Source organism: Zobellella sp. An-6 (assembly GCF_052487945.1).
Genome location: NZ_CP199259.1, coordinates 1083004 through 1195018 on the forward strand (window position 1 = coordinate 1083004; position 112015 = coordinate 1195018).

Sequence of the window (112015 nt, forward strand, 5' to 3'; positions counted from 1 at the left end):
TTTGGCGTTGGTCACACTTTGAGAACTTTTATTGGAATCAATATTTCAACATTTGGCGATGTGTGGAATATTCATTTCAATCGTGTGCCGGTGCGGCGCCTTGGCCGCCTGCCGCCCGCAGTAGCAATGATCATTAGGAGCCGGTTCCCGCCACCGGGATCCGCCGCTGTTTGGACTGCTGAGTCAAGGGAGTAGAGTTATGCGTTTGGTATATGACCCGTCGCACTATCGTGACAACACCGGCCTGAAGGAGACCATCGACACCGTGGCCCGGCTGGGATACGAATGGGTGGAGCTGTCTCCGCGCAAGGATTTCATCTGGTTCTACGAGTATCCCAAGGTCGACCGGCAGCTGATCAAGAGTCTGAAGAAGTATTGTGCCGACGCCGGCGTCAGGATCTCTTCGGTGCTGCCGGTGCAGCAGTGGTCCTCCCCGGTGGAGGAAGAGCGCCAGGCCGCCGTGCGCAACTGGAAGCGCTGCATCGAGATCACCGCCGAACTGGGGGTGGATCTGATGAACTCCGAGTTCAGCGGCAACAAGCGCAAGCCCCAGGCCAGCGAGGACGCCTTCGTCCGCTCGATGGAAGAGCTGATGCCGCTGTTCGAGCGCGAGAGCATCAAGCTCAACCTGCAGTCCCATCCCCACGACTTTATCGAGCGGAACATCGAAGCGGTGCGCATGATCCGCGCCCTGGACAAGGACTGGATCAAGCTGGTCTATTCGGTACCCCACGCCTTCTATTACGACGACGGCATCGGCGACGTGGTCAAACACATTGAGGAAGCCGGCGATCTGCTGGCCCATGTGCTGATCGCCGACACCTTCAACCACAAGGCCGGCTTCGGCCTGCGCTACATCATCAACCCGCCGGACGCGGACGTGACCATTCACCAGCATCTCAATCCGGGCGAGGGCGAGGTGGACTTCGACGCCCTGTACCGCAAGCTCAGGGAGATCAAGTTCGACGGCATCGTCACCAACGCGGTGTTCGCCTATCCCGATCGGCCCGAGTGGTCCAACGAGTTGACCCTGAAATCGATCCGCGAAGGCCTTCGGCTCTGAAGAAGGCCCGGACCGGAGGAAAGACAATAACAACAGTCACAACACCAACCAAAGACTATAGCCTTGCCCTTTACGCCGCCCCCTGATGGGGGCGCTTTTTTTTGGGGGGGGGGGGGGCGCCGCCGCTGGCCTCCCCTTAGCCGGGCGTTGACGAAAGCCCGGGGCCATGCTCAAATTTTGCCTTTATAAAGCAACAAATGTCGGGCACAGAGGAACCTATGGAAACCGATGACAGATACATAGTCCCCGGGCTGGTACGGGGGCTGGAGGCATTGCAGGCGTTCAGCGACCAAAAGCGGGATCTGAGCGTGTCCGAGCTGGCCGAGATTATCGGGGTCAACCGCTCCAGCGCCTTTCGTATCGCCTATACCCTGGAGCATTGCGGGTTTCTGCACAAGGAAGACAACTCCCGCCGTTACACCCTGAACTCCAAGGTGCTGGATCTGGGCTTCACCTACCTGTCGGGGCTGGATCTGCTGGAGCCGTCGCGCCCCATCATGCAGCGGCTGCGGGATGAAACCACCATCGCCTGCCACCTGGTGATCCGCCAGGGCACCGATATCGTGTTCGTGGATCGCTACCAGGCCACGGGCCCCTTCACCAGCACGGTGGGGGTCGGCACCCGCTGGCCGGCCCACGCCACCGTTACCGGCCAGTTGCTGCTTTCCGACCTGTCCGACGAGGCCATCACCGAACTGTACCGGGACTACCGGTGGGAAACCTTCACCGAGGGCACGCCCACCAGCCTGGAGGCGCTGCTGGCGCGCATCCGTGAGGTACGCGGGCAGCCGGCCCTGGTCAGTTGGGGCTACTTCAACCCGGCCATGGCCGCCTGCGCCGCGCCCATCTACCGGCAGAGCGACAGCAGCATGATCGCCTCGGTGTCGGTCAGCTGCCCGCTGGGCGGCATCGCCCGGGCAGAGTTCGAAGGCCGCATCCGGGATGCGGTCATCGCCGCCGCCCAGAGCCTGTCCCGCACCCTGAGCCTCAACAACGCCCATCCCTGAGCCCTCGAGGCGCGACAACGCCATGCCCAGCGCATGGCGTTTCTGCCTGATAGCAACGTCCGTCACCCGTTTCTTCGCCGGATATTTCCCCTTATCACCGCGGTGTAACCGTCGTCATCTCCGCGGAGGCGGAGATCCATGACCGCTTGTGCTGGACTCCCGCCTTCGCGGGAGTGACGGGACAGGGGCGGGAGTGACGGGACTGGCCACAGAGAAATCCAGCGGCTTGTCAGCCGCCAACGCCATGCGACCGCATGGCGTTTTTTTATGGCCGGCTCCCGTTGCTAATAACTTTTGGTCATAAAATCGCCGCCCAACCCCCTCAAAAAATTTAACAACAAAGAAACCTTGTATTGACAGGGGTCAATGAAAGGATCTAATCTTTGTTTTAAATACGAATTACTGTTTTGTATATAAAACAAAGGAGCGACCAAGCCATGAACTGGGTTTCCATTTGCAAGCTGGGCGACATCTCCGATGAGAGCCCGCTGGCCGTCAAGGTAGGCGACAAGGAGATAGGGGTGTTCAGGATCGAGGGGCGGCTGCACGCCATCGAGGACATCTGCCCCCACGCCTATGCCCTGCTCACCGAGGGGTTTATCGAAGGCCGTACCGTCGAGTGCCCGCTGCACGAGGCCATCTTCGATATCCCCACCGGCAAGCTGCAGAGCGGCCCCGGCTGTCGCGACCTGCACATCTATGAGGTACGGGTCGACGGCGACGACGTACTGCTGAACATGGCATGACAAGGAACAGCACCATGGACAACTTCAATCCCAAACTGGCCGCCTGGCTGAAGAACGAGCCCGCCACCGAGGCCGGCCTGAACAACATCCAGATCCCGGGCAAAACCCGCAACCTGGTGTGGCAGAACCGCTACCGCGAGCCCACCCGCTACGAGCAGGCGCTGGTCAGCCAGCTGGAAAGCGCCTTCGCCGAGGGCATCGCCGAGCTGGACGAGCTGGTGGCCGCCCTCAACCGGCGCGGGCTGCGCAACGAAGCCGGCGAGGCCTGGACCCTCGCCAATTTTCAGGACGAAATGGCCCGCCTCGGTTACTGAGCGGCGCACCACGGGGAATCTAGGAGAACACGATGAATCAACAGCTTGCAGTAGAACGCCATCTGGATTTGGGCCTCAAGGATCTGTGGTATCCGGTGGTGGCCAGCTGGGAAGTGGGCAACAGCCCGGTCGGCATTACCCGCCTGGGCGAAAACATCGTGCTGTGGCGCGACACCGAGGGCAAGGTCAGCGCCCTGGAAGATCGCTGCCCGCACCGGGGGGCGCGGCTGTCCCTGGGCTGGAACCTGGGCGACCGGGTGGCCTGCTGGTACCACGGGGTGGAAGTGAAGGGTGATGGCGTGGTCGCCGAGGTGCCGGCGGTGAGCGCCTGCCCCATGACCGGCAGCAAGTGCCTGCGCTCCTACCCGGTGATCGAAAAGCACGGCGCCATCTTCCTCTGGTTCGGCCTGGATCCGGACGCCGAGCCCGCCGATCTGGTGCTGCCCGAGCAGCTCGAAAGCGAGGAGTGGAGCAGCTTCCTGTGCCAGGCGGACTGGGCGGTGAACTACCGCTACGCCATCGACAACGTCATGGATCCCATGCACGGCAGCTACCTGCACTGCACCTCCCACTCCATGGCGGAAGGGGACAAGAGCGCCGACATGCGCGCCCGCAACACCGAGCACGGCTTCATCTTCGAAAAGGTCGGCCAGACCGGGGTCAACTTCGACTGGGTCGAGTTCGGCAGCAGCGGCGCCTTCTGGCTGCGCCTGTCCATTCCCTACCGCCGGCAGTTCGGCCCGGGCGGCGAATTCTGGATCGTCGGCCTGGCCACCCCGGTGGACGAGCACCACACCCGGGTGTTCTTCTGGCGGGCGCGCAAGGTCAGCGGCTGGCAGCGCGACGTGTGGCGTTTCCTCTACCGCAACCACCTGGAGCAGCTGCACTGGGACGTGCTGGAGCAGGACCGCGTCATCCTCGAGCAGATGGCGCCCGACGCCCGCGACCACGAGTTCCTCTACCAGCACGATGTGGGCCTGTCGCGCCTGCGCCGGCTGATGAAGAAAACCGCCGAACAGCAGCTGGCGCGGCTGGCGGCCAGGCAAGAGGCCGAGAGTCATGCATAAGTTGCTGCAGGGCAAGAAGCTGCTGATCACCGGAGCCGCCCGGGGCCTGGGGCTGGACTTCGCCCGCGCCGCCACCGCCGCCGGCGCCGAGGTGGCCATGGCCGACATCCTCGCCGGGCAGGTGATGGCGGAGGCCAGGGCCCTGGCCGCCGAGGGGCACATCGTCCACGGCCTGGCGCTGGATCTGGCTGATCCGGCTTCCATCGAGGCCTGCGCCCGGGACGCCGCCGGCCTGCTCGGCGGCCTGGACGGCCTGGTCAACTGCGGCGCCATCGCCACCGGCATCGGCGGCGTCGACATGACCGAGCTGGATATCGAGGTGTGGGATCGGGTGATGACCGTCAATGTGCGCGGCAGCTGGCTGATGACCCGGGCGGCGGTGCCCTACCTCAAGGCGGCGGGCGCGGGCAAGGTGGTCAACATCGCCTCCGACACCGCGCTGTGGGGCGCGCCCAGGCTGCTGGCCTACGTGGCCAGCAAGGGCGCCCTGCTGGCGATGACCCGCTCCATGGCCCGGGAACTCGGCGAACACGGCATCTGCGTCAACGCCGTCAGCCCGGGGCTGACCCTGGTGGAAGCCACCGAATACGTGCCCCGGGCCCGCCACGACCAGTACGTGGACGGCCGCGCCATCCACCGGCCCCAGTTGCCGGAGGACGTCAACGGCGCCGTGCTCTACCTGCTGTCGGATCTGTCGTCCTTCGTCACCGGCCAGAACCTGCCGGTCAACGGCGGCTTCGTCTTCAACTGACCCGGGTGCCCAACAAGAGAGACTGTGACCATGAAAATTACCGGAATTGAAGCCCTGAAATTCGGGGTGGACGACAGACAGAAAGCCGCCAGCTTCCTCGCCGACTTCGGCCTGAGCCGTGGCGAGAGCGATATCCCGGGGGCGGATTTGTTCCTCACCCTGAACCAGAGCCGGCTCTACCTGTTCGACATCGACGACGCCCGGCTGCCGGCCGCCTTCGAGCCCGGCTCCACCCTGCGTGAAGTGGTCTGGGGTGTCGAAAGCGCCGCCTGCCTGGAGCAGCTGGCCCAGCGCCTGGCCGGGGTCGAGGGCCTGGCCCGCGATGCCGGGGGCCTGAGCTGCCGGGATCCCAACGGCATGACCCTGCGTTTCCGGCCGAGCGCCGTGCAACCGGTCGTGCTGCGGGTGGCCGCCATCAACCAGCACGGCGACATCCGCCGGGTGGACGAGGCCAGCCCGGTGTACGAGCGGGGCGAGCCCATCGGCGTGGGCCACGTGGTGTTCTTCACCCCCGACCTGGCCAGGACCGAGGCCTTCTACCGGGACCGGCTCGGCTTCCACCTGTCCGACTGCTATGAGGGCAAGGGCGCCTTCATGCGCTGTGCCGCCGAAGGCCACCACCACGACCTCTTCCTGCTGCACGTGCCGGGCAAGCCCGCCGGGCTCAACCACGTGGCCTTTACCGTGCGCGATATCCACGAGGTGATCGGCGCCGGCATGGCGATGAACCGCAAGGGCTGGTCCACCTTTATCGGCCCGGGCCGTCACCCCATTTCTTCCGCCTATTTCTGGTACGTGAACAGCCCCCTGGGTGGTGCCTTCGAGTACTACACCAACGACGACTACCTCACTCCCGCCTGGCAGCCCCGCACCATGGAGCACCGGCTGGAACTCTTTACCGAGTGGGCGATCGAGGGCGGCCTGGACGGCCACACCCGGCGCCAGGTCAAACAGGGGGGCTGAACCATGAACCAAGCGATTTCCCGCATCGTCATTATCGGCGCAGGCCAGGCCGGAGCCTGGGCCGCCCATACCTTAAGGCAACAGGGTTATGGGGGCATGTTGTCAGTGGTGTCCGACGAAGAGCGGGTTTTTTATGAGCGGCCACCCCTGTCCAAGCAGGTGCTGGCCGGCGACATGGCCCCGGCGGCGTTGCAGCTGTTCCCGGACGAGGCCATCGACGCCATGAACATCGACTGGCACAAGCCGGCCCGGGCCACCGCCATCGACCCCCGGGGCCATGTGGTGACCCTCGACAACGGCACCGAGCTGGCCTACGACAAGCTGCTGCTGGCCACCGGCAGCCGCGCCCGGGTGCCGGTGCGGGAATGGCTGAGCCTGCCCCATGTGTTCACCCTGCGCACCCCCGAGGATGCGGCCCGCCTGGGCGAGCGGCTGGCGCCGGGCAAGCGCCTGGCCATTCTCGGCGGCGGCTGGATCGGCCTGGAAGTGGCCGCCACCGCCCGGACCAAAGGGGTGGCGGTGAGCCTGTTCGAACTGGGCGAGCGGCTCTGTGCCCGCAGCGTGCGGCCCGAGGTGTCCGACTTCCTGCGGGAGCTGCATCGGGAGCAGGGTGTCGAGGTGGAGCTGGACTGCGGCCTCCTCGAGCTGGTGACCACCGACCAGGGTACCCTGCGCCTGCTCCGGGACGGACAGCAACTGCTGGAGGCCGATGCGGTAGTGGTGGGGGCGGGCGCCGAGATCGCCACCGAACTGGGCCGCGACGCCGGCCTGGCAGTGGCCCAGGGGCTGGTGGTCGACGAGCAGGGGCGGACCTCGGATCCGGACATCTACGCCGCCGGCGACGTGGCCATCCATCCCGGGCTGGGCTTTTGCATCCAGTCCTGGGCCAATGCCCAGAACCAGGCCATCTCGGCGGCGAAAGCCATGCTCGGCGAGGACAGCCCCTACCGGGACGAGCCCTGGATCTGGTCGGATCAATACGACTGCAACATCCAGATCCTGGGCATTCCCGCCAACGGCGACAGTCGCCTGGTGCGGCGGCAGGTCGGCGACCGGCAGCAGGCCTTCATCTACCTGGATCAGGACGATCGGCTGCAGTCGATGATTGCGGTCAACGACGCCAGGCTGGTCAAGCTCGGCAAGCGCTGGCTCCGGGCCGGCACCGTGCTGCCCGCCGAGCAGCTGGCCGATCCCGCCGTCAACCTGATGGCGCTGAAACCGTAAAACCGAATAAAGGGTTATAAGTATGGAAACGCTGAAAGAAACCATCGGGACTGCCAAGATGCCGGTGCCGTCGAGCCTGATCAAGCAATGGTCCATCTCCCTCGTGCTGATGGTGTGCGTGGTGCTGGCCTTTTTCGACAAGATCAGCATCGCCGTGCTGTTCTCGGACCCGGTCTTCCAGGACGCCATGGGCATCGGCACCGACAAGACCCGGCTCGGCTGGCTGATGACCAGCTTCCTGCTGGCCTACGGCTTTTCCTCCATCTTTCTGAGCGTTGTCGGCGATCTCATCAATCCGCGTACCTGCCTGCTGGTGAGCGTGGCTTCCTGGGGCGTGCTGATGGCGCTGATGGGCCTGGCCACCAGCTACGAACAGCTGCTGGCGTTGCGGGTGCTGCTCGGCATCGCCGAAGGCCCGCTGTTCGCCCTGGCCTACAGCATCGTCAAGCAGTGCTACAGCGCCGGCCAGCAGGCCCGGGCCAGCACCATGTTCCTGCTCGGCACCCCCATCGGCGCCGCGCTCGGTTTCCCCATCACCGCCTTTATCCTCAACCTGTACGGCTGGCAGATGACCTTCTTCGTGATGGCGGCGCTGACCCTGGTGACCCTGGCGGTGGTGTATTTCGGGCTCAAGGGGGTGCAGCTTCGCGCCGAGGCGCAGCTGTCCGGCCCCCGTAAGCGGGTGAGCTGGCGGCAGCACATGCGCAACAGCCGGCTGCTGTTCACCACCCCGGCATTCTGGGCCCTGTGCCTGTTCAATGTCGCCCTGCTCACCTACCTCTGGGGCCTGAACGGCTGGCTGCCGAGTTACCTGATCGAGGAAAAGGGAGTGGATCTCGAGTCCTTCGGCGCCCTGTCGTCGCTGCCCTTCATCGCCATGCTGGCGGGGGAGATCGCCGGCGCCTTCCTGTCGGACAAGACCGGCAAGCGCGCGGCCCAGGTGTTCGGCGGCCTGCTGATCGCCGGCCTGTCCCTCTACCTGGTGCTGCAGCTGGAGGCGGCGGTGCCGGCCATCCTCGCCATGTCGGTCAGCGCCATGAGCTGGGGCTTCGGGGTGTCGTCGGTATTCGCTCTGCTGGCGCGCATCACCCCGGCCGAGGTGAGCGCCACCGCCGGCGGCATCTTCAACGGCTTCGGCAACTTCGCCGGCGCCGCCGCCCCGGTATTGATGGGCTACATCGTGACCCGCACCGGCGACTTCAACCTGGGGCTGCTGTTCCTGGTCTGGGTGGCGGTGATCGGCTCCCTGGTGCTGGTGCCCCTGGTCAAAAAATACTGATTCAACCCACTGTCTGCTTGATTCCGCCGGCGCGGAAGGGGCTCCCCTTGCCCGCGGACGGCGTAACACCACCGAGAGAGGAAATGAGATGAACGCGAAATTCGATACCTGGAACAAGCCCGTCGACAAGAGCCTGGGAGAATGGCTGGACAGCCGCATCGCCCGCTTCAGCACCCGTCGTTACGATTTCGACGCCCTGAAGTTCCAGGCCGATTACGATCCCAAGTACCGCCGCGCCCAGATGCGCTACATGGGCACCGGCGCCACCGGGGTGCAGAACGACGGCAATACCGTGCCCTCCGAGCACTTCACCTTCTCCACCATGGTGTTGCCGGCCCAGTGCGAAGGCCCGCTGCACGTGCACCACGACGTGGAGGAAGTGTTCTTCATGCTGCGCGGCGCCATCACCCTGTTCGTGGAGCATGAAGGGGAGAAGTTCGAAACCCGGCTGAGCGAGCGGGATCTGATCTCCATCCCGCCCGGCATCTACCGCGGCCTGTTCAACCACGGCGAGGAAGACGCCCTGATGTGCGTGATGCTGGGGGCCAACAAGCCGACCATTCCGACCTATCCGGAAGATCATCCCCTGTCCAAGATCAAGCGGGCCTGACCATGAGCGCCCTGGTCAACAGCCTGTCCCGCTTTCCGCTGCGCTACCTCGACCTCGGCGGCCGCCGGCAGGCCTACCGCAGCGCCGGCCGGGGCCCGGCCCTGGTGCTGCTGCACGGCATCAGCTCGGGCTCCGGCTCCTGGGTCTGCCAGCTGGAACCACTGGCCCGGGAGTTCACCCTGGTCGCCTGGGACGCCCCGGGCTATGGCCAGAGCGCGCCCCTGGCGACCGCCACCCCGTCGGCCCTGGACTACGCCGCCGCGCTGCACGAACTGGTGGTGGCGCTGGAGCTGGAGCGGCCGCTGCTGCTGGGCCACTCCCTGGGGGCGATGATCGGCGCCGCCTACGCCAGCCGCCATCCGGACGGGGTGCGCGGCCTGGTGCTGGCCAACCCGGCCCAGGGCTACGGCCGGGCCGATGCCGACACCCGCGAGCAGGTGTACCGCAAGCGCCCGGACATGCTGCGCAAACTGGGCCACCAGGGGCTGGCGGCGGCGCGCGGGCCGGTGCTCTTGTCCCAGCATGCCGGCCAGGACCAGCTGGATCTGGTGGCCCACGGCATGATGGGGCTGACCCTGGACGGCTTCGAAGCCGCTTCCTACCTGCTGGCCCATGACGATATCCGCGATTACCTGGCGGACTATCCCGCGCCCATCGGCGTTATCTACGGCGAGGAAGACGTGATCACCCCGCCCGCCGGAGTCCTGGCGCTGGCCGCCGGGCACCCCGGGACCGGCATCGAACCCCTGGCCGGGGCGGGCCACGCCAGTTATATCGACCAGCCCGACGCCTTCGGGCGGGCATTGCGCCGCCTGGCCGGGGCCTTACCGAATCGAGGAGTACAAGCATGAGTTTCAAGCTGCAAGGCAAGGTGGCGGTGGTCACCGGCGGTTCGTCCGGCATCGGGCTGGAGACGGTCCGGCTGCTGCTGGCGGAAGGCGCCCGGGTGGCCTGGTGCGGCCGCAACCCCGAGCGGCTGGCCGCCTCCCTGGAAGAGATGCGCGCCGCCTTTCCCGGGGCCGAGTGCCTGACCCGGCCCTGCAACGTGCTGGACAAGGCCGAGGTGGCCGCCTTCGCCGCCGCGGTGGAGGCCCGCTTCGGCGGAGCCGACCTGCTGATCAACAACGCCGGCCAGGGCCGGGTGTCGAACTTCGAGCAGACCGAGGATGAAGACTGGATCGCCGAGACCCGGCTCAAGACCTTCAGCGTGCTCCACCCGATCCGCGCCTTCCTGCCCCAGCTGGAGCGCTCGGACTGCCCGTCCATCACCAACGTCAACTCGCTGCTGGCGCTGCAGCCGGAGCCGCACATGATCGCCACCTCGGCGGCGCGGGCGGCGCTGCTCAACTTGACCCACTCCCTGGCCCACGAGTTTTCCGCCCGGGGCATCCGGGTCAACTCCATCCTGCTCGGCATGGTGGAGTCGGATCAGTGGCGCCGCCGTTTCGCCGAGCGCGGCGACCGGGACCAGGACTGGGACGGCTGGACCGGGGCCATCGCCGAGCGCCGGGGCATCCCCATGGGCCGGCTGGGCAAGCCGGAAGAGCCGGCCCGGGCCCTGGTGTTCCTGGCCTCGCCGCTGGCGTCCTATACCACCGGCGCCGCCCTGGACGTGTCCGGCGGCTTCAACAAGCACCTGTAGGAGGGGCGATGAAACAGCTGATGATGATCGGGTTCGGCGCCATGGCGCGGGAAGTGCTGGCGCTGCTGCCGGCGGAGCTGAGCCTGAAATGGCTGCTGGTGCCGGCGGCCCGGGTGGCCGAGGCGCAGGCCGAACTGGGCCCGGCGGTGACCGTGCTGAGCCGGGTAGAGGACTGTGCCGCCACCCCGGATCTGGTGGTGGAGTGCGCCGGCCAGGCGGCGGTGCGCGAGCACGGCAGCGCCGTGCTGGCCCGGGGCTGGACCCTGGGGCTGATCTCGGTCGGCGCCCTGGCCGACGAGGCCCTGGCGCGGGATCTGCGCCTGGCCGCCGGCCAGGGCGGGGGCCGCATCCTGGCCCTGGCCGGGGCCATCGCCGGCATCGATGGCCTGGCCGCCGCCCGGGAAGGGGGGCTGGAGTCGGTCACCTACCAGGGCCGCAAGAGCCCCCAGAGCTGGCGCGGCAGCCCGGCGGAAACCCTGGTGGATCTGGACGGCGTCACCGAGCCGACGGTGTTCTTCAGCGGCACGGCGCGGGAGGCGGCGCGGCTGTTCCCGGCCAATGCCAACGTGGCGGCCACCATCGCCCTGGCCGGGCTCGGCATGGACCACACCCGGGTCGAACTGGTGGTGGATCCGGACAGCCGGCGCAACCAGCACCGGATCCGGGCCAGCGGTCGCTTCGGCGAGCTGGACATCGCCCTGAGCGGCCTGCCGCTGGCCGCCAATCCCAAAACCTCCACCCTGGCGGCGCTGAGCGTGGTGCGCGCCTGCCGTCAGTGCACGGATCCCCTGGTTATTTAAGGAGTCATGTCATGGTTAGACCCATTTTTATCGGCGGCGAATGGCGCCAGGGCCGGGGCCCGGTGAGCATCAGCCATTTCCCGGCGGACGGCAGCGTCAACGCCGAGATAAGCACCGCCAGCGTCGAGGACGTGGAAGAGGCGGTGCAGGCTGCCGAGCGCGCCTGGCGCCATCCGTCCTGGCGGCAGGCCCTGCCGCACCAGCGCGCCGCCGTGCTGTACCGGGTGGCGGATCTGATCGAACAGCGCAGCGAACAGCTGGCCGCCCTGCAGACCCGGGACAACGGCAAGCCGCTGGCGGAAACCCGGGCCCTGGTGGCCAGCGCCGCCGGCACCGCCCGCTACTTCGCCGCCGCCTGCGAGACCCTGGACGAACAGCTCAATACCCCGCGAGCCCCGGATTTCATGACCCTGAGCGTGCATGAACCGATCGGTGTGGTGGCCGCCATCACCCCCTGGAACTCGCCCATCGCCAGCGAGATGCAGAAGATCGCCCCGGCCCTGGCCGGCGGCAACGCCGTGCTGCTCAAGCCCGCCGATGCGACCCCGCTGGCGGCGCTGGAGCTGGCCAAGCTGTTCGAGGAGGCCGGCCTGCCCAAGGGGCTGCTGAGCATACTGCCCGGCCGCGGCTCGGTGGTGGGCGAGGCCCTGGCCCGCCACCCCCTGGTGCGCAAGATCTCCTTCACCGGCGGCACCAACACCGGCCGCCGCCTGGCCCACGTGGCGGCGGACAAGCTGATCCCCACCTCGCTGGAGCTGGGCGGCAAGTCGCCCACCATAGTGCTGGAGGACGCGGATCTCGAGCTGGCCGCCAAGGGCGTGGTCTACGGCATCTTCAGCTCCGCCGGCCAGGCCTGCATCGCCGGCTCCCGGCTGTTCGTGCACAGCAGCCTCTACGAGCGCTTCCTCACCCGGCTGCTGGGCCTGACCCGGGAGCTGCGGGTCGGCCATCCGGAGCGACCCGGCATCCACATGGGGCCGCTCATCAACGAGGCCCACCTCCGGTCGGTGGCCGACTACGTGGCCCTGGCCAGGGCCGAGGGCGGCCGGGTGCTGTGCGGCGGCGAACGGCTGACCGAGGGCGAGCTGGCCGGAGGCTGCTTCTATCCGCCCACCATCATCGCCGGCCTGACCAACAGCACCCGGGTGTGCCAGGAGGAAATCTTCGGCCCGGTGCTGGTGGTGATGAGCTTCGACGACGAAGACCAGCTGGTGGCCGAGGCCAACGACAGCGTGTTCGGCCTGGCCGCCGGCATCTGGAGCGAGGACTTCCGCCGGGCCTGGCGCCTGGCACGCCGGCTCGAGACCGGCACCGTCTGGATCAATACCTACAAGAAATTTTCGGTTTCCGCCCCCTTCGGCGGTTTCAAGGAAAGCGGCCTCGGCCGGGAAAAAGGCCGCCAGGGCGTGCTCGCCTACATGCAGCAGAAGAGCATCTACGTGGGCCTGAGTGACCAACCCAACCCCTGGTGCTGCTAAGCCCGGGCTAACGACTGAACAGAACAAGGACAGCATCATGAGCAACAGAGTCAATGTGGGCGAAGCCATCGCCCGGGTACTGGAAGCCCACGGCGTGAACAGCGTCTACGGGGTCATCTCCATCCACAACCTGCCCATCGCCGACGCCATCGGCCGGCGCGAGCGGATCCGTTTCGTGGCCGCCCGGGGCGAAGCCGGCGCCGTGACCATGGCCGACGCCCACGGCCGCTTCTCCGGCCTGGGCGTGGCCATCACCAGCACCGGCGCCGGCGCCGGCAACGCGGTGGGCGCCCTGCTGGAGGCGCTGAATGCCGCCAGCCCGCTGATCCACCTCACCGGCCAGGTGGAGCGGGAATACCTGGACCGGGACGCCAGCTTCATCCACGAAACCCGGGATCAGTTGACCTTCCTCAAGGCCAGCAGCAAGGCGGCCTTCCGCATCACCAGCCCGGAGCAGGCGGTGGGCGTGCTGCGCGAGGCGATCCGCGTGGCCACCACCGTGCCCATGGGGCCGGTGAGCGTGGAGCTGCCCATCGACGTGCAGGCGGCGGAGATCGGCCTGCCCGCCGAGCTGGGTCCGGTGCGCCCCCTGGCCGTGCCGGCGCCGGCACAGCCGGAGCTGGCCGCCCTGGCGGCGGCGCTGCAGGCGGCCAAGCGCCCGCTGCTGTGGGTGGGCGGCGGTGCCCTGCACTGCAGCGAGGAAGTGGCGGCGCTGGCGGATCTGGGGGTGGCGGTGATCTCCTCCACCCACGGCCGCGGCATCCTGCCCGATGCCCACCCGCGCAGCCTGGGCGCCTTCCACAACTCGGCGGCGGTCGAGGCGCTGATGGCCGAGTGCGACCTGGCGCTGGTGGTGGGCTCGCGCCTGCGCAGCAACGAGACCCGTACCTATTCCCTGGCCCTGCCGCGCCCCCTGTACCAGGTGGACGCCAACCCGGCGGCGGCCCAGCGCAACTACCCGGTGGACCATTTCGTGTGCGGCGACGCCAAGACGGTGCTGGCCGCCCTGGTGGCGGCGCTGCAGGGGCAGGCCAAGGCCAACCCCGAGTTCGACCGGGCCGTCACCGAGGCGAAAACGGCGGCGGTGGCGGCGCTCACCGAGCAGCTCGGTCCCTATGCCACCCTCTGCGGCCAGCTGCGGGCGGCGCTGCCCGCTGACGGCATCCTGGTGCGCGACATCACCATGTCCGGCAGCACCTGGGGCAGCCGGCTGTTCCCCATCCAGGCGCCCAACACCAATATCCACTCCCTGGCCGGCGCCATCGGCATGGGCCTGGCCATGGCCATCGGCGCCGCCGTGGCCAACCCTGAGCGCAAGGTGGTGGGCCTGGTGGGCGACGGCGGCCTGATGCTGGGGGTGGGCGAGCTGGCGACCATGGTGCAGGAGCAGACCAACCTGGTGCTGCTGGTGATGAACGACGGCGGCTACGGGGTGATGCGAGGCATCCAGAACCAGTACTTCGGCGGCCGCCAGTACTTCAACCAGCTGCACACTCCCGACTTCCAGGCCCTGGGCGAGGCCGTGGGCCTGGCCAGCTGGAAGGCGGCCAGCCTGGCCGAGTTCGAGCAGGCCATCGGCGAGGCCATGGCGGTGCAGGGCCCGGCCCTGGTGGAAGTGGAGATGAATGGCATAGGCCCGCTCAACTTTGCCGGCCCGCCCCAGAAGAAGCTGTACTGAGCGGGAGCAGGGGGCGACCGGGGAGGAAACGGAGCCGGGGAAGCATTGCGTCGGCTCCAGTCTGTGGAAAGCGTCTCTGGAAGCTGAGCACGATCTTTGCGGGTGTTGGCTGTTACCACCCGGCGAAGAGGCAACAGGGCCACCTCCACCGACACGCTGCAAGTACATCCATGTAGGCTCGCACATGCCGTCCATGGCATGTGACGGTCGGTGGAGGTAATCCCCGTTGCCCCTTCCAAGCATTGACGTCGTCTGAAGGTAACGCCATCGGACGACACTGCCGCCTCTTCACCGGAGCGTAACGGCCAGGCTTTGCAACCTTCATAAACAGGTGCCAGGGCACGCTGCGGCCCCGTCGTGCCCGCCGCTCTGGCGTTGCCGGCCGGCTTGCTTTTTACCGCTTTAGCAGCGGCTGCCGGCCTCTGCCGACAGGGCGGGGACCCGACCGAATAAGTGTTAAAAAATTGTTTCAGTTTTGGTTTGACAGGGGGAAACAAAGCGTTTTAGAGTTCGCCTTGTCATATAAGAAACGTTGTTTTGTATGTAAAACATTATACCGGGCACAGCTGCCGCCCGGTGTCCTCGGATTCAACGGCACTCTTCGAGTGCCAAGGAGAGCAAAATGGAATTGACTCGCAGACGCTTTATCGGCGCAGCCATGGCCGCCGCCGCCCTGCTGGCCGGGGGAGTGCAGGCCGACGGTTATCCCAGCAAGCCGGTGTCCATCGTGGTGTCCTACCCGCCCGGCGGCGACGTGGACGCCATCGCCCGGCTGTTCGCCGACAAGCTCACCAGCCGCCTGGGGCAGCCGGTGATCGTGGAGAACCGCCCCGGGGCGGCGGGCACCATCGGCAACAGCTATGTCAGCCGGGCCAAGGCCGACGGCCACACCCTGCTGTTCACCCCCAACACCTTCACCACGGCCCCCCTGGTGATGGCCCTGCCCAAGGAGTCCCGCTACGACGTGCTCAACGGCTTCGAGCCGGTGATCCTGGCCAGCAAGCAGTCGGTGCTGCTGGTGGCCAACCCCAAGTCCGGCATCACCAGCGTGGCGGACCTGGTCGGCCAGGCCCGCGAGGGCAAGCGGCTCAACTACGCCAGCCCCGGTGCCGGCTCGCCCATGCATATCGCCGCCGAGTGGCTCAACAACGCCGCCGACATCAAGGTGCTGCACATCCCCTACCGGGGCATCGGTCCCATCATCCCGGATCTGCTCGCCGGCCATGTGGACCTGGGTTACGTGGTCTACGGCCCCGTGGCCCAACTGATCGAGTCGGGCCAGCTGGTGCCGGTGGCGGTGACCGATCCGGAGCGCTCGCCGGTGCTGCCGGAGCTGGCCACCGTGGCCGAACAGGGCTACGACCAGGTGCGGCTCGGTGCCTGGCACGGGTTGATGGCGCCGAAGGGCACCGATGACGAAGTGGTGCGGCTGCTCAACAAGCACCTGAACGAGATCCTGCAGCTGCCCGAGGTGGTCGAGCAGCTGGCGAGTTTCGGTGCCGTGCCGGTGGGCGGCGAGCCACAAGCCCTGGGGGCCATCAACGCGGATGACCATGCCCGGCTGTCGGCCCTGATCGAACGACTCGACATCAGGGGCAGCTGAGCCCGGCGGGCGGGGGCGGGGCCCCGCCGTCGGCGAGAGAGGAGTTCCCTGGCGGGGATAAATCCCGCCAGGGGATGGCGAAACAAGGAGGAGGGTTTTGCCATGTTGAAGCGAGACATCAAAGGCATCATCGGAGGGGCCGGCCTTGCCGTAGCCGGTCTCTTCGCCGCCTGGTACGGCCAGGCAAACTATGAGTTCGGCGGCGTTCACAACATGGGGCCCGGCTTCCTGCCGGTGCTCCTGGGGGCGGTGCTGGCGTTGCTGGGCATGCTTATCGCCATACCGGCCTGGTTCCGCGCCGGTGCGCCGATAAGCACCGAATGGGGCAGCGCCTTTTTCGTCATCCTCAGCATAGCGGTGTTCGGTGGTCTGCTGGCCCTGGGCGGCCTGGTGGTGGCCACCCTGGTCGCGGTGCTGCTGGCCCTGGTGCCCGACCGCAAGCTGGGTTGGGGTGCCAAGTGCAAGGTGGCAGTGGGGATAGCGCTGATTGCCTATTCGATTTTCTCCCTGGGATTGGGCATGGCGATCAAGACCTGGCCCTGGAGCGGCTGAGGCCCGCGAGCTTACCGTCGTGGTCGGTACCTGCCTGGGCAGGTGCGCCGGCCGGTTCGAAACCTGAGGATAAATCGGAACAGACAATGGGTATTTTTGACGGACTATGGCTGGGGCTGCAGGCCGCTATCCAGCCGACCATGCTGCTGTATTGCTTCATCGGCGTGTTTCTGGGCACCCTGGTCGGGGTCTTGCCCGGGGTGGGCGCCATGGCGGCCATCTCGCTGCTGCTGCCCATCACCTACTACATTCCTTCCACCGCCGCCATCGCCATGCTGGCCGGGGTGTTTTACGGCTCTCAGTACGGTGGCTCCATCGCCTCCATACTGCTTAACCTGCCGGGCACCCCCTCGTCGGCGGTGACCAGCCTGGACGGTTACCCCCTGGCGAAGCAGGGCAAGGCGGGGGTGGCGCTCTTCACCGCCATGACCGGCTCCTTCGTGGGCTCCATGCTCGGCCTGCTGTTGCTGATCGGCTTCGGCTCCGCCCTGTCCCGGGCCGGGCTGGCCTTCGGCCCGGCGGAGTATTTTGCCCTGATGCTGCTGGGACTGATCGCCGCCTCGGCGGTGGGCTCCGGCTCGCCGGCCAAGAGCCTGGCCATGGTGGTGCTGGGGCTGCTGCTGGGCTGCGTGGGCACCGACGTGAACACCGGCCTGACCCGCTTCACCTTCGGGGTGGCCGAACTGATGGACGGCATCAACCTGGTGGCCCTGGCCATGGGGCTGTTCGGCATCTCCGAGGTGATCTCCAGCATCAGGGCGGGGGGCGCCGGCAGCGTCAACGCCCGCTTCAGCCTGCGCTCCATGCTGCCCGGCCGGGACGAGGTCCGGCGCTCGGTGTGCCCCATGCTGCGCGGCACCGCCATCGGCAGCTTCTTCGGCGCCATGCCGGGTACGGGAGCCGCCATCGCCTCCTTTATTGCCTACGCGGTGGAGAAGAAGGTGTCCCGGGATCCGGGCCGTTTCGGCCAGGGCGCGCTGGAAGGCGTGGCCGGGCCCGAGGCGGCCAACAACGCCGGCGCCATGACCGCCTTTATTCCCACCCTGACCCTGGGCATTCCCGGCGACGTGGTGATGGCGCTGATGCTGGGCGCCATGATGATCCATGGCATCCAGCCGGGACCGCTGATGGTGTCGGAAAACCCGGCCATGTTCTGGGGGCTGATCGTCAGCTTCGGCATCGGCAACCTGATGCTGCTGGTATTGAACCTGCCGCTGATCGGCATCTGGGTGTCGCTGGTCAGGATCCCCTTCAGCATGCTCTATCCGGCGATACTGGTGTTCATCTGCCTCGGGGTCTACAGCGTCAACAACAATGTGTTCGACATCTACGTGGTGGCCCTGGTGGGGGCGGTCGGCTACCTGCTGGCCAAGCTGGGCTTCAACCCGGCACCCCTGCTGCTCGGCTTCGTGCTGGGGCCCATGCTGGAGGAAAACCTGCGCCGGGCCCTGCTGTTGTCCCGCGGGGATCCCATGACCTTTATCGAACGGCCGCTGAGCGCCGGGCTCTTGTTCCTCTGCGTCGCCCTGTTGTCGTGGGCGAGCTGGGGCGCGCTGCGCAAGCTCATCCGCGAGCCCAAACCCCTGGCCGACCCCCAGGTTTCCTAAGCCCAATCATCCCTATCCAGCCCCGGGCCATGCCCGGCCCGGGCGGGCGGCCTTTGTCCGCGGACGGAGTGCCGCCACTTTTTCAGGAGTATTCCGGCCATCCGGGCCGGTATTTAACGGAGTAATAAACCGATGAAATTACACAAACTGGCTACCGCCGTCGCCACCGTTGTCACCCTGTCCGCCCCGCTGCAGGCGGCCACCTGGTCCGATACCTTTATTGGCTACCGCTATGGTTCCGATTTTACCGAGCCGAACAACCCCGTGGACGTGAGCAAGAACATAGTGCAGCTGACCCACGTCAGCGGTTATTCCCTGGGGCAGAACTACTTCAACCTGGACGCGCTCAAGTCGGGCAGCGAGGACCCGGCCAGCGGCAGCAGCGACGGCGCCACCGAGTTCTACCTGGCCTATCGTCACCAGCTGCACCTGGGCAAACTGTTCGAGACCGATCTCGGTTTCGGCCCGGTGAAGGAGGTGGCGCTGACCGCCGGCTTCGATCTCAACACCAAGAACTCCGCCTTCGCGCCGCGCAAGCGCTTCCTGGCGGTGGGGCCGACCCTGAAGTTCGACGTGCCCGGTTTTCTCGACCTGAGCCTCTACTATGCCTACGAGAGCAACCACTGCGGCCTGGCGTTCTGTACCCACAAGGATCTGAGCTTCGACCCCTACTACCAGATCAACCTGGCCTGGGGGTTGCCGTTCGAGGCGGCCGGCCTGCCGATGAAGTTCCAGGGCTTCACCAACTACAACGGTGCCAAGGGCAAGGACTATTTCAACAACGAGACCAAGCCGGAGCACCTGCTGCGCACCTCGCTGATGCTGGACGTGGGCCAGTTGGCCTTCAACAAGAAGAACACCTTCTGGGTCGGGGTGGGCTACGAGTACTGGCGCAACAAGTACGGCAACCACGGCAAGCCGGGGGTGAACACCGACGCCCCTACCCTGAACATGGAGTGGCATTTCTGAGCCGGATGGCCCTTGCCGGGGCGGCTGCCCCGGTGATGTCATGAAATCGTGACAACGGCCGTCATTGGAGCGTGACGGCCGGCGCCCGGCGACGGGGGAAGGGCCTCTTGGCGGCCGGCCGTTGCGGCCTTAGGATCCTGCTTCCCAGTGTTGTATCCGTCGCCGCCATGAACAGCCGCCATCCTCTTTCCGAAGACATCATCGCCCTTCTGTCCGGCACCCTGCTGGTGGCCCTGGGCGTGTTCCTGCTCAAGCAGGCCGGCCTGCTCACCGGCGGCACCGCCGGTATCGCCCTGTTGCTTTCGCATTTCAGTGGCACCGGCTTCGGGGTCTGGTTCTTCCTGATCAATTTACCCTTCTATGCCCTGGCCTGGCTGCGGATGGGGCCGGCCTTTACCGGCAAGACCTTCGTCAGCGTGTCGCTGGTGTCCCTGTTCAGCGAGCAGCTTCCCCATTTCCTGTCGGTGGCCTCGGTATCGCCGCCCTTCGCCGCCCTGATGGGCGGCCTGCTGATCGGGGTGGGCATGCTGATCCTGTTCCGCCACCAGGCCAGCCTGGGCGGCATCGGCATACTGGCGCTCTACCTGCAGGGGCGTTTCGGCATCAGCGCCGGCAAGCTGCAGATGGCGGTGGATTCGGTCATTGTGCTGGTGTCCTTCACGGTGGTGCCGCCCTGGCCGTTGCTGCTGTCGGTGCTGGGCGCCGTGCTGCTCAACCAGGTGCTGGCCTTCAACCACAAGCCGGGGCGCTACAGCGCCCCGGCCTGAGGTGGCCCCCGCCGCTATACTTGTAGTGACCGGCGGGGAGGGGAACATCATGACTCTGAACGAACTGCGCGAGCTGTACCAGGCGGGGACACTGCGTTCGGCCCGGGTGTGCCACGACACCCTGAGCATGGGCTGGCTGGTGACCTTTTACGACGACGAGGGCAACCAGTTCGAACTGACCGACACCCTGGGCTGCCGGGTCAGCTACGAGAGCCCCAAGGCGGCGGAAGACAAGGTGCACCAGGTGGCGGATTGCCCGACCCGGGTCGACAGCCTGTACCGCTTCTTTGAAATCTGAGCCGGGGAGCCCCGGCTCAGCGTCCTTCCTCCATCAGGATCTGGGTGGCCTGGATGTTGTGCTCCTGCAGGAAGGCGAGCAGCTTCAGCATGTTGTCCACCGTCACCTCCCGGTCGGAGGCCAGCACCAGCTCCGCTTCCTTGAGGGCGGGCAGGCTCTCGAGCAGCACCGGCTTGAAGGCTTCCCAGTCGGGGTAGTTTTCTCCCTGCAGGGCCCAGGCGGGATCCCCGGCCAGCAGGTTGATGGTCATGGCCTTGTTGTCCTGCACGCTGCTCAGCGCCTCGCTGTCGGTCTTGGGCAGGTCCACCTCCAGCGACTGCAGCGGGATATTGGCGGTGAGCATCAAAAACACCAGCACGATGAAGATGATGTCGAGCAGGGGGGTGATGTCGGGGGTGAGCGCCCGCCAGCCGGACTGGGCGGGCTCGGGGCGGCCTATCATGCCTTGCCTCCCAGCTCCACGCCTTCCAGGTAGAGGTTGCACTGGTTCAGTTCATGGGTGAGCTTGTCGAGCAGGCGATCGGCCCAGAGCCCGAACAGCTGGGCACCGGCGATGGCCGGAAGGGCGATCAGCAGGCCGGCGGCGGTGGTGCTCATGGCCAGCCCCAGGCCGTCCGCCAGCAGCGCCGGCGTCACCGGATCCTGGCTCTGGCTGATGCTCCTGAACATCTCGATCAATCCCAATACGGTGCCGAGCAGGCCCAGCAGCGGGCTGATGACGCCCACCAGGGTGAGCACCCGCAAACCGGCGTGCAGCCGGCGACGCTGCTGCTGCAGCCAGACCGAAGCCAGGTCTTCGCGGGTGGACTTGTCGCATTGCCGGTGCTGGACCAGCAGGGAGCAACCCTGCAGGGTCAGCGACTTGCTATGGTTCATCTCGGCATCCGGATAGGCGTTGCCGTGGCGGCGCAGGTGGCGTTTTTCCTGCTCGCCGCGGATGCTGGTCAACAGCAAGGACAGGGTACGCTCCAGCCAGAGTGCCAGGGTGATCACCGAGCAGAGGATCAGGGGCCAGCTCATCGGGCCCAGTTGTTGATGCAGTTGGTTCAGAAACGACATGATGTTTTAATCCAATTTGAAACGAACGGGGATCTGTACACGGTGGGCCAGGGCGCGGCCGCCTTCCACATAGGCGGAGAAGCGCCATTTGGCGATGGCTTTCAGGGCCGTCTGGTCGAGCACCTTGACGCCGGACGATCTGGCCAGCAGTCGCTTGGTCTGCTGGCCTTCTTCATCCAGCCAGACTTCCACCACCACAGTGCCTTCGAGTCCGCGGCGGCGGGCCTGGGACGGATAGGGGATGGGCGACGGCCGGGTCTTGAAACTGGGAGTTTCAATCCGCTTGGGCGCGCTGTTCCGGGCCACCTGGGGCTGCGGTTTGGGATCGACCTTGGCGGTTGGCTCGGGCACGGGCTTGGGTGCCGGCTGAGGCTTGGGCTCGGGCCGGGGCTCCGGTTTGGATTTTGGTTGGGGCACCGGTTTGGGTTTTGGTTGGGGCACCGGCTTCGGCTCGGGCTTGGGTACCGGTTTGGGGTCGGGTTTGGGCTCGGGTTCCGGCTCTGGCAGAGGATCCGGCGGTGTCGGTTCGGGCTTGGTCACGGTAGGCAGCATCTGCACGCTGATCGGGCCCGGGTTGCTGTCGGGCGCCAGGGCGATCTCCTGTTCCTGGCGCTCCATGGCCTGGGCCAGCAGCCCGTGCAGGATAACGGAGGCCAGCGCAAACAGGGCGTAGCGACGAAAACTCAAGGTAAATCCCCGGATCAAGATGGTGATGACATTCTGGGGCAATAGAATACGCATTTTTAAGGGGATGTCTATTGTTATGGCTAATGATAACCAGTTTCATTTGTCTTTATTGGTTGTTGTTCTGCTGGCCAGCCTTTGCCCGTTATCGGTGGGGTCCCCGCAGGGGCCTTTGTCTGCTTGTGGTACCCGCACCCTGTGGCAAAATCCGGGTCAGAGCCCGACGCTCCGGCCGGCGTTGTGAGCGGACCGCCACCCATGCCTTCGAGGAATTGGCCAATGAACGAGAAACAAGCCCGGCTGCAGGGCCGGCTGGCACCCGAAATCCGTGAATTCCGCGACCGGGCCCGGACCCTGGTGCTGGCCACGGTGGACGGGGAGGGCAACCCCAACGCCAGCTATGCCCCCTTCGCCCTGAGGCGAGACGGTTACTATATCCTGATCAGCGAGCTTGCCCGCCATGCCCGCAACCTGCTGGCCAATCCCAGGGTGTCGCTGATGATGATCGAGGACGAGCAGGACAGCACCCAGCTGTTCGCCCGCAAGCGGCTGACCTTCGACGCCCGGCCCGAGCGGCTGGAGCGGGGCTCGGCCGAGTGGGAGGCGGGGATCCGGGCCCTGACCGACCGCTTCGGCGACACCGTCACCGGCCTGAGCGGGCTGGGGGATTTCCACCTGTTCCGGCTGGTGCCGTTGCAGGGGCTCTTCGTCAAGGGCTTCGGCCAGGCCTTCGCGGTAAGCGGCGCCGAGCTGGTGGATGTGCGGCACCTGACCGGGGGACACCGGCCGCTGGCGCAGCAGGCCTGACCGTGAGCCCGGGAAGTGGCTGAATTTCCCGGGCTTTTTTGTGGTTTTTTGTTTGCAAGCCCGAAAGCTCTGTGTCAAAACATGGTGCATACTATGATGAGGTTCCGGCCCCAGACAAGAAGGACAAACCATGGCTATAGAATCTGTTGGCGATATCATGGCCCGCCAGTTGTTGACCCTGGCCCAGGACGCCACCCTGAAGGATGCCCACGATCTGATGCGGGAGAAGAGCATCCGCCACATCCCGGTGGTGGACAAGGACAGCGGCCAACTGCTCGGGGTACTGACCCAGAAGCGGATGATCGCCACCGTCATGGGCCTGCTGGCAGACTACGGCGTCAGTGCCCTGGAGCGGCGCGAGCGCCAGATCAGGGTGATGGACATCATAGATCCGGACTTCGAGAGCGTGGACGCCCGGGCGCCGCTGACCGAGGTGGTGCCCTTTTTTCTCAGCAACAAGCATGGCTGCCTGACGGTGGTGGATGAAGAAGGCCGGCTGCAGGGCATGGTCACCTCCTCCGACTTCGTGCGCCTGTGCGCCGAACTGCTGAAGGAAAGGGCGGGAAGCTAGAAGCCTGAAGCTTGATGCCGGAAGCGGAAGGGTGTGTGCTTCATAGCTTCCAGCTTCCAGCTTCCGGCTTCCGGCTTCCGGCTTCCGGCTTCCAGCTTCCAGCTTCCAGCTTCCAGCTTCCAGCTTCCGGCTTCCAGCTTCCGGCTTCCAGCTTCCGGCTTCCAGCTTCCAGCTTCTAGCTTCCCCCCGGATAATGGATCAGGTTGTAGAACACGGCGGGCTCCCCGCCCGGGTTGCGATAGCCGTGGGGCCGGTCGGCGTGAAAGCGCACCGCCGCACCCGGCCCCAGCCGCTGCCATTCCCCGTCCAGCAGCAGCTCCATCTCTCCACGCTGCACGATCACATGCTCGATCACCCCGTGTTCGTGGGGATCCGATAACCGCTCATAGCCCGGCAGCAGGGTCAGCTCGAACATCTCGAAGCCGAAACGGGCCTCGAAGGGGAACAGCGGGGCCACCAGCATGCCGTCGCCGGCCGGCTGCCGGCGCAGGGTGTCCGCCTGCCGGTAAAGGGGGCCGGGGTGCGGCTCGGGCACCGGTTCGAGGAAAGTGGACAGGGAGGTATGGAAGCCACCGGCGATTTTCCACAGGGTGGCGACGGTGGGGCTGGACTCGCCCCGCTCTATCTGGCCCAGCATCGCCTTGCTCACCCCGGTTTCCCGGGCGCAGGCGTCCAGGCTCCAGCCCCGTTCCTTGCGCAGGGCCTTGAGGGTGTCCGCCAGGTATTGGTTCGGCTCTTTCATTGTCCTTTCCCGCTGGTTTCGCTGTTGTGCGTTATAGCATACATTTGCTAGCATGGCCCTCTAATGCGTTATAACGCACAATCAGGAGCCCCCATGTTCAGCCTGTCCCATCTTTCCGCCGGCTTTATCGCCGTGTTGGTCGGTTACACCAGTTCGGCGGCCATCATCTTCCAGGCGGCCGCCGCCGCCGGAGCCAGCCAGGCCGAGATCGGCTCCTGGATGTGGGCCTTGGGGGTAGGCATGGGGTTGACCTGCATCGGTTTTTCCCTGCGCTACCGGGAGCCGGTGCTCACCGCCTGGTCGACCCCGGGGGCGGCGCTGCTGGTGACGGCCCTGGCCGGAGTGCCCATGGGCGAGGCCATCGGCGTCTTCCTGTTCAGCTCGGCGTTGATCCTGCTGTGCGGCCTGACCGGCTGGTTCGACAGTATCATGCGGCGGGTGCCGGCCGGGCTGGCGGCGGCCATGCTGGGTGGGGTGCTGTTGAGGTTCGGCCTGGACCTGTTCGCCTCGGCCCAGAGCCAGCCGCTGCTGGTGGCGGCCATGCTGGCCACCTACCTGGCCCTGCGCCGGCGGCTGCCGCGCTACGTGATCCCGCTCAGCCTGCTGGCCGGGCTGCTGGTCGCCGGCGTTGACGGCCTGCTGCGTTTCGACGACTTCAAATGGCAACTGGCCCGGCCGGTGCTGATGATGCCCGAGTTTTCCCTTACCAGCCTGCTCGGCGTCGGCATCCCCCTGTTCATGGTGACCATGGCCTCCCAGAACGTGCCCGGCATCGCCGTGCTGCGGGCCCACGGCTACCACACCCCGGCTTCGCCGCTGGTCGGCTGGACCGGTCTCACCGGCCTGCTGCTAGCGCCCTTCGGCGGTTTTGCTTTCAACCTGGCGGCGATCAGCGCGGCGGTGTGCATGGGCAAGGAGGTGGACCCGGATCCCGGGCAACGCTACAAGGCGGCGGTGTGGGCCGGCGTCTTTTACCTGCTGATGGGACTGTTCGGCGCCACCGTGGTGGGGCTGTTCGCCGCCCTGCCGGTGGAGCTGGTGATGGCCATCGCCGGCCTGGCCCTGCTCGGCACCATCGGCAGCAGCCTGACGGTGGCCCTGGCCGACGAGCAGGAGCGGGACGCGGCCCTGCTCACCTTTATGATCACCGCCTCGGGCCTGGCCCTGTTCGGCATCGGCAGCGCCTTCTGGGGCCTGGTGATCGGCGGCGGCGTACACTGGCTCAACCGCCGGCGGCGATAAGCAACAGCCCCGGCGGGTGCCGGGGCGACAGATTGCCGACAAACCTTCGTATTACTCTGTAGTCGCTCCCGCGAAGGCGGGAGTCCAGTGCACTATGTCATGGACCTCCGCCTTCGCGGAGGTGACCACCATTAATAACGGTACTGGGGGAAGATCGGGCAAACAGCGGGGGACGGGCTTGGTCATTAAACAACAACCCCGGCGGGTGCCGGGGTTGTGGGGTTTAGCCGTCGTGGCGGCCGTGGCGCTGGGGCCGGTTGGGCTTGTTGCTGCGCGGCGGCCTGTTGCCGGCGGCGCCGGCACCGCGGCCCCGGCCACCGCCGTTGCCCCGCCCCCGGTTGCTGGCGGGCGGCTTGGTGGCGGGCTGGGCCTCTTCCGGGCCGGGCTCGAAACCGGGCAGTATTTCCAGGGTCGCGTTCTGTTTGATCAGCTTCTCGATGGCCTTGAGCAGCGGCTTTTCCTCGTGGCAGATCAGCGACAGGGCTTCGCCCTGGCTTCCGGCCCGGCCGGTGCGGCCGATGCGGTGCACATAGTCTTCCGCGACATGGGGCAGCTCGAAGTTGACCACATGGGGCAGTTCGCTGATGTCGATGCCGCGGGCGGCGATGTCGGTGGCCACCAGCACCCGCAGCTGGCCGTCCTTGAACTGGCTCAGGGCCCGGGTGCGCGCGCCTTGGCTCTTGTCTCCGTGGATCGCCATGGCCGGCAGGCCGTCCTTGTCGAGCTGCATCGCCAGGCGGTTGGCGCCGTGTTTGGTGCGGGTGAACACCAGCACCTGGCGCCAGTTGTTGTGGCCGATCAGGTAGCTGAGCAGGGCACGCTTGCGGTTCTTGTCGGCGGCCACAAAGCGCTGGGCGATGGTCTCGGCGGTGGCGTTGCGCACCGCCACCTCGATATGTTCGGGCTGGTGCAGCAGATCCTCCGCCAGCGCCTTGATTTCGTCGGAGAAGGTGGCGGAGAACAGCAGGTTCTGCCGCTTTTTCGGCAACAGCGCCAGGATGCGGCGGATATCGCGGATAAAGCCCATGTCCAGCATGCGATCGGCTTCATCCAGCACCAGCATTTCGACCCGGGACAGGTCGATGGAGCGCTGGGACACATGGTCCAGCAGCCGGCCCGGGGTGGCCACCACCACGTCCACCTTGCGACCCAGCGCCTTCATCTGCGGGTTGATGCTGACGCCGCCGAACATCGCCAGGGTGCGCAGGTCGGTGTGCCTGGCGTAGGCGCGCAGGTTTTCCTCCACCTGGGCCGCCAGCTCGCGGGTGGGGGTGAGCACCAGGGCGCGCACCGGCGCCCGGCCGTTGGCCAGGGACTTAGGCTGGGTTTCGCTCAGGCGCTGCAGCATGGGCAGGCCGAAACCGGCGGTTTTGCCGGTGCCGGTCTGGGCGCCGGCGAGCAGGTCGCCGCCTTTCAGCACCAGCGGAATGGCCTGGCGCTGGATGGGGGTGGGCTCGGTGTAACCACATTCATTGATGGCTTGAACGAGCTTGTCGTTCAGGCCCAGGGAAGCAAAAGACATGAAACTCCGGGGTAATAAGGGTCCTACGGACGGATGAGGCAAAAACGGCTTGCAATGGCGGGATGATAACAGAAAAGCGGGATTGAACATAAAAAAGCAGGGGCTGCCCCCTGCTTCCGGCTCAGAAATAGTACTTGAAGCGCACCCGGGCCCCGTAGCGGTCGGTGGCGGACTCTTCCACATCGAAGTCGGACCAGTAGGCGCCGAGCAGGATGCCGAAGTTGTCCAGGTCCGGCACGTTGTCGAACCACCAGGCCCGACGGCAGTCGAAAGCGGGCTTTCCGGCGCTGGCCGGGCCGTTATCCTTGTCCGGCAGAGGCGTTGTGGTGGTGAACGGGGCGAGGCGACGGGGCGATGGACGTCTGGACGGCGACTGGCTATCGCTCGGGAGTCATGGCATGACCGGACAGCCATGGGCTGGTCAGGGCCCATGGGCGGACGGATGCCTGCTGCTGGAGTGTGGGCTCCGTCCGACCGGAGCCCAGGCACCATGCCTGTTCAGGCGGTGGTCGGTTTGGGCCGCAGCAGGCCCAGGCCCTGTTTAAACAACGGAAAGAGCAGCGATACCGCGGTGAGCACCAGCAGCCAGAGGGCGATCGGCTTGTCGATGAAGGTCAGCCAGCTGCCATCGGAAATTTGCAGCGCCCGGCGCAGGGATTCCTCCATCATGCTGCCCAGGATCAGGGCGAGAATGAGCGGCGCCGTCGGAAAGCCGAAGTGTTTCATGCCGAGCCCCAGCAGGCCGAAGCCCAGCAACAGCAGCAGATCGGTGGTGGCAAAGGTGGTGCCGTAGATGCCGACCATACAGAAGATCAGGATAAGCGACAGCAACAGTGGCCGGGGCAAGTCGAGCAGCCGGGCGATATAGGGGATAAGCGGCAGGTTCAGCACCAGCAGGAAGAGGTTGCCCACATACATGCTGGCGATAACCCCCCAGAACACATCCGGCCTTTGCTCCATCATGCTGGGCCCCGGGGTGATGCCCATGACCAGCAGGGCGCCGAGCAGCACGGCCGTGGTGCCCGAGCCGGGCACCCCCAGGGTCAGCAGCGGCACAAAGGAGCCGGTGCAGGCGGCATTGTTGGCGGCCTCGGGCGCGGCAACCCCCTTGAGGTTGCCCTGGCCGAAGCTGTGGCCGTCCTTGGCCAGGCGTTTCTCCATGATGTAGCCGAGGAAGGACGCGACTGTGGCACCGGCGCCCGGCAGTATGCCGACAAAGAAACCCAGCAGGGAGCTGCGCCCGGTGGGGGCGGCAATTTCTTTTACCTCGTGGCGCGACAGCCGGAGCGAGCCGATATTGGCCGTGCCGCCGGTGGCCTGCTCTTCCCGGCTTTTCAGCAACATGCTGAACACCTCCGCCAGGGCGAAGATGCCGAGTGCGACCACCAGGAATTCGACGCCGTTGAGCAGGTGCAGGCTGCCGAAGGTGTAGCGCTCGGTGCCGGTCTGCAGATCGATACCGACGATGGAGATCATCATGCCGATCACCGCCGCCATCAGGCCCTTGACCAGGGACTTGCCGGACAGGCTGACCACGGCGGTCAGGCCGAGCAGCATCAAGGCGAAATATTCGGCCGGGCCGAAACTGACCGCCACTTTCGCCAGCAGGGGCGCCACCAGCATCAGGGCCACGGCAGACAGGGTGCCGCCGACAAAGGAGGAGTAGGCGGCGATGGCCATGGCCTTGCCGGCCATGCCCTGGCGGGCCAGGGGATAACCGTCGAAGGAGGTGGCGACGGTGCTGGCGACGCCGGGGGCGTTGAGCAGGATGGAGGAGGTGGAGCCGCCGAAGATGGCGCCGTAATAGACCCCGGCCATCAGGATCAGGGCCGAGGAGGGATCCATGCCGAAGGTCATGGGGATCATCAGGGCCAGGGCGCTGATGGGCCCCAGGCCCGGCAGCATGCCGATAATGGTGCCGGCGAAGACCCCGATGAAAACATAGAGCAGGTTCATTGGCTCAAAGGCGACACTAAAGCCGGTGAGCACACCATGGAGTGCGTCCATTGCGAAGTTCTCGTTGTGGTGGTTAAAACGGTAACAGGCCCCGAGGCAAATGCACCTCGAGCAGCCGGGTCATGATGAGATAAAGGGACAACACCACCGCCAGCGTCGCCACGACACTGATGAGGTGGCGCCGGTAGCCGTAGCAGTGGCTCAGGCCGATGCCGAACAGGCTGGATGCCAGGACGAAGCCCAGCCATTCCAGGCCGAAGGCATAGCCGGCGATGGCGAGCAGGGTGATCAGCAGCTGGCTGGTCTGCTCCCTGGCCTTGGGGTCCTGCTGCGCAGCCTTTTCTCGTTTGGCTGGGGTGGCCTGTTTTTCCAGGCACAACAGTATGGACAGCAGCAGCAGAGCTGCGCCCAGCAGTGTGGGGAACCAGTCGGAGTCGATGGGTCTTGGCATTGGAAAAGTAGGGATCCGAAAGGCCATCCACAGGTAGCCCAGGGACACCAGCACCATGATCAGTCCGATGATCCTATTACTATTGAGGTGTTTCATTGCCTTATTCCGCCATGTTGGGGGCGGCGCTCCCGCCGGAGCCCCGCCCATGCGCATCCGCTTATTGTTTGAGGAGCCCCAGCTCGGCCAGTACCCGGCCGAACTGTTTCTTCTGCTGATCCAGGAAGAGGCCGAATTGCTGGCTGTCGAGGTAGGCGTCGGTCCAGGCCAGTTGATCCCGGGCCTGTTGCCAGCTGTCGCTGTTGAGCATGCGTACATAGAGGTCCTGGTAGTAGGCCACGGCCTCGGCCGGCATCTCCTTGGGACCCATGACACCGCGCCAGATATCGAAGCTGTAATCCACCCCCTGCTCCTTGTAGGTGGGGATATCCGCCAGGGTGCCCGGCAGCCGCTCCTCGGCGGCGATGCCCAGGGCGCGCAGCTGGCCGGATTCGGCAATCTGCCCAGAGGACTCGCCGATGCCGGCGCTGACCGCCTCTATGTGCCCGCCCAGCAGGCTGATGATGGCCTCACCGCCACCGGAATAGGACACGTAGTTCACCTCCCGGGCGTTCAGCCCGGCGGCCATGGCCAGGCCGGCGAAGGAAACGTGGTGCAATGAGCCGGGCGCGCTGCCGCCGCCGATGCTGAGCCGCGGGTTTTCACGCAGTGCATCCAGCAGATCATTCAGGGTCCGGTAGGGCGAGTCCTTGCGCACCAGCACGGTCGCCGAGTCGGTGATCAGCCGGGCGATGGGGGTAAAATCCTCATGGTCGTAGCGGGACATCCCCGCCAGCGGCACCAGGATCAGGGGCGGGCTGGTCGCGAACAGCTTGTGATCATTGTGTTTATCCCGGGCTATCTGGGCCCAGGCCACGGCACCGCCACCTCCGGGCACGTTGATGGTGGCGAAGCTCTGGGGGCTGAGCTGTTCCTGCATGATCACCCGGGCCGTGGTTCTGGCCAGGGTGTCCCAGCCACCACCGGGGTTGGCCGGCGCGATATATTCTATGGCCCGGCTCGGTTGCCAGCCGGGCTCGGCCGCCAGGGCCGCGCCGGGCAGCAGCAGGGCCGCCAGCAGGCCGGCCGAGGTTCGTTTTTTCAGTATGCCGGAAAAGATAGTCATGTTATTGCCTCCATGGTTGGGTTGGTAACTTCCTGTTATTTATTGTCTTTTATGGACTGGTAAAACTTGACGCTGCTCTCGCGCGGCTGGCTGACCAGGGCCGCCCCCTGTTCTTCCCGGCGTTGTTCCAGGGCGTTTTTCAGCAGGGCGCCGAGACGGTAGAGGCCGTGCACAAACTTGCCGTAGGGCAGGGTGAGGAACAGCGACATCACGAAACCGAGGTGGATCACCAGCGTCAGCCCGAGCAGGCCGGTTTCCCGCAGCAGCATCAGCAGCAGGCCGGTAAAGGCGGTGAGCCAGAGCAGAGCGATAAAGGCGATGTCCATGCCGGTCTGCTCCAGATCGGCGGTATTGGGATCCCGCTTGAGTTTCAGATACAGCAGGCCGGCGGGGCCGATCAGCAGGCCGAGGCCGCCCAGGGTGCCGAGCAGCTTGGGCAGGCTGAAGAAGGCGTAGGGGGCGCTCCAGCCCAGCACATAGTGCAACAGGGTACCGGTGGCGGTGGCGGCGAAGCACAGCATGAAGCCATAGGCGGTGAAGTGGTGGAAATACCGGCGCCAGTGGGAATGGTTGTCGTCCGGATAGGTGCACCCCCGGTCTTCCTGGCCATGCAGATGGCGCAGGCTGAGGGCGTCGGACCAGGCCTGCCGCCAGGCGGAAAGGTGACCCAGATCCCTTATCTTTTCCCCGCTGTCGCGCCAGAAGTTGAGGAAGCCCATCAGCAGGGCCAGCATGGCGAACAGGAACACGCTGCCGAAGGCCAGCACCAGGGTGTTGTGGGGGAAGAAGGCGTAGAAATCCCCGCCATGATGGCCGGAGAACAACTGCCCCAGACCGCCGTTCAGGGCGATAAACAGCAGCAGGATGACGCTGGCGCCCAGGCCCAGGGCGAGGGAGGCGACCAGGCCGTTGTTATTGAACAGGCGGGCGAAGGGGCCTGGCCAGGCATAGTGCTGGTACGAGGCTTTGCGGATCTTGGCCAGCGACTGGGGGATATTGACCCCGAACTCGTGGGGCGGCGCGTACTGGCAGGCGTAGTAGCACTCGCTGCAGTTGTGGCAGAGGTTGGCCAGGTAGTTGATATCGGCGGCCTCGAAATGTTGCCGTCGCTCCATGGCCGGAAACACCGGGCAAAAGCCTTCGCAGTAGCGGCAGGCGTTGCAGATGGTCAGGTTCTTGTCCGCTTCCTGGATCAGTACATCAATTTTTTGCATGTCGAGCGGCCTCCGCGCCGGCTATACGTCCAAATACAGTGCCTATGGTCATGCCGAAACCGGCGACATAACCCTTGCCGAGAATATTGCCCGCCATCACCTCGCCGGCGGCGAACACGTTGTCCGCCATGTCGCCGCTGTTCATTTTCATCCTCGCGGTCTGGTCCACCTGCACCCCCAGGTAGGTGAAAGTGATGCCGGTGCGCAGCGGGTAGCCGAAGAAGGGGGGGCTGTCGATGGTCTGCGCCCAGTGGGTCTTCTCGGGGGTGGCTCCCCGGGTGCGGCAGTTGTCGAGCACGCTGTGATCGAAGTCGCCGGGCTGCACCGCCGCGTTGTATTCCTTCACGGTATTGAGCAGGGGATGCACCGGAATATTCAGCTTTCTCGCCAGCTCCTCGAGGGTATTGGCCTGCTCCGGGGGAAAGACCGAGGGCATAAAGCGGCCCACCGCCTTGGCGTCGGTGATGGAATAGGCAATCTGGTCGGGCTGGCCGGCGACCAGCCGGCCCCAGATGGCATAGCGCTTGGGCCAGAAATCCTCGCCCTCGTCATAGAAGCGCTTGCCCTGGTTGTTGACCACAATCCCTAAGGAGACGCAGTCGACCCGGGTCACGATACCGCCGTCGTATTCGGGAGAGCGGGCGTCGATGGCCACCGCGTGGCCCTGGGTGGGATCGCCGATGGCGAGGGCATCGTTGTCGAGCAGGGAGCGCAGCATCTTGCCCTGGTTGAAGCGGGTGCCGCGAATGCGGAAATTCCTGGCCACCGGGCCCCAGGCGTCTTCCAGCCACTCCCGGTTGGATTCGAAGCCGCCGGAAGCCACCACCAGGGAGCGGGCGCTCACCTTGTGGTTGCAGCCCTGCCAGTGGACGACCGCATGCTCGAAACGGTTGCCCCGGAACGCCAGCTCCAGCGCCTCGGCTTCATAGACGATGGTCACCCCCATCCGCTCCGCCGCCTTGTAGTAGGTATTGACCAGGGCCTTGCCGCCGCCGAGGAAGAAGGCGTTGGTGCGGCCCAGGTGCAGGGTGCCGCCCAGGGACGGCTGGAAGCGGACTCCATAGCCGCTCATCCAGTCGGTGCAGGTTTCCGAGGCCCGGATGACAAAGCGGGCCAGCGCTTCGTCGGTCTGTCCGCCGGTCACGCGCCAGACGTCCTCGAAAAACTCCTCTTCCAGATAGGCGTCGTTCAACACCGTGGTCGGGGCCTTGTGCATGCAGCGCAGGTTGCGGGTATGGCTGCTGTTGCCGCCGCGCCAGGCTTTGGGCGCGCTTTCCAGCAGCAGCACGCGGGCGCCCTGCTCGCGGGCCGACAGGGCGGCGCACAGGGCGGCATTGCCGCCGCCGATAACCAGCACGTCGTAGCTGGCCTGCAGCCAGTCCGGTGTGGCCTGAAGGTTCTTTTGCATCATTGGTCATCCTCTTTGAATACCAGTGAATGCAAATGTATACATTGGTACACAAAATGACAACAACGGTATCACTTGGTATTATCCCGACATGTTCAATTTGTGATCCGACGCTTATGTCCACAGCCAAAAAAACATCCAAACCCCTGGACGACGCCACCAGCGAGCGGGGCGAATCCCGCAGCGAACTCGCCTATCGTTTTATTCTCGATGCCATCAAGGAGGGGACCCTGGCGCCCGGTACCCGGGTGAGGGAGGCGGATCTGGCCACTCGCACCGGCCTGAGCCGGACGCCGGTGCGAGAGGCGCTGAACCGCTTGTTGATGGAAGGCCTGGTGGCCAATGATCCCAGCCGGGGCATGATAGTGACCGAGCTGGACCACGCCATGATCAACGAGCTGTATGCGATGCGGGAGGTGCTGGAAGGCACCGCCGCCTTCCTGGCCGCCCGCCATGCTTCCGAGGTGGAGATCACTTTCCTGCGGGAGATCAGCGAGCGGGACGCCCAGTTCAGCGAGCCGGCGGATCTGGTCAAGAACAACCGGCTGTTTCACGGCACCCTCTATCGCTGTGCCCACAATCGCTACCTGCTGAAGATGCTCAACTCCCTGCAGGAGTCGATGATGCTGCTCGGCCCCACCACCCTGGCCAAGGCCGGCCGGCCCGAGGCGGCCCGCCGGGAGCACGGCCTGATCGTGGATGCCATCGAGCAGCGTGATGCGGCGGCGGCGGAGCAGGCCGCCCGCAACCATATCCGGGAAGCCTACAAGGTACGGCTTGGGGAGTTGTTCGAGCGGGAGGTGTAAGGGGATTACCGGGACGTCATGGTGAGGCGGGTGAGGCCGGCACCGGCTTAAGCCCCCTTGTCAAAGAGCCAGCCCTCGGGCTGGCTTTCAGCGTGATGACAACGTCCATTACCTGCTTTTTTGTCAGATATTTCCCTTTGTCGTCGCTGTTTAACCCTGGTCATCTCCGCGAAGGCGGAGATCCATGACATATCGCACTGGACTCCCGCCTTCGCGGGAGTGACCACAGAGTAATACGAAGGTGTGTCAGCAGTCTGCAAAAGCCAGCCCTCGGGCTGGCTTTCAGCGTGATGACAACGTCCATGACCTGCTTTTTTTTGTCAGATATTTCCCTTTGTCGTCACTGTTTAACCCTGGTCATCTCCGCGAAGGCGGAGATCCATGACATATCGCACTGGACTCCCGCCTTCGCGGGAGTGACCACAGAGTAATACGAAGGTGTGTCAGCAGTCTGCAAAAGCCAGCCCGGAGGCTGACTTTGGTTCAGCGTGTTTCAACGAGGGGCTCAGATGGCCTGTTGGAAGATCAGGGTATCGGCCTTCTCCAGGTAGCTGTCCAGCTCGTCGAAGTTCAGGTAACGGTAGGTGTCCGCCGCCGTGGCGTTCAGCTCCTTGGCGTACTCCAGGTACTCCGCCACCGTCGGCAGCTTGCCGTGGATCGCCGCCACCGCCGCCAGCTCGGCCGACGCCAGGTAGACGTTGGCGCCCTTGCCCAGGCGATTGGGGAAGTTGCGGGTGGAGGTGGACACCACCGTGCTGTTGTCCGCCACCCGCGCCTGGTTGCCCATGCACAGGGAGCAGCCCGGGATCTCGATGCGGGCACCGACCCGGCCGAAGATGCCGTAGTAGCCCTCGGCGGTCAGCTGGTCCTTGTCCATCTTGGTCGGCGGCGCCACCCACAGCCGGGTCGGCAGCTGGCCCTTGTACTTGTCCAGCAGCTTGCCGGCGGCACGGAAGTGGCCGATGTTGGTCATGCAGGAGCCGATGAACACCTCTTCAATCTGCTCGCCCTGCACCTCGGACAGCAGGCGGGCGTCATCCGGATCGTTGGGCGCGCACAGGATGGGCTCCTTGATCTCGCTCATGTCGATTTCCAGCACGTGGGCGTATTCGGCGTCGGCGTCCGCAGCCATCAGCTCCGGGTTGGCCAGCCACTCCTCCATGCCCTTGATGCGCCGCTCCAGGGTGCGCCGGTCGCCATAGCCTTCGGCGATCATCCACTTCAGCATCACGATGTTGGAGTTCAGGTACTCGGCGATCGGCTCCTGGTCCAGCTTGATGGTACAGCCGGCGGCGGAGCGCTCGGCGGTGGCATCGGCCAGCTCGAACGCCTGCTCCACCTTCAGTTGGGGCAGCCCTTCGATTTCCAGCACCCGGCCGGAGAATTCGTTGATCTTGCCTTCCTTGGCCACGGTCAGCAGGCCGTGCTTGATGCCGTAGTAGGGAATGGCGTGCACCAGGTCGCGCAGGGTGATGCCGGGCTGCATCTCGCCCTTGAAGCGCACCAGCACCGACTCGGGCATGTCCAGCGGCATCACGCCGGTGGCGGCGGCGAAGGCCACCAGGCCGGAGCCCGCCGGGAAGGAGATACCGATGGGGAAACGGGTGTGGGAGTCACCGCCGGTGCCGACGGTGTCGGGCAGCAGCATGCGGTTCAGCCAGGAGTGGATGACGCCGTCGCCCGGGCGCAGGGACACGCCGCCCCGGTTCATGATGAAGTCGGGCAGGGTGTGGTGGGTCACCACGTCCACCGGCTTGGGATAGGCGGCGGTGTGGCAGAAGGACTGCATGGTCAGGTCGGCGGAGAAGCCCAGACAGGCCAGGTCTTTCAGCTCGTCCCGGGTCATGGGGCCGGTGGTGTCCTGGGAGCCCACGGTCGTCATCCTGGGCTCGCAGTACTGGCCGGGACGCACGCCCGCCACGCCGCAGGCCTTGCCCACCATCTTCTGGGCCAGGGTGTAGCCCTTGCCGGAGTCGGCCACGTCGGCCGGGCGCTTGAACACCTCGGAGTGGCCCAGGCCCAGTTCGGCGCGGGCCTTGTCGGTCAGGCCGCGGCCGATGATCAGCGGGATGCGGCCGCCGGCGCGCACTTCGTCGAGCAGCACCTCGGTCTTGAGTCTGAACTCGGCCAGCACCTCGTCGCTGCCGTGGCGGCAGACCTTGCCCTCATAGGGGTAGATGTCGATGACGTCGCCGGTATTGAGCTTGGTCACGTCGCACTCGATGGGCAGGGCGCCGGCATCTTCCATGGTGTTGAAGAAGATGGGGGCGATCTTGCCGCCGATGCACACGCCGCCGGCGCGCTTGTTGGGCACGAAGGGGATGTCGTCGCCCATGTGCCAGAGCACGGAGTTGGTGGCGGACTTGCGGCTGGAGCCGGTGCCGACCACGTCGCCCACGTAGGCCAGGGGGAAGCCTTTTTCCTTGAGCGCATCGATGGCGGTGATCGGGCCGACCACGCCGTCTTCGTCGGGGGCGATGCCGGGACGGGCGTTCTTCAGCATGGCCAGGGCATGCAGCGGGATGTCGGGACGGGACCAGGCGTCCTGGGCCGGGGACAGGTCGTCGGTGTTGGTTTCACCGGGCACCTTGAACACGGTCAGGGTGATCTTGTCGGCCAGGGCGGGACGGCCCAGGAACCACTCGGCGTCGGCCCAGGACTGCAGCACCTGCTTGGCGTGGGCGTTGCCGGCCTTGGCCTTGTCGGCCACGTCGTGGAAGGCGTCGAACATCAGCAGGGTGTGGGACAGGGCCTTGGCGGCGATGGGCGCCAGGGCGGCGACATCGAGCAGCTCGATCAGCGGCTGGATGTTGTAGCCGCCCTGCATGGTGCCCAGCAGCTCGGTGGCCTGCTCGGGCGAGACCACCGGCGAGGTTACCTCACCCTTGGCCACGGCGGCGAGGAAACCGGCCTTCACATAGGCGGCTTCGTCGACCCCGGGGGGGATGCGGGTGGAAAGGAGTTCATAAAGGAAGGATTCTTCGCCGGCGGGTGGGTTCTTGAGTAATTCAACCAGGGCGGCCACCTGGGTGGCGTTCAGGGGCAGGGGGGCCAGGCCGTCGGCGGCACGCTCGGCGGCCTGGTTGCGATAGTGTTCAAGCACGATGAGGTCCTTTTGTTGAATAAGGCGGGGCTCGGGGAGCCCCGCCAGGGTTAGAGGTTGATCAGGCTCAGCAGGTAGGGGTCCAGCAGGCCTTCGGGGTAGTCGATGCTCATGGCCTTGCCGATACCCACCAGAAACAGCAGCTGGCCCGCCGCCACCGTGCCCGACAGTCGCCAGCGGGAGCCGGTGAACAGGCGCAGGAACAGCAGGGTGAAGACCACGGAGGTGCTGATAAAGCCCAGGGTGAAATAGAGCAGGGCAATGCCGAGGAACAGGCTGATATAAAGCAGCTCCCTGCCTACCCGCTGGCTGCCGGGTTCGGCCGGTTTGCGGCCGGTACCGAAGGCGACCGCCAGTGCCGAGCCGGCGGTGAGCAGGATGGCGAACAGCGGGAAGGCCCGGGTCAGCTCGGAGCGACCCCACACATCGAACAGGGCGAGGGCGCAGGCGACCAGCAGCAGGACGATGATGGCGCCGTCCAGCCGGCTCAGGGGGGGCCGTTCCGGCTTGGGTTCCGTATCGGCTTCGCCACCGGTCCTGGCGGCCAGGCGCTTGCGGATAAAGGGCACCGCGAAGCTGAGCAGGATCAGGCCGGCGATGATCAGTACACCGGGGCGCTGCATCCAGCCGTAACCGTAGAACTGGATGCTCTGGAAGAAATAGTTCTCGGCACCGGCCGCCAGCACGAAGCCGATCAGGAAGGCCGGGCGTGACCAGTTGGCGCTCTTCAGCAAGATCCCCAGGGTGGCGATGACGGCCAGTACCACGAAGTCGCCCAGGCTTTGGGTGGCCTGGTAGGCGGCGAACAGGATCAGGGTGAGCAACACCGGGGCCATGCGCGAGAACGGGATCCGGGTGAGCATGGCCACCGGCGAGGCCAGCCCCAGGCAGAGCAGGGCGCCGAGGATGTTGGCCAGGGCCAGGGACCAGACGATGGTATAGGTCAGGTTCAGGTGGGTATCCACCATGGAGATGCCGGGCTGGATGCCGAGCAGCAACATGCCGCCGAGGAACACCGCCGCCGTGCCCGAGCCGGGCACGCCGAACAGCAGCGTGGGAATCATGCTGCCGCAGGCGCAGGCGTTGTTGGCGGATTCGGGCGCGATGACACCGCGGATCTCGCCCTTGCCGAAGTTGGACTTGTCCTTGCTCGACTGCATGGCGAAACCGTAGGTCATCCAGTCCACCACCGAGCCGGCCAGGCCGGGGATGGCGCCGACCAGGCTGCCGAACACCGAGCACTTGCCCACCAGCGGCAGGTTGCGGAGGACGTCGCGCACGCCCTGGCCCCAGCCGCTGCCGAGGCTGTTGCCCTTGCCGGAAATGGACTTGTTGCGGATCAGCAACTCGATGATTTCCGGCAGGGCGAAGATGCCCAGCCCCACCACCACCAGGGGAATGCCGTCGTACAGGTAGTCGATGCCCAGGGTCATGCGGAATTCGCCGGTGGCCGGGGCCGCGCCTATGGTACCGACCAGCAGGCCGACGCCGCAGGCGGCCAGGCCCTTGAACAGGTTGCCGCCGGACAGCGAGGCCACCACGCTCAGGCCGAGCAGGGTGAGCATGAACAGCTCCGCCGAAGAGAACGACAGTACCAGCGGCCGGGCCACTATGATGAAGCCGCTGAGGATGATGGCCCCGGCCACCCCGCCGAGCAGCGAGGAGGTGAAGGCGGCGGACAGTGCCCTGGCCGCCTGGCCCTGCTTGGCGAGGGGAAAGCCGTCCATCACCGTGGCCTGGGAGGCGCTGGAGCCGGGAATGCCCATCAGCACCGAGGTGAAGGTGTCGCCGGTGGGCACCACCGCCACCAGGCCCATCAGCATGCCCAGACCGACGGAGGGCTCCATGCCATAGAGGAAGGGGAGCAGCAGGGACATGCCAGCGATGCCGCCCAGGCCGGGAATGATCCCGATGATCAGGCCGATGATCACCCCCAGCACCAGATAACTGAGGTGCGCGACGGTGAGTATCTGGCCCAGTGCCGCCAGTAATTCGTTCATGAGTTCAGCTCCTTGCGACCGGACCAGGCCGGTTTATTCCACCGAGACATTGAAGTTGCTCTTCAGCCAGTCCTTGACCCAGGCCTGCAGCTCCGGGGTCATGCTCACCGCCTGCTTGAGGTGCACTTCCACCACGGCGCCGATCAGGTTCTGGTAGGGACCGATCTGCTCGACGGCATCCTGCTGGAAAGCCTGATCCTCGACCATGCGATCCACCGCCAGCAGCAGCTCCTGCTTCATGGGCGCGGGAATGTCCTTGGGTACCAGCAGCACCTTCTGCAGGGCGAAGCCGGCGGTCAGGAACTTGCGGTAGGCGTCGTACTGCATGCCGGTTGGCTCCTCGCCCTTGTATTCCTTATAGACCTCCTCGAAGGTGGGTATATCCGGGAAGGCCGGGTCGCGCACGGTATTGCCTTCGTCATCGATGATGCCGAGGGAGAACAGGGGGACCGCCTTGTTGCCGTTTACCAGGTCGGTGACCGAGTTGATATAGGCGGACGTGGTCTGGAAGTCGACCTTGGCTTCGCCCCGTTCGAACGCCAGTCGGCCTTCGCCCCGGCTGGTCATGCCGAACACCGGCCGCAGCTCCAGGCCGAGCAGGTCGAGCGCCAGCATCACCGGCAGTTCCAGCTGGGTAGGCCCCTGGGCGGCAAAGGGCAGGGTCACGCCGGCCAGCTTGCCCAGCTCCTTGCCGGTGGCGACCCCGAGATCGGGCTGGATATAGACCACGCCGCCGGTGGGGGACGCCATGATCGGGGTCCATTTGTCGAAGTCGTAGCGAACCCGGGAATCACCCAGCATATAGGGATAGAGGGTAGAGGCAGAAATGCCCAGCATCTCGCTGCCGTTGTCTTTGGCCCGCATGTAGAACAGGTTGGTGCCGGTGATGGAGCCGCCGCCGGGTACATTTTTGATCACCAGGGTCGGTGAGCCGGGCAGCTGTTTGGTCAGGTGCGGCGACATGAAACGGGCCCAGACGTCGGTGCCGCCGCCGACCCCGAAGGGGATGGTCCAGTTGATGGTGGAGGGCAGGGTTTGCGCCAGTACGGGTGCCGAGAGGGTGCAGGTGCCGGCCAGCAGGGTGGCACTCAGCAGCATTTTTAATTTTTTCATGATTGACCTTCCTATGGTGAGTTTGCCTGGTTAGGGATGGCGACGGTTTTCAGGGTAGAAAAATGGTGCCGCTCAGTATCTTGCGGGCCGTGCGGATAAGGGACACGGCGGTAATGCTGTGCTCATCGTTGCCGCTCTTGTTGATTTCCAGCTCCAGCATGCCCGAGGGGTGTTCGATGCTGATGGTGGCCGCCGCGGAAGCGGAGGTCAGCCCCGTGGCGACGGAGCCTTCGATACCACAGGCGGTGGCGATGGCGATACTGCCGGTCACCGCCAGTGCCTTGTGGCAGCTGTGGGGCACGAAGTAGCGGGCGTGGATATCACCGCCATGGCAGGCGGGAGCCAGCAGCACCGGCTTGGGGATCACCTGGTTGCTGACATCGCCCATGCCCATCAATTGACCGGCCTGGCGACGGATGTGTTCAATCCTGGCCAGCAGCACCGTATCCTGGTCGAGTTCGGCAGGGGATTCATAACCGGTCTTGCCCAGATCCCGGGCCCGGATCAGCACGCAGGGAGTGGCGGCATCGATACAGGTAACGGTGATGTTGTCGATGGTATCAGTGACCCGGCCGGTGGGAAACAGCCGGCCGGTCTTGGCACCCTGTACATCCAGAAAGGTCAGCTTGATCGGTGCTGCCGGGTTGGGGGCACCGCTGATCAGGGCATCGCCTTCATAGCTGATCTTGCCGTTCGGCGTCGCCACCTGGGCGTGAATGATCTTATTGGTATTGAGGTTGCGGATCCGTACCAGGGTGACGGGCGAGCCGGCGGCCACCAGGCCCGTCTCGATGGCGAAGGGGGCCACCCCCGCCAGCATGTTGCCGCAATTGGGAGAAAAATCCACGCTACGCTCTTTGATGCCCACCTGGGCAAAGAGGTAATCCACGTCGGCGGCGGGATCGGTGGAAACTCCGACCATGGCGACCTTGCTGGTCAGGCTGTTGCCGCCGCCGATACCGTCCAGCTGCAGTTCATGGCCGGAGCCCATGATCTTCTGCAGCATCAGGGCGCAGTCATCACGGTTCGCGGGCAGCTCGCTGAGCTTGAGGTAGGGTCCCCGGGAGGTACCGCCGCGCATGATGATACAGGAAATGGCTTGTGACATGGTTGTTTCCCACTGGTTGCTTTCTTGGGGGTAAGGTTGTCACGGTTTTGACATTTGCATCAAATGCAAAGAAAATGGGTTATTGATTTGTTATTTGCATTAATGGCCTATGCACCAGATTGAATTCAAGGACCTGGCGATCTTCATCCGGGTGGCCGAGAGCGGCAACTTTCATGAGGCGGCGGAATTCGTGCATCTGTCCCAGCCGGCCTTGAGCCGGCGCATGCAGCGGCTGGAGGCGATACTGGGCACGCCCTTGTTCGAACGCACCACCCGCAAGACCTGGCTGACCCCGGCCGGCCGGGAGTTCCTGCCCAAGGCGCGCCGCATGCTGGAGGACTTCGAGTTGTCGGTGCTGGGCATCAAGGAAATGGCCACCCATCAGAAGGGCAAGGTCACCATCGCCTGCATACCGACCGCGGCCTTCTATTTCCTACCGGGCGTGATCCGCGAATTTAACCAGCTTTACCCCGGTATTCGCATTAAGATCCTCGATGTTAGCGCCAATGAAGGGCTGGAGTGCGTGATCCGCGGGGACGCGGATTTCGGTATCAACATGGCGATTGCCCAGTATCCGGAAGTCAGCTTTACCCACCTGCTGGACGATCCCTTCGTGGTCTGCATCCGGCGGGATCACCCCCTGGCACAACAGCAGGACATCGGCTGGGCGGACATGGAGCCCCACAAGCTCATCACCGTCAGCAAGGACAGCGGCAACCGAACCCTGCTGGACAGCGCCCTGGTGGAAAGCAATGTCAGGCTGAACGGCTTTTACGAGGTGCAGCACCTGTCGACGTCGCTGGGGCTGGTGGAAATGGGGCTGGGGATAGCGGTGATACCGCAACTGGCGATGCCGAGCAACGACAGCACCATGCTGACCTGCCGGCCGTTGCGGGGGGCCCCGATCAAACGGGTGATCGGGGTGGTCAGGCGGACTCATACCAGCATCACCCCGGCGGCGGATCTCTTTATCAATATCCTGCTGGAGAAATGGTCGACGCCCTGAAACCGGAGGGGGGCGGCCAGGGCCGCCGCCCCGTGCCCGGGCTCAGCCGGCGGGCCAGCCCGCGTCCAGGTAGTCCTGGGGCTTGTCGGTGAACAGCATGTCCACGCCCCAGGCGGGAAAGTCCCTCACCTTGTCCGGGTTGTTGGCGGTGTAGCAGTGCAGCCGGTAGCCGGCGGCCTTGACCAGTTCGGCCTGCTCCCGGGTCAGGTAGCGGTAGTTGCAGTGCAGGGCGGCGCACTCGAGCTGTTCCAGCTGCTGCTGCCAGTCGTCGGGGATATGCTCCACCAGCAGGCCGCGGGGCACCTCCGGCTGCAGCACCTGCAGGTAGCGCAGGCAGTCGGGATCGAAGCTGGAGAACAGCAGGCTGCCCTTGTCGAACCCGTGCTTGTCAATCAGCTTGCTGAGCCGGCGGCACAGCCGGCCGGCGTCGTCCTTGTCGTACACCTTGAGCTCGATGTTGACCCTGATGCCGAGCTCCCGGGCCAGGCCCAGGTAGTCCTTGAGCCGGGGGATGCGCTCCTGTTCGAAGGCCGGATCGAACCAGCTGCCCGCATCGAGTTTGCGCAGCTCGTCCCAGTCGTACTTGCGCAGCTTGCCCTTGCCGTCGCTGCAGCGGTTGACCTTTTCGTCGTGGATCACCACCACTTTCTGATCCTTGGTCAGCTGTACGTCTATTTCCACCCAGGAGAGGCCCAGCTCGGCGGCTTTTCGCAGGCCGGCCAGGGTGTTTTCCGGGGCCAGGCTGGCCACGCCTCTGTGTCCGCACAAGATCATCGCAATGTCCTTCTAAAATGGGTCCTTGGCCGAGGGTAGAACGCCACCATGACAGATTTGTGACAGGGCCGCCAGCCAGGACGGCGTCCGGTTTATCCCGAGGACGTCAGGCCGGTGTCTTGTCGGGCCCGGCCGGAGCCTGGGGAAGCCGGTGCCGGCCTTGTATTGCACTCATCCGGGGCGAGGGGCCGCGGCCCTGCACCTTGGGGAGGCATTCGGCACCGACCCGGGAAGCCGCCTCCACCAGCCTTTCCCCGATCCGCCCGCTCTCCCCCTCTGGCGGGAACTGGCGCAATTATTGCTTAACCCGGTTAACTCTATGGTGTTACCCCCATGGGATTAGCGGCGAGCGGCTGCCCGGGGCTAAGGAGAAGACATGGACAAGTTGCTGGAGCGTCCCGTAGCAGGGGCACGGAGCCAGGGGCGGCCAGGCACGCTGGCGCGCTGGCTGGTGGCGGCCTGGGGCGGGCCGGCCCTGGGCCTGGTGCTGTACTGGGCGCTGCCGTCGGCCACCACGACCGCCCTGGCGGCGCTGCTGGCGCTGGCGGGCCTGGCCGCGGCCCTGCTGCTGTGGCGCCGCTATCGCCGGAGCTTGCAGGATCTGGCCGGCTTCGCCGCCGAGCTGGGGGACGGGCGACTGACGGCGCGGCTGCCGACGTCCCGCGAAAACGACTTTACCCCGGTGGCGGAACAGCTGAACGGTGCCATACGGGGTTTTTCCGGCGTGCTGCTCGAGCTGGGCCGGGCGGCGGACGAGCTGCACAGCGTGGCGGCGGAGGCGACGCTCAATGCCGCCGCCGGTGAGGAAGGGGTGCGCGCCCAGCGCGACACCACGGTGTCGGCCGCCGCCACCCTGGAGGAGCTGATCACCAGCCTGGCCGGCACCCGGGACGGCGCCGCCGAGGCGGCCCGGGCCGCGGACATGGCGGTGGCCGAGGCGCGCCAGGGCGCCGGCCTGGTGAGCGCCGTGGATCAGTCGATGCACGGCCTGGCCCGGGACGTGAGCGAGGCCGCCGGTGCCGCCGCCGCCCTGGCCGACGGCTCGCGCAAGATCGGCTCCATCGCCACCATCATCGCCGAGATAGCGGCGCGCACCAACCTGCTGGCGCTCAACGCCGCCATCGAAGCGGCCCGGGCCGGGGAGGCCGGGCGCGGTTTCGCGGTGGTGGCCGACGAGGTGCGCCAGCTGGCGGAACGTACCACCAGCGCCACCAGCGACATCAACGCCCTGATCGGCGACGTCCAGCACAAGGCCGGCTACCTGACCCAGGTGGTGCAGGCGGCCGACGACAAGTCGAAGCAGAGCGCCCGCCAGGCGGCGGAGGCGGCGGAGGCGCTCGCCTCCATCGAACGGGCGGCGCTGTCGTCGCTCAGCCGCATGCAGGAGATCGCCGAGGCCAACGCCGGCCAGAGCGTGGCGGGGGAGCAGATTGCCATCGACAACCAGAAGGTGGCGGAGCTGGCCGACGGCAACGCCCGGCGGGTGACCGAAAGCAGCGAGCTGGCCCGTTATCTGGAACAACTGGTCGCCCGGCTCAAGGAGCGGGTGGCGAGCTACCGTTATGAGTGAGGCCGAAATGAACAGCATGATCATCGGGGTATTGGCGACCGCCCTGCTGGGCGGCCTGTGGTGGGGCTGGCGCAGGCAGAGGCGGCAGGACTGGCGGCTGCCGCAGCGGGCCCGGGAAGGGCTGCATTGTGCCGGTGATCTGGTGGCGCTGGTGGCCGAGGTGCAGCAGCACAGGGGCATGAGCGGTGCCTGGCTGGCCGGCGATCAGGGCTTCGCCGGCCGGTTGCCGGCCAAACAGCAGGCGGTGAACCGTCACTTCCAGGCGCTGCTGGCCCACGGCGAGCGGGAGCAGCGGGAGCGTTACTGCTGCTTCAGCCGGGACCAGGTGGCGGCGCTGCAGCGGCAATGGCAGGGCCTGGTACAGGGGCTGGCGGCCAGTACCCCGGAGCAGAATTTCCAGGCCCACTGCCGGCTGGTGTCGGTGCTGCTGGAGTGGCTGGCGGCGGTGGCCGAGGCCCGCATCGAGCAGCCCGGGGTGCTGCCCGGCGAGGGCAACAGCGAGCGCAACTTCGGCCATCGCCTGCCCGCCCTGGCGGAGTGTCTGGGCCAGGCCCGGGCCCTGGGCAGCTCGGTGGCGGCCCGGCGCTACTGTCCGCCGGTGGCCCGGGTGCGGCTGTTGTTTCTCACCGGGCGGGCCGAGTCGCTGCTGGCCCAGGCCGCCGGCGACCGGGGGACAGAGGTGGACGCGGCCCGGCAGGCGGTGCACGACTTCGTCTCTGCCTTGCGCGGCCGGCTGCTGGCGGCGGATGCCGCCGGCCTGTCCGCCGCCGACTGTTTCAGCCTGGGCACGGCGGCGGTGGACGCGGTGTTCCGCTGGCTGGAGCAGGAACGGCTGCGGCTGGACGGCGCCCTCGGGCGACGGGAACCGGGGCTGGCCCCGGCGGCCGCGGGCGCCCTATGACGAGAGCGGCGCCCGGTTTCATCCCCGTGGCCGGCAACGAGGCGGCGGCCGGCATCACCCTGCTCAATCGGCTGGACGGCCTGGCCTATCGCGCCGGGCTGGACCGGCCCGCCGACTTCGTCAGCACCGGCAGCGTGGCGTTGTGCGGCCACCGGGCGGCCTGGCTGCAAGGGCGGCGGGACGGCCTGCACCGGCGGCTGGTGATGGCGGAAGACTGGCCGCGGGTGCGGCGCGTCCTGGCCCGGGCGCTGGCGGAGCAGGGCTACTATCGGCTGGAATACCGGCTGCGCTGCCGCGACGGCCGCATCAAATGGGTGAGGGACAGCGGCCGCGCCCTGCCCGGCGACCTGCTCGAAGGCATGCTGAGCGATCTGGACGAGCAGGTGGCGCTGCGCCACCGCCTGGCCCAGGCCGAGGCCCGCTACCAGGGCCTGTTCGACAACTCGGTGATCGGCATGTTCCAGAGCACGCCGGACGGCCACTACCTGGCCGCCAACCAGGCCCTGGCGGAGATGTACGGTTACGCCTCGACCGCCGCCCTGATGGCCGGCTTGCAGGACATCGGCAACCGGCTCTACGTCAGCCCCGGCCGGCGCGACGAGTTCAAGCGGCAGATCCGCGAGCGGGGCTTCGTCAGCGATTTCGAATCCGAGGTCTACCGCCAGGACGGCTCCACCCTGTGGATCGCCGAAACCGCTCACGCGGTGCACGATCTGGACGGCGAACTGCTCTACTACCAGGGCACGGTCGAGGACATCACCGAGCGCAAGCGCTACCAGCAGCGGCTGGAATACCAGGCCAACTACGATCTGCTCACCGGCCTGCCCAACCGCCACCTGCTGGCGGATCGCCTGGCCCAGAGCCGGACCTGGCTTGCCGGGCAGGGCGGGCAGGTGGCGCTGGCCTTCGTGGATCTGGACAATTTCAAGGTGATCAACGACAGCCTGGGCCATGCCGTTGGCGACCGGCTGCTGATCGACATCGCCCGGCGGCTCGAGTCCGCCCTGGCCCCTCAGGATACGGTGGCCCGCTACGGCGGCGACGAGTTCGTGCTGCTGCTCCGGCACCGGGGCGAGCCGGCGGGCCTGCGCCAGGCGCTGGAGCGGGTGCTGGCCGTGGTGTCCGCGCCCCTGCAGCTGGACGGCCACGAGCTGCTGGTGACCTGCAGCATCGGCGTGGCCCTGCTGGCGGTGGACGGCGACAGCCTGGAGACCCTGCTGCAGCACGCGGACGCGGCCATGTACTCCGCCAAGTCCCGCGGCCGCTCGGGCCTGTGTTTCTACAACCGCCAGCTCAATGCGGCGGCGGTGGAGCGGTTACGGCTGGAGGCGGCGCTGCGGCGCGCGCTGGAGCGGGGCGAGATCGACGTGCATTTCCAGCCCAAGGTGGACCGGGAAGGGCGGCCGCTGTCGTTCGAGGCCCTGGTGCGCTGGCACAGCCCCGAGTTCGGTGCCGTCTCGCCGGCGGTGTTCATTCCCATCGCCGAGGACACCGGCCAGATCGAGCCCATCACCGAGTTCGTGCTGGCCCGGGCCTGCCGGCTGGCCTGCGCCTGGCCCCGGGAGCTGGCGGTGGCGGTCAACCTGTCGCCCCGCCTGTTCCATTCCGGCGGGCTGTGCCGCCGGGTGGAGCGGGCGCTGGCGACGAGCGGCCTGGCACCCCACCGGCTGGAGCTGGAGCTGACCGAGGGCATATTGATGGAGAAGAACATGAAGGCGGTGGAGCAGTTGCAGGCGCTGAAGGCGCTGGGGGTGCGGCTGGCGGTGGACGACTTCGGCACCGGCTATTCCTCGCTCGCCTACCTGCGCCGTTTTCCCCTCGACATCCTCAAGGTGGACAAGTCCTTCGTCGGCAACTGCCGGCCCGACGCCAGCGACGCCATACTGGTGCGAGCCATTACTTCGCTGGGCCGGGAGCTGGGACTGACGGTGGTGGCGGAGGGGGTGGAAACCCGGGCCCAGTGGGACTTCCTGCGCCAGGCCGGCTGCGACGAGTTCCAGGGCTACCTGTTCGCCCGGCCCTTGCCCGCCGAGCAGACCCACGCCTGGCTGGCCCGCTTCCCGGACAGCGTTTACCGGTCGCCCCGGCGGGCCCTGGCCTGAATCGGTGGCCGCCGCCGTCGGCGCGACCGGCTCAGCAGTCGGGCTCGTCCTGGGGAAGGGCGAGTGGCGGGCCGCCCGCCGGCAGGGCGGGCGGGGTGTCCACCGCCAGCCGCCACAGCGGCGGCGGCGGTGCGCTCTCGCCGGGGACGACCGGGTAGAGCAGCGCCAGCTTGAGCCCCGGCATCCGCTGCAGCAGGCGCTGGGCCGTGCCCTGGCCGTCGCCGATGTGGAAACGGCCCACGGTCAGCATCACCCGGTAGCCCGGGTGGGCCTGCAGGTAGTTGGCGATGCTCTCCGCCATGGTGTCGTCCCAGCTGGTCTGGGCGGCGAACTGGAACTCGGTGGGGGCCTGGCCGTGGTGGCGGGAAGCCATGAAGCGCGCCTTGTAGCCGTCGTCGGTCAGGGTCAGTCGCTCGGCCACCCAGGCCCGGTGGCTGGCGGGCAACCGGTCCAGGTAGGCGGGACCTTCCCGGCCGATGCAGCGCACTATATGGCGGGGGGCGTTGGCCGCCAGCACCTCGATGCCCTTGCGCCGGGCCAGCTCCACCAGCGGCCGGTAGTGGCTGCGGTAGCCGGGCCAGGCGTTGGCCTGCTCGATAAAGGCGTCTTCCCCCAGCCGGCCGGCCAGGTAGTCGTCCAGCACCGGCTGGCGATCCCGACTGAACTGCTCCATGGCCAGGGTCAGGGGCCGGGGCTGGGTCAGCAGCCGGGCCAGCAGATCGGCCTGGAAGCGGTGGATGGCCTGGTGGCCGTGCAGTTCGCCCACCATGATCACGTCCGCCCCCGCCAGTTGCCCGGCGGCCTGCTCCAGCGACCGGGGGCGGCCCTCGGGGCCGTGCAACTGGTAGTCGAGCGGGACGGCGGGCGAGCGGGCCTCGACCTGGCAGCCGCCGAGCAGCAGGGTAAGCAACAGTGTGAGCATGCGCATGGGAGTCACCTTCAGCACAATGGATAACAGCAATTTCGCCGTAAAGTTATTATCATAGGTCGCATTGTTCTATAACCCTGTATCGACATGGCGCCCGCTCTCTGGCTATCACTGTTTTTTGCCCTCTACTACTTCGGCTACGGCATCTTCCTGCCCTTCTGGGCGTTGTGGCTCAGCCACGTGGGCGCCGAGGCCGGCTTTATCGGCCTGCTGCTGGGGCTCGGCATGGCGGCGCGCTGTGTCGGCAACCTGGCGGTGATGAGCCGGGTACGGGCGGCGGACCACTTGCTGCCGGCGGCCCGCTGGCTGTGCCTGTTGAGCCTGCTGGCCTTCGCCGCCTTCTACGGCTGGCAGTCCAGCCTGGGATTGCTGCTGCTGATGCTGCTGGTCAACCTCATCTATCCGGCGCTGATGCCGGTCTCCGAGGCCATCGCCAGCCGCCTCATCGTGCAGGTGCGGCTGGATTACGGCAAGGCCCGGCTGTGGGGCTCGGCGGCCTTTATCGCCGCCAACCTGGTGGTGGGCTACCTGAGCGGGGGGCTTGGGCCCCAGTGGGTATTGCACACCATGGTGCTGTCCCTGGCGCTGATGTGGCTGGCCAGCCTGCTGCCGATGCGGCCGGCGCCCAGGGAGCTGCACCAGGAGCGCCGGGGCGACAGCCTGTGGCAGGTATGGCGCCGGCCGGGCATGCCGCGCTTCCTGCTGGTCACCGCCCTGCTGCAGGGCAGCCATGCCTTCTACTACGGCTTCAGCGCCCTCTACTGGCAGCGGGAAGGCTATAGCACCGCGGTGATCGGCTATTTGTGGGGGCTGGGGGTGCTGGCGGAAATCGCGGTGTTCGCCATGAACCGGCGCTGGTTCGAACGCTTCGAGGCCCGCCACCTGCTGCTGGCCGGGGCCGGCTGTGCCCTGCTGCGCTGGGGGCTGCTCGGCGCCACCACCGAACTGGCCTGGCTGGTGGCGGCCCAGATCCTGCACGCGGGCAGCTTCTGCCTGAGCCACCTGGGCGCCATCCGCTATATCAGCCGCGACCTGGACGGCCAGGCGGTGATCGGTGCTCAGGCGCTCTACGCCGCCCTGCCCATGGGCATGGCGGTGGCGCTGCTGCTGGTGCTGTCCGGCCAGCTCTATCCGCTGCTCGGCGGCCAGATCTTCTGGCTGATGGCGGCGGCGGTGCTGCCGGTGGCCTGGCTGCTGCGCAGCCCCCTGACCGCCCGCCCCCAGGAGGCCTGATGCAGGGCTGGACCGTCATCAACATCGCCCTGGCCTACCTGGCGCTGCTGTTCCTCTGCGCCTGGCTGGGCGACAAGGTGCGCCTGGGAGCCCGGGCCCGCCGCCTGCGGCCGCTGCTGTACAGCCTGTCGCTGGCGGTCTATTGCACCTCCTGGAGCTTCTTCGGCACCGTGGGCCAGGCCAGCACCGATCCCTGGTCCTACTTCCCCATCTACCTGGGCCCCATACTGGTGTTCACCCTGGCCGGGCCCTTCATCGCCCGGCTGATCGAGGTGGCCAAGCGCGAGCATATCACCTCCATCGCCGACTTTATCGCCGCCCGCTACGGCAAGTCCCAGCGGCTGGCGGTCTATGTCACCCTGATCGCCATCGTCGGGGTGCTGCCCTATATCGCCCTCCAGCTCAAGGCCATCGTCATGGGGCTCAACCTGGTGGCGCCGGACGTGGTCGGCGGGGACGGCCGCGATGCCGGCGAAGTGGCCTTCATGGTGGCCCTGTTGTTCACCGTCTTCATCCTGCTGTTCGGCACCCGCCATATCGACGCCACCGAGCACCAGCGCGGGGTCATGGTGGCCATCGCCCTGGAGTCGGTGGTCAAGCTGGTGGCCTTTATCCTGGTGGGGGGCTTCGCGCTCTGGCTGATCCTGGCCTTCCCCAACCAGGCGCGCACCATGATCACCGAGGATTTCATCGGCGGCCTGACCGAGGTGAGCGGCGCCAATCTGCTCGACATGGGGGTCTACACCCTGCTGTCGATGAGCGCCATCATCTGCCTGCCGCGCCAGTTCCACGTGACGGTGGTGGAGCACCACGATCCGGCGGACCTGCGCTGGGCCCGGCGCATCTTCCCCCTCTACCTGTTCCTGTTCGGGCTTTTCGTGCTGCCCCTGGCCCTGGCCGGCCAGCAGTGGCTGTCGGCGGACACCTCGCCGGACACCTACGTGATCAGCCTGCCGCTGGCGCTGGACTATCCGGGCCTGGCGGTGCTGGCCTTTATCGGCGGCGCGTCGGCCGCCACCGGCATGATGATCATCTCCACCATCGCCCTGGCGATCATGGTGAGCAACGATCTGGTGCTGCCCATGATACTGCGCCGGCGCCAGCTGCAGGGGGCGGGGTTCGAGGACGTGGCCCAGCTGCTGCTCAACGTGCGCCGTACCGCCATCATCGTCATCATGGTCACCGCCTGGCTGGTGTTCCTCTGGCTGGGGGAGATCCACAGCCTGTCGCGCATCGGCTACCTGAGCTTCGCCGCCATCGCCCAGTTCGCCCCGGCCCTGGTGCTGGGATTGCTGTGGCGCGGCGGCAACCGGCGCGGCGCCTACTGGGGCCTGAGCCTGGGCATGCTGATGTGGCTGCTCAACCTGATGGCGGAAACCGGGCTCTTCGCCGGCGACGCCGACACCAACGTGCTGCTGTGGCTGCTGACGCCACCGGCCTGGGGCGCGGTGGGCGAGATGAGCCCCGCCACCTGGGGCATACTGCTCAGCCTGTTGTGCAACCTGGCCGGCTACCTGCTGGGCTCCTGGCTGTCGCTGCCCCCGGTGAGCGAGCGTTTCCAGGCGGCGGCCTTCGTCGGCCGCCAGCACAAGGACGACGGCGACGTTTACCGGGCCAAGGTGACGGTGCGGGACCTGGAGCAACTGGCATCCCGTTTCGTGGGGGAATCCCGGGTCAAGCGGGCCTTTGCCCGCTATGCCGGCGAGCAGGGTACCCTGGATGGCAGCATGCAGGCGCCGGCCAGCCTGATCCGCCACACCGAGCGGGTGCTGGCCGGGGTGTTCGGTGCCTCCTCGGCGCGGCTGGTGCTGTCCTCGGCGCTGCAGGGGCGCTCCATGGAGCTGGAGGAGCTGGCTGCCATCGTGGACGAGGCGGGGGATGTGTTCCGCTTCAACCGGGGCCTGCTGCAGGGCGCCATCGAGCATATCGGCATGGGCATTTCGGTGGTGGACAAGGAGCTGAACCTGGTGGCCTGGAACCGGCGCTACCTGGAGCTGTTCAACTACCCGCCGGGCCTGATCCGGGTGGGGCGGCCCATCGCCGACATCATCCGCTACAACGCCGAAAAGGGCCTGTGCGGCCCCGGCGAGGTGGACGAGCAGGTGAGCCGGCGGCTGGCCCACATGCGTGCCGGCACCGCCCATATCTCGGCCCGGACCCGTCCCGACGGCCGGGTGATCGAGATGCAGGGCAACCCCATGCCCGGCGGGGGCTTCGTGATGACCTTCAACGACATCACCACCTTCCGCCAGGCGGAGCAGGTGCTGAAAGAAGCCAACGTGGTCCTGGAAGCCCGGGTGGCCGAACGGACCCGGGAGCTGTCGGCGGTCAACCAGCAACTGCTGGCGGCCACCCACCAGGCGGAACGGGCCAATGCCTCCAAGGGCCGATTCCTGGCGGCGGTGAGCCATGACCTGATGCAGCCGCTCAATGCCGCCAAGCTGTTCACCTCCTCCTGGCTGGAAACCTCCGGCGACGAGGAAAGCCGGCGGCTGGCCGGCCATATCGACCGCTCCCTCGGTGCCGCCGAAGAGCTGATCGGCGACCTGCTCGACATGTCACGGCTGGAGTCGGGCAAGCTCACCGCCCGGCCCAAGGATTTTGCCCTGAACAGCCTGTTCGACACCCTCAAGGCCGAATTCGGGGCCCTGGCGGAGCAGGACGGCGGTCGCTTTGAATTGGTGCCCAGCCGGCTGCGGGTGCATAGCGATCCCCGGCTGTTGCGCCGCATACTGCAGAACTTCCTCACCAACGCCCTGCGCTACAACCCGGGCGGACGCATCCTGCTCGGGCTGCGCCACTGCAGCGAGGGCCTGCGCATCGAGGTGTGGGACAACGGCCCCGGCATTCCCGCCGACAAGCTGGAGGTGATCTTCGACGAATTCCTGCGCCTGGAGCATGGCCAGCGCCACCACCAGCAGGGGTTGGGGCTGGGCCTGGCCATCGCCCAGGGGCTGGCGGCCATACTGGGGCACCGGCTGATGGTGCGTTCCTGGGAGGGCAAGGGCTCGGTGTTCAGCGTGACGGTGCCACGGGCCGAGTCCGGCGCCGAGCCGGCGGAGGCGGAGCCCGCCCCGCCGGCGGCAAGCGGCCAGCTGGCGGGCCTCAAGGTGCTGTGCATCGACAACGAGGCGGACATCCTCACCGCCATGGCCAGCCTGCTGGGACGCTGGGGCTGCGAGGTGCGCCTGGCCGGCAACGGCCAGGAGGCCCGAGCCCATTGCCGCGACGGCTTCAGGCCCCAGGTGATACTGTCCGATTACCACCTGGACGAGGGAGAAACCGGGGTCGCGCTGATCAACATGCTGCGGCTGGAGTTCGGGCGGATACCGGCGGTGGTGATCAGCGCCGACCGCCAGCCGGAGCTGCAGGCCCAACTGCACCGGTTGCAGCTGAGTTACCTGAGCAAGCCGGTCAAGCCGCTCAAGCTGAGGGCCTTGCTGCAGCATCTGGCATGAGGGCGGTGGCCTATTTCCAGCGGGTGCGATACCAGGCCAGCAGGTTGCGGCTGCGGTAACTGAGCAACGCCAGCAGGATCAGCACACAGCCGGCGACCTTCTGCGGCGGCATGGGTTCGTGATACCAGAACACGCTGATCAGCACCGTCCACACCGGCTCCAGCATCATGATGATGGCGGCGTTGGCCACGTTGCTGAATTTCTGGCCCATGGTCTGGCAGGCGAAGCGCAGCGAGGTGGCCAGCAGTACGCTGGCGGCGAACCAGCCCCAGGTCTGGGACGGTATCCGCTCCGGCCACTGCTCGAGCAGCGCAGAGTAGAGCAGGTTCATCACCCCGGTCACCGCCAGGTGCAGAAAGGTCAGGGCCACCGGCGGAATGCGGCGGGCGAAGCGGCTGTTGAGGTTGAAATAGAGCGCCATCGACAGCGATGCCAGCAGGAACAGCAACTGGCCGGGGGACAGGCTGAGGCCGCTGCCCATGGTGAGCAGGAACAGGCCCGAGACGGCGATGGGCAGAGCGGTCCAGAAGGCGCGGTTGGGCCGCTCCTTGAACAGCAGCCAGGCCACCAGCGGCACCATCAGCATCGACAGGCTCATGATGAAGGCCCCCTCGCCGATGCCCTCGCTGTGGGACACCGCCAGTATCCAGAACAGCAGGTTCATGCCCATGATGGTGCCGACGGCGCCGGCCTTGAGCAGGTTGGCGGCGGGAATGGCCAGCAGTTGCCGCCAGCAGAAGGGCAGCAGCAGCAGGGCGGCGAGCAGGAAGCGCCAGCCGACAAAGCCGGCGGGCGGCAGGCCGTTGAGGGCTTCCTTGGAGAACAGCCAACCGGCGGAGGCCAGCAGGGTGGCCGTGAGAATGAACAGATCGCCTCGCCGTTCCGGCAACATACTCGACACCCCGATAGAGACAGCCCGCCCGGCGGGGCGGTGGTGATGGCCATCGACGGTTTCGATGGTAACTGAGTCGTCTACTCTATGTTATTCGTGAGCATTTGCACACACCGGGTTGTCAGATGGAGACGGTTGGGTGATGGCGTTCCATGATGGCTTTCAATGCCGCCATCTTGTCGGTGCTCGGCGGCCTGAGCCCTTCCAGCGGATAGGCCTGGCCGAAGCTGGCCCATTTGTGGCTGCCCAGGTTGTGGTAGGGCAGCAGCTCCACCTTTTCCACCGCCGGGCCCAGGCCGGCGATAAAGCGGCCCAGGGCGTCGATATCGGCCTCGTCGTCGCTCCAGCCCGGCACCACCACATGGCGGATCCACATGGCCTGGCCCCGTTCGGCCAGGTAACGGGCCAGCGCCAGGGCGAAGCGGTTGCTGACCTGGGTCAGCGGGATATGCTGTTCGTCGCGGACATGCTTGAGATCGAGCAGCACCAGATCGGTGCTGTCGAGCAGCCGGTCGAGGGCGGCGTCGTGATGGTGCACGAAGCCGTTGGTGTCCAGGCAGGTGTGCAGGCCCTCGGCCTTACAGGCCTCGAACAGCTCGGTGACGAAGGGCAGCTGCAGCAGAGGTTCGCCGCCGGACACGGTGATGCCGCCGCCGGACGCCCGCATAAAGGGCCGGTAGCTGAGCAGCTCCGGCATCAGCTCGGCCACCGTCACCTCGCGGCCGGCGTCGGTGTCCCAGCTGTCCCGGTTGTGGCAGTACAGGCAGCGCATCAGGCAGCCCTGCATGAACACCAGGAAGCGGATGCCGGGACCGTCGACGGTGGCGCAGCTTTCGGTGGAATGGATTCGTCCGCTAATGGCCATGGTTCCTCCCCAAGACAAATAACAAGGATAGATGCGGTGGGCAGAGCCGCCTGCTGGCATTACCCTCAGACGGCGTCGGGGCTGGAAAGAGGCAACAGGGATGGCCTCCGCCGACCGTCACCTGCCAGGGATGGCAGGTGCGAGCGTACAGGGATGTATTCACAGCGTGTCGGCGGAGGTGGCCCTGTTGCCTCTTCTCTGCGTCACATCAGACAGCCGGACTTGTGACGCAAAGTCCGGCTTCCAGCCCTCTACATCGACTCGGTAAAGGTCCGGGTGATCACATCCCGTTGCTGCTCGGGGGTAAGGGCGTTGAAGCGCACCGCGTAGCCCGACACCCTGATGGTCAGCTGGGGGTACTTGTCCGGATGCTCGATGGCGTCGAGCAGCATCTCCCGGTTCATCACGTTGACGTTGAGGTGCTGGCCGCCCTCGCGTCCGGCCTGGTGATGGAAGTAACCGTCCATCAGCGCCGCCAGGTTGCGCTGCCGGCCCCCTTCATCCTTGCCCAGCGCCTTCGGCACTATGGAGAAGGTGTAGGAGATGCCGTCCTTGGCGTGGCTGAAGGGCAGCTTGGCCACCGAGGTCAGCGACGCCAGGGCGCCTTTTTCATCCCGGCCGTGCATGGGGTTGGCACCGGGGCCGAAGGGCTCGCCGGCGCGGCGGCCGTCCGGGGTGTTGCCGGTTTTTTTGCCGTACACCACGTTGGAGGTGATGGTCAGCACCGACTGGGTCGGAATGGCATCCCGGTAGCAGGGATGGGCCTTGATCTTGTCCATGAAACGGCGCACCAGATCGCAGGCGATGTCGTCCACCCGGTCGTCGTTGTTGCCGAATTTGGGGAAGTCGCCCTCTATCTCGAAGTCCACCGCCAGTCCGGACTCGTCGCGCACCGGTTTCACCCTGGCGTACTTGATGGCGCTCAGGGAGTCGGCGGTCACCGACAGCCCGGCGATACCGCAGGCCATGGTGCGCACCACCTCCTTGTCGTGGAACGCCATCTGGATGGCCTCGTAGGCATACTTGTCGTGGCTGTAGTGGATCACGTTGAGGGCGGTCACGTACTGGGTGGCCAGCCAGTCCATCAGGCTGTCGAGGCGGCTCATCACCTGCTCATAGTCCAGCACCTCGCCCTTGAGCGGCTCGGCCCTGGGGCCGACCTGGATTTTCAGCTTCTCGTCCACGCCGCCGTTGATGGCGTAGAGCAGGGTCTTGGCCAGGTTGGCGCGGGCACCGAAGAACTGCATCTGCTTGCCCACCACCATGGGCGACACGCAGCAGGCGATGGCGTAGTCATCGGAGTCGAAGTCCGCGCGCATCAGATCGTCGTTCTCGTACTGGATGGCGGAGGTGTCGATAGAGACCTTGGCTACATAGTCCTTGAACGCCCGCGGCAGTTGCTCGGACCAGAGCACGGTCAGGTTCGGCTCCGGGCTGGGGCCCATGTTGTACAGGCTGTGCAGGTAGCGAAAGCTGGTCTTGGTGACCAGGGGGCGGCCGTCCAGGCCCATGCCGGCCAGGGACTCGGTGGCCCAGATGGGGTCGCCGGAGAACAGCTCGTCGTACTCGGGGGTACGCAGGAAGCGCACCATGCGCAGCTTCATGATGAAGTGATCCACCAGCTCCTGGGCCTGGGCCTCGGTGAGGCTGCCTTCACGCAGATCCCGCTCGACATAGATATCGAGGAAGGTGGAAGTGCGGCCCAGCGACATGGCGGCGCCGTTCTGGGATTTGATGGCGGCCAGATAGGCGAAGTAGAGCCATTGCACCGCTTCCTTGGCACTGGCGGCGGGGCGGCCCAGGTCGAAGCCGTAGCCGGCGGCCATGGTCTTGAGATCGGCCAGGGCACGAGCCTGCTCGGCCAGCTCCTCGCGCAGCTGCAGGGTGCGGGAGAGATCGATGCCGGCTTCGAGGTCCGCCTGGGTGGAGGCGAGCTGGGCTTTCTTATCCCGGATCAGGAAGTCCACCCCGTACAGGGCGCAGCGGCGGTAGTCGCCGATGATGCGGCCGCGGCCATAGGCGTCGGGCAGGCCGGTGAGCACCCCGGACTTGCGGCAGTTGAGGATGTCCTGGGTGTAGAGGTCGAATACCGCCTGGTTGTGGGTCTTGCGATAGTCGGAAAACACCTTGCTCACCCGCGGGTCCAGCTCGCGGCCATAGGCCTGGCAGGAGGCCTCGACCATGCGCACGCCGCCATAAGGCAGGATGGCGCGCTTTAGCGGCGCCTCGGTCTGCAGGCCGACCACCTGCTCCAGCGCCCGGTCGATATAGCCGGGGGCGTGGGAGGTGATGGTGGACGGATTGTCGGTGTCGAAGTCGAGCGGGGCATGGGTGCGGTTTTCCTCGGCGATGCCGCTCATCACCCGCTCCCACAGGGCCAGGGTGGCCGGGGTGGGACCGGCCAGGAAGCCGTCGCCGCCCTCGTAGGGGCTGTAGTTGGCCTGGATGAAGTCGCGCACATTGACTTCCTGTCGCCAGTTTTCGCCACCGAAGCCGCGCCAGGCGTGCTCGAAATTGTTGTTGACCTGTGCCATAAAAACCTCCGCTGAACGGGTGCCGGCATCCCGCTGATGAAGGGGCGGGCGCCATTACCGGATGGCGTCAGACTACTGCCGGAGAGATAGGTGGCCGTTGATCTGGATCAAGCCTGGTCTTTGATTTTTTGTAATTTTACTACATTCCTGCAGTTGGCTCCGAACCGGGTCTCAGTGTCATTTTCAATAATGACAAGCTTTACCAAGCTGTTACAGCCTGGTAAGCCAAATTTTGCGGTACCGCTTTGGCGGTAATTCGGTGCAGGTGATGTGGTAATAAATAACATATCCGCGCCGGCATCGACCTCGGGCGGACTCAGGCTTTTGTCAATCTCTGGTTGTGCTAGAATGTGCGCACTTTTGTTCAAACAAGGATTCCCATGAAGGTAATCGAAGGGCTGATGGCCGCGCCCGAGGCCAAGGTGGCGATCGTGGTCGCCCGCTTCAACAGCTTTATCAACGACAGCCTGGTGGCCGGCGCCCTGGACGTGCTCAAGCGCCAGGGCCAGGTACAGGACGACAACATCACCCTGGTACGGGTACCCGGCGCGGTCGAGATCCCGCTGGTGTGCAAGAAACTCGCCAAGAGCGGCCGGTACGACGCCATCGTCGCCCTGGGCTGTGTCATCCGCGGCGGCACCTACCACTTCGACCTGGTGGCCAACGAAAACAGCAAGGGCATGGCCAGCGTGATGATGGAATTCGAAGTGCCCATCGCCTTCGGCGTGCTGACCACCGAAAACATCGAACAAGCCATCGAGCGCGCTGGCACCAAGGCGGGCAACAAGGGCGCGGAAGCGGCCCTCAGCGCACTGGAAATGATCAACGTCCTGCAAGCGCTGGACTAAGAGGAGTACTGCATTGAAACCGTCTGAACGCCGCAAGGCCCGCCGCCTCGCCACCCAGGCCATCTATCAATGGCAAATGACCAAGGATAACGTGGCCGATATCGCCCAGCAGTTCCTGCTGGAGCAGGACACCAAGGGCGTGGATCTGGACTATTTCCGCGATCTGCTGTTCGGGGTCTCGGTGCATGCCGCCGAGCTGGACGCGGTATTTTCCCCCTACCTGTCCCGTCCGCTGGCCGATCTCGATATGGTGGACAAGGCGGTACTGCGGTTGGCCACTTACGAGCTGACCCGGCGTGAGGATGTACCTTATCGGGTAGTGATCAACGAAGCCATAGAGCTGGCCAAGGCCTTCGCCGCCGAAGAGAGCCACAAGTTCGTGAACGGCGTGCTCGATAAGGTCGTCAAGCAGTTGAAAAAATAACGACAAGCATCGGGAAAAAGCCAGCAGCCGCTGGCTTTTCATTTTCTATGAATGAATTTGAAATAATAAGACACTATTTTACCGCCGACAGCGGCCGCAAGGACGTGCTGATGGGGCCGGGGGACGACTGCGCCCTGCTGCAGGTGCCGCCCCAGACCTGGCTGGCGGTGAGCACGGATACCCTGGTTGCCGGGGTGCATTTCTTCGCCGACATGGATCCGGTGGCCCTGGGCCACAAGGCCCTGGCGGTCAACCTCTCGGATCTGGCGGCCATGGGCGCGGATCCGCGCTGGGTCTCGTTGGCACTGACCCTGCCCGCGGTCGACGAAGGCTGGATAAAAGGCTTTTGCGCCGGTTTCTTCGAGCTGGCGGAATATTACAACGTGGCCCTGGTGGGCGGTGACATGACCAAAGGACCCTTGTCGATCACCGTGACAGTGCACGGCACCCTGCCCGAGGGCAAGGGCCTGCGGCGCAGCGGCGCCCGGGTAGGGGACGGTATCTACGTCACCGGCACCCTGGGTGACGCGGCGCTGGGCTTGCAGCAGCAGCTCGGCAAGATAGCGGTGCCGCCGGCGCATCTGGACTTTGTGCGCACCAAGTTCGAACATCCCCATCCCCGTATCCTGGCCGGCCAGGCGTTGCGCGACATCGCCTCCAGCGCCCTGGATATCTCCGACGGCCTGGCCGGTGATCTGGCCCATATCACCGCCGCCTCCGGGGTGCGTGCCCAGCTGGAGCTGGAGCAGCTGCCCCTGAGCGAGGCCATGAAGGCATCCGTTTCCCAGGAGCGGGGCTGGGAGCTGGCCCTGACCGGCGGCGAGGACTACGAGCTGTGCTTTACCGTGCCGGAAACCCACCGTGGCCAGCTGGAAACGGCCCTGGCCCACTGCGGGGTCAAGTTCACCCGGGTTGGCCGCATCCTGGCCGGTGAGCCCGGCGTGGAGCTACAGGCCGGGGGCAAGCCCTACCGGTTGCAGGCCCAGAGCTGGGATCATTTCCGGAGTACCTGAATGAGAAAACCCGAGCTGGCGGCGCTGAAGCTGTCCAATCCGCTGCACCTGCTGGCCCTGGGCTTCGGCTCCGGCCTGAGCCCGGTGATGCCAGGCACAATGGGCACCCTGGCGGCCATTCCCCTCTACCTGCTGGTGCAGGGATTGCCGCTGTGGGCCTATCTGGGGTTGCTGGCGCTGGGCTTCGTGGCCGGCATCAAAATCTGCGAGGCGGCGACCACCGCCATCGGCCGGCACGATCATGGCGCCATCGTGTGGGACGAGATCATCGGCTTCGGCATCACCATGATAGCGGCGCCGGCGGGTGCCTTGTGGATCCTGGCGGGCTTTGTGCTGTTCCGCTTCTTCGACATCGTCAAGCCCTGGCCCATCCGCTGGTTCGACCGCCGGGTACACGGCGGCGTCGGCATCATGCTGGACGACGTTATCGCCGGCCTGTTCGCCCTGGCCTGCCTGCAGGGACTGGCGGCCCTGCGATAGGCTGCCACGTCAATAACGTCGGACGGCAGGAGCCGTCTGCGGTCCATGCCCGGCGGGATTGACGCCGGGCATGGTTCCCGTGCACAAAGGCGCGACCAGGGCTGGCGGGGCTGGATGCAGGCAGCGGCTTGTTGGCGCCATGCCCGGGAGGTGGCGAACACAAAAAAGCCGGTGCAGTGCACCGGCTTGAAAGGTGGTGGAGGGGACTGGATTCGAACCAGTGAAGGCGGAGCCGTCAGATTTACAGTCTGATCCCTTTGGCCACTCGGGAACCCCTCCACGAGTAAACGGTTGTATTGTCCGCCGATGCCGGGGCATCGACGCTGAAAGATGGTGGAGGGGGCTGGATTCGAACCAGCGAAGGCTGAGCCGTCAGATTTACAGTCTGATCCCTTTGGCCGCTCGGGAACCCCTCCGCGTTTGTGGGGCGCATACTACCAAAAAGAATCGCTTTGTGAACCCCTTGGAGGCAATTAATTTACTAAATTAAAGGGACTTGCTGCCGATAACCGTTTAAATGCCTAATATTTGCACTTTTTATGCAGCCAGACATCTCCGCCAACCTGCTCGTCAATGACAGCCAACTCGGTGACCGCCTTAACCAGGCGGTCCACCAGGGGCGTCGTGAGGATTTCGGGCTGTTGCTGGCGTTGCTGTCGGACGACGCCCGGGACCTGCCCCGGCTGGAGGAGCCGGCGGACGAGCGGGGCGAACCCGACTGGCGGAAGCATTTCGATCTGCCGGCCCCCAATCCCTGCTATGCGGAAGCGGCCGACGTCATCCGGGCGCCCCAGTTGTCCGCCCTGGCCGGCGACCTGCGGCAGGACAGTCTGCGACTGCTGCTGGCGATGCGGGCAGAGCCGCTGCGGCCCGACAACCAGGCCTTGCCGGCGGAGGTCAGCGCCAACCTCAACCCCCGTACCATGGCCCGGCTGGACGGCGATCTCAAGGTTCGGCTGCCGGTGCAACCGGCGCGCATGCTCGAAGTGCTGGAAGCGGTCAAGGCGATGGCCTGACGCCGGTTTTGCGTGGTCGGCGGGAGCGCGACAAGGAGCGAATTTATGCGACCGGAACGCGGCGCCATGATCGGGATGGCCCATTGAAATGGACCTGCGGGACCGGGGTATTGGAGTTGTTGCCCAATCCCCAATCTCCTTGGTTCAGCCCCCGTGGGCCCGGCGACAGCCGTCGATGGCCGGTGCCAGCAGCTCCAGGGCCGTCTGCTCGCAGGGCGGCAGGGCGGCATCGGAGCGGGCCAGGGGCGTCACCCGTTCTCCCCAGCGGATCAGGCCGGCGCCCCAGGTCAGGCCGGCACCGAAGGCGGCGGTGAGCAGCAGGGCGCCGGGTTGGATGCGGCCCTGCTCCAGCGCTTCGCACAGGGCGATGGGCACGGTGGCGGCGGAGGTGTTCCCGTACTGGCAGATATTGACCATGACCTTGTCGTCCGGCAACGCCATCTTCCTGGCGAGGGTCTCGATGATGCGGATATTGGCCTGGTGGGGCAGCAGCAGATCGATGTCCTGCTCGCTCGCTCCGGCCTGCTCCAGCACGAAGGAAGCGGCATCCCCCATCCCTTTCACCGCCCGTTTGAAGATTTCCTTGCCCTCGAAATGGACTTCGAACAGGCCGTCCACATGCTCGAAACGGCGTCGGCTGGTACCGGAGTCGGGCACCGCCAGTATCTCCCTGGCTTGCGCATCGCAGCCCAGCTTGTCGGCGATGAGCCCGAGGGGGCTGTCATCGGCTTCCAGCACCACGGCGCCGGCACCGTCGCCGAACAACACGGCGGTGTCCCTTTGGGTCCAGTCCAGGTAATGGGTAAGTCGTTCGGCGCCGATCACCAGCACCCGTTGCATGCTGCCGGCCTTGATCAGGGCGCTGCCCACGCTCAGGCCGTAGATGAAGCCGGTACAGGCGGCGTTGATGTCGAACACGGCGGCCCGGCCGGCTCCCAGGGCCTGCTGCACCGCCGAGGCGGAGCTGGGCACCAGGCTGTCGGGGCTGGCGGTGGCCAGGATGATGGCGTCGAGCCGGTCGGCTTCCAGGCCGGCGGCGGCCAGGGCATGGCGGGCGGCGACCACGGCCAGGTCGGAGGTGTTGACGTGGGCGATACGGCGCGCCTTGATGCCGGTGCGGCTGTGGATCCAGTCGTCGGAGGTGTCGAGGAAGGTACTGAGATCGTCGTTACTCAGTACGGCGGGAGGCAGGCATTTGCCCCAACCGGTGATATTGGCATAACGCATAGCGGAACCATATAACGGTAAGAGAGGAATAGGGCCGATTATGCCCTAGCCACCCCGGGGTGTCATGTCATGGTAACAGGATTAGAGTATCGGCTCGGTCATGGTGCGGAGTGGACCGTCACAGCCGCCCCTGTCGTGCCAGACGCCTTTTGACCCAGGTGCGGTAGAGCCAGGACAGGCAGGGGCGGATCACCGGCAGGCCGATCAGCCAGGCCAGGGGCCTGAGCCGGGGGATCCTCTTCATCAGCAGGATATAGGCATCCAGCTCCGAGAAGACTTCCCCCTCCGCGGTTTGTATGTGCAGCTCCCGCAGCGCCTTCTGCGGGCTGATCCCCAGGCTCAGCAGCACGTCTTCCCGTCCGGTGATATCGAACCAGTAAATATCGTCATTCTCGGCGCCGGCCCAACGTTCGTAGCGGACCCTGTCCTTGACACAACTTTCGCAACTGCCATCGTAAAACACCACCAGTTGGTGGCGGGGCTTTTTTCCATCCATCAAGGCGCCCTCCTGGGCAATAAGCGCCGCGTCCATGCGGGCCTGTCGTTTAAGCGTAGCCGAATCAGGCCAGATATCTCTGCTCCAGATGCGACTTAAATGGCGCCGGGTCCAGGGCCTGGCCAGTGGCCTGTCTGATCAGGGTATCCGTTTCCAGCAGGCTGGCGTGCTGCCAGATGTGCTCTCGCAGCCAGCCGAAGACGGCGGGCAGATCCTCGGTGATCAGCCGTTCCAGCGGACCCAACTGCCGCTGCATGGCCGCCGCCTGCTGGGCGGCGTAGATGGCGCCCAGGGTATAGCTCGGAAAATAGCCGAAGCTGCCGTCGGTCCAGTGGATGTCCTGCAGGCAGCCGTCCTTGTGATTGTCCCGCGTGGACAGGCCGAGGTATTGCTGCATCAACTGATCCCAGCGTTCGGGCAGGTCCCGGGCTTCCATGCGGCCTTCGATCAGCTCCCGCTCTATCTCGTAGCGCAGCATCACATGGGCCGGATAGGTGACCTCGTCCGCGTCCACCCGAATGAGGCCGGGCATAACCCGGCTGTAGAGCCGGGCCAGGTTGTCCGGGGCGAAGGCTGGCTGGGCGCCGAAGTGCCGCTCCAGCAGGGGAGCCAGGCGGACGAGAAAGGCCGGGTGGCGTGCCAGCTGCATCTCGAAGAACAGGCTCTGGGACTCGTGCACGCCCATGGATCTGGCCTGGCCCGCCGGCAGCTTGCGCCAGGCCGCCGGCAGGCCCTGCTCGTAGCGGGCATGGCCGGTCTCGTGGATGATGCCCATCAGGGCCTGGGTGACGTCCTGCTCGTCGTAGCGGGTGGTGAGCCGGACGTCTTCGCCGACCCCGCCGCAGAAGGGGTGGGCGCTCACGTCCAGCCGGCCGTGAGCGAAGTCGAAGCCGAGCAGCGCCATGACCTCCAGTCCCAGCGCCTTTTGTTGGGCGATGGGGAAGGGGCCGGTGGGCACCCGTACCCGCTCATGGCGCTGTTTGTCCTGTACCTGCCGGATCAGGGCCGGCAACCAGCCACTGAGGTCGCCGAACAGGCTGTCGAGCTGTCGGCTGCGCATGCCGGGCTCATACTGCTCCAGCAGGCTGTCGTAGCGGGACAGGCCCAGCGCCTCGGCCCGGGCGGCGGCGGCCTGGCGAGACAGGTTGAGTACCTCCTCGAACAGGGGCAAAAAGCCGGCCCAGTCGTTGGCCGGGCGCAGGCTGCGCCAGGCATGCTCGCAGCGGGAGCCGGCGAGGGAACGCGCGCGGACCAGATCGGCCGGCAGCATGTTGGCGTCGCGCCAGGCCCGCCGCATTTCTCCCAGGCTGATATTCTGCTCCGGCGTCAGTGCTGCCTCCTCGGCGGCGGCGAGCCAGTCGGACAGGCGCTCGTCCTGCAGCTGGCGGTGGCAGAGCACCGCCAGGGTGCCCAGGGCTTCGGCCCTGGCTTCGTTGCCGCCTACCGGCATCATGGTGGCCTGATCCCAGCCGCAAATGGCGCCCAGGTGTTGCAGATGATGAAGTTGTTCGAAGTGCTCCACCAGCTTGGTGTAGGACATGACGGTTTTCCTTGTGAAGATTCAGCCGAGCCGGCTTTGATGACGCTCGCGGGTTTCCTGCTTGGCCCGCTCGCTCTTGCGCAGCAGCACATAAAGGCCGCCGCTGCCGCCGTGGGCGCGCAGGGTGCTGTGGCAGGCCAGCACCTCCGGCAATTGTGGTAGCCAGCCGGAAACGTAGCTTTTCAGCAGGGCCTGGGGCTGGCTGCGTTCCCCCTTGCCGTGCACCACCACCACGGAGCGAAGCTCCAGACGCAGGCAGTCGCGAATAAAGTCGAGCAGGGCGCGGCGGGCCTGCTCCACCGTATGGTTATGCAGGTCGAGACGGGCCTCGCAGGGATACTTGCCCAGCCGCAGTTTCCTGAATACGCCCTCCTGCACTCCGTCCTTCTTGTAGACCACGAGGTCGTCGGGTTTGAGCAGGGTAACGCTTTCCAGCGACAGATAAGGGCTGGCGGCGATCTGCGCCGTTTCGGCGGCGGCACGCCGGGCCCGCAGACTGTCGGCATCCTGGCCGGGGCGGGTAACGGAGACTCGGGTGTCCTGCCGGAGCGGGGTCAACCCCTCCAGCTCACCGAGAAAGGAAGACCATTCGGAAGCAGGCATGGCAGCGGCTCCTTAACAACAGGGATAGCCGCAGTATAAGCAAGTTGAGCAAAAGGGGAAACGGCAGACCCCGGGGGAGGAGGAGGTCGGGGCCCACCGTTGTTAAACCGTTACTATTCCTGGGGGGAGGCCTTCTTTACCTTGTAGATAAAGTAGCCGGCGTAGAAGCTGATCAGCAGCGTGGTGGCGATAATGACGAGCATGGACATCAAGCCGACATCGCTGCCAAACATCAAATCAAGCCAGAATTCCATCAGTCATCTCCTTGTCTCGGCGCTATGAGGTCATCTTAGCGGGCCGGCAGGGAGCCATGCTGATCCTGATCAATAAAGCGTCTTATCCTCGATTTTATTGAGGGTATAGCCGGCCTGCTCCAACAGGCTGAGCAGGCCGTGTTCACCGTAGAGGTGCAGGGCGCCCACCACCAGCAGCGCCTTGGGTGGATTCAGGCGGGCGAGCCGCTCCAGCCACAGCCGGTTGCGGGACAGCAACAGTTCCTGCTCGATGAAGGCCCTGAGCCCGGCGCCCGCCTCTTCTTGCAGGAGTGCCCGCAGGGCCGCTTCGTCCCCGCTGAGCCAGGTGTCGAGCAGCCGATCCAGGTGGCGTTGCATGTCCTTCAGTTCGTCCAGGGTATGGCGGACGAAGTCGGCTTCGAGCCGCCGCTCGGGCAGCGAGGCCAGCAGGCCGAAGACGGTGCTGGGCGACTCCAGGCCGGCGACCGGGATCTGCCGGGCCCGGGCACGGGCCAGCATCTGCATGTCCACCCCCTGCTCGCCGGCAAAGCCCAGGGCCATGGCCCTGGCCTGGGTCAGCTGCAGGGCGGCAAACCAGGGCGGGAGCGGCCTTAGCTGGGGCAAGCCGGCCAGTTCGACGGCGGCGTCGAGCTCGGCGGACAGGCCGGGACCCAGTCGTTCCGTCCAGTCGTCTCCGGTCGGCATGCGCAGAAAGGGGGCCAGCGCGGCGGGGGTGAGCTCGCCGGGATCCACTTCCAGCAGCAGCAGTTCGGTGTCGTCCAGCGCTTGCAGCAGTGCCGGCGGCAACTCGGCCAGTCGCTCGTCGGCGATATGGATGGAGCCGAACAGCCACAGCCGCTGCCCCTCCTTGCTGGCCGACCAGAGGGCCGGTGCGGCCAGGCTCTGGCCGCACCAGAGCCATAACAGTAACTGCCAGAAAATTTTCATGGGTCCCCGCTGTTTTGTCTGTCGGCTTTGATTATGATGCCGTGGTGGTTCTTCATTCTAGAAAAGGAAATGGTTATGCCTCATTTGCGTTTTCGCGGCCTGTCCCGGGAAACGGTAAAACAAGTCAGCAAGTCTCTGGTGGATACGCTGGCACCGCTGGCGGGCAGCCCCAAGGAGCATTTTACCCTGGAATTCATCCCCGCCGAGTTCGTGCAGCAGGGGCATGTGATCAACGGCTATCCTTTCGTCGAGGTGTTCTGGTTTGAGCGTCCCATCGAGGTGCAGGACCGGGTGGCCGCCGCCATCACCGAGGCCCTGCGGGCCAAGGTAGGGGAAGAGCTGGACATCGGCGTGGTCTTCACCCGGCTGGAAGGGCGTAACTATTACGAAAACGGCAGTCATTTCGGCTAATGGCATTACTCTGTGGTCACTCCCGCGCAGGCGGGAGTCCATGCGTGTCTGCAGACCCGGCGCCGTGGTCCGGGCTGGTGCACTCTGCCCTGGATGCCCGCCTTCGCGGGCATGACGGAGCTGGTGTCACTCCCGCGTTTTATGCCGTCACTCCCGCGCAGGCGGGAGTCCAGTGCAAACTGTCATGGTTCTCCGCCTTCGCGGAGAAGACGACAACTAAACAGCGGGCGTAAGGCAGCTGCGTCAGCCACCCGCCTTCAGCATCATCCGATCCAGCGCCCGGTCGCTCAACAGGCGGCGTAGCCAACTCATCATCAGGGTGGCCCGGGTTACCGGATAGCGGGTCTTGGGTCTGGCGCTGGTCAGGGCGTGCAGCAGCGGCGGCAGGCAGGCCTCCGCCGGCAGGCTGTAGCGGGAGCTGGGTCCGGGTTTTTCCAGCCTGGCAAGCGTTTGCCGGTAGCCTTGCCGGTGCCGGCTCTGCTCCGGATCGACATGGCGCAGGAAGGCGTCCCGGGCGTTGGCACGGAAGCGGGTCTCGATGGGGCCGGGTTCCAGCAGGCTGACATGCACCCCTGTGCCCGCAAGCTCCAGGCGCAGGGTGTCGGTGTAGCCTTCCAGGGCGAACTTGGTGGCGTTGTAGGCGCCCCGGAACTGCATGGCCACCAGTCCCAGCACCGAACTGTTCTGGATGATGCGCCCCTCGTCGGCGGCCAGCATCAGCGGCAATACCCGCCGGGTGAGATGATGGGTGCCGAACAGGTTGGTGTTGAACTGTTGCCGCAGGGCCTCGGTGGGCAGATCCTCGAGTGCGCCGGGCTGGCCATAGGCGCCATTGTTGAACAGGCCGTACAGGGTACCGCCGGTGAGTGCCAGGGCCTGCTCCAGGCCGGCATCGATGCTGCCTTCGTCGGCCAGATCCAGCAACACGGCCGCCAGCCCTTCTTCCTTCAGGCGTGCCACATCCTCCGCCTTGCGGGCGGAGGCGACGACCCTGAACCCCTGTTGATGAAGGTAGTGGGCGGCGCAATGGCCGATGCCGGACGAGCAGCCGGTGATCAGAACAGCTTTGGACATAAATGGCTCCTGAGTAATGAGGTCATTACTCTGCCGCTTGCGGCAAGCCGGTGCAAGAAAGGGATGAATAAAAACGCGACATGGCGCCCCCACCAGGACTCGAACCTGGATCGCCCGCTTAGGAGGCGGGTGCTCTATCCTGTTGAGCTATGAGAGCGTGCGGCGAGTATATATAACTCTGTCCGGGATGAGAACCGGGCGCCAGCGCGAATGCGCAGAAAATCGGCACCCGGTTCAGCGTTGGGTCAGGATATCACCCGGTCCCACCCGTACCTGTCGCGCCGCGCCGTCCGCCGGGATCAACAGGCTGTAGTCCGGATGGCTCTGGCTCACCACGAACTGGGCCTGGGCCGAGGTTTCGCTGTAGTAGCCGGGCTGCAGCTGACGGCGATGAACCAGGGTGAAGCGATCCCCCACCTGGATACCGGCCTGGCGGCCGAGATCCATCAGTATGCCTTCTTCCGACTGCTGCAATATGTTGCCCACCGCCTTCATGCACGACTGGGCCTGTACCAGATCCCGGGCGACGCGGGCGAGCAACTGGTCTACCGCCTGGCCGTAGGCGGACTGCCAGAAACCCTGTTCGTACACATCGACCTTGGCGTGTTTCTTGAAAGTCCAGGGCGACTGAGCCTGGTAGCGCTGTTGCAGCAGGGTTTCGCCGGTGAGGCCGTCTTCCAGGGTGACCGACAGTTGAAACTGGCGGGGCTGCTCCCTGAAGCGCCAATCCACCCAGTTGCCGTCGTTCATGCTGATGTCTTCGATGACGCCGCTCAGCAACAACCGGGATTGCTGCTGTCGGGCCAGGATGTCGCCGCCCTGGCGCAGGCCGGGGCTGCGTGGCAGCCGGGGGTCCGTGGTCAGTTGATGGGGCAACTGCGTCATAAGATTGACGCTGCTGCCGAGGCGTTGGGCCAGGCGTTGGGTGACCGCGTCGCCCAGCTCGTAGATCCGGCCTATCTGCCCCTGCTCGGGATGCGACAAGGGCAGGGTGCTCAGGGTGAGGCCCGGACGGTAACGGCCGACGCACTGGGGTTGCACGTCCTGGTTGGGCCAGATATCGGCCCTGACGGTCAGCCACAGCCGACCCTGGGCGCGGCGTTCGTTCAGGATCAGGTAGTCCATCAGTTCGCCCTGGGCGGCAATATCCAGCCGCTGGCCGGAAAACATGCCGTTGTTCACCGATTGTACCGTAGTGAGGGAGGCGCCGGCCTGCAGCAGGGTATCGGCCAGGGCCTGCTCCAGGGCCTGCTGGCGGGCGCTGTCCTCGCCCAGGCTGAGCGGGGCCGAGCCCTCGGCCTGATACCAGTCGGCCAGGCCGGTGAGCGGATGCAAGAATAACAGGGGCAAGATGAGGTGTCGCAGCACTGTGTGTTCCTGTATGAATGGGCGGACAGCCGTTAAAAAACATGCCTCACCGGCAACAATTGGCAAGGATTATGCAAAAATCCTGCCTGATGCCATCTTGACCATGATTAAAGTTTTCATCCACTGGGCCGATGAACTGTCCAGCGAGATGTTTGGGGAACCCGTTAATGACAAGAGCACTGTTGCTGCTGACCGCGTTGGGACTGTCGGCTTGTTCGGGGAGAGAGCAGCCGCGGTTCGACGGTCAGACTCATGTACTGCCCCATGAGCATGCTTCCCACCATATCAGCCAAAAGCCGCTGGGACCGGTACCGGCACCGGCCCGTTCGCCCCGGCACAGCCAGGACGGGGTGCCCATGCGCATGAGTGCCGGCAATCGCAGCGCCTACCTGCCCGCCGCCGGCCCCTCGCTGGTCGGTGGCCAGACTCAACTGCAACAGCACCTGTCGGCCCTGGCCTACCGCCTGGTGGCCAGTGCCCATGGCCTGGATGCCCAGTCCGGCATAGCGGTGAGTGGTTTCGTCAGTCAGGAAGACTATCGCTCCCAGGACGAATTCGGCCGGCTGGTGGCGGAGAGCATGATGTTCCAGCTAAACCAGTACGGCTTGCGGGTGGTTGATTTCAAGACCCTGCCTTTTATCCGCATTACCCCCCAGGGGGATGTCAGCACCAGCCGTGATTATCGCCAGTTGAGTTCCCGTATCGGTGCCCGTTACCTGCTTCAGGGCACCATCAGCGAGACCATGGGGGGACGCCTGGTCAACGCCCGGCTCCTGTCCATGGGGGACAACAGCCTGATAGCCGGCGCTCAGCAGTTCATTCCCGAATATCTGGTGGCTTCCATGCAGGAGGCCCGGGGACCCGCGGTGGTGATCACGCCGGAACAAAGGAGTCGTTATGCGAAGTAAACTCTGCGCCGTGCTGCTGCTGACCCTGACCGCGTGCAGCGGGTCCCAGGGTGGCCATGGCAACCAGGACGTGCCGGCCAGGAAGAACCATGTCTACGCGGTGGGCTATGCCCCCATCAGCCTGCAACAACCCGCCGACTACCAACAGAAGCTGCTCTATGCCATGCGGGCCTCCAAGCTCGATGCCTACCGGGAGCTGACCGAGCAGTTGAGCGGGGTGATGACCTCCAGCTCCAGCCAGCTGAACGGTCATGTGCTGCAGGATGGCACCGTCAGCAGCAGCAGCCGGGGCATAGTGCGGGGGGCCAGGGTGGTGAACAGCTACCCCGACGGCGACGTCTATGTCACCGAGCTGGAGCTGGATCTGGCGTTTTATCAGCGCCTGCGGCGGGGGCAGTGAGCGGTGGTGAGATAGTCCGGGAGCGGGGCTGAGCGGCCCCTCTCCGCGGTTCAGACCTTGAAGCCGGCACCCTTGTTGATGCCCTTGGTATGGCCTTTCTGGTCGTAGGTCATGCTCTGGCGTTCGTGCAGCCGGCTCAATATGTTGGTCAGCTGCCGGATGCCGGCGAGGGACTGCTCCAGCAGTTGCTCGGCCACCTGGTTTTTTTCCTGGCAACGATGGAGCAGCTCCCGGAGCTCGGTCACTGCTCCGGCGTGCCGGTGGCCGAGCTGGTCCCGGTCGGGGTGGCTGGCCAACTGGCCGTCGATGGCCTGGATCTCGAGCAGCAACGCTTCCTTGCGCTCGGTCAGCGGGGGCAGCTCCAGGGCCTTGCGTTTGACGATCAGCTCAAGCTCCTGGCCGGTGATTTCCAGCAGGAGCTCGAGCTGTGACTTTTGATGATTCAGCAGCGCATCAAGGGTCATCGATAGAGGGTCTCTATATCCTGTTCGAAGCGGGAAATGTTGGCGGCCAGGCGTTCGCTATCGACCTGGTAGCTGCCGTCGTTGATGGCCTTTTTCAATGCTTCCAGCCGGGCGCTGTTGTCCGGGAGCGGCGTCGTGGCCAGGGATTGCTGCATCTTGCTGAGACGCTGGGCTTCCGGGGTCAGGCTGACCGAGTCCTGGCCGACCGGGGGGGCGCCTTGCGGCTGCTTTTCACCGCCGGACCCCGAGGCCTTGAACTTGTTGCCACCCACCGGCTGGGCATTGCCGGCGAGGCCGGGGGATATTTTATCGATAGCCATAATACTGAAATCCTGATATCGCTGCTGCTTAGCCTGGGTATCGGCCACAGCAGCCATAACTTTAGCAGAAATTACAACCTGACCTGAACCTGGCCCGAGGCCGTGACCTGCGCCTGGATCTCGCGGCCGGAATTGATGTTGCGTATCCGTATGCTGTCGTTGAAGGAGCCGTCCTCCTGCGCCAGTCCTTCGGTTCGGATCATCAGGCCGCCCGACTGGGCCAGAATGGTGACCTTGTCTCCCTTGCAGACGACGCACAACTGACTGCCGAGCACCGGCTGGCCGGGACGCAGATCCCGCTTGCTACGGGTACCGATAAGCTCGTTGGGATTATTGAACACATCGCCACGCAACAACACTTCATCCTGGTAATCCAGGCTGAGGTGCTGTGCCTGCAACAGGGTGTTCCGGGCGATGGGCTCGGCGGCAATCACCACCGGCTTGAGGATCCTCACCCGAACCGGCACGAACAATTCCCACCCGGGTTGCTCGTGACATTGCAGATAAACATGGGTATTGCGCCGTATTTCACCGGCACCGCGGATGTCGGCGGTCAGTTTGCCCAGGCACTCGGTCAGGGGCAGGCGGGTGTCGATGCTGGCCGCGTTCACCTCGATCCTGTCACCTTCTTGTAAGGGCACCAGATCCCGTACATAGTCCTCGGCATAGAGGCGGACACCGTCGTGCAGGCTGCCCTGGGCCTGGACCGGCGGCAGGGCCAGGGCCAGAAAGGCAAGCCCGATCCCGGGCAGGGCCTTGCCCTTGGCCAGCGCTGCCAAGTGTGACCAGGCTTCTAAGAGCGGAAAAATTATCTTAAGCATCACTACCTCGTCGCCGATAAAGAACGTAAGCTGGCCACAGGTGGCGCTTCCCCCAGGGGGGTGTTAAGCTAACACGGCACAGATGCAAGCATAAAATATGCCATTGATAAAAATGGAGAGTGGGAATGGCAGGAATACTCGATTCGGTAAACCAAAGGACACAGCTGGTCGGTCAGAACCGGCTGGAGTTGCTCCTGTTCAAGCTGAATGGGCGTCAAAGATTTGGCATCAATGTGTTCAAGGTCAAGGAAGTATTGCAGTGCCCGGCCCTGACGGCCCTGCCCCAGCGCCACCCGGTGATCAAGGGCGTGGCCAATATCCGTGGCCAGACCATTTCCATTATCGATCTCAGCAAGGCGATGGGCAGCCGGCCCACCGAGCAAACCGAAAACTGTTTCGCCATCATCTCCGAATACAACCGTTCGGTGCAGGGCTTCCTGGTGAATTCCGTCGAGCGCATCATCAACGTCAACTGGGAATCCATACTGCCGCCGCCCAAGGGCGCGGGCCGCTTCAACTATATGACGGCGGTGACCGAGATCGACGGCGAGCTGGTGGAAATCCTCGACGTGGAAAAAATTCTGGATGAAATATCACCGGCCAACACCAAGGTGAACGCCGATATCGTCGAGCAGATCTCCCATCTGGATGCCGGCCATCACAAGCCCATATTGATCGCCGATGATTCCTCGGTTGCCCGTCGCCAGATCCAGCGGGCCATGGAAACCCTGGGGCTGGAATGCATCGTCACCGAAAACGGCAAGCTGGCCCTGAACAAGCTCCGGGAAATGGCCGCCAAGGGCGCCATCACCGAACAGTTGGCGATGGTGATTTCCGACGTCGAAATGCCGGAGATGGACGGCTATACCCTGACCGCCGAGATCCGCAACGATCCCAAGCTCAAGGATCTGCACGTGATACTGCACACCTCCCTGAGCGGGGTGTTCAATAAAGCCCTGGTGGAAAAAGTGGGGGCGAACAACTTTATCGCCAAGTTCCATCCCGATGAGTTGGCTTCTGCCGTTAAGAGTGCTCTGTGACGAGGCGTGAATTCTGCGGATGAAAACTTTCACCGACGAGCAATACCGGACATTCTGTCAGTTTCTCGAAGCCAATACCGGCATCGTCCTGGGTGACAGCAAGCAATACCTGGTGAAAAGCCGGTTATCGCCGCTGTTGACCCGCTTCCAGATAGAATCGCTCGGAGAACTCCTTACCCGGGCCATGTCGGTGCGGGAGCGGGAGCTGAAAACGGCGGTGATCGATGCCATGACCACCAATGAAACCCTGTGGTTCCGTGATGTCTATCCCTTTGCTCTGCTGGCCGAGCGCCTGTTTCCCGAACTGGCCAAGCCGGGCAAGAGCCTGAAAATCTGGTCGGCCGCCTGCTCTTCCGGGCAGGAGCCCTATTCCATCGCCATGACGGCGCTGGAATACCAGGCCCGGCGGCCGGGTTCCTTGCCGGGGCTGCAAATTCTTGCCACCGACATCTCCAGCAACATGCTGGAGCTGTGCAAGGCGGGGGTGTACGACAGCCTGTCCCTGGCGCGCGGCCTGTCGCTCGAACGGCGCGGCCAGTTCTTCACCCCCCTGGCCGACGGCAAGATGCAGTTGCAGCCCAGGGTGCGCAACATGGTCAATTTCCGCTCCTTCAACCTGCTCGACGGTTATGGGGCACTGGGCAAGTTCGACCTTATTTTTTGCCGTAACGTGCTGATTTACTTCTCTCCCGAGAACAAGTCCAAGATCCTCAACCAGTTCGCCGGCGCCCTTAACCCGGGGGGCTATCTGCTGTTGGGCGCCTCCGAGTCCCTGACCGGGCTGTCCGACAAGTTCGAGATGATCCGCTGCAGCCCGGGGATTATTTATCGTCTCAAATAACTCTGGCACATGGTTTGCTTGCTTTTTTCCATCAGGCAAATCATGACGCAGCCGGAGGGGCTGAGTGGCGATATCTTTCGACAAGGCGTTCGGCGTTCACCAACACGCCCTGGTAGCGCGTTCCCAACGCGCCGAGCTATTGGCCGGCAACCTGGCCAATGCGGACACGCCCGGCTATAAAGCCAAGGACATGGATTTTCAGGCGGCGCTCAGCCAGGCCCAGAGCAGCCAGAATTTTTCGCTGAACCGCACCCACCTGCAACATTTTGCCGTTGAACTGGCCCCTCCGGGTACGGTGCAGTTTCGCGTGCCGACCCAGCCGGATACCGGGGACGGCAATACCGTGGACGTGCAGGCCGAACGCAACGGCTATATGGAAAACGCCTTGCAGTATCAGGCCTCCCTGGAGTTCCTCAACAGTAAGATCAGCGGCCTGCTGAAAGCGATAAAAGGAGAATCAATGTGAGCCTGTTCAAGGTGTTTGATATATCCGGGAGCGCCCTGAGCGCCCAGTCGGTGCGGCTGAACACCACCGCCAGTAACCTGGCCAATGCCGACAGCGTCAGTTCCAGCATCAACGAGACCTACCGGGCCCGCAAGCCGGTGTTTGCCGCCGATCTGGATCAGGCGCTGGCGGACCGTCAGGAAAGCGTCGGCGTCAAGGTTTTGGGGATCGTTGAAACCGACAAGCCACTGCAGAAAGAGTTCCGGCCCGATCACCCGATGGCGGACGCGGAAGGCTTTATCTACAAGCCCAACGTGAACGTGGTGGAAGAGATGACCGACATGCTGAGTGCGTCGCGCAACTACCAGACCAATGTGCAGGTGGCGGACGCCGCCAAGCAGATGCTGCAGCAGACCCTGCGTCTGGGTAAGGGGTAACGGGCCATGCAGGTCAGTAACGACTATCTTGACGGTCTCAAATGGCCGGGAGAGCAAAGTGCTGCCGAGAAGGCCGCCGACAACAGCCGGGCCAAGCTGGAGCAGGAGGATTTTTTTGCCCTCCTGACCCAGCAGTTGGCATATCAGGATCCCTTCAAGCCGGCCGACAACTCCCAGATGATCTCCCAGATGACGTCCTTCTCCACCGCCGATGGCATCAATAATATGACCCAGCAACTGGCGGGTTTAAATGAAGTGATGACCTCCAACCAGGCGCTGCAGGCCTCCAGCCTGGTGGGACAGAAGGTGCTGGTCCCCAGCGATCTGGCCTATTGGGACAACACCGAGCCCGTCGATGGCATTGCGGTCGTCGGGGAGGGGGCCCAAAACGTGCGGATCCGTATCGAAGATGAAAAAGGTCAGCTGATCCGGGACATTACCCTGGACGGCGCCCAGAAGGGCAATGTGCCCTTTACCTGGGACGGGCTGGACAACAAAGGCCAGCCGGCCGCGACCGGCCGTTATCGGATAAAGATCAGTGGGCTGGTCGGCAGTCAACGCGAGGAGCTTAACGCCCTCGCCTTCGCCAAAGTGGACAGTGTGACCCTGGGCAGTGCCGATAGCCCGACCCTGGTCAACCTGTCGGGACTGGGTGGCTTGCCACTGAATCAGGTTTTGGAAATTGCCAGCCGTAAAGCGGCGTAAGGAGATAAGCAATGTCTTTTAATATTGCCCTGAGCGGCGTTAATGCTGCGCAAAAAGATCTGGATGTCACCGCCAACAACATTTCGAACGTCAACACCATCGGCTTCAAGGAATCCCGGGCCGAGTTTGCCGACGTTTATGCCAACTCCATCTTCGCCAACGCCAAGACCCAGACCGGAAGCGGCGTAAAAACCGCCGCGGTGGCGCAGCAGTTCCACCAGGGAGCACTGCAGTTCACCAATAACTCGCTGGACATGGCGATCAACGGCAGCGGCTTCTTTGTGGTTTCAAACGAGCTGGGCTCTCTCGATCGCAGCTATAGTCGGGCCGGTGCCTTTCGCCTGGACGATCAGGGCTATGTGGTCAATTCCCAGGGGCATTTCCTGCAGTCTTTTGTGGCCAATACCGATGGTACCCCTACCGGCCTCTCCCTGGCCGCCACTCAGCCGTTGCGGATTCCCGCCAAGGTCGGCAACCCGACGGCGACCACCACCGTCGACTTAAGCGTCAACCTGCCCGCGGGCTCGCCGGTGATCACCGAGGCCTTCGATCCCGGAAACTCCAGTACCTACTCCTCATCCACCTCGACGGTCATCTACGACTCTCTGGGGGAAGCTCATACCCTGACCCAGTATTTCGTTAAGACGAGCGTGGCCGACTCCACTGCGGGCACCGACAACGAATGGGAAATGCATGCCTACGTGGATGGCAACGACGTCTTCGATGCCCCTTTGCAGCTGGTTTTTGACGAGAATGGCGCCCTGACCTCGAACGCCGACAAGCAGACGGAGGCCTTCGCCTTTTTGAGCAACGGCTCCAACCCCGGCCAGCAAGTCGACATACGGCTGGGCGAAGTGACCCTGTTCGCCTCTTCGTTTGAAGTGTCGTCCATGGAGCAAAACGGCTCTACCGTGGGCCGTCTGACCAAGGTGGATGTGGGCACCGATGGCCTGGTCAGGGCCACCTTCAGTAACGGCACCACCGAGAACCTGGGGATAGTCGCCCTGGCCCGTTTTTCGAACGAACAGGGCCTGACCCAGGTGGGGGATACCCAGTGGCGGGAGTCCGTGCTGTCGGGTGAAGCGCTGGCCGGCCAGCCGAATACCGGCGTATTCGGCTCGGTGTCGGCGGCGGCCCTGGAGCAGTCCAATACCAACCTGACCAACGAGCTGGTGGATCTCATCACCGCTCAGCGCAACTTCCAGGCCAACTCCCGCGCCCTGGAGGTGAACAGCACCCTGCAGCAGACCATACTGCAAATCCGGTAACACAGGGCGGAAGCTGGAAGCCAGAAGCTGGAAGAAATCCCCGGAAATGGAAAACCCGAGTCACGCCGGTGACTCGGGGCTTGCAACCACCAAGCTCCTTCACCATCATCCTTCCAGCTTCCAGCTTCCAGCTTCCAGCTTCCAGCTTCCAGCTTCCAGCTTCCAGCTTCCAGCTTCCAGCTTCCAGCTTCCAGCTTCCAGCTTCCAGCTTCCAGCTTCCAGCTTCCAGCTTCCAGCTTCCAGCTTCCAGCTTCCAGCTTCCAGCTTCCAGCTTCCAGCTTCCAGCTTCCAGCTTCCAGCTTCCAGCTGGCATTTTTCTTGCATTAATTTTGATCATTACCCGCTCAGCCAACGAACGGAGCTGAAATGGATCACCTGCTTTATATCGCGATGTCGGGCGCCAAGGAAAACATGCACAGCGTGGCCCTGCGCGCCAACAACCTGGCCAATGCCAACACCACCGGCTTTCGGGCGGATCTGGAGCAGGCCCGTTCCATGCAGGCCTTCGGCGAGGGCTTGCCGACCCGGGTCTTTGCCATGGCGGAAAGACCCGGGCAAGATTTTGCCGCCGGCCCCATTCAGGCCACGGGTCGGGAACTTGACGTGGCCATCGCCGGCGACGGATGGCTGGCGGTCGAGTCGAAGGACGGCTCCGAGGCCTATACCCGCTTTGGCAGCCTGCGGTTGTCGCCGGAAGGCCTGCTGCAGACCAACACCGGGCTGAACGTGCTGGATGACGATGGTGCGCCCATCTTCTTGCCGCTGCCCCTGGAAAAGCTCGAGATCAACAAGGACGGCACCCTCTTTGCCCGGCTGGAAGGGGAGCCGGCCAACGGCGGCGAGGAATTGCAGCGAATCAAGACGGTGCTGCCCAACCATGCCGATATCGAGAAGGGGCTGGACGGCCTGTTTCGACGCAAGGACGGCGAGGCAGAGCCGCCTTCGGCCCAGGTGGAACTGATTGCCGGCGCCCTGGAGGGCAGCAACGTCAACCCGATCGCCGAAATGACCCACCTGATCGATTTGCAGCGGCGCTTCGAAACCCAGCTCAAGATGATGAGCCACGCCGAAGAGAACGACAAAGCCCATGCCCAGCTGCTGCGCATGGGCTAAAGGAGAGCAAGATGAACCCCGCACTGTGGATTAGCAAGACCGGCCTCGACGCCCAGCAGACCAACATTTCCGTTACCTCCAACAACCTGGCCAACGCCAGCACCGTCGGTTTCAAGAAGGGACGGGCCATCTTCGAGGATCTGCTGTACCAGAACATCCACCAGCCCGGTGGCCGCGCCACCGCCGACACCGATCTGCCTTCCGGCCTGATGTTGGGCGCCGGCTCCAAGGTGGTGGCCACCCAGAAGACCTTTACCCAGGGCAGTGTACAGACCACCGACAACGCGCTCGACATCATGATCGATGGCCGTGGTTTCTTCGAGGTGCTGCTGCCCGACGGCAATGTCGGTTATACCCGCAACGGCCAGTTCGCCCTGAACGATGAAGGCATTATCGTCACTCCCGGCAACGGTTATCCGCTGCAACCGGAAATGCAGATCCCGGAAAACGCCCAGAGCATCAGCGTGGCCACCAACGGTGAAGTGTCGGTGCAACTGGCCGGCCAGGCGGAAGCCCAGGTCATCGGCCAGATAGTGGTGACCGACTTCGTCAACCCGGCCGGCCTGCAGCCCAAGGGCGAGAACCTCTACCTGGAAACCCAGTCGAGCGGGGCGCCGCTGCAGGGCATTGCCGGGGCCGACGGCCTGGGCACCCTCAAGCAGGGCATGCTGGAAACCGCCAACGTCAATGTGACCGAGGAACTGGTCAACCTGATCCAGGCCCAGCGGGTGTACGAGATGAATTCCAAGGTGATTTCCACCGTGGATGAGATGCTGGCCTACGTGAACCAGCAGCTGTAAGTGAGGAACGGGTAATGCGTATCCTACTGGTCCCGGTGCTCGGTCTGCTGCTGTCGGCTTGTGCCTCCACCCCTTACACCCCCAGGCCCGATGACCCGGCCTATGCGCCGGTGATCCCCAGTACCCAGCAGGAAATGCTGGAACCGAATGGCGCTATCTACCAGGACTATTACGCCAACAATCTCTACTCCGACATCAAGGCGCATCGGGTGGGAGACATCATTACCATCGATCTGACCGAGTCCACCCGGGCCCAGAAACGGGCTACCACCCAGCAGGGCAAGGACTCCAGCGTCAATATCAATCCGCTCAGCCTGGGCGGGCGCCCGGTGAGCATCGGCGGCTATCCGATTGAGGCGGAGATGTCGAGCGGCAACGAGTTCAGCGGCGATGCCAACAGCAACCAGAGCAACAGCCTGCAGGGCAGCATCACGGTGAGCGTGGCCCAGGTGCTGCCCAACGGCAACCTGATGGTGCAGGGAGAAAAATGGCTGATGCTGAACACCGGGGAAGAATATGTGCGCCTGACCGGCATGATCCGGCCCCAGGACATCGGCGCCGACAACAGGGTGGCGTCCACCCGGGTGGCCGATGCCCGGATCTACTACGGCGGCACCGGCGATTTTGCCAATACCCAGAGCCGGGGCTGGCTGGCCCAGTTCTTCAACAGCCCCTGGTTTCCGTTTTAAGGACGGCTGGAAGCTGAAAGCTTGAAGCTGGAAGAAAAGCCACTGTGCTTGCGGGCCGGGGGCCGTAGGGTCGAATTTATTCGACTACCGGACCGAATGGATTTGTCCAACAGTACTTATGCCCTTTGAGGGAGTGAATTGATGAAATCATTTACCGCTTTGCTGATGAGCCTGCTGTTGCTGCCGGCCCTGATGACGCCGGCCCAGGCCGCGCGTATCAAGGACATCAGCTCGGTGGCGGGGGTGCGCGCCAACCAGCTGGTGGGCTATGGCCTGGTGGTGGGCCTGCCCGGCACCGGCGAACGCAACAACGCCTTCGCCCAGCAGACCTTCCGCACCATGCTCAACAACTTCGGCATCACGGTGCCGGAGAACATGAGGCCCAAGATGAACGACGTGGCGGCGGTGGCGGTGCATGCCGAGTTGCCGCCCTTCTCCAAGCCGGGCCAGACCATCGACATCACCGTGTCCGCCATCGGCGAGGCCAAGAGCCTGCGTGGGGGCACCTTGCTGCAGACCTTCCTCAAGGGGGTGGACGGCCGGGTCTATGCCCTGGCCCAGGGCAGCCTGGTGGTGGGCGGCCTGGGTGCCGAGGGCGCCGACGGCTCCTCCATCATGATCAACACCCCCACGGTCGGCCGCATCCCCGGGGGCGCCATGGTGGAGCGGGAGGTGCCCAGCTCCTTCGCCCGGGGCGATACCATTACCTTCAACCTGCACCGGCCCGACTTCACCACCGCCAAGCGCATGGCCGAGGTGATCAACGATCTGGTGGGCCCCAACAGCGCCCAGGCGCTGGACGCCACCTCGGTGCAGGTCTATGCCCCCCGGGATCCCGGCCAGCGGGTGAGCTACCTGTCCACCCTGGAAAACCTGACCTTGGAGGTGGCGGACGAGGCGGCCAAGATCATCGTCAACTCCCGCACCGGCACCGTGGTGATCGGCCAGCAGGTGCAGTTGAAGCCGGCGGCCATCACCCACGGCGGGCTGATCATCACCATTTCCGAGAACATGCAGGTGTCCCAGCCGAATGCCCTGGCTGGCGGTGAAACCGTGGTGGTACCCAATTCCACCATCAATGTGGAGCAGCAGGATGGCCGCATGTTCAAGCTGGATACCGGCACCACCCTGGACGATCTGGTGCGGGCGGTCAACCAGGTGGGGGTAGCCCCGGGGGATCTGGTGGCCATACTGGAGGCCCTGCGCCAGGCCGGTGCCATTCAGGGCGAGCTGGTGATTATCTGACGCCTTCGGCCGTGAGCTGTAAGTGGAGTCGGCCGTATATATCGTCATGCCCGCGCAGGCGGGTATCCAGGGGCAGGCGGCGCCGGGCCCGACGAGGGACGTCGGTGGACACCATGGACTCCCGCCTTCGCGGGAGTGACGGAGTAACTGCGGGAATGACGGAATAACCGCGGGAATGACGGTGACTGGCCTGTTGGCTCTAATTTATTGGACCAAAAAGGCCCGGTCGATTGAAATCGACCCTACGAAGGGACTGGCCCGTAGGGTCCAATTTATTGGACCAAAGAGAGTTGGTCGATTGAAATTGACCAAAAAGGCCCTGGTCTAACCAAAGCAAACGAACGGATTGAAAGGTATGAAAGGTATCGACTCGTTTCAGAACAGCCTGCTGGCCAACGATCTGCAGGGGCTGGACCGGCTGCGCCAACAGGCCTTCGAGGATGACCGCGGCAAGGCGCTGGACCAGGCTGCGCGCCAGTTTGAAAGCCTCTTTACCCAGCAGCTGTTCAAGTCGATGCGCGAGGCCAACAAGGTGTTCGAGGCCGAGGGTCCCATGAACAGCCGCTACACCGAGTTCTACCGGGATATGCACGATCAGCAGATGTCCGCCGAACTGAGCAAGCGCGGCAGCCTGGGGCTGGCCGATCTGGTGGTCAAGCAGCTGGGGGGGGGGGATGAGGCAAGCCGTGCGTCCCAGGCCCGCCATTTTGATCTGGCCGAGGTGCGCCGGGTCAGCGGCAAGGTGGTACGCCCGCCCAAGGCTGGGCCTGATGAGGCCGCGGCCGAGCCGGCCAGGCCGCCGCTGCGGGCCGCGGCGGAGGAGGCCACCCCCGCGGACAGCGTTACCCACAGTGCAAGCCGGCCCTTCCGCTCACCCGAAGACTTTGTCAGGCGGCTGCTGCCTGCCGCCACCGAGGCGGGCAGGAAGCTGGGGCTGGCGCCCGAGGCGATGATTGCCCAGGCGGCGCTGGAAACTGGCTGGGGCAAGAAGATCATCGGCAGAAAAAATGGCGATTCCAGCCATAATCTTTTCGGCATCAAGGCCGATAAAAGCTGGCAGGCGGAAAAAGCCTGGGTCAACACCCTGGAGTACGAGCAGGGGATAGCGGTGAAAGTGCAGGCGCCATTCCGGTCGTACGCCTCCTTTAACGACAGCTTTAACGACTATGTGCGGTTTCTGCACGACAACCCTCGTTACAGCAAGGCATTGCAGCAAACCGGCTCGCCCCCGCAGTATTTCAAGGCGCTGCAACAGGCCGGTTACGCCACCGACCCCAGGTACGCCGATAAATTGACGTCGATTTTCAATACCGTGACCCGATTGGTATCACCAGCATAAGGATGCACCATGCCCGTTGACATGTATCAAACCGGAGTGAGCGGCCTGCTGGCGGCACAGGCGCAACTGGCCACCACCGGCCACAACATCGCCAACGTGAATACCGAAGGCTTCAGCCGCCAGCGGGCGGAGCAGATGACCACCATGAGCCTGTTTTCCGGTGGCCATTTCTATGGCACCGGCACCAGGGTGACCGACGTGACCCGGATGTATCAGGAGTATGCCTTTCGGGATGTACTGGTCAACGGGACCGAAAAGGCGGGGGCCGAAGCGCTTTACAATCACCTCACCTACCTCGACAAGACCATGACCAACGCCAATGCGGGTATCGCCTCCAGCCTGGACGACCTGTACGGCGCCATCAACGCCGTGGTGGACAACCCCGGCAACCTGGGCAACAGGGAGCTGATGCTGGCCAACGCCACCGACCTGGTCAGCCACTTCAACGAGTTCTACAGCGCCCTGGATCAGGAAACGAACATCAAGAACCGGGATATCGGCTCCCGGGCCGGTCATGTCAGCTCCCTGGCGGCGGGCATTGCCGAGCTGAACCAGCAGATCCTCAGTGCCGGCCAGAACGGGACGCCCAACGATCTGATGGATCAGCGGGACAGGCTCATCCAGGCGCTGGGCAAGGAAGTGCAGATCACCACGGTGAAGGACAGCCAGGGCATGGTTTCGGTGATGCTGGGTGGGCGCGAGCCCTTGGTGGCCGGCAATCAGGCCTTTACCCTGGAAGCCAGGGCCGGCTCGCCGGACCCGCAGCAGACCGAGTTGTATCTGGTCAATCCCAAGCAGCCCGACGTTGCCACCCGCATCAAGGGTGGCGAGCTTGGCGGGGAGCTAGGCGCCCTGTTCAGCTACCGAGACCAGGTGCTGGGCCCGACCCTGAGCGACATGGGCAAGGTGGCCCTGGCCATTGCCGACGCCTTCAACGAGATACAGCGCCAGGGGGTGGATCTGAATGGCAACCCCGGCCTCGACCTGTTCAACGACATCAACGACCCCGTCGCCCAGAGCCGGCGCTTTTACGGCGACAACGCCAATGTGTCGGGGGCGGTGGAGATCACCGATACCGGCGCCCTGAGCGGAGGGGAATACCAGCTTAAATACCAGGCCAACGGTGACTACCTTTTTACCGACGTGGCGAGCGGCAAGCAGTTTACCGTGGCCGCCGCCGATGTGGTGGCGGGTGCCGGTAGCAGCGTGGAGATTACCCCCCCGGGCCTGGGCTTTACCCTTACCCTGAGCGAGCCGCCCAATACCGGCGACAACATGCAGGTAAGGCCCAGCCGGCAGGGGGCCAGCGATTTCAGGGTGAACCTGAACACCGGTGATCAGATTGCCGTTTCCGGTAGCCTGATGGTGGTGCCCAACGGCGACAACACCGGCACCGCCAAACCCGGCGTTTCCCTGACCGACGGCGCCCCGGCCCTGGCCGCGACCGATTATCCCCTGACCCTGAGAGTGGAAGACGATGGCGCCGGCGGCCTGGTGTACAACGTGCTCGACCAGGGCGGCGCCAGCCTGTTCAGCGGGGTGCCCGATGCCGACGGCAACATTGCCTTCAACGATGTCCAGCTCAGCCTGAACGGCGACGCCGAGTTGTTCGACCAGTTCCAGATCAAGACCGCCGCCGGCTCGGGCAACAACGCCAATGCCCTGGCCTTTGCCGAGCTGCAGAACAGGAAATGGCTCAACAACGGCAAGTCCACGGTGACCGACAGCCTCAACCAGACCGCGGTGGCCATCGGCAGCATGACCTACAACCAGAAGGTGAAGGCCGAGGCGGCGGGGGCGGCCTATGACCAGTCCTACGATCGCATGCTGTCCGTGTCGGGGGTGAACCTGGACGAAGAGGCCGCCAACCTGCTGCGTTTTCAGCAGTCCTACATGGCGGCCGCCCGGGTGGTGTCGGTGGCCTCCGAGACCATGAACACCTTACTGCAAATACGCTAAGGAGCCGTGATGCGGGTATCCAGCTTTCAATTTATCCAGCGCAACCTGAACAACATCAGCGGTCGCACCTTCGAGGCCAACCAGCAACTGGCGCAGATGTCGTCCGGCAAGCGGGTGCAATATGCCAGCGACGATCCGGTGTCGGCCAACGGCATCCTCAACTACAAGCAGGAGCTGCGCAAGCTCGATCAGTACCAGAACAATATCAAGCTGGCCGAAAACCGCCTGCGTCGGGAAGAGTGGGCCCTGGGGTCCGCCGAAACCCTGACCCAGCAGGTAAAGGAAATCATGCTGGGCGCCAATAACCCGGCAATGACCCAGCAGGAGCGCGACGCTTTCGGCGTGGAGCTGCAAAATCGTGTCGACGAACTGCTGGATTTGGCCAACACCCAGGATGAATTCGGCCAGTATATTTTTGGCGGCTTCCAGACCGATACCGCGCCCTTTACCCGCCAGCCCGACGGCTCCGTGGTGTATTCCGGCGACAGCGGCCAGCGCGACATGACGGTGGGCGACAACGTCAAGGTGGGGCTCAACCACGACGGTGAGCTGGTGTTCGGCGGCGTACCCAATCCGCGCGGCGACTTTACCGTACGCTATGATCTGGTCGACAACGATCGCAGCGATCATCTGCGGGTGGAGTGGGCCCATATCGATGACAAGGCCGCCTTTACCGACGCTCATCCCTACACCCTGAGCTTTGCCGATGGCACCACCCCCGGTGAACTGGAGGTCACCATCACCGACAAGGACGGTAATGCCAGTGTCCCCGTGGCCTATCAGCCGGGAACGCCGCTGACGGTGGACGGGGTGGAAATCACCATCAAAGGGGAAGCGGCCGCCGGTGACGAGATCACCCTGTCGTCCACGGTAAGCGACGGCACCGGCCAGGATCTGCGCGATGTGTTCGAGGTGCTGAACCGGGCCAAGGACTGGCTGGCCAGTGATGGCCATAATCCCACCGGCCAGAGCGAACTGATCGACGTGCTGGACGAGCTGGACGCCATGGCCGGCCACTTTACCCGGGTGCGGGCCGACACCGGCAACCGCATGCAGCGGCTGGACAACCAGAAACTCACCCACGAAGACATGACCCTGACCCTGGAAAAATTGCGCGGCGGCATGGAGGATCTGGACTACGCCAAGGCCACCGGCGAGTTCAGCCAGACCATGGTGGCGCTGCAGGCCACCCAGAGCATGTTCGGCAAGGTGCAGAGCATGAGTTTGTTCAACTATATCTGATGCGCAGGCGTCCAGGAGCGAATTTATTCGACCTAACCGGGTGCCACGTTTTCGTTCGCTCCGCTGTTCCGCGTGGGGGCGAAAATAAAATATACCCATCTGCGTGGCCGCAGCATGACCCATAAGTCCGGTGATACACAATTGCAAAGATTGGCCTGTACCATTGCAATGGCGGATAAGGACGTGAGGACGCGGCTGCCGGTCCCTTCCCCTGCCTTTGTTGCCTGTTCAGAGAGGTGAAGCGATGAAAATTGCGGTTGTGGGCGCCGGCTTTGTCGGCCTGGCCAATGCCATGTTGCTGGCCCAGCATCATGAGGTGGTGCTGCTCGACATCCTTCCGGAGAAGGTCGCGCTGCTGAACGATCGCTGCTCCCCCCTGCAGGATCCGGACATCAGCGATTTTCTCCAGCACAAGGCCATCAACTTCCGGGCGACCACCAGCAAGGAAGAGGCCTACCTCGGCGCCGAGGTGGTGATTATCGCCACTCCCACCGACTACGACCCGCAAAGCAACCATTTCAACACCCGCAGTGTGGAACGGGTGGTGGGAGAGGTGATGGCCCTCAACCCGCGAGCGCTGATGGTGATCAAGTCCACCGTGCCGGTGGGCTTTACCCGGCGCCTGCAAGAACACACCGGCAGCGGCAATATCCTCTTTTCACCGGAGTTCCTGCGCGAGGGCAGGGCATTGCACGACAACCTGTACCCCTCCCGCATCATAGTGGGCGAACAATCGGCACGGGCGGAGCGGTTCGCCCAATTGCTGCTGCAGGGCGCGGTAAAGAAGGATGTGCCCGTGCTTTATACCAACAGCACCGAGGCCGAGGCGGTCAAGCTGTTTTCCAATACCTACCTGGCCATGCGGGTGGCCTACTTCAACGAACTGGACAGTTACGCCGAAAGCCATGGCCTGAGCAGCCGCCAGATCATCGAAGGGGTCTGCCTGGATCCGCGCATCGGCCACCATTACAACAACCCCAGCTTCGGCTATGGCGGCTACTGCCTGCCCAAGGACACCAAACAGCTGCTGGCCAACTACCAGGACGTGCCCAACAATCTTATCCGGGCCATAGTGGAGGCCAACACCACCCGCAAGGATTTTATCGCCAACGCCATTATCAGCAAAAATCCCGGCGTGGTGGGCATTTACCGCCTGGTGATGAAGGCCGGCTCCGACAACTTCCGCGCTTCCGCCATCCAGGGGGTGATGAAACGGATCAAGGCCAAGGGCATAGCGGTGATAGTGTACGAGCCTGCGCTGCAGCAGGATGAATTCTACCGCTCCCGGGTAGTGAACGATCTCGAAGCGTTCAAGCAACAGGCGGATATCATCATCGCCAACCGGCCCTCGGCGGAGCTGCGGGATGTCGCGGCCAAGGTCTATACCCGGGATTTGTTTGGGAGTGATTCATAGGGGGCATTAGTCAATGAACGACGCCCTGTATAAGTTGGAGCGGACCGTGCGGCAGGCCTGATTTGCGTTAAAAATATATTCGGTGCGCAAAAAAAATTGCTCTAAGGTGCTTTTGCGGAAAAAATATCGTCCATGCGATAAAAATTTTCAGCAGCCTCCCATGATGTTGAACACGAGAGGCAGTAACGGAGATGCACCTTGACCTATGTAGGTTACGTCCACCTGATCCGCTCAACGCCTGTTTATGCCATGGAGCCGCCGGTAGCGGCAGAAGTGCGCACGGTAACGCGCAAAGAGGTGATTGGCAACACCCTGGCCATTCCCGCCAAGCTGGCTCCGGAGCCGCAGGATACACTGGGCCATGTACTGTTTGCTCTTAAGCATGAGGGTATCAACCTTCAGGTATTGTCTCAGGTTCTGCCGCTGATTCCCGAGCCCGAACTGGCTGCGGCCTTTGCCGCCTCACCCAACAGCCAGTATCTGCGCAAGGCATGCTACCTGTGGGAGCACTACACCGGCCAGGCCATATCATCGGCGCTGGAGAACAGTAAGGCCGCCTATGTGCCGCTATTTGATCCCAGTCAGTACATCACTGCTCCGGCTGGCACTCGCAATGCTCGCTGGCGTGTCACTTTCAACGGCTTTGGCAGCCTGAATTACTGCATTAGCGTCAGAAAAACACCGGGGCTTGAAGCGCTGCTGGCCAAGAATTTGCCGCGTCAGGTCAGTGAGTTTACCGAGTCGCTGCCCAAAGACATTCTTAACCGCACCCTGGCCTGGGCTTATCTGCACGAAACCCGGGACTCCTACGCCATCGAGAAGGAGTTGCCTTCCGAAGACAAGGCCACCCGCTTTGTAAACCTGCTCAAGCAGGCTCACACGCCTCGGGAGCTGGACGAAGATTATCTGGTCGAGCTGCAAAATGCGGTGATCAGCAATGTGTTTGCCCTGGCCGCCTCGTTCCGGATTGAGCAAAACTACCTCAGCAACGGCCTGCGGGGAGCCCTGGGGGTGACCTATCTGCCACCGGACCCCGAACTGGCCAGAGAGCTGATGGAAGAGCTGATGAATCTGGCCAATCAGCCGCCGGAGGGAACAGATCCTCTGGTGTTGGCCAGCCTGGTGTCCTTTGCCTTCGTCTTTATTCACCCCTTTATGGATGGCAACGGGCGTCTGTCCCGGTTCTTGTTTCACCAGGTGCTGTGCCAGCAGGGCGCCCTGCAAAATGGCCTGGTGCTGCCGGTGTCTATCGTCTTGCGCCAGAACGAAGGAGAATACTTGTCGGTGCTCCAGGAATTTTCCGAAAAAGCCCGCCGCTTTTGGGATGTGACCTTTGTGGATGAGGCCCAGTACCTGTTCGACTTTAAGGGCCATGAAGCGATTTACCGTTACTGGGATGGCAGCCGCTGTGTGGAGTTTATGGCCCGTGCCGCCGAGCAGGCCATTGAGCAGCACCTGAAGGATGAAACCATTTTTCTGCATCGTTACGATCAGATTTACCGTCTGATAGACAGAGAGTTCGACGTGATGAACAGCGATCTCTCCCGGCTGGTGATGTTCTGCCTGGATAAGCATGGGCGCATTTCAAACAACCGGCGCAAGCAATATCAATATCGGGTGCCGGAAGAAGTATTCGATGCGCTGGAGCAGGCTTACCGCCAGGTGGTGGCGAAAGATGGCCCACTGGAGTGAGCTGCTTTCGCCGGTAATGCCAAGCCCCGATACCGCTCCGTGGCACATACATTGCCGCCATAACCCGGCAGGCCGCCACGGCGGGCGTTACGGCAACAGGCATTGAGCCCATGGTGTGGCGATCTGGCACCGATTGGCGAGCGCGCCTTTACCCCGCAGGGTGGATACCGAGCTGTTGCTTCGTTGAGCACAGTCTTGCCACTGCCCGAGATGAGAGGGTGATTCTGCATTGCCTTTTGCAGCACGGGAGGTTAACAACGGGAGCCAAACCGGCGAAGCGGTAAAGCTGTTTTCCAATACCTACCTGGCCATGCGGGTGGCCTACTTCAATGAACTGGACAGTTACGCCGAAAGCCATGGCCTGAACAGCCGTCAGATCATCGAAGGGGTCTGCCTGGATCCGCGCATCGGCCACCACTACAACAACCCCAGCTTCGGCTACGGCGGCTACTGCCTGCCCAAGGGCATAGCGGTGATAGTGTACGAGCCGACGCTGCAGCAGGATGAATTCTACCGCTCCCGGGTGGTGAACGATCTCGACAAGTTCAAGCAACTGGCGGATATCATCATCGCCAACCGGCCCTCGGCGGCGCTGCGGGACGTGGCGGACAAGGTCTATTCCCGGGATTTGTTTGGGAATGATTGATTAACGGACCCTGTATTCACCGGAAATGATGGCCTGGGCCAGGTTGAGCTAGCTTGGTGCAAGCCGTCACTCGGGCTAAAGATGGCCGACTGGCCGTTTCAAACCAGGGCGTTGTCGCCCGCCGGATGACAGCAATGCTGTTTGCCGCGTTACGTTCCCCCTGCTTCTGGCAGGCACCTGCGATGCAGGGAAGCCGGTGGCTTCGGATGAATTTATAAAGAAACCTGACAACAGGCTGGATTTTCGCTAAAGCTTGCCCCACCAAGGCCGATACTCATCTGTAACCAGGCCGGTTCCGTAGCAGCCAAGACGGTAAAAAATGCTTAAAGTCGTCGCTACCTTCGCCGATAACCTGAACAACAAAGCAACACCGGCATGGCGCCGGAACAAACCTCAACGGAGAGTTTATTATGGCGATTACAGTCAACACCAACGTTACCGGCATGACCGCCCAGCGCAACCTCACCCAGTCCAGCAATGCCCTGGCCACCTCCATGGAGCGGCTGGCCACCGGCAGCCGCATCAACTCCGCCAAGGACGATGCCGCCGGCCTGCAGATCTCCAACCGGCTGAATTCCCAGGTGCGTGGCCTGGGCGTGGCGATGAAAAACGCCAGCGACGGTATCTCCATCGCCCAGACCGCCGAAGGCGCCATGAACGAGTCCACCAATATCCTGCAGCGGATGCGTGATTTGGCTTTGCAATCCGCCAACGGCACCAACTCCGCCGACGATCGCAAGGCGATTCAGAAGGAGGTAAGCGCGCTGCAGAGTGAATTGACTCGTATCGCCGAAACCACCTCCTTCGGCGGCCAGAAGTTAATTGATGGTTCTTTTGGTAGCCGTACCCTGCAAGTGGGCGCTAACTCCAATGAAACTATTGATTTATCATTACGAAATGTTTCCTCCAATGCGATTGGTTCATACCGTGCAGATTTAGCTGTGACTGTTGCCGTTACTGCCGGTTTAGGTAACGCTAAAGGTGGCACTGCTGTACCTGCCAGGGATTTGACCACCGCAGCCATTACCATTAACGGTGAGTCAATAACCCCTAAAGAGGCGACGGCAAAAAGTATCGCCAGCGCAATTAATGGAAAAAGTGGTACTACAAATGTTACAGCTGAAGCAAGAACAGCTGCAGAGCTTACGCTAGCTACTAGCAACACTGACTACAGTTTCAAGCTCAAGGGGGCTGGTAAGGATTCGGATAATCCCGTTTCAATTACCGCTAAAATTGACGATGCGAGTAACCCCACTGCACTTATTGATGCCATTAACGCAAAATCATCTGAGACAGGCATAAAAGCGTCTTTGGATGATGACAAAATAATATTAGTAAGTGAGTCTGGTGATGATATTCAAATTTCAGATTTTGCCGGCGGTACTGGAACACTTCAAGGCTTGGCTTTTGGTCTTGATGATGAAAACAAAGCCATTAAGGCTGGTACTGTGGTTAACCTAACAAACGGTGGTACTACTGACAGTGCCAGGGTTACAGGCACTATAAGGTTGGATTCGGTTGAGTCATTTTCTACCGGTTCAGTTATTGGTGGAGTTGCTGCAACCACATCAGATTTTAAAGCAGTCTCCAAAGTTGACTTGTCAAGTCAAGAAGGCGCACAGTCTGCAATTTCAATCCTCGATGGGGCCATCGGCATGATCGACTCCCAGCGTTCCGACTTGGGTGCCATGCAAAACCGGCTGAACAGTACTATTAACAACTTGGCCAACACCCGTGAAAACGCGGCCGCCGGTATGTCCCGCATCAAGGATGTGGACTTCGCTCAGGAAACCGTGAACCTGACCAAGCAGCAGATCCTGCAGCAGGCCGGTACCTCGATTCTTGCGCAAGCCAAGCAAATCCCGCAGGCGGCACTGTCGTTGCTGGGTTAATGGTTCAAGTACGTTACCGGGGGCTAGTCCCCCCGGTTTTTCGCTGTTTAGCTTAATTTTTTGGTATCAATCCCTCCTGCAAGCTCGGATAATTAAGCTAAACAGCGGTTTCATCAAGGTGAATGTGCACTGGCTGACAAGGTCCAAGGACATAACGATGGATACTCTCTCCTTAACGAAAAAATTACCTGTGCTGACGGCAGACGCTGGCCTAAAGCCCCAGGTCACCATTCATCCGGTCGGTAGTGAAGCCACGCAAACCACCCAGGCGGTACAGGCGGCCGACAAATCTGCGGCTGCGGAGCTGACCCATGAGCAACTGGAACAAATGGCCGGCCAGATGGAATCCTTTATCGGCAGCTTCAATCGCGGCCTTAAGTTCCGGGTGGATGAAGACTCGGGCCGCCAGGTGGTGACGGTGGTGGATAACAACAGCGGTGACGTCATTCGCCAGATCCCCTCCGAAGAGTTGCTCGAGGTGGTCACCCGCCTGGCCGAGGCTACCGGCGGCCTTATCGACGTCAAGGTATAGGAGTACACCACATGGCTGACTTGAAACTCCCGGGGGTGGGCTCCGGCTTTCCCATCCAAAGCTTTGTGGACGCCACCGTGTCCGCCGAGCGGGCACCGAAGGAAAAGATGTTCGCCACCCGGGTCACAAATATCAATGTGCAGCTGTCCGCCTATGGCTCCATGAAAAGCGCGCTCAGCGAATTTCAAAGCGCCTTCAAGCAGCTGGGTGATGAAGAAGCCTTTCAAAAACGTTCCGCCAGCCTGAGCGAAAGCGGCTTTGTCACCGCTTCCGCCGATAAAACCGCCGTGGCCGGCAGTTACAAGCTGGAGGTCAAAACCCTGGCTGAGGCCCATAAACTGGGGGTGGATCAGAGCGTAGCCAGCGAGCAGAAGCTGGGGTCGGGCACCTTTGAATTTACCGTGGATGGCAATGCCTTCAGCGTGGCCATCGACCAAGACAAGAGCACCCTGGCGGAGATTGCCGAGGCCATCAACAACGCCGAGGGCAATACCGGGGTGCGCGCCACCGTGATCAACGACGGCCAGGGCAACTCCTCGCTGGTGATGTTCGCCGAAAAAACCGGCGAGCAAAACGCCATCAGCTATACGGTCACCGGCAATAACGACGGCGACGATGCTGCCCTGGGCCTGGGCGCCCTGGCTGGCTTTACCGAAATCCAGGCCGCCCAGGATGCCACCCTGGTGATCGATAACACCACTACCATCACCAGCCCGACCAACGAAATAAAGGATGCTATCCAGGGCGTGACCCTTAACCTGAAAAAGCTGAACGACACCGAAAAACCCAGCACCACCCTGACCATCGGCTACGACAAGGCGACAGTGGAGAAAAATCTCAAGAACTTTGTCGCCGCCTTCAATAAGGTGATGGGCACCGTCAATCAGCTGACGTCCTACAACCCCGAGACGGAGCAGGCCGGACCGCTCAATGGCGACGGCACCGCCCGCAACCTCTCTTCCCAAATTCGCCGCATGCTGAGCGAGCCGGTGGCGGGGGCGGTGTCACCCATCAAGAGCCTGACCGATCTGGGCATCACCTCCAAAAAAGACGGCACCATAGAGCTGGACGAAGGGCTGCTGAAGAAGCAGGTGGATGAAAACTTCGAAAAGATCGGTCTCCTGTTTTCCTCGGAACAGGGGGTCGCCAAAAAGCTGGACGATATGCTGGAAAGTTTTGTCGGCAAGGAGGGAGTGCTCACCAAGCGGGACACGTCGCTTAACGACCAGCTCAAGAAAATTAGCAATGAACGGCAGGATTTCGCACTCTATATGGAAAAGTACGAAGAACGGATCTACAAGCAATTCACCAATATGGATATCATGGTGGCCCAGCTCAACCAGCAGCTGACCTCGGTGATCTCCGCCTTCGAAAGTATGCCCGATTTCGGCAGTAGCAAACAATGACCGAGCTGGAGCAGCTGGCCGAGCTGGACAAGACGCTGCTGGCCGCCCTGGCCAATATCGATGAACTGGATCAGGACTGGCTGGGTACGCAACTGGCGCTACGGGCCGAGCTATTGCAACAGGTGATTGACCGAGGCGGAGTCTCACCGGAGCAGGCCGCCGAGCTGGTGGCCCGCTCCCACCAGGTGAAGGACGCGGCAGAACAGGCACGGCAATTGCTGGCCGACAAGCTGGCTCAAATGCAAAAGGGCCGCCGTTCGGTGCGGGCCTATCAAAATGTTAAACGTAATCAGGAGTAAGTATGCGCGGTTCTCTCAAAGCCTATAAATCCGTGGCCCTCGATAGCCAGAAAAGCGTGGCCAGCCCTTATAAAGTGGTACAAATGCTGCTGGCCGGCGCGCTGGAACGCCTGGCCAAGGCGCGAGTGGCCATAGAACAGGATAAACCGGCTCAGCGCGGCGAATTGCTGGGCGCGACCATGATGATAGTTGCCGAGCTACGCATGGCACTGGATCATGAAACCGGTGGCGATATAGCGGCTAACTTGGATAACTTGTATGAATTTATGATGGCTGAGTTAGTGCTAGCCAATAGTAGTAACGATATTGAAAAGCTTGAGTCAATTAGTCAGTTGCTACGAGAAATTAAAGAAGGTTGGGATGTTATTCCAGTAGAATTACAAGAATAATCAATAAGATAGGGTTAAGTGACAATGCAGTGCGACAAAAAAATAGTTTCTATGACAGCCCAACAACTATTAGATGCAGGGTTGCATTGCTACAATAAAAAAAAATTAATGGATGCTTTGTTTTATTTTGAGCATCTATTGAAGTTAGACAGTGAAAATTTAGATCTTATTTATACCGTTGTAACTGTTCTACAAGAAATGGGAGATTACAAAAAATCTATTTTTTATAGTGAAAGTCTAGTGACTCTTTCACCAAATAATGCAGAGTTTTTATTGGTTCATGCAGAAAATAACTATTTTCTTCAAGCTTATGTTAAGGCTATGCCTATTTACTTGAAACTGCATAATCTTTATCCATTAAATACACATATATTACAGCGCTTATTGGATATTTACACCAGGCAGAATAATAGGTGTGAAGTGAGCAGGATTAAATCATTGTTACTTCAAGTTGAAGGTAAAATATCTATTGCTAAAGTTGAAATTGAAGAAACCGTTAATCTTGCTTTATCATTAGTTGAGCAAAACAGAACTTCAGAAGCAAAATATTTAATAAATGGTGTGCTGTTACTCGATAATGATAATATTAATGCGAATGGTATCTACGGTGTTATGTTAAAGGATGAAGCAGAATTTGAAAAAGCACTCAATTATTTAGAAAAAATAAAATTTGAACCTTCAGGTCTTTATGTGGCTCCTTATAGCGAATGCTTAGTGAAAGTAAGAGGGATGTTGTCGTCTATTAGCTTTTTAGAGCAAAGGACAAAAAAATATCCAAAAGAGCATAACTCGATAAAACTGTTAGGATTTAATTACTATTCTAACGAAGAATATAACAAAGCATATGCTACCTGTCGTTCAATTAAAACCCATTTCCAAGATGATTGTTATTTTAAAAAAATAATGGCTATGTCAAGATTTATGGCTATTAATGAAGATAATAGGTGGGTTAATGAAGATAAGCTGATTGCTGCTGCTAGGCAGTTGCATGCTATTTATGAGTTGTTACCTGATGATGAGGATATACTTATTCAATTGGTGAAATACTATTTGAATATAGGTGAAATTAAAAAAGCTTATGAAATGACCTGTAATGGTTTTTTTGCAAGCAATAATGTAAAGGAATGGAATAAGCACCCTTATTATCTTGCTGTTAGAGATAAGGAATCTTTTTTTAACTCTTATATAGCAGGTCGATGTGTTAGAACTTCTTTTTATTCGAATGAGAGTGTTAGAAATAAAATATGGAATGGTGAGTCGATTGAAAATAATAAGATAGTTATTTTAAAAGAACAGGGTATTGGTGATGAGATTTTATTTGCTAGTAACTATGGTTGGGTCATTGAGAAAGCTCTGCAAGTAGATATATTTTGCTCTTCTCGCCTTGAGGCATCATTTACACGTTTGTTTCCTGAAGCAAACTTTCACTCTATGATCGAAGTTAATGGTTCTTCATATGTTCCAACTAATTTGGATAAGCTAATATTCTCAGCTGACAAGATAATATTGGCTGGAGATTTACCTTGTTTTAATTATGGAAGTACTAAGTTATCTTTATATAATGAATGCTTTTATTTTATAGATGATTTTAAAAAACAATATTGGAAAGAAAAGTTAGAAGCAATCATTGGTGTAAATAAGCCTAAAGTAGGTATAATTTGGCGAAGTGGTAATATAGATAGCAGCAGAAGCGTACATTATCTTAATGAGACGGAAGTGGCTTATATTATAGCTGCAATTCCAGAAGTGGAATTTGTGAATTGTATGTATGTGAAGTGTGATAAGGAAGTGGGAAAAATCAACAAGTTGGCTAAAGTAAAGTTGCATCAAATAGATGGTCTTGACCAAAAAAATGATTTTGAAAATACAGCTGCCATGCTGAGTAATCTGGATTTGTTAGTTGGTGCTTATACCGCCACACTTTCGCTTTCAGCCGCAGTGGGCACTCCAGCGGTTGCCTATAGTGCCGATTACCTCAAAGAAGATGGAAAGCTGAAAAAAGATGCATTCTACTATTCAAATGTTTCTCATATAAGTTTGCCTGTGAATGATAGCATTAAACGTAAAGAAGCAATAGGTCTTATTATAGATGAAATTAGAAGTAAGTTATTTATTTAACTTTCACCCAATGCTCTAATCAGCTCCTCTTGTCGGAGGAGCATGATCCTGATCGAACACCTTACCTTTGTGGAGTAAACCAATTCTGATAAATATCTATATCAACATTTTTATTCATAAAATAAACTCCAATTAGCTGGCTGTCCGTAACTAACATCTTCTTTTAATAATTTACCGATCAATGAATCAAAATGTTTAGGGGCTAAACCATAACCTGGTCTTATACTGCGTATCGCATCTGCAGTAACAATACTGCCCGCCTTTAGATTTTTAACGAAATAAAGCGAGCGGCGGAATTTCATATTACCCTGTTCACTGGACTTGCATCCGTAGTCAATCTTTCCAAGCGCTTTCCAAGCTGTTTTGGTATCACGGCACAAGGCTGTGAGCTCAGCCGGCTCCAGCGAGAAGCTATCATCCGGACCACCACCTCTCCTATCCAACGTGAAATGTTTTTCAATAATCGATGCACCCAAGGCTACGCTGGTTATTGCCGTAGTGTTATCCAAGGTATGGTCAGACAGGCCAGTGACCAGGCCAAAGCGTTCGATCATGTCGGGTATGGTGCGCAAATTATAATCTTCGGCAGGTGCCGGATAGCCGCTTACGCAGTGGAGGATGGCCAGTTCCTTACAGCCGCCTTCGCGTGCGGCGTTGATGGCTTCCTGGATTTCTTCGGCATTGGCCATGCCGGTGGAGATGATCATCGGCTTGCCTGTACTGGCTACATACTTGATTAGAGGTAAATCTACTACTTCACAAGAGGCAATCTTGTACGCTGGCACGCATAACTCCTCAAGTAAATCGACTGCAGTGCTATCAAAAGGTGAGCTAAAAATTGTCATTTCCAGTTTACAAGCATGTTCAAACAAGGGCTTATGCCAATCCCAAGGAGTGTGAGCTTCTTGGTAAAGATCGTGAAGCGTACGCCCATCCCATAATCCACCTTCTACTGTAAATTCGGGTGTGCTGTAATTCAGTGTAATCGTATCCGGGGTGTAAGTTTGTAGTTTAACTGCGTCTGCCCCCGCTTTTTTAGCCGCCGTAATTATTTTCATGGCTTTTTCAAGTCGACCATTATGGTTAGCGGATAGCTCAGCGATTATATAAGGGGGATGTTGAGGGCCAATTTCTCGACCTATTATGGAAAAGTTCATATGGAAACCTTTTGATTAAACTACCACTTAAACCAAGATACGTAGGGATTGTTTGTATCCCTGCGAAGTTCAATTTTATTGATGCCGAGTACCTCTTGAACAGCAACTGTCTCACCTGGAAATGCTGGGCAGTTTAGTTCATCAAAAACCACGATTGAACCTTTGGTTAGCCTCGGAATTAGTTTTTCTAAACAGAGTTTAGTCGGCATGTAAATATCAAAATCAAAATAAGCAAGAGCTACAATTAGCTCTGGATGATGTTCAATGTAGTCTGGTAGCGTAATATTCGCATCACCTTCTACGATTTCCCATTTTTTTATATGAGGTAACGGTGACATTGACTCATGATGACTAAGAATACCCTCAAGCCTTTTTTTCCAACCATCTGTTACATTATAATCACCTAATTCAGTCCCTTCCAGACCATCCTGCTCTGAAACAGCAGGAAAACCGGAGAATGTATCAAATCCAACAACTTTTCTTGTGTAATTATAAGGCTCATACATCCCTCTAAATGCGCTAAACAAAGACATATTCTGACCCCACCTAACGCCTAATTCCATAACAATACCAGGAACATTTATGATTTGTTTGTATAGGTCGTGCATCAATAATATACGTGACAAATGCATGCGCTCTGTATATAAGCCAATGTTCGCAGTGAGCTCAGCATCAGGTATTGGTGAATTTCTTAACTCACGACTTAGCTCAACTCGTGCGGTAGTGTAGTGTTCATTCGCTGATGACTTTATTCCATAATCATTTTTCATTTTTACTCCTGATCAAGGCTTTAAATTAGTATGATAATTATTTTTTCAAAAATACAGTAATATTCCTACCTACGCCTAAACGACCAGCAGCCTCCCAAAAGTAACAAGCGTCAGCTATAGATTTTTGGTGCATTATATTCTCTAGCTGAATACGTGCCTGATGAGCTGCTTTGCCTTGCCTTATGTTTTTAATATAGTTAGAACCTTCATGATAAAGGAACCAATCAATGGGGAAATCCCCAATCAGTTTGGTACATTTCCATCCAGTTTCTTTTACTGTAGCTAGCAGAGAATCGCTATCAAAATAGGTAATATGATCTGGTATAGTTACCCAAAATTCTTGGTCAATATGCCCATATGAAAGCGCCTTCATCTGTATCTTGGAAAAATCATTAGGTACAGTAACAACTGCAATGCCATCTTGCGCCATCAGAGACCTTAATGACCTAAGTAGTGCAACAGGATCAAGAACGTGCTCAAGTACATTTTGCAGCCACACAACGTCATACTTTCGACATTCAGTAATCTCTATGTCAAGTAGCGAAAATATGTCGCCGACGTACAAGGCATCACGACAACTTGGATTCTGAGATTCGACACCAGCTGCACTAAAATCTAATCCCTTAACGCTCCAGCCCAACTCTCGAAAGTATGCTAAAGCAAAGCCCTCACCACACCCAACATCTAGCATCTTGTGCTTTCTGCTGTGTGGGTGGTGTGTGGGTGGTGTGTGTGGGGGAGGGGCCAGTGAAGGAGAAATTTGTTGTAAAAATGCATATCTCTGCTCAAGCTTTGCCTTAATATATTTTTTTTCCTCATCGCTATATTGTAGTTCGTAACTTCCAATAGCCTGTTGATAGTATTTTTTAGCGTAGTAATCCGAAAGATCTTCGGCACTTGGCTTATCGGACAGCGTAAAGTACCCAAAGGGATGTCGTATCAGTTTTGTCATTTCAATTTTTACTCCATTTTTTATTTTTGAAATCAAATTGAAGTTTCATTAATAACGGCATTAGCTCACCAAGATTGGTTATGGAATATCTGGCATCATGGCCAGGTTTGGCAATAACATCTCTATGCTCTCCAGTCATTACACGAATTGTGATGCTCCCCTTTTTATTAAGCGTAACAAAATCTTTGTCTGGATTATCACCAACATAAATCAGGTCTCGCCAGTCACAGCTCTCTAATGTTAGAATTCGTTCAAAACAATAAGGAGAGGGTTTTGCTCGATTTATCCCGTAGCGATGTGTAATGTAAGCATGGGTAAAACGATGCTCAAGACCTAATGCAACGATCTTGTTATGCTGAACAACTTTATGTCCATCTGTAACTAAGTAAAGACGTTCTCCCCAGTCATCAATAAATTTTCTGGCTTCTGGAGCTAACATAATTTGTGGCTTATGGTGACGATAAACCTTAAGACAATCTTTTACTAAGGAACGCCGCAACTTCCCATGGTGAGATAGCAGTTCGTCGAATACTACACCACGCCCGGAAGCGGCGAGCGTAGCTCTCATTCGTATAAGGCTATCGTTGGCATTCCAAGAAAAACGAGATTGAAGCCACTGCGCAACAGCTTGGAATCCGCTTTCGACAAATGTCCTTTCCGGATAAAGCGTATCGTCAAGATCAAGTATCAGGATCATAAATATATAAATCTCCAGGTACCCGTATTTGCCGAACTTCACCCGGCAAACGGTTGAAGGGATACTGTTTAATATCTTCCCCTATTGCTTCAAGTAACGACCACCGTAAGGTATCGAGCCCCGCAGCAATTGAGGTGGTGGAGGCACCACCGAAGCGGGCGTTGCATTCAATGACGTGCATGTTTCCATCACCATCAATTATTACCTGCATTACGATTGGACCGTATAAATCTAGTCGCTCTAAAATTCGTGCAGCTGCTTGCTCAATTTTTTCATCATGGAAAGTAGTTGTAACTCGAGACTCTCCGCTGATTACAACTTCTCGTCGCCGTAAAACCAAACCCTTCACTTTTGACTGACGATCCAGCCAAGCATCAATACTGATCTCTACGCCTTTCACGTAGGGTTGAAAAACTGGTTGCTTTAGCGAGTTTGCATGAATAATTGCTTCATCATGAGACAACCCGATCCCTATTGATCGAGCACCCGCCCCGAAACGCTCCTTAATGACATACTTTTCAGCGTTAATATCATTGATGTGGAGTGACGTTGGAATGAACGGAAGTTGCTCCCTCACACCGAAGCGGGAGAACTCCAGTTTGTCTATACAGAGTTCCAGTGACTCAAGTCGAGAGGATAAAACCTCTATCCCAGCGACTCTTAAAGTATCGGCGTGACGAGACCAAAACAGTAGCTCATCGTCACGCGTCGGTAGCACCGATGTGATACCGCGTTTGCGACAACCGGCTAAGATAAGATCTAGATTTTCATCGACCGTACGTGGCATGTGCCAAAAAGAGTTTGCTACGTACGCAGACAGGGCATTAGGTGACACGTCACCAGCCACAACTTCGGCGGAGGGATGGATACTGCGAGCAGCTGTTTCCATAGCTCGCAAAAGTGGTATTTTGTGCGAGGCACTGCTTATCAGCACCTTTAATGGAAGTATTCCTGCGTTGCTAAGTTGATGTTCTGTATTAACAGTATAATTATTGTCTACTACTCTCGCCATTTTCTCCACCACCAACTTTAGGGATCTATTCGCTCAAATATAAATAAGTGGCACTTTTATTTTGTGCAGCTTGCTTGAAACACCTGAGGCGTTATTCCAGAGTGATTTCATGCTACTTATCCCGATGTGCATCCGTATGAATACATTATGGCAGGAACATTTCAAAGTGGTTTTCATCTCATGCTATGAGTGCAATTGGTTTTATTCGTAGCTTGTCCGAACAAGCTGGCAACAACCCTTTGCGTGCCCAGCCCATCCACCAGTTGCCTGCAATGGTTTGACCATAGCTCAAGGTTTTCGCTTAGAGCCTGTTCCATTGCCTGGATAAGTGTGTTTGCAGTGATTTGCTGTGCATCGCCGAGCCAGTGGATGTACCCTTGCTGGTCTAGTTTTCGAGCGATGTTTTTTTGGTTGGCAGCTAGGGTAATGACAAGCGTGGGTAGGCCGAGGCAGCAGCGCTCCCAACTGGTTGAGCCGCCTGCGCCGATGGCTAAATCTGCCTGAGACATCAACGGCGCCAGACTGGGTAATACCTGATGCAGGCGAATACGTTGGTTGCTCTTTGCAAGTTCACTTACGGCTCTAGCATTGTGGCTTAATGGGCTGACAACCAGATCCAGTTGTAAGTCTGCTTGTTGTTGGCTGTTGAAGGCGTGAATGCACAGGCTGTTTAAATCAAAATGATCGACGCCGCCAAAGTAAGCAAAGATTTTGCGCACAGGGCCTTTTCGTGGTCCGGTTTGTTGATGTAATTCGGCGTATTTCGGTTGTAATAGGGCATATTCGGGACCAAGCAGGCGGATGCAGTGTACAGGAGTAACTTCTGCATAGCGTGTTGCGCTGTTGCTGGAAAAATTCTGATCCAGCAGCAAGTCGCAATCGTGTATTCTGTCGGCCAAATCATCAATGACCATGATTTTGACACAATATGCCCGCATGGCGGTTTGCCAGTAATGGTCTATTGCATAGTGGTCAATGATTAGCCAGTGTGGTTTAAGCTGCTCAAGAATTACTTTGCAGCGCTCTGCATCTTGATGCTGACTTGCGCCTAACCAATCAGAGTGTGTTAAAGGTTCTTTCTCTCGGCTACAGTAATCTTCCTTCGGTAATACATGCACTTGAAATCCTTGTTGGCGGATGTGCTCAACAAGGTTGCCTGGATGCTCTCGACAAATAAATTGGCACTTTGCTCCTTTCCCCTTTAGAGCTTGTGCCAGAGTAAGGCAACGCATAACATGGCCGCTACCAATTTCTAAGCTGGCGTCGGTACGAAAAATAATATTCATGTATCTTTTTTTAAACTTTTCATTGAGCTAAACATTAGCTCAGCACAGCGCCAATCCTCTGTTGTATCAATGTCCTGTACACGATGGCGCGGTAAAAGTATAGGTACAGATGATGTTGAGAAAATGATTTTCTCATGTAGCCAGGCTTTGGCTGTTCCCCAGTAAAACTGCCCTGCGTCGTGGTATGCTTCTTCAAGGTCTTGAGAGCGGGTATTAAAATTTTCTGGCTGGATCATTTCAATTAGACCAACATCATTTATACGAATTGCACGCTGAATTGGGAAGGGGTAGCTGGTCACAGAAAAAGCATAGTCAGCTTCTGTATTCCTTAAAATTTGAAGGCCCTTTCGCAGATCGTCGGGGCTAACAAATGGGGCCGTGGCATACAGGCAGCAGGCTAGCGAAACTGGTGAATTCTGAGTATTGATGCTTTCAATTGCGTGTCTGATTACTGGTGTTGTTCCAGTATAATCATTGGCAAGAAAGTGTGGGCGCATAAAAGGGACTTCAGCACCATATTGCTTTGCTGTTTCTGCTATTTCATCATCGTCAGTGGAAACTATGATACGGTCGAAGCATTGGCTTTTGTGTGCTGCTTCAATTGACCAGGCGATCATGGGTTTACCACAGAATTCCTTGATGTTCTTACGTGGTATTCGCTTGCTCCCACCTCGTGCAGGAATGATGCAGAGTTTCATTTTAATACCTCTTTAAGTATGTGTGCCACCTCACTTTGTTGAATATCTGTCAGCCCCTGATACATAGGCAAACTAATAGCTTCGGCATAATACTCTTCTGCTTTTGGGTACTGTTCTGACTTGAAGCCCATCTGCTGATAATAAGGCTGGATATGCACGGGGATGTAGTGCAGGTTGACGCCTATGCCTTGGTCGCGTACTGCCTGGAAAACCTCCTTATGACTACGACTCAGCTTATCAAGTTGTAGACGGATCACATACAAGTGCTGGCCGGAGTAACCATCCGGGTGCTGCCAAGGGGTGATCACCGGCAAATCAGTCAATAGTTCATCATAGCGCCTGGCCAGTTGATGCCGACGGGCAACATAGCCGTCCAGCCGGTCCATCTGGCTGATGCCCAGAGCGGCCTGCAACTCGGTCATCCGGTAGTTAAAGCCAAGATCAATCTGCTGGTAGTACCAGGGGCCGTCCGGCTCGTGGATCATGTGCGCCGCATCCCGGGTAATGCCATGGCTGCGCAGCAAGTTCATACGATGGGCCAGTTCATCATCGTTGGTCAGCGCCATGCCCCCTTCGGCGGTGGTGATGATCTTGACCGGGTGAAAGCTGAATACGGTGATGTCGCTATAGCGGCCATTGCCGATATATTCCCCCCGGTACTTGCCACCAATGGCGTGGGAAGCATCTTCAATGATTCGAAAACCGTAGCGTCGGGCGAGGCTGTGAATGGCTGCCATATCGCAGGGCTGGCCGCAAAGGTGAACGGCCACCAGCACCTTGGGCAGACGGCCTTCGCGCTCGGCCATTTCCAGCTTGGCGGCCAGCGCCCGGGGGCACAGGTTGTAGGTGCGCGGGTCGATATCGACAAAATCCACCTGTGCGCCGCAATACAGACCGCAGTTGGCCGAGGCCACAAAGGTGATGGGAGTGGTCCACAGCCAGTTCCCCTTGCCCAGCCCCAAGGCCAGGCAGGCGATATGTAGCGCAGAGGTGGCGCTGTTTACCGCCAGGGCATGCCGGGCGCCCACATGGGCCGCCACTTTCTGCTCAAAACGGGGCACCATGGGCCCCTGGGTCAGAAAGTCGGAGTTGAGCACCGCCAACACCGCATCCACATCGGCCTGGGTGATGTCCTGTTTGCCATAAGGGATCACGGTTCAGATGCTCCCAATTTTCTCACGGTTGGCCTCAATCCAGGCCTGCAACTCCGCATCGCTCATCCATTCGCTGTTGTTGTCGCTGGCGTAAACAAAGCCTTCCGGCACCTTCTTGCCATCCTTTATTCGCTTTTTACAATTGGCCCAACCATTGATGGTGGGCAGTATCTTGAAATGCTCGGGGTATTCGTAGGTGTAGTAGGCATCTTCGCTGCTTATCATCTGTTCATGCAGTTTCTCGCCGGGGCGGATGCCGATCACTTCCTGCTCTGCTTCTGGCGCGACCACCCGCGCCAGATCCGTTACCTTCATGGAGGGGATCTTTTTCACATAGATCTCTCCGCCCACCATGTCCTCAAAGGCATGCCACACCAGTTCCACCCCCTGCTCCAGGGAGATCATAAAACGGGTCATGCGCGGATCGGTGATGGGCAGTACGCCTCGGTCCTTGATGGACATAAAGAAGGGAATGACAGAGCCGCGGGAGCCCATGACATTGCCATAACGCACCACCGAAAAGCGGGTGCCGTGCTCGCCGGAGTAGGAGTTGCCTGCCACAAACAGCTTGTCGGAAGCCAGCTTGGTGGCGCCGTACAGGTTGATGGGGCTGCTTGCCTTGTCGGTGGATAGTGCGACCACCCCTTTTACGCCCTTGTCGATGCAGGCATCGATCAGGTTCATGGCGCCGTTGATGTTGGTTTTTACGCATTCGAAGGGGTTGTACTCGGCGGTGGGCACTATCTTGGTGGCGGCGGCATGCACCACATAATCCACGCCGTCCAAGGCGCGGTAGAGGCGATCCTTGTCTCGCACATCGCCAATGAAAAAGCGTAGCCTTTCATCGTTGGCGAATTTTTGGGCCATCTCCCACTGCTTCATCTCGTCACGGGAGAAAACGATCAGTTTCTTCACCCTGTACCTTGCCAAGGTCATGGGAACAAAGGTATGCCCAAACGAGCCTGTACCACCGGTGATCAGCAAGGTCTGGTTGTCAAACATGAGTCATAGCCTGGCGAGTAAAAACTAATGCTGACTACTGCAAAAAAAAGGCCAATTTTTTCTTTCTTTAGGAGTTGTATGTTAGTCGGGTATAAGTGGTTTGGCGGTATTTTAATCGCTTGGGACTTACTGGAATATATCTTCTACTTGCAGGCATAGAGGACGCTAATCCGTGAGGGTATCGCCTGAGTTTATTGCTCCATTAGGGTCTATCTCTTGTGGGCATTCTGGTGGCTCGAGCCAAATTTCCGACAACCCCAAGATCTTTTTAGATGAATAAGTAGCCAATCAATCTCCTTTCAAGCTGTTGTCATTTGATCCTGGTCAAGGTTTCCTCTAAAACTACCTCTCAAGGGTCGAGTTCTGACACGAGCTATGTCAGAATTCCGGCAGTCGCGGCTCGAGACGACAATTTTTTGCGCATCGGTGCTATCGACAAGATAGTTCGACCAATAACCAATAAGCACGGGCAAGGCCAGCACGGTGACGGGACAGTACCGGGCCGCCCATTCACGACTATCACACTCTCGAAGTTAAAGGATGTCTTCACCCTATGGGTTCCTTCTGTAAGATATTGATTATTGACGGTGATCAGGATCGCCGCAGCAAGCTAGAAGCCATTCTTTCATTTATGCAGGTAGACTGGATCAGTCACGACGAGCCGGCGGCACTGGCCCGGCTGGAGAGCGACGAGGGACTGATCGTGTTGCTCGGGCAATGTCGCCAGCCGGCACCGGCGCTGATCGGCCACTATGGGGGCCATGTCTTTATCAGCCTGCTTCCCCTGGGGGAATCCCACCCCAACCTGATCGGTTGCCTCGGGCAACTGACCTACCACGAGCTCACCCGGCTGCTGGCGCTGGCGCGGCAGTGGCGTCCCCGGCCGGTATGGGAGCAACGCGAGCACCATCTGCAACAGATGCTGGTGGGGGACTGTTCGGCCATGCAGGACATCAAGGCCCTGATCCGTCAGGTGGCGGACAAGCAGGCCAACGTGCTGTTGCTGGGGGAATCCGGCACCGGCAAGGAAGTGATCGCCCGCACCATTCACCTGCTGTCGCTGCAGGCCGAGGGGCCTTTCGTGCCCATCAACTGCGGCGCCATTCCGGCCGAGCTGCTCGAAAGCGAGCTGTTCGGCCATGAGAAGGGCGCTTTTACCGGTGCCGTGTCGGCCCGCAAGGGCCGGTTTGAACTGGCCGAGGGCGGTACCCTCTTTCTCGACGAGATCGGCGACATGCCGCTGCCGATGCAGGTAAAGCTGCTGCGGGTATTGCAGGAGCGCACCTTCGAACGGGTGGGCGGCACCCGGCCCATCAGCGCCAATGTGCGCGTGATCGCGGCCACTCACCGTGATCTGGAAGCCATGATCCAGGAGCAGCGCTTTCGCGAGGACCTCTACTATCGCCTGAACGTCTTCCCCATAGTGGCGCCGCCGCTGCGCGAGCGACGCGGAGATATCCCCTTGTTGCTGGCGGAGCTGATCCGCCGGCACCAGGCAAGCCATGGCACCGAACTGTCCTTTTCCGCGGCGGCGATGGCGGCGTTGCGGCAGTATCACTGGCCGGGCAATGTGCGGGAGCTGTCCAACCTGGTGGAGCGGATGTTTATCCTCTGTCCGGGGCGGGAGGTCACGCTCGCCGATTTGCCGGCGAAATATCGCGTCGGCGCCGAGGCCGAGCAACCTTTCGACACCCTGGATGAACAGGCGGCCCTGGCCTCCATTTTCCGGCAGCCAGACCATGGTGAAGAAGAAAACGACGCCTTTTTCGACTTCGGTGCCGAGGCGGAAAGCCAGGCCGATGTCCCCGTCTTTACGGCCGAGGGCATCAACCTCAAGGAAATGCTGGCCAATATCGAGGTCGACATGATCGGCCGGGCTCTGGATGCGAACGACGGCATAGTGGCACGGGCCGCCGAGCAACTGGGCATGCGCCGCACCACCCTGGTGGAAAAAATGAAAAAGTACGGTATCAGCCGGGATTAGCGCTTGCCGCCAGTCAATACCCCCGGCAAAGCCGGGGCAGCTTGATGACAAAGTCCAGCCCTTGTTTTTCGCCAGATATTTTCCCTTCTCGCAGCCGTTTTAACCCTGGTCATCTCCGCGAAGGCGGAGATCCATGACATGGTGCACTGGACTCCCGCCTTCGCGGGAGTGACCACAGAGTAATACGAAGGTTTGTCAGCAGCCTGCCCCAGCCAAGCCGGGGGATATTGACCCAGACCCTGAGGGCCCCGGATTACACCGGGCTCTGCCGGTGATTTGCCGTAGGATCCATTTCAGTGTACCGCCCACCAGCAGCGCCAGGGTTTGGTCGACTGACGTCGACCCTAGGGGTTGCGCCGGTCCCGTTGTGCAAAAACGGCATGATTTTTGGATAAATCAGGCCATGACAATATCATCCACCATCACCACGACCGACAGCCGCTGGCAAACCCTGCTGGACGCCGAGCATCTGGAGCAGATCATACTGGCCATGCCGGGCGGACTGCTGTGGGTGGATGGCCGTGGTGTCGTCAGCCGCGCCAATCCCGCCGCCCTGGCCCTGCTCGGCGAGCCCTTGCTGGCCATGCCCTGGGTCGAGGTGATTGCCCGGGCTTTTGCGCCCCGTCCCGACGATGGCTTTCAGGTTTCCCTAAAGGACGGCCGCCGGGTGCAACTGGCCATTTCGCACCTGGAGGGGCAGCCGGGCCAGCTGATCCAGCTCACCGACATGACGCCCACCCGCCACTGGGCCGAACAGCAGGGCCATGCCCAGCGGCTGGCGGCACTCGGGCATATGGCCGCCACCCTGGCGCACCAGATCCGTACCCCCCTCTCCGCCGCCATGCTCTATGGCGCCAATCTCGCCAGTCCGGTCTTGCAGGAGGAACAACGGCAGCAGTTCCAGCAGCGGCTGATGGCAAGGCTGCAGGACATAGAGCGCCAAATAAGCGACATTCTGCTCTTTGTCCGCCGGGAGTCGTCGCCGCTGGCGGACGAACTGGAGGTGGGCGCCCTGCTGGAAAAAAGCGGCGAGGCGGCCGCCGCCTTGCTGGCGGCGCGGGGCGTGGGGCTGCGGCTGACGGGCGCCGGCGCCGGGCGTATCCTCGGTAACGCCAATAGCCTCGGCAGCATTCTGTTGAACCTGATCGAAAACGCGGCCGATGCCGGCGCTTCCCTGATCGAGCTGGACAGCCGGCTGGAGCAGGAGGAGGTGGTGATCCGGGTGCGGGACAACGGCAAGGGCATGGACGAGGCGCTGATGAGCAATATCTTTACCCCCTTTTTTACCACGCGCAGCCAGGGCACCGGACTGGGGCTGGCGGCGGTGGCGGCCGTGGTGCAGGCCCACCAGGGCCGGGTTTCGGTAGAATCACAACCGGGGCAGGGCAGTTGTTTCAGCCTGTGGCTGCCGCTGGCGGCAAATAATGCAGACGGCTGACAAGTTTTCTTTTCTCTGTGGTCACTCCCGCGAAGGCGGGAGTCCAGTGCGATTTGTCATGGATCTCCGCCTTCGCGGAGATGACGATCTTTAAAGCGGAGATCTCGATGGATTTTGCCATCAGGCTGAATAGGGAAAGACGATGAGTACCGACATTCTGATTGTGGAAGACGACACCGGTCTGCAACAGGCGTTGCAGGATACCCTGCTGCTGGCCGGCTACGACAGCGCCGCCGTAGACAGTGCCGAAGCGGCCATGGCCTGGTTGCGGGAGCGGGCGGCGCAGATGGTGATCACCGATGTGCAGATGGCCGGCATGGATGGCCTGGGTCTGCTGGGCTGGCTGAATGGCCGTTTTCCGGGCTTGCCGGTACTGCTGATCACGGCCCATGCCCAGGTGGCCGGGGCCGTGGCCGCCATGCGGGCCGGGGCGGTGGACTACCTGGCCAAGCCGTTTACGCCCGATGTCCTGCTGGGCGTGGTGTCCCGCCATGTGCGACCGCCGCAGGAGGAGAATGGCGATCCCGTGGTGGGGGATCCCAGGAGCATCCAGTTGCTGCAGCTGGCGACACGGGTGGCCGAATCCGGTGCCAGCGTGATGATCAGCGGGCCCAGCGGCACCGGCAAGGAGGTGCTGGCGCGCTTTATCCATCGCCATTCCGACCGGGTTGCCGGGCCCTTCGTGGCCATCAATTGCGCCGCCATTCCCGACAACATGCTGGAGGCCACCCTCTTCGGCTATGAAAAGGGCGCCTTTACCGGCGCGGTGCAGGCCTGCCCCGGCAAGTTCGAGCAGGCCCAGGGCGGCACCCTGTTGCTGGACGAGATCACCGAAATGGATTTGAACCTCCAGTCCAAGCTGCTGAGGGTATTGCAGGAGCGCGAAGTGGAGCGGCTGGGCGGGCGCAAGACCCTCAGCCTGGACGTACGGGTGCTGGCCACCAGCAACCGGGATCTGCGCCAGGCGGTGGCCGAGGGATGCTTGCGGGAAGATCTCTATTACCGGCTCAACGTGTTTCCGCTGGCCTGGCCGGCCCTGGCCGAGCGTCCGGGCGACATACTGCCGCTGGCCGATTACCTGCTGCAGCGGCATGCCCGTCAGTTGGGGCGCAGCGGCGTGATGCTGGCCGAATCGGCGAAAACCCGCCTCCTGGCCTGGCACTGGCCCGGCAATGTGCGCGAGCTGGACAACGTGATGCAGCGTGCCCTGATCCTGTCGGCAGACGGCAGCATAGGGGCCACCGATATTTTGCTGGATGAATGCCCCTCGGCGCCGGTGCCGGCTTGCGGGGTGGGTGAGGAGGGCCTGGGCCGGGAGCTGGCCAGCCAGGAACACCAGATTATCCTGCAGGCACTGCGTGCCTGCGCCGGCAGCCGGAGCGAGGTGGCGCAACGGCTCGGCATCAGTCCGCGCACCCTGCGCTACAAGCTGGCCCGCATGCGCGAGGCGGGGATAGAGGTGCCGGCCTAGCGCGTCGCCAGCCAGGTGATCGACGTCGCGTCTACCCTGGTGGCCTGGCATAAGGCAGACATATAAAGATGAACTGGCTCGTAGTTTGCATTATGATCGCCAGGTTAAATTATTTACTCGGGAGCCACCGCGATGGACATTAAAGCCACGGCGTTACTAGCGGAGATGCAGTCGCTGAAAGGCGAGGCACAGCAGCTGACGTCGGTGAATACCCTGGGCCCGCAGCAGGATTTCTCCGTGCTGCTGAAGCAGGCGGTCAACAACGTCAATGGCCTGCAGCAAAGCACGGATGCGCTGCGTAACCGCTTCGAGCTGGGTGACGATGCGGTCAGCCTGGAGCAGGTGATGATCGCCGCGCAGAAGTCCAGCCTGGCCTTCGACGCCACGGTGCAGGTGCGCAACAAGGTGGTCGATGCCTATAAAACCATTATGAACATGCCGGTATGAGGGGCTGACTGGTGGCTGATAATCCGTTGGTCAATACCGACAAAAATGTGCTCGCCGCCAATGAAGCGACAACTCTGGAAGCGGAAGAGCAGAAAAGCACCCCCTTCGCCTTGCTGGGCAATACCGATATCTTGCGTCAGATCATCATAGTGCTGGCGCTGGCCATCTGCCTGGCCATCGCGGTCTTTATCCTGCTGTGGGGCAAAGATCCCGAGATGCGGCCCCTGGGGGTCTATACCAACCAGGAGTTGATCGAGACCCTCGATTTTCTGGATACCCAGAAAGTTGAATACCAAATAGACGGCAACACCGTGCTGGTTCGTGCCGATCAGTTTGCCGACATTCAACTGAACCTGCGCCGCTCCGGCCTTACTCAGGCCCCGCCCGAGGGCGATACCATACTGTTGTCCGATCCCGGTTTCGGGATCAGCCAGCGGCTGGAGCGGGAGCGGCTCAATCTCAGCCGGGAACGGCAACTGGCCCGGGTGATAGAGCAATACAACAGCGTGGCCCAGGCGCAGGTGCTGCTGGCCATTCCCCGCGAGAACGTCTTCGTGCGCGACAAGCGCCAGCCCAGTGCCACCGTGGTGCTGAACCTGCGCCGGGGCAGCACCCTGCGCCAGGAGGAGGTGGACGCCATCGTGGATACGGTGGCTTCGGCCGTGTCCGATCTCACTCCGAGCCGGGTGACCGTCACCGATCAGAACGGCCGCCTGCTCAATTCCGGCTCCCAGGATCCCCTGTCGGCACGTACCCGTCGTGAATTTGAACTGCAGCAAAAGCAGGAAGCCGAATACCGCCAGAAGATTGACGCCATCCTGAGTCCGGTGCTGGGGCTGGACAACTATACCGCCGAAGTGGATGTGCGCCTCGACTTCACCCGCCGGGAACAGACGGTCAAATCCTTCAATCCCGACCTGCCGGCGGTACGCTCGGAAATGGTCATGGAGGACAACACCTCCGGACAGGGGGCGCTCGGCATTCCGGGCGCACTCACCAACCAGCCGCCGATGGAGTCGGACATTCCCGAACAGGCGGAAGAGCTGGCCCAGGAAAACAACCGTAACGAGCGTACCCGGCGCGAGGCCACCCGCAACTTCGAGCTGGACACCACCATCAGCCATACCCAGTCCGCGACCGGCGATATTCGCCGGCTGACGGTATCGGTGGCGGTGGATTACAAGACGGTGAGCCATGCCGACGGCTCCGTGGAGCGGGTGCCCCTGACGCAGGAGGAGCTGCTGCGCATCGATCGCCTGTTGCGCGGTGGGCTGGGTTTCGATATCAGCCGCGGCGATGCGATAGAGGTGGTGTCGGTTCCCTTCAACCGTCCCGAGCTGGACGATATCGCGGCCATTCCCTTTTACGAGCAGCCCTGGTTCTGGCATCTGGCCCGCATCCTCGGCGCCGTGGTGGTGCTGATCGTGCTGCTGCTGACCCTGGTCCGTCCCATGGTGCGTCGCCTGCTGGGCACCGAGGAAAAACTGGCGGAGGAGATCGATCTCGACGGACAGAATGCCCTGGCGGGCAATGATCATCTTACCCTGCTGGCACAGCAGGCGGAGCAGGAAGACAGCCTCTTCGGGATCCGGGAGGGCCGCCTGCAACTGCCCAATCTCAACAAGGACGAAGACGTGCTGGCGGCTGTGAGGGCACTGGTGGCAAACGAGCCCGACTTGGCGGCCCAGGTGATCAAGGATTGGGTGAAGAGCGATGAGTGACAATAATGAACTGATGATCAGCGACGATCAGCGCAAGCTGCTCGCCAAGATGACGGGCACCGAAAAGGCGGCCCTGCTGATGCTCAGCCTGCGGGAAGAAGACGCCGCCCAGATTTTCCGCCACCTGGATCCCAAACAGGTACAGCGCCTGGGGATGAAGATGGCGGCGGTCGGTGATTTCGGACCCGAGCGGGTGGGCGCGGTGCATCGTCTCTTTATCGAGGATATTCAGCGCTTTACCAAAATAGGTGTGGGCAGCCAGGACTTCGTGCGCAATGCCCTGGTGGCGGCGCTGGGCGAGGACAAGGCCGGCCGGCTGGTCAACCAGATAGTGGCCGGTGCCGGCTCCCGCGGCCTGGACTCGCTCAAGTGGATGGATGCCCGCCAGGTCGCCAGCATCATCCATAACGAGCACCCGCAGATCCAGACCATAGTGTTGTCCTACCTCGACCCCGAGCAGGCGGCCGAGATACTGCAGCAATTCGCCGAGCC

The 112015-nt window shown here is 62.1% G+C and carries 107 protein-coding genes, 3 tRNA genes and 1 pseudogene (1 of these 111 cut by a window edge); 67 read left to right on the forward strand and 44 right to left on the reverse strand.

Annotated elements, in window-relative coordinates:
* The first annotated feature begins 199 nt into the window (after nt 1–199).
* The 21 genes from ACT7DK_RS04935 (at nt 200) to ACT7DK_RS05035 (ending at nt 20418) form a co-directional block, all read left to right on the forward strand.
* Nucleotides 200–1063 (forward strand): sugar phosphate isomerase/epimerase family protein, encoded by an 864-nt coding sequence (locus tag ACT7DK_RS04935; RefSeq protein WP_445396902.1) that lies wholly within the window; start codon nt 200–202, stop codon nt 1061–1063.
* A gap of 218 nt (nt 1064–1281) precedes the next feature.
* Complete coding sequence (locus ACT7DK_RS04940; protein WP_445396904.1) at nt 1282–2070, forward strand: IclR family transcriptional regulator; 789 nt, start codon at nt 1282–1284, stop codon at nt 2068–2070.
* A 437-nt stretch (nt 2071–2507) separates the two neighbouring features.
* Entirely contained in the window at nt 2508–2816 is a 309-nt protein-coding gene (locus ACT7DK_RS04945) for a non-heme iron oxygenase ferredoxin subunit (protein WP_445396906.1), read from the forward strand.
* Between the two features lie 14 nt (nt 2817–2830).
* Nucleotides 2831–3130: a recombinase-like helix-turn-helix domain-containing protein gene (locus ACT7DK_RS04950; RefSeq protein ID WP_445396908.1), complete on the forward strand. Its 300-nt coding sequence runs from the start codon at nt 2831–2833 to the stop codon at nt 3128–3130.
* A gap of 32 nt (nt 3131–3162) precedes the next feature.
* On the forward strand, nt 3163–4197 hold the full coding sequence (locus ACT7DK_RS04955) for a Rieske 2Fe-2S domain-containing protein (RefSeq protein ID WP_445396910.1): 1035 nt from the start codon (nt 3163–3165) through the stop codon (nt 4195–4197).
* The gene (locus tag ACT7DK_RS04960) at nt 4190–4948 is read left to right on the forward strand and encodes an SDR family oxidoreductase (RefSeq protein WP_445396912.1); all 759 of its coding nucleotides are present in this window, start codon (nt 4190–4192) and stop codon (nt 4946–4948) included. The genes ACT7DK_RS04955 and ACT7DK_RS04960 overlap by 8 nt, the downstream gene beginning before the upstream one ends.
* Nucleotides 4949–4978: 30 nt before the next feature.
* Nucleotides 4979–5911: a VOC family protein gene (locus ACT7DK_RS04965; RefSeq protein WP_445396914.1), complete on the forward strand. Its 933-nt coding sequence runs from the start codon at nt 4979–4981 to the stop codon at nt 5909–5911.
* A gap of 3 nt (nt 5912–5914) precedes the next feature.
* Nucleotides 5915–7135 carry an NAD(P)/FAD-dependent oxidoreductase gene (locus ACT7DK_RS04970; RefSeq protein WP_445396916.1) on the forward strand — a complete coding sequence of 407 codons (1221 nt, stop codon included), beginning with the start codon at nt 5915–5917 and terminating at the stop codon, nt 7133–7135.
* 22 nt (nt 7136–7157) lie between these two features.
* The gene (locus tag ACT7DK_RS04975; protein WP_445396918.1) at nt 7158–8414 is read left to right on the forward strand and encodes an MFS transporter; all 1257 of its coding nucleotides are present in this window, start codon (nt 7158–7160) and stop codon (nt 8412–8414) included.
* 88 nt (nt 8415–8502) lie between these two features.
* Entirely contained in the window at nt 8503–9024 is a 522-nt protein-coding gene (locus tag ACT7DK_RS04980) for a cupin domain-containing protein (RefSeq protein ID WP_445396920.1), read from the forward strand.
* A 2-nt stretch (nt 9025–9026) separates the two neighbouring features.
* Nucleotides 9027–9875: an alpha/beta fold hydrolase gene (locus ACT7DK_RS04985; protein ID WP_445396922.1), complete on the forward strand. Its 849-nt coding sequence runs from the start codon at nt 9027–9029 to the stop codon at nt 9873–9875.
* Entirely contained in the window at nt 9872–10666 is a 795-nt protein-coding gene (locus ACT7DK_RS04990; RefSeq protein WP_106728980.1) for an SDR family oxidoreductase, read from the forward strand. The genes ACT7DK_RS04985 and ACT7DK_RS04990 overlap by 4 nt, the downstream gene beginning before the upstream one ends.
* 8 nt (nt 10667–10674) lie before the next feature.
* Nucleotides 10675–11466 (forward strand): aspartate dehydrogenase, encoded by a 792-nt coding sequence (locus ACT7DK_RS04995; protein WP_106728979.1) that lies wholly within the window; start codon nt 10675–10677, stop codon nt 11464–11466.
* 11 nt (nt 11467–11477) lie between these two features.
* Nucleotides 11478–12944, forward strand: a complete 1467-nt coding sequence (locus ACT7DK_RS05000) for an aldehyde dehydrogenase (RefSeq protein ID WP_445396924.1) — start codon at nt 11478–11480, stop codon at nt 12942–12944.
* Nucleotides 12945–12981: 37 nt separating this feature from the next.
* On the forward strand, nt 12982–14622 hold the full coding sequence (locus ACT7DK_RS05005) for a thiamine pyrophosphate-binding protein (RefSeq protein WP_445396926.1): 1641 nt from the start codon (nt 12982–12984) through the stop codon (nt 14620–14622).
* A 622-nt stretch (nt 14623–15244) separates the two neighbouring features.
* Nucleotides 15245–16225: a Bug family tripartite tricarboxylate transporter substrate binding protein gene (locus tag ACT7DK_RS05010; protein ID WP_445396928.1), complete on the forward strand. Its 981-nt coding sequence runs from the start codon at nt 15245–15247 to the stop codon at nt 16223–16225.
* Between the two features lie 102 nt (nt 16226–16327).
* Nucleotides 16328–16777, forward strand: a complete 450-nt coding sequence (locus ACT7DK_RS05015) for a tripartite tricarboxylate transporter TctB family protein (protein WP_445396930.1) — start codon at nt 16328–16330, stop codon at nt 16775–16777.
* Between the two features lie 86 nt (nt 16778–16863).
* Entirely contained in the window at nt 16864–18384 is a 1521-nt protein-coding gene (locus tag ACT7DK_RS05020) for a tripartite tricarboxylate transporter permease (RefSeq protein ID WP_445396932.1), read from the forward strand.
* A 132-nt stretch (nt 18385–18516) separates the two neighbouring features.
* Entirely contained in the window at nt 18517–19353 is an 837-nt protein-coding gene (locus ACT7DK_RS05025) for a hypothetical protein (protein WP_445396934.1), read from the forward strand.
* Between the two features lie 167 nt (nt 19354–19520).
* A complete protein-coding gene (locus ACT7DK_RS05030) occupies nt 19521–20120 on the forward strand; it encodes a YitT family protein (RefSeq protein ID WP_445396936.1) in 600 nt (199 codons plus the stop codon).
* A gap of 49 nt (nt 20121–20169) precedes the next feature.
* The gene (locus ACT7DK_RS05035; protein WP_445396938.1) at nt 20170–20418 is read left to right on the forward strand and encodes a hypothetical protein; all 249 of its coding nucleotides are present in this window, start codon (nt 20170–20172) and stop codon (nt 20416–20418) included.
* Between the two features lie 16 nt (nt 20419–20434).
* On the opposite strand, the gene ACT7DK_RS05040 is transcribed toward ACT7DK_RS05035, so the two are convergent.
* Genes ACT7DK_RS05040 through ACT7DK_RS05050 form a run of 3 tightly spaced genes read right to left on the reverse strand, consistent with a single transcriptional unit; the run spans nt 20435 to nt 22164 of the window.
* Complete coding sequence (locus ACT7DK_RS05040; protein ID WP_445396940.1) at nt 20435–20860, reverse strand: ExbD/TolR family protein; 426 nt, start codon at nt 20858–20860, stop codon at nt 20435–20437.
* Nucleotides 20857–21477, reverse strand: a complete 621-nt coding sequence (locus ACT7DK_RS05045) for a MotA/TolQ/ExbB proton channel family protein (RefSeq protein WP_445396942.1) — start codon at nt 21475–21477, stop codon at nt 20857–20859. Before ACT7DK_RS05045 ends, ACT7DK_RS05040 begins: the two co-directional genes overlap by 4 nt.
* A gap of 6 nt (nt 21478–21483) precedes the next feature.
* Nucleotides 21484–22164 (reverse strand): energy transducer TonB, encoded by a 681-nt coding sequence (locus ACT7DK_RS05050; RefSeq protein WP_445396945.1) that lies wholly within the window; start codon nt 22162–22164, stop codon nt 21484–21486.
* Between the two features lie 276 nt (nt 22165–22440).
* Here ACT7DK_RS05050 and hutZ point away from each other — a divergent pair, with 276 nt between their 5' ends.
* Together hutZ and ACT7DK_RS05060 are read left to right on the forward strand one after the other, a co-directional pair.
* Entirely contained in the window at nt 22441–22968 is a 528-nt protein-coding gene (gene hutZ, locus ACT7DK_RS05055; RefSeq protein WP_445396947.1) for a heme utilization protein HutZ, read from the forward strand.
* Nucleotides 22969–23098: 130 nt separating this feature from the next.
* Nucleotides 23099–23539, forward strand: a complete 441-nt coding sequence (locus tag ACT7DK_RS05060) for a CBS domain-containing protein (protein ID WP_445396949.1) — start codon at nt 23099–23101, stop codon at nt 23537–23539.
* Nucleotides 23540–23714: 175 nt separating this feature from the next.
* Here the strand turns inward: ACT7DK_RS05060 and ACT7DK_RS05065 are convergent, their stop codons facing one another.
* Nucleotides 23715–24281, reverse strand: a complete 567-nt coding sequence (locus ACT7DK_RS05065; RefSeq protein ID WP_445396951.1) for a helix-turn-helix domain-containing protein — start codon at nt 24279–24281, stop codon at nt 23715–23717.
* Between the two features lie 93 nt (nt 24282–24374).
* Between ACT7DK_RS05065 and ACT7DK_RS05070 the strand changes: the two genes are divergently transcribed.
* The gene (locus ACT7DK_RS05070) at nt 24375–25523 is read left to right on the forward strand and encodes a benzoate/H(+) symporter BenE family transporter (protein WP_445396953.1); all 1149 of its coding nucleotides are present in this window, start codon (nt 24375–24377) and stop codon (nt 25521–25523) included.
* Nucleotides 25524–25746: 223 nt separating this feature from the next.
* Here the strand turns inward: ACT7DK_RS05070 and ACT7DK_RS05075 are convergent, their stop codons facing one another.
* The 7 genes from ACT7DK_RS05075 to tcuA all read right to left on the reverse strand — a co-directional run bounded on the left by ACT7DK_RS05075 (nt 25747) and on the right by tcuA (nt 33239).
* A complete protein-coding gene (locus ACT7DK_RS05075) occupies nt 25747–27045 on the reverse strand; it encodes a DEAD/DEAH box helicase (protein WP_445396955.1) in 1299 nt (432 codons plus the stop codon).
* Nucleotides 27046–27166: 121 nt separating this feature from the next.
* Nucleotides 27167–27361, reverse strand: coding sequence for a carbohydrate porin (locus tag ACT7DK_RS05080; protein ID WP_445402275.1), 195 nt, complete (start codon nt 27359–27361; stop codon nt 27167–27169).
* 182 nt (nt 27362–27543) lie between these two features.
* The gene (locus ACT7DK_RS05085; RefSeq protein WP_445396957.1) at nt 27544–29052 is read right to left on the reverse strand and encodes a tripartite tricarboxylate transporter permease; all 1509 of its coding nucleotides are present in this window, start codon (nt 29050–29052) and stop codon (nt 27544–27546) included.
* Between the two features lie 22 nt (nt 29053–29074).
* Entirely contained in the window at nt 29075–29548 is a 474-nt protein-coding gene (locus tag ACT7DK_RS05090; protein ID WP_445396959.1) for a tripartite tricarboxylate transporter TctB family protein, read from the reverse strand.
* 61 nt (nt 29549–29609) lie between these two features.
* Entirely contained in the window at nt 29610–30614 is a 1005-nt protein-coding gene (locus ACT7DK_RS05095) for a tripartite tricarboxylate transporter substrate binding protein (RefSeq protein WP_445396961.1), read from the reverse strand.
* A 35-nt stretch (nt 30615–30649) separates the two neighbouring features.
* Complete coding sequence (gene tcuB / locus ACT7DK_RS05100; protein WP_445396963.1) at nt 30650–31828, reverse strand: tricarballylate utilization 4Fe-4S protein TcuB; 1179 nt, start codon at nt 31826–31828, stop codon at nt 30650–30652.
* On the reverse strand, nt 31815–33239 hold the full coding sequence (tcuA, locus tag ACT7DK_RS05105; RefSeq protein ID WP_445396965.1) for an FAD-dependent tricarballylate dehydrogenase TcuA: 1425 nt from the start codon (nt 33237–33239) through the stop codon (nt 31815–31817). The genes tcuB and tcuA overlap by 14 nt, the downstream gene beginning before the upstream one ends.
* A gap of 113 nt (nt 33240–33352) precedes the next feature.
* On the opposite strand from tcuA, the gene ACT7DK_RS05110 reads away from it, so the two are divergent.
* Complete coding sequence (locus ACT7DK_RS05110) at nt 33353–34042, forward strand: GntR family transcriptional regulator (protein ID WP_445396967.1); 690 nt, start codon at nt 33353–33355, stop codon at nt 34040–34042.
* Nucleotides 34043–34547: 505 nt separating this feature from the next.
* Here ACT7DK_RS05110 and acnB read toward each other — a convergent pair.
* The 4 genes from acnB to ACT7DK_RS05130 are packed head-to-tail and all read right to left on the reverse strand — an operon-like array spanning nt 34548 to nt 41366.
* Entirely contained in the window at nt 34548–37145 is a 2598-nt protein-coding gene (gene acnB, locus ACT7DK_RS05115; RefSeq protein WP_445396969.1) for a bifunctional aconitate hydratase 2/2-methylisocitrate dehydratase, read from the reverse strand.
* A gap of 50 nt (nt 37146–37195) precedes the next feature.
* Nucleotides 37196–39145, reverse strand: coding sequence for a tripartite tricarboxylate transporter permease (locus tag ACT7DK_RS05120; RefSeq protein WP_445396971.1), 1950 nt, complete (start codon nt 39143–39145; stop codon nt 37196–37198).
* Nucleotides 39146–39178: 33 nt separating this feature from the next.
* Nucleotides 39179–40258 carry a hypothetical protein gene (locus ACT7DK_RS05125; protein WP_445396973.1) on the reverse strand — a complete coding sequence of 360 codons (1080 nt, stop codon included), beginning with the start codon at nt 40256–40258 and terminating at the stop codon, nt 39179–39181.
* A 49-nt stretch (nt 40259–40307) separates the two neighbouring features.
* Complete coding sequence (locus ACT7DK_RS05130) at nt 40308–41366, reverse strand: 4-oxalomesaconate tautomerase (protein ID WP_445396975.1); 1059 nt, start codon at nt 41364–41366, stop codon at nt 40308–40310.
* A 109-nt stretch (nt 41367–41475) separates the two neighbouring features.
* On the opposite strand from ACT7DK_RS05130, the gene ACT7DK_RS05135 reads away from it, so the two are divergent.
* Entirely contained in the window at nt 41476–42372 is an 897-nt protein-coding gene (locus tag ACT7DK_RS05135) for a LysR family transcriptional regulator (RefSeq protein WP_445396977.1), read from the forward strand.
* Between the two features lie 42 nt (nt 42373–42414).
* On the opposite strand, the gene ACT7DK_RS05140 is transcribed toward ACT7DK_RS05135, so the two are convergent.
* The gene (locus tag ACT7DK_RS05140; protein ID WP_445396979.1) at nt 42415–43146 is read right to left on the reverse strand and encodes a glycerophosphoryl diester phosphodiesterase; all 732 of its coding nucleotides are present in this window, start codon (nt 43144–43146) and stop codon (nt 42415–42417) included.
* 376 nt (nt 43147–43522) lie between these two features.
* On the opposite strand from ACT7DK_RS05140, the gene ACT7DK_RS05145 reads away from it, so the two are divergent.
* Genes ACT7DK_RS05145 through ACT7DK_RS05155 form a run of 3 tightly spaced genes read left to right on the forward strand, consistent with a single transcriptional unit; the run spans nt 43523 to nt 47719 of the window.
* Entirely contained in the window at nt 43523–44716 is a 1194-nt protein-coding gene (locus ACT7DK_RS05145; protein WP_445396981.1) for a methyl-accepting chemotaxis protein, read from the forward strand.
* Complete coding sequence (locus tag ACT7DK_RS05150; RefSeq protein ID WP_445396983.1) at nt 44709–45617, forward strand: nitrate- and nitrite sensing domain-containing protein; 909 nt, start codon at nt 44709–44711, stop codon at nt 45615–45617. Before ACT7DK_RS05145 ends, ACT7DK_RS05150 begins: the two co-directional genes overlap by 8 nt.
* Nucleotides 45614–47719, forward strand: coding sequence for a putative bifunctional diguanylate cyclase/phosphodiesterase (locus tag ACT7DK_RS05155; RefSeq protein ID WP_445396985.1), 2106 nt, complete (start codon nt 45614–45616; stop codon nt 47717–47719). The genes ACT7DK_RS05150 and ACT7DK_RS05155 overlap by 4 nt, the downstream gene beginning before the upstream one ends.
* A gap of 31 nt (nt 47720–47750) precedes the next feature.
* On the opposite strand, the gene ACT7DK_RS05160 is transcribed toward ACT7DK_RS05155, so the two are convergent.
* Nucleotides 47751–48647, reverse strand: a complete 897-nt coding sequence (locus tag ACT7DK_RS05160; protein ID WP_445396987.1) for a ChaN family lipoprotein — start codon at nt 48645–48647, stop codon at nt 47751–47753.
* Between the two features lie 87 nt (nt 48648–48734).
* Between ACT7DK_RS05160 and ACT7DK_RS05165 the strand changes: the two genes are divergently transcribed.
* Entirely contained in the window at nt 48735–49880 is a 1146-nt protein-coding gene (locus ACT7DK_RS05165; RefSeq protein WP_445396989.1) for a 3-phenylpropionate MFS transporter, read from the forward strand.
* The gene (locus ACT7DK_RS05170) at nt 49877–53338 is read left to right on the forward strand and encodes a hybrid sensor histidine kinase/response regulator (RefSeq protein ID WP_445402277.1); all 3462 of its coding nucleotides are present in this window, start codon (nt 49877–49879) and stop codon (nt 53336–53338) included. The genes ACT7DK_RS05165 and ACT7DK_RS05170 overlap by 4 nt, the downstream gene beginning before the upstream one ends.
* Nucleotides 53339–53348: 10 nt before the next feature.
* Here ACT7DK_RS05170 and ACT7DK_RS05175 read toward each other — a convergent pair whose 3' ends face one another.
* From ACT7DK_RS05175 to pflB, 3 genes are all read right to left on the reverse strand, one after another.
* On the reverse strand, nt 53349–54230 hold the full coding sequence (locus ACT7DK_RS05175) for a DMT family transporter (protein WP_445396991.1): 882 nt from the start codon (nt 54228–54230) through the stop codon (nt 53349–53351).
* A 121-nt stretch (nt 54231–54351) separates the two neighbouring features.
* Nucleotides 54352–55095 carry a pyruvate formate lyase 1-activating protein gene (gene pflA, locus ACT7DK_RS05180; RefSeq protein ID WP_445396993.1) on the reverse strand — a complete coding sequence of 248 codons (744 nt, stop codon included), beginning with the start codon at nt 55093–55095 and terminating at the stop codon, nt 54352–54354.
* Between the two features lie 251 nt (nt 55096–55346).
* Nucleotides 55347–57629, reverse strand: a complete 2283-nt coding sequence (gene pflB, locus ACT7DK_RS05185; RefSeq protein ID WP_445396995.1) for a formate C-acetyltransferase — start codon at nt 57627–57629, stop codon at nt 55347–55349.
* Between the two features lie 380 nt (nt 57630–58009).
* On the opposite strand from pflB, the gene ribH reads away from it, so the two are divergent.
* Genes ribH through ACT7DK_RS05205 form a run of 4 tightly spaced genes read left to right on the forward strand, consistent with a single transcriptional unit; the run spans nt 58010 to nt 60394 of the window.
* The gene (ribH, locus tag ACT7DK_RS05190; protein WP_445396997.1) at nt 58010–58477 is read left to right on the forward strand and encodes a 6,7-dimethyl-8-ribityllumazine synthase; all 468 of its coding nucleotides are present in this window, start codon (nt 58010–58012) and stop codon (nt 58475–58477) included.
* A 13-nt stretch (nt 58478–58490) separates the two neighbouring features.
* Entirely contained in the window at nt 58491–58901 is a 411-nt protein-coding gene (gene nusB / locus ACT7DK_RS05195; protein ID WP_094038579.1) for a transcription antitermination factor NusB, read from the forward strand.
* 47 nt (nt 58902–58948) lie between these two features.
* Entirely contained in the window at nt 58949–59914 is a 966-nt protein-coding gene (gene thiL / locus ACT7DK_RS05200) for a thiamine-phosphate kinase (protein ID WP_445397000.1), read from the forward strand.
* Nucleotides 59915–60394, forward strand: a complete 480-nt coding sequence (locus ACT7DK_RS05205; protein WP_445397002.1) for a phosphatidylglycerophosphatase A family protein — start codon at nt 59915–59917, stop codon at nt 60392–60394. It abuts the gene before it with no gap.
* 194 nt (nt 60395–60588) lie between these two features.
* Here ACT7DK_RS05205 and ACT7DK_RS05210 read toward each other — a convergent pair.
* Together ACT7DK_RS05210 and ACT7DK_RS05215 are read right to left on the reverse strand one after the other, a co-directional pair.
* Nucleotides 60589–60673, reverse strand: a tRNA-Tyr gene (locus tag ACT7DK_RS05210).
* A gap of 52 nt (nt 60674–60725) precedes the next feature.
* Nucleotides 60726–60810: transfer RNA gene (locus ACT7DK_RS05215), tRNA-Tyr, on the reverse strand.
* Between the two features lie 123 nt (nt 60811–60933).
* On the opposite strand from ACT7DK_RS05215, the gene ACT7DK_RS05220 reads away from it, so the two are divergent.
* Nucleotides 60934–61410, forward strand: a complete 477-nt coding sequence (locus ACT7DK_RS05220; RefSeq protein WP_445397004.1) for a VC2046/SO_2500 family protein — start codon at nt 60934–60936, stop codon at nt 61408–61410.
* Between the two features lie 144 nt (nt 61411–61554).
* On the opposite strand, the gene ACT7DK_RS05225 is transcribed toward ACT7DK_RS05220, so the two are convergent.
* The 6 genes from ACT7DK_RS05225 to ACT7DK_RS05250 form a co-directional block, all read right to left on the reverse strand.
* Nucleotides 61555–62637, reverse strand: a complete 1083-nt coding sequence (locus ACT7DK_RS05225; protein ID WP_445397006.1) for a ketoacyl-ACP synthase III — start codon at nt 62635–62637, stop codon at nt 61555–61557.
* 118 nt (nt 62638–62755) lie between these two features.
* Nucleotides 62756–63133 (reverse strand): thiol-disulfide oxidoreductase DCC family protein, encoded by a 378-nt coding sequence (locus ACT7DK_RS05230; protein WP_445397008.1) that lies wholly within the window; start codon nt 63131–63133, stop codon nt 62756–62758.
* Nucleotides 63134–63197: 64 nt separating this feature from the next.
* Nucleotides 63198–64673, reverse strand: a complete 1476-nt coding sequence (locus ACT7DK_RS05235; RefSeq protein ID WP_445397010.1) for a carboxypeptidase M32 — start codon at nt 64671–64673, stop codon at nt 63198–63200.
* 21 nt (nt 64674–64694) lie between these two features.
* A complete protein-coding gene (smrA, locus tag ACT7DK_RS05240) occupies nt 64695–65276 on the reverse strand; it encodes a DNA endonuclease SmrA (RefSeq protein WP_445397012.1) in 582 nt (193 codons plus the stop codon).
* A 113-nt stretch (nt 65277–65389) separates the two neighbouring features.
* On the reverse strand, nt 65390–65530 hold the full coding sequence (locus ACT7DK_RS05245) for a DUF3149 domain-containing protein (RefSeq protein WP_445397014.1): 141 nt from the start codon (nt 65528–65530) through the stop codon (nt 65390–65392).
* A gap of 69 nt (nt 65531–65599) precedes the next feature.
* A complete protein-coding gene (locus tag ACT7DK_RS05250; protein WP_445397016.1) occupies nt 65600–66457 on the reverse strand; it encodes a TraB/GumN family protein in 858 nt (285 codons plus the stop codon).
* A gap of 75 nt (nt 66458–66532) precedes the next feature.
* Between ACT7DK_RS05250 and ACT7DK_RS05255 the strand changes: the two genes are divergently transcribed.
* Nucleotides 66533–66868, forward strand: coding sequence for a DUF1904 family protein (locus ACT7DK_RS05255; RefSeq protein WP_445397018.1), 336 nt, complete (start codon nt 66533–66535; stop codon nt 66866–66868).
* Between the two features lie 243 nt (nt 66869–67111).
* Here the strand turns inward: ACT7DK_RS05255 and ACT7DK_RS05260 are convergent, their stop codons facing one another.
* The 3 genes from ACT7DK_RS05260 to ACT7DK_RS05270 form a co-directional block, all read right to left on the reverse strand.
* The gene (locus tag ACT7DK_RS05260) at nt 67112–67942 is read right to left on the reverse strand and encodes an SDR family oxidoreductase (protein ID WP_445397020.1); all 831 of its coding nucleotides are present in this window, start codon (nt 67940–67942) and stop codon (nt 67112–67114) included.
* A gap of 81 nt (nt 67943–68023) precedes the next feature.
* Nucleotides 68024–68099: transfer RNA gene (locus ACT7DK_RS05265), tRNA-Arg, on the reverse strand.
* A 77-nt stretch (nt 68100–68176) separates the two neighbouring features.
* On the reverse strand, nt 68177–69310 hold the full coding sequence (locus tag ACT7DK_RS05270) for a flagellar assembly protein T N-terminal domain-containing protein (protein WP_445397022.1): 1134 nt from the start codon (nt 69308–69310) through the stop codon (nt 68177–68179).
* Nucleotides 69311–69477: 167 nt separating this feature from the next.
* Between ACT7DK_RS05270 and ACT7DK_RS05275 the strand changes: the two genes are divergently transcribed.
* Nucleotides 69478–70218, forward strand: coding sequence for a FlgO family outer membrane protein (locus tag ACT7DK_RS05275; protein WP_445397024.1), 741 nt, complete (start codon nt 69478–69480; stop codon nt 70216–70218).
* A complete protein-coding gene (locus ACT7DK_RS05280; protein WP_445397026.1) occupies nt 70208–70618 on the forward strand; it encodes an LPP20 family lipoprotein in 411 nt (136 codons plus the stop codon). Before ACT7DK_RS05275 ends, ACT7DK_RS05280 begins: the two co-directional genes overlap by 11 nt.
* A gap of 50 nt (nt 70619–70668) precedes the next feature.
* Here the strand turns inward: ACT7DK_RS05280 and ACT7DK_RS05285 are convergent, their stop codons facing one another.
* The 3 genes from ACT7DK_RS05285 to flgA form a co-directional block, all read right to left on the reverse strand.
* Nucleotides 70669–71082 (reverse strand): flagella synthesis protein FlgN, encoded by a 414-nt coding sequence (locus ACT7DK_RS05285; RefSeq protein WP_445397028.1) that lies wholly within the window; start codon nt 71080–71082, stop codon nt 70669–70671.
* Nucleotides 71079–71402, reverse strand: a complete 324-nt coding sequence (gene flgM, locus ACT7DK_RS05290) for a flagellar biosynthesis anti-sigma factor FlgM (RefSeq protein WP_445397030.1) — start codon at nt 71400–71402, stop codon at nt 71079–71081. The genes ACT7DK_RS05285 and flgM overlap by 4 nt, the downstream gene beginning before the upstream one ends.
* A 71-nt stretch (nt 71403–71473) precedes the next feature.
* Nucleotides 71474–72223, reverse strand: a complete 750-nt coding sequence (gene flgA / locus ACT7DK_RS05295) for a flagellar basal body P-ring formation chaperone FlgA (protein ID WP_445397032.1) — start codon at nt 72221–72223, stop codon at nt 71474–71476.
* A 125-nt stretch (nt 72224–72348) separates the two neighbouring features.
* Here flgA and ACT7DK_RS05300 point away from each other — a divergent pair, with 125 nt between their 5' ends.
* The 6 genes from ACT7DK_RS05300 to flgE all read left to right on the forward strand — a co-directional run bounded on the left by ACT7DK_RS05300 (nt 72349) and on the right by flgE (nt 76959).
* Complete coding sequence (locus ACT7DK_RS05300) at nt 72349–73263, forward strand: chemotaxis protein CheV (protein ID WP_445397034.1); 915 nt, start codon at nt 72349–72351, stop codon at nt 73261–73263.
* Nucleotides 73264–73282: 19 nt separating this feature from the next.
* The gene (locus ACT7DK_RS05305) at nt 73283–74104 is read left to right on the forward strand and encodes a CheR family methyltransferase (RefSeq protein WP_445397036.1); all 822 of its coding nucleotides are present in this window, start codon (nt 73283–73285) and stop codon (nt 74102–74104) included.
* 64 nt (nt 74105–74168) lie between these two features.
* Nucleotides 74169–74570 carry a flagellar basal body rod protein FlgB gene (flgB, locus tag ACT7DK_RS05310; protein WP_445397038.1) on the forward strand — a complete coding sequence of 134 codons (402 nt, stop codon included), beginning with the start codon at nt 74169–74171 and terminating at the stop codon, nt 74568–74570.
* The gene (gene flgC, locus ACT7DK_RS05315; protein WP_445397040.1) at nt 74567–74986 is read left to right on the forward strand and encodes a flagellar basal body rod protein FlgC; all 420 of its coding nucleotides are present in this window, start codon (nt 74567–74569) and stop codon (nt 74984–74986) included. The genes flgB and flgC overlap by 4 nt, the downstream gene beginning before the upstream one ends.
* A 6-nt stretch (nt 74987–74992) precedes the next feature.
* Nucleotides 74993–75691 carry a flagellar hook assembly protein FlgD gene (locus tag ACT7DK_RS05320; protein WP_445397042.1) on the forward strand — a complete coding sequence of 233 codons (699 nt, stop codon included), beginning with the start codon at nt 74993–74995 and terminating at the stop codon, nt 75689–75691.
* 11 nt (nt 75692–75702) lie between these two features.
* Nucleotides 75703–76959, forward strand: coding sequence for a flagellar hook protein FlgE (flgE, locus tag ACT7DK_RS05325; protein WP_445397044.1), 1257 nt, complete (start codon nt 75703–75705; stop codon nt 76957–76959).
* 105 nt (nt 76960–77064) lie between these two features.
* Here the strand turns inward: flgE and ACT7DK_RS05330 are convergent, their stop codons facing one another.
* On the reverse strand, nt 77065–77283 hold the full coding sequence (locus ACT7DK_RS05330; RefSeq protein WP_445397046.1) for a hypothetical protein: 219 nt from the start codon (nt 77281–77283) through the stop codon (nt 77065–77067).
* A gap of 42 nt (nt 77284–77325) precedes the next feature.
* Between ACT7DK_RS05330 and ACT7DK_RS05335 the strand changes: the two genes are divergently transcribed.
* From ACT7DK_RS05335 to ACT7DK_RS05410, 16 genes and pseudogenes are all read left to right on the forward strand, one after another.
* A complete protein-coding gene (locus ACT7DK_RS05335; protein ID WP_445397048.1) occupies nt 77326–78072 on the forward strand; it encodes a flagellar basal body rod protein FlgF in 747 nt (248 codons plus the stop codon).
* Nucleotides 78073–78083: 11 nt separating this feature from the next.
* Nucleotides 78084–78872 carry a flagellar basal-body rod protein FlgG gene (gene flgG, locus ACT7DK_RS05340; RefSeq protein WP_445397050.1) on the forward strand — a complete coding sequence of 263 codons (789 nt, stop codon included), beginning with the start codon at nt 78084–78086 and terminating at the stop codon, nt 78870–78872.
* Nucleotides 78873–78892: 20 nt separating this feature from the next.
* Nucleotides 78893–79561: a flagellar basal body L-ring protein FlgH gene (flgH, locus tag ACT7DK_RS05345; protein WP_445402279.1), complete on the forward strand. Its 669-nt coding sequence runs from the start codon at nt 78893–78895 to the stop codon at nt 79559–79561.
* 141 nt (nt 79562–79702) lie between these two features.
* Nucleotides 79703–80806, forward strand: a complete 1104-nt coding sequence (locus tag ACT7DK_RS05350) for a flagellar basal body P-ring protein FlgI (RefSeq protein ID WP_445397052.1) — start codon at nt 79703–79705, stop codon at nt 80804–80806.
* 355 nt (nt 80807–81161) lie between these two features.
* Nucleotides 81162–82145: a flagellar assembly peptidoglycan hydrolase FlgJ gene (gene flgJ, locus ACT7DK_RS05355; protein ID WP_445397054.1), complete on the forward strand. Its 984-nt coding sequence runs from the start codon at nt 81162–81164 to the stop codon at nt 82143–82145.
* A 9-nt stretch (nt 82146–82154) separates the two neighbouring features.
* The gene (gene flgK / locus ACT7DK_RS05360; protein WP_445397056.1) at nt 82155–84104 is read left to right on the forward strand and encodes a flagellar hook-associated protein FlgK; all 1950 of its coding nucleotides are present in this window, start codon (nt 82155–82157) and stop codon (nt 84102–84104) included.
* A gap of 9 nt (nt 84105–84113) precedes the next feature.
* Complete coding sequence (gene flgL / locus ACT7DK_RS05365) at nt 84114–85346, forward strand: flagellar hook-associated protein FlgL (protein ID WP_445397058.1); 1233 nt, start codon at nt 84114–84116, stop codon at nt 85344–85346.
* A 244-nt stretch (nt 85347–85590) separates the two neighbouring features.
* The gene (locus ACT7DK_RS05370) at nt 85591–86760 is read left to right on the forward strand and encodes a nucleotide sugar dehydrogenase (RefSeq protein WP_445397060.1); all 1170 of its coding nucleotides are present in this window, start codon (nt 85591–85593) and stop codon (nt 86758–86760) included.
* Nucleotides 86761–86958: 198 nt separating this feature from the next.
* Nucleotides 86959–88452, forward strand: a complete 1494-nt coding sequence (locus tag ACT7DK_RS05375) for a Fic family protein (protein ID WP_445397062.1) — start codon at nt 86959–86961, stop codon at nt 88450–88452.
* 262 nt (nt 88453–88714) lie between these two features.
* Nucleotides 88715–89098: pseudogene (locus ACT7DK_RS05380) on the forward strand (UDP-glucose 6-dehydrogenase); the annotation flags it as partial.
* 410 nt (nt 89099–89508) lie between these two features.
* Nucleotides 89509–90990: a flagellin gene (locus tag ACT7DK_RS05385; RefSeq protein ID WP_445397064.1), complete on the forward strand. Its 1482-nt coding sequence runs from the start codon at nt 89509–89511 to the stop codon at nt 90988–90990.
* A 157-nt stretch (nt 90991–91147) separates the two neighbouring features.
* Nucleotides 91148–91522, forward strand: a complete 375-nt coding sequence (locus ACT7DK_RS05390; RefSeq protein ID WP_445397066.1) for a flagellar protein FlaG — start codon at nt 91148–91150, stop codon at nt 91520–91522.
* Nucleotides 91523–91533: 11 nt separating this feature from the next.
* Entirely contained in the window at nt 91534–92928 is a 1395-nt protein-coding gene (gene fliD, locus ACT7DK_RS05395) for a flagellar filament capping protein FliD (protein WP_445397068.1), read from the forward strand.
* Nucleotides 92925–93227: a hypothetical protein gene (locus ACT7DK_RS05400; RefSeq protein WP_445397070.1), complete on the forward strand. Its 303-nt coding sequence runs from the start codon at nt 92925–92927 to the stop codon at nt 93225–93227. Before fliD ends, ACT7DK_RS05400 begins: the two co-directional genes overlap by 4 nt.
* 2 nt (nt 93228–93229) lie before the next feature.
* Nucleotides 93230–93616, forward strand: a complete 387-nt coding sequence (gene fliS / locus ACT7DK_RS05405) for a flagellar export chaperone FliS (protein WP_445397072.1) — start codon at nt 93230–93232, stop codon at nt 93614–93616.
* 51 nt (nt 93617–93667) lie between these two features.
* Nucleotides 93668–95734 carry a tetratricopeptide repeat protein gene (locus ACT7DK_RS05410; protein ID WP_445397074.1) on the forward strand — a complete coding sequence of 689 codons (2067 nt, stop codon included), beginning with the start codon at nt 93668–93670 and terminating at the stop codon, nt 95732–95734.
* 110 nt (nt 95735–95844) lie between these two features.
* Here the strand turns inward: ACT7DK_RS05410 and pseI are convergent, their stop codons facing one another.
* The 9 genes from pseI to pseB form a co-directional block, all read right to left on the reverse strand.
* On the reverse strand, nt 95845–96891 hold the full coding sequence (gene pseI / locus ACT7DK_RS05415; RefSeq protein ID WP_445397076.1) for a pseudaminic acid synthase: 1047 nt from the start codon (nt 96889–96891) through the stop codon (nt 95845–95847).
* Between the two features lie 20 nt (nt 96892–96911).
* Nucleotides 96912–97661 carry a crotonobetainyl-CoA--carnitine CoA-transferase gene (locus tag ACT7DK_RS05420; protein ID WP_445397078.1) on the reverse strand — a complete coding sequence of 250 codons (750 nt, stop codon included), beginning with the start codon at nt 97659–97661 and terminating at the stop codon, nt 96912–96914.
* Nucleotides 97662–97698: 37 nt separating this feature from the next.
* The gene (locus ACT7DK_RS05425) at nt 97699–98613 is read right to left on the reverse strand and encodes a class I SAM-dependent methyltransferase (RefSeq protein WP_445397080.1); all 915 of its coding nucleotides are present in this window, start codon (nt 98611–98613) and stop codon (nt 97699–97701) included.
* Nucleotide 98614: 1 nt separating this feature from the next.
* Nucleotides 98615–99310: an HAD family hydrolase gene (locus ACT7DK_RS05430; protein ID WP_445397082.1), complete on the reverse strand. Its 696-nt coding sequence runs from the start codon at nt 99308–99310 to the stop codon at nt 98615–98617.
* Nucleotides 99294–100322, reverse strand: a complete 1029-nt coding sequence (locus ACT7DK_RS05435) for an ATP-grasp domain-containing protein (RefSeq protein ID WP_445397084.1) — start codon at nt 100320–100322, stop codon at nt 99294–99296. Before ACT7DK_RS05435 ends, ACT7DK_RS05430 begins: the two co-directional genes overlap by 17 nt.
* A gap of 173 nt (nt 100323–100495) precedes the next feature.
* On the reverse strand, nt 100496–101608 hold the full coding sequence (gene pseG, locus ACT7DK_RS05440) for a UDP-2,4-diacetamido-2,4,6-trideoxy-beta-L-altropyranose hydrolase (RefSeq protein ID WP_445397086.1): 1113 nt from the start codon (nt 101606–101608) through the stop codon (nt 100496–100498).
* Complete coding sequence (gene pseF / locus ACT7DK_RS05445) at nt 101605–102306, reverse strand: pseudaminic acid cytidylyltransferase (protein ID WP_445397088.1); 702 nt, start codon at nt 102304–102306, stop codon at nt 101605–101607. The genes pseG and pseF overlap by 4 nt, the downstream gene beginning before the upstream one ends.
* The gene (pseC, locus tag ACT7DK_RS05450; protein ID WP_445397090.1) at nt 102303–103460 is read right to left on the reverse strand and encodes a UDP-4-amino-4,6-dideoxy-N-acetyl-beta-L-altrosamine transaminase; all 1158 of its coding nucleotides are present in this window, start codon (nt 103458–103460) and stop codon (nt 102303–102305) included. Before pseC ends, pseF begins: the two co-directional genes overlap by 4 nt.
* Before the next feature lie 3 nt (nt 103461–103463).
* The gene (gene pseB / locus ACT7DK_RS05455; RefSeq protein ID WP_445397092.1) at nt 103464–104462 is read right to left on the reverse strand and encodes a UDP-N-acetylglucosamine 4,6-dehydratase (inverting); all 999 of its coding nucleotides are present in this window, start codon (nt 104460–104462) and stop codon (nt 103464–103466) included.
* Nucleotides 104463–105015: 553 nt separating this feature from the next.
* Between pseB and ACT7DK_RS05460 the strand changes: the two genes are divergently transcribed.
* The 6 genes from ACT7DK_RS05460 to fliG form a co-directional block, all read left to right on the forward strand.
* Nucleotides 105016–106446 (forward strand): sigma-54 dependent transcriptional regulator, encoded by a 1431-nt coding sequence (locus ACT7DK_RS05460; protein WP_445397094.1) that lies wholly within the window; start codon nt 105016–105018, stop codon nt 106444–106446.
* A gap of 403 nt (nt 106447–106849) precedes the next feature.
* A complete protein-coding gene (locus tag ACT7DK_RS05465; RefSeq protein ID WP_445397096.1) occupies nt 106850–107884 on the forward strand; it encodes a sensor histidine kinase in 1035 nt (344 codons plus the stop codon).
* 142 nt (nt 107885–108026) lie between these two features.
* Complete coding sequence (locus ACT7DK_RS05470) at nt 108027–109355, forward strand: sigma-54-dependent transcriptional regulator (protein ID WP_445397100.1); 1329 nt, start codon at nt 108027–108029, stop codon at nt 109353–109355.
* A gap of 132 nt (nt 109356–109487) precedes the next feature.
* Nucleotides 109488–109802, forward strand: coding sequence for a flagellar hook-basal body complex protein FliE (gene fliE, locus ACT7DK_RS05475; RefSeq protein WP_445397102.1), 315 nt, complete (start codon nt 109488–109490; stop codon nt 109800–109802).
* 11 nt (nt 109803–109813) lie between these two features.
* The gene (gene fliF / locus ACT7DK_RS05480) at nt 109814–111523 is read left to right on the forward strand and encodes a flagellar basal-body MS-ring/collar protein FliF (RefSeq protein WP_445397104.1); all 1710 of its coding nucleotides are present in this window, start codon (nt 109814–109816) and stop codon (nt 111521–111523) included.
* A protein-coding gene (gene fliG, locus ACT7DK_RS05485; RefSeq protein WP_445397106.1) for a flagellar motor switch protein FliG crosses the window boundary here: on the forward strand, nt 111516–112015 show its beginning. It continues 547 nt past the right edge of the window; 500 of the gene's 1047 nt are visible here — the first part of the coding sequence; its start codon is at nt 111516–111518; its stop codon lies off the right edge, out of view. Before fliF ends, fliG begins: the two co-directional genes overlap by 8 nt.

Bases quoted from the DNA above. Each gene is read 5' to 3' on its own strand.
- ACT7DK_RS05130 (WP_445396975.1), bottom strand. From the start codon at position 41,366: ATGTCACAAGCCATTTCCTGTATCATCATGCGCGGCGGTACCTCCCGG.
- ACT7DK_RS05275 (WP_445397024.1), top strand. From the start codon at position 69,478: ATGACAAGAGCACTGTTGCTGCTGACCGCGTTGGGACTGTCGGCTTGT.
- ACT7DK_RS05320 (WP_445397042.1), top strand. From the start codon at position 74,993: ATGCAGGTCAGTAACGACTATCTTGACGGTCTCAAATGGCCGGGAGAG.
- ACT7DK_RS05045 (WP_445396942.1), bottom strand. From the start codon at position 21,477: ATGTCGTTTCTGAACCAACTGCATCAACAACTGGGCCCGATGAGCTGG.
- ACT7DK_RS05120 (WP_445396971.1), bottom strand. From the start codon at position 39,145: ATGAACGAATTACTGGCGGCACTGGGCCAGATACTCACCGTCGCGCAC.
- fliD (WP_445397068.1), top strand. From the start codon at position 91,534: ATGGCTGACTTGAAACTCCCGGGGGTGGGCTCCGGCTTTCCCATCCAA.
- ACT7DK_RS05145 (WP_445396981.1), top strand. From the start codon at position 43,523: ATGGACAAGTTGCTGGAGCGTCCCGTAGCAGGGGCACGGAGCCAGGGG.
- flgJ (WP_445397054.1), top strand. From the start codon at position 81,162: ATGAAAGGTATCGACTCGTTTCAGAACAGCCTGCTGGCCAACGATCTG.
- ACT7DK_RS05385 (WP_445397064.1), top strand. From the start codon at position 89,509: ATGGCGATTACAGTCAACACCAACGTTACCGGCATGACCGCCCAGCGC.
- ACT7DK_RS05025 (WP_445396934.1), top strand. From the start codon at position 18,517: ATGAAATTACACAAACTGGCTACCGCCGTCGCCACCGTTGTCACCCTG.
- ACT7DK_RS05000 (WP_445396924.1), top strand. From the start codon at position 11,478: ATGGTTAGACCCATTTTTATCGGCGGCGAATGGCGCCAGGGCCGGGGC.
- ACT7DK_RS05035 (WP_445396938.1), top strand. From the start codon at position 20,170: ATGACTCTGAACGAACTGCGCGAGCTGTACCAGGCGGGGACACTGCGT.
- ACT7DK_RS04940 (WP_445396904.1), top strand. From the start codon at position 1,282: ATGGAAACCGATGACAGATACATAGTCCCCGGGCTGGTACGGGGGCTG.
- ACT7DK_RS04960 (WP_445396912.1), top strand. From the start codon at position 4,190: ATGCATAAGTTGCTGCAGGGCAAGAAGCTGCTGATCACCGGAGCCGCC.
- ACT7DK_RS04935 (WP_445396902.1), top strand. From the start codon at position 200: ATGCGTTTGGTATATGACCCGTCGCACTATCGTGACAACACCGGCCTG.
- ACT7DK_RS05140 (WP_445396979.1), bottom strand. From the start codon at position 43,146: ATGATCTTGTGCGGACACAGAGGCGTGGCCAGCCTGGCCCCGGAAAAC.
- tcuB (WP_445396963.1), bottom strand. From the start codon at position 31,828: ATGCAAAAAATTGATGTACTGATCCAGGAAGCGGACAAGAACCTGACC.
- ACT7DK_RS05165 (WP_445396989.1), top strand. From the start codon at position 48,735: ATGGCGCCCGCTCTCTGGCTATCACTGTTTTTTGCCCTCTACTACTTC.
- ACT7DK_RS05155 (WP_445396985.1), top strand. From the start codon at position 45,614: ATGACGAGAGCGGCGCCCGGTTTCATCCCCGTGGCCGGCAACGAGGCG.
- ACT7DK_RS05020 (WP_445396932.1), top strand. From the start codon at position 16,864: ATGGGTATTTTTGACGGACTATGGCTGGGGCTGCAGGCCGCTATCCAG.
- ACT7DK_RS05030 (WP_445396936.1), top strand. From the start codon at position 19,521: ATGAACAGCCGCCATCCTCTTTCCGAAGACATCATCGCCCTTCTGTCC.
- flgL (WP_445397058.1), top strand. From the start codon at position 84,114: ATGCGGGTATCCAGCTTTCAATTTATCCAGCGCAACCTGAACAACATC.
- ACT7DK_RS05235 (WP_445397010.1), bottom strand. From the start codon at position 64,673: ATGTCCTACACCAAGCTGGTGGAGCACTTCGAACAACTTCATCATCTG.
- pflB (WP_445396995.1), bottom strand. From the start codon at position 57,629: ATGGCACAGGTCAACAACAATTTCGAGCACGCCTGGCGCGGCTTCGGT.
- ACT7DK_RS05065 (WP_445396951.1), bottom strand. From the start codon at position 24,281: ATGAAAGAGCCGAACCAATACCTGGCGGACACCCTCAAGGCCCTGCGC.
- ACT7DK_RS05015 (WP_445396930.1), top strand. From the start codon at position 16,328: ATGTTGAAGCGAGACATCAAAGGCATCATCGGAGGGGCCGGCCTTGCC.
- ACT7DK_RS05430 (WP_445397082.1), bottom strand. From the start codon at position 99,310: ATGATCCTGATACTTGATCTTGACGATACGCTTTATCCGGAAAGGACA.
- ACT7DK_RS04990 (WP_106728980.1), top strand. From the start codon at position 9,872: ATGAGTTTCAAGCTGCAAGGCAAGGTGGCGGTGGTCACCGGCGGTTCG.
- ACT7DK_RS05280 (WP_445397026.1), top strand. From the start codon at position 70,208: ATGCGAAGTAAACTCTGCGCCGTGCTGCTGCTGACCCTGACCGCGTGC.
- ACT7DK_RS04950 (WP_445396908.1), top strand. From the start codon at position 2,831: ATGGACAACTTCAATCCCAAACTGGCCGCCTGGCTGAAGAACGAGCCC.
- ACT7DK_RS05390 (WP_445397066.1), top strand. From the start codon at position 91,148: ATGGATACTCTCTCCTTAACGAAAAAATTACCTGTGCTGACGGCAGAC.
- ACT7DK_RS04975 (WP_445396918.1), top strand. From the start codon at position 7,158: ATGGAAACGCTGAAAGAAACCATCGGGACTGCCAAGATGCCGGTGCCG.
- ACT7DK_RS05175 (WP_445396991.1), bottom strand. From the start codon at position 54,230: ATGTTGCCGGAACGGCGAGGCGATCTGTTCATTCTCACGGCCACCCTG.
- flgK (WP_445397056.1), top strand. From the start codon at position 82,155: ATGCCCGTTGACATGTATCAAACCGGAGTGAGCGGCCTGCTGGCGGCA.
- ACT7DK_RS05110 (WP_445396967.1), top strand. From the start codon at position 33,353: ATGTCCACAGCCAAAAAAACATCCAAACCCCTGGACGACGCCACCAGC.
- ACT7DK_RS05010 (WP_445396928.1), top strand. From the start codon at position 15,245: ATGGAATTGACTCGCAGACGCTTTATCGGCGCAGCCATGGCCGCCGCC.
- pseF (WP_445397088.1), bottom strand. From the start codon at position 102,306: ATGAAACTCTGCATCATTCCTGCACGAGGTGGGAGCAAGCGAATACCA.
- ACT7DK_RS05205 (WP_445397002.1), top strand. From the start codon at position 59,915: ATGAGAAAACCCGAGCTGGCGGCGCTGAAGCTGTCCAATCCGCTGCAC.
- pflA (WP_445396993.1), bottom strand. From the start codon at position 55,095: ATGGCCATTAGCGGACGAATCCATTCCACCGAAAGCTGCGCCACCGTC.
- ACT7DK_RS05245 (WP_445397014.1), bottom strand. From the start codon at position 65,530: ATGGAATTCTGGCTTGATTTGATGTTTGGCAGCGATGTCGGCTTGATG.
- ACT7DK_RS04995 (WP_106728979.1), top strand. From the start codon at position 10,675: ATGAAACAGCTGATGATGATCGGGTTCGGCGCCATGGCGCGGGAAGTG.
- thiL (WP_445397000.1), top strand. From the start codon at position 58,949: ATGAATGAATTTGAAATAATAAGACACTATTTTACCGCCGACAGCGGC.
- ACT7DK_RS04980 (WP_445396920.1), top strand. From the start codon at position 8,503: ATGAACGCGAAATTCGATACCTGGAACAAGCCCGTCGACAAGAGCCTG.
- ACT7DK_RS05040 (WP_445396940.1), bottom strand. From the start codon at position 20,860: ATGATAGGCCGCCCCGAGCCCGCCCAGTCCGGCTGGCGGGCGCTCACC.
- ACT7DK_RS04965 (WP_445396914.1), top strand. From the start codon at position 4,979: ATGAAAATTACCGGAATTGAAGCCCTGAAATTCGGGGTGGACGACAGA.
- ACT7DK_RS05400 (WP_445397070.1), top strand. From the start codon at position 92,925: ATGACCGAGCTGGAGCAGCTGGCCGAGCTGGACAAGACGCTGCTGGCC.
- pseG (WP_445397086.1), bottom strand. From the start codon at position 101,608: ATGAATATTATTTTTCGTACCGACGCCAGCTTAGAAATTGGTAGCGGC.
- fliS (WP_445397072.1), top strand. From the start codon at position 93,230: ATGCGCGGTTCTCTCAAAGCCTATAAATCCGTGGCCCTCGATAGCCAG.
- ACT7DK_RS05435 (WP_445397084.1), bottom strand. From the start codon at position 100,322: ATGGCGAGAGTAGTAGACAATAATTATACTGTTAATACAGAACATCAA.
- ribH (WP_445396997.1), top strand. From the start codon at position 58,010: ATGAAGGTAATCGAAGGGCTGATGGCCGCGCCCGAGGCCAAGGTGGCG.
- ACT7DK_RS04985 (WP_445396922.1), top strand. From the start codon at position 9,027: ATGAGCGCCCTGGTCAACAGCCTGTCCCGCTTTCCGCTGCGCTACCTC.
- ACT7DK_RS05255 (WP_445397018.1), top strand. From the start codon at position 66,533: ATGCCTCATTTGCGTTTTCGCGGCCTGTCCCGGGAAACGGTAAAACAA.
- flgE (WP_445397044.1), top strand. From the start codon at position 75,703: ATGTCTTTTAATATTGCCCTGAGCGGCGTTAATGCTGCGCAAAAAGAT.
- ACT7DK_RS05250 (WP_445397016.1), bottom strand. From the start codon at position 66,457: ATGAAAATTTTCTGGCAGTTACTGTTATGGCTCTGGTGCGGCCAGAGC.
- ACT7DK_RS04945 (WP_445396906.1), top strand. From the start codon at position 2,508: ATGAACTGGGTTTCCATTTGCAAGCTGGGCGACATCTCCGATGAGAGC.
- ACT7DK_RS05285 (WP_445397028.1), bottom strand. From the start codon at position 71,082: ATGACCCTTGATGCGCTGCTGAATCATCAAAAGTCACAGCTCGAGCTC.
- ACT7DK_RS05070 (WP_445396953.1), top strand. From the start codon at position 24,375: ATGTTCAGCCTGTCCCATCTTTCCGCCGGCTTTATCGCCGTGTTGGTC.
- ACT7DK_RS05335 (WP_445397048.1), top strand. From the start codon at position 77,326: ATGGATCACCTGCTTTATATCGCGATGTCGGGCGCCAAGGAAAACATG.
- ACT7DK_RS05075 (WP_445396955.1), bottom strand. From the start codon at position 27,045: ATGTCTTTTGCTTCCCTGGGCCTGAACGACAAGCTCGTTCAAGCCATC.
- ACT7DK_RS05230 (WP_445397008.1), bottom strand. From the start codon at position 63,133: ATGGATGGAAAAAAGCCCCGCCACCAACTGGTGGTGTTTTACGATGGC.
- ACT7DK_RS05005 (WP_445396926.1), top strand. From the start codon at position 12,982: ATGAGCAACAGAGTCAATGTGGGCGAAGCCATCGCCCGGGTACTGGAA.
- ACT7DK_RS05150 (WP_445396983.1), top strand. From the start codon at position 44,709: ATGAGTGAGGCCGAAATGAACAGCATGATCATCGGGGTATTGGCGACC.
- fliE (WP_445397102.1), top strand. From the start codon at position 109,488: ATGGACATTAAAGCCACGGCGTTACTAGCGGAGATGCAGTCGCTGAAA.
- ACT7DK_RS05090 (WP_445396959.1), bottom strand. From the start codon at position 29,548: ATGAAACACCTCAATAGTAATAGGATCATCGGACTGATCATGGTGCTG.
- ACT7DK_RS05220 (WP_445397004.1), top strand. From the start codon at position 60,934: ATGCAGCCAGACATCTCCGCCAACCTGCTCGTCAATGACAGCCAACTC.
- ACT7DK_RS05350 (WP_445397052.1), top strand. From the start codon at position 79,703: ATGAAATCATTTACCGCTTTGCTGATGAGCCTGCTGTTGCTGCCGGCC.
- ACT7DK_RS05465 (WP_445397096.1), top strand. From the start codon at position 106,850: ATGACAATATCATCCACCATCACCACGACCGACAGCCGCTGGCAAACC.
- ACT7DK_RS05370 (WP_445397060.1), top strand. From the start codon at position 85,591: ATGAAAATTGCGGTTGTGGGCGCCGGCTTTGTCGGCCTGGCCAATGCC.
- flgA (WP_445397032.1), bottom strand. From the start codon at position 72,223: ATGCTTAAGATAATTTTTCCGCTCTTAGAAGCCTGGTCACACTTGGCA.
- ACT7DK_RS05160 (WP_445396987.1), bottom strand. From the start codon at position 48,647: ATGCGCATGCTCACACTGTTGCTTACCCTGCTGCTCGGCGGCTGCCAG.
- ACT7DK_RS05225 (WP_445397006.1), bottom strand. From the start codon at position 62,637: ATGCGTTATGCCAATATCACCGGTTGGGGCAAATGCCTGCCTCCCGCC.
- ACT7DK_RS05135 (WP_445396977.1), top strand. From the start codon at position 41,476: ATGCACCAGATTGAATTCAAGGACCTGGCGATCTTCATCCGGGTGGCC.
- ACT7DK_RS05095 (WP_445396961.1), bottom strand. From the start codon at position 30,614: ATGACTATCTTTTCCGGCATACTGAAAAAACGAACCTCGGCCGGCCTG.
- pseB (WP_445397092.1), bottom strand. From the start codon at position 104,462: ATGTTTGACAACCAGACCTTGCTGATCACCGGTGGTACAGGCTCGTTT.
- ACT7DK_RS04955 (WP_445396910.1), top strand. From the start codon at position 3,163: ATGAATCAACAGCTTGCAGTAGAACGCCATCTGGATTTGGGCCTCAAG.
- ACT7DK_RS05420 (WP_445397078.1), bottom strand. From the start codon at position 97,661: ATGAAAAATGATTATGGAATAAAGTCATCAGCGAATGAACACTACACT.
- flgM (WP_445397030.1), bottom strand. From the start codon at position 71,402: ATGGCTATCGATAAAATATCCCCCGGCCTCGCCGGCAATGCCCAGCCG.
- ACT7DK_RS05085 (WP_445396957.1), bottom strand. From the start codon at position 29,052: ATGGACGCACTCCATGGTGTGCTCACCGGCTTTAGTGTCGCCTTTGAG.
- tcuA (WP_445396965.1), bottom strand. From the start codon at position 33,239: ATGATGCAAAAGAACCTTCAGGCCACACCGGACTGGCTGCAGGCCAGC.
- ACT7DK_RS05125 (WP_445396973.1), bottom strand. From the start codon at position 40,258: ATGAAAAAATTAAAAATGCTGCTGAGTGCCACCCTGCTGGCCGGCACC.
- ACT7DK_RS05425 (WP_445397080.1), bottom strand. From the start codon at position 98,613: ATGACAAAACTGATACGACATCCCTTTGGGTACTTTACGCTGTCCGAT.
- ACT7DK_RS05460 (WP_445397094.1), top strand. From the start codon at position 105,016: ATGGGTTCCTTCTGTAAGATATTGATTATTGACGGTGATCAGGATCGC.
- flgG (WP_445397050.1), top strand. From the start codon at position 78,084: ATGAACCCCGCACTGTGGATTAGCAAGACCGGCCTCGACGCCCAGCAG.
- ACT7DK_RS05260 (WP_445397020.1), bottom strand. From the start codon at position 67,942: ATGTCCAAAGCTGTTCTGATCACCGGCTGCTCGTCCGGCATCGGCCAT.
- ACT7DK_RS05330 (WP_445397046.1), bottom strand. From the start codon at position 77,283: ATGCAAGAAAAATGCCAGCTGGAAGCTGGAAGCTGGAAGCTGGAAGCT.
- hutZ (WP_445396947.1), top strand. From the start codon at position 22,441: ATGAACGAGAAACAAGCCCGGCTGCAGGGCCGGCTGGCACCCGAAATC.
- ACT7DK_RS04970 (WP_445396916.1), top strand. From the start codon at position 5,915: ATGAACCAAGCGATTTCCCGCATCGTCATTATCGGCGCAGGCCAGGCC.
- ACT7DK_RS05300 (WP_445397034.1), top strand. From the start codon at position 72,349: ATGGCAGGAATACTCGATTCGGTAAACCAAAGGACACAGCTGGTCGGT.
- smrA (WP_445397012.1), bottom strand. From the start codon at position 65,276: ATGCCTGCTTCCGAATGGTCTTCCTTTCTCGGTGAGCTGGAGGGGTTG.
- ACT7DK_RS05305 (WP_445397036.1), top strand. From the start codon at position 73,283: ATGAAAACTTTCACCGACGAGCAATACCGGACATTCTGTCAGTTTCTC.
- ACT7DK_RS05060 (WP_445396949.1), top strand. From the start codon at position 23,099: ATGGCTATAGAATCTGTTGGCGATATCATGGCCCGCCAGTTGTTGACC.
- pseI (WP_445397076.1), bottom strand. From the start codon at position 96,891: ATGAACTTTTCCATAATAGGTCGAGAAATTGGCCCTCAACATCCCCCT.
- ACT7DK_RS05470 (WP_445397100.1), top strand. From the start codon at position 108,027: ATGAGTACCGACATTCTGATTGTGGAAGACGACACCGGTCTGCAACAG.
- ACT7DK_RS05410 (WP_445397074.1), top strand. From the start codon at position 93,668: ATGACAGCCCAACAACTATTAGATGCAGGGTTGCATTGCTACAATAAA.